102 protein-coding genes and 1 pseudogene (2 of these 103 running past the window's edge) are annotated in these 115,343 nt (G+C 37.5%); 76 read left to right on the forward strand and 27 right to left on the reverse strand.

The genetic code is table 11. From position 1 onward, the window contains the following. The 4 genes from JOC86_RS09965 to corA all read left to right on the forward strand — a co-directional run. On the forward strand, window positions 1-258 hold the final stretch of the coding sequence (locus tag JOC86_RS09965) for a DUF6044 family protein (RefSeq protein ID WP_205171593.1). Its footprint begins 1,443 nt before the window's first position; 258 of the gene's 1,701 nt are visible here — the last part of the coding sequence; its start codon lies off the left edge, out of view; the stop codon is at window positions 256-258. Continuing rightward, the gene (locus tag JOC86_RS09970) at window positions 255-1,292 is read left to right on the forward strand and encodes a glycosyltransferase family 2 protein (RefSeq protein WP_205171596.1); all 1,038 of its coding nucleotides are present in this window, start codon (window positions 255-257) and stop codon (window positions 1,290-1,292) included. The genes JOC86_RS09965 and JOC86_RS09970 overlap by 4 nt, the downstream gene beginning before the upstream one ends. After that, window positions 1,246-1,683 (forward strand): GtrA family protein, encoded by a 438-nt coding sequence (locus JOC86_RS09975; RefSeq protein ID WP_205171599.1) that lies wholly within the window; start codon window positions 1,246-1,248, stop codon window positions 1,681-1,683. The genes JOC86_RS09970 and JOC86_RS09975 overlap by 47 nt, the downstream gene beginning before the upstream one ends. 113 nt (window positions 1,684-1,796) lie before the next feature. Further along, window positions 1,797-2,738, forward strand: a complete 942-nt coding sequence (gene corA / locus JOC86_RS09980; RefSeq protein ID WP_205171602.1) for a magnesium/cobalt transporter CorA — start codon at window positions 1,797-1,799, stop codon at window positions 2,736-2,738. A 207-nt stretch (window positions 2,739-2,945) separates the two neighbouring features. Here the strand turns inward: corA and JOC86_RS09985 are convergent, their stop codons facing one another. After that, a complete protein-coding gene (locus tag JOC86_RS09985; RefSeq protein ID WP_205171604.1) occupies window positions 2,946-3,416 on the reverse strand; it encodes a DinB family protein in 471 nt (156 codons plus the stop codon). Between the two features lie 311 nt (window positions 3,417-3,727). Between JOC86_RS09985 and JOC86_RS09990 the strand changes: the two genes are divergently transcribed. The 4 genes from JOC86_RS09990 to JOC86_RS10005 all read left to right on the forward strand — a co-directional run bounded on the left by JOC86_RS09990 (window position 3,728) and on the right by JOC86_RS10005 (window position 6,561). Then, a complete protein-coding gene (locus JOC86_RS09990; protein ID WP_205171607.1) occupies window positions 3,728-4,273 on the forward strand; it encodes a ribonuclease FAU-1 family protein in 546 nt (181 codons plus the stop codon). Window positions 4,274-4,464: 191 nt separating this feature from the next. Continuing rightward, complete coding sequence (gene cidR, locus JOC86_RS09995; protein ID WP_205171610.1) at window positions 4,465-5,361, forward strand: cidABC operon transcriptional activator CidR; 897 nt, start codon at window positions 4,465-4,467, stop codon at window positions 5,359-5,361. Between the two features lie 304 nt (window positions 5,362-5,665). After that, the gene (locus JOC86_RS10000) at window positions 5,666-6,196 is read left to right on the forward strand and encodes an acyl-CoA thioesterase (protein WP_205171613.1); all 531 of its coding nucleotides are present in this window, start codon (window positions 5,666-5,668) and stop codon (window positions 6,194-6,196) included. Beyond that, window positions 6,196-6,561, forward strand: a complete 366-nt coding sequence (locus JOC86_RS10005) for a hypothetical protein (protein ID WP_239587576.1) — start codon at window positions 6,196-6,198, stop codon at window positions 6,559-6,561. The genes JOC86_RS10000 and JOC86_RS10005 overlap by 1 nt, the downstream gene beginning before the upstream one ends. Window positions 6,562-6,951: 390 nt before the next feature. On the opposite strand, the gene JOC86_RS10010 is transcribed toward JOC86_RS10005, so the two are convergent. After that, on the reverse strand, window positions 6,952-7,830 hold the full coding sequence (locus JOC86_RS10010; protein WP_205171619.1) for a LysR family transcriptional regulator: 879 nt from the start codon (window positions 7,828-7,830) through the stop codon (window positions 6,952-6,954). Window positions 7,831-7,939: 109 nt separating this feature from the next. Between JOC86_RS10010 and JOC86_RS10015 the strand changes: the two genes are divergently transcribed. Next, window positions 7,940-9,043, forward strand: a complete 1,104-nt coding sequence (locus JOC86_RS10015) for a citrate synthase/methylcitrate synthase (protein WP_205171622.1) — start codon at window positions 7,940-7,942, stop codon at window positions 9,041-9,043. An 825-nt stretch (window positions 9,044-9,868) separates the two neighbouring features. Beyond that, window positions 9,869-13,939 (forward strand): S8 family serine peptidase, encoded by a 4,071-nt coding sequence (locus tag JOC86_RS10020; RefSeq protein ID WP_239587515.1) that lies wholly within the window; start codon window positions 9,869-9,871, stop codon window positions 13,937-13,939. 91 nt (window positions 13,940-14,030) lie between these two features. Here JOC86_RS10020 and JOC86_RS10025 read toward each other — a convergent pair whose 3' ends face one another. The 3 genes from JOC86_RS10025 to JOC86_RS10035 form a co-directional block, all read right to left on the reverse strand. Continuing rightward, window positions 14,031-14,291: a hypothetical protein gene (locus tag JOC86_RS10025; protein WP_205171640.1), complete on the reverse strand. Its 261-nt coding sequence runs from the start codon at window positions 14,289-14,291 to the stop codon at window positions 14,031-14,033. A 165-nt stretch (window positions 14,292-14,456) separates the two neighbouring features. Continuing rightward, complete coding sequence (locus JOC86_RS10030) at window positions 14,457-14,975, reverse strand: histidine phosphatase family protein (RefSeq protein ID WP_205171643.1); 519 nt, start codon at window positions 14,973-14,975, stop codon at window positions 14,457-14,459. 344 nt (window positions 14,976-15,319) lie between these two features. Beyond that, on the reverse strand, window positions 15,320-15,493 hold the full coding sequence (locus JOC86_RS10035; protein ID WP_205171646.1) for a hypothetical protein: 174 nt from the start codon (window positions 15,491-15,493) through the stop codon (window positions 15,320-15,322). A 165-nt stretch (window positions 15,494-15,658) separates the two neighbouring features. Between JOC86_RS10035 and JOC86_RS10040 the strand changes: the two genes are divergently transcribed. The 4 genes from JOC86_RS10040 (at window position 15,659) to JOC86_RS10055 (ending at window position 18,875) form a co-directional block, all read left to right on the forward strand. Continuing rightward, window positions 15,659-16,594 carry an SDR family oxidoreductase gene (locus JOC86_RS10040; RefSeq protein ID WP_205171649.1) on the forward strand — a complete coding sequence of 312 codons (936 nt, stop codon included), beginning with the start codon at window positions 15,659-15,661 and terminating at the stop codon, window positions 16,592-16,594. A gap of 291 nt (window positions 16,595-16,885) precedes the next feature. Further along, window positions 16,886-17,503, forward strand: coding sequence for a DUF47 domain-containing protein (locus tag JOC86_RS10045; protein WP_205171652.1), 618 nt, complete (start codon window positions 16,886-16,888; stop codon window positions 17,501-17,503). Between the two features lie 15 nt (window positions 17,504-17,518). After that, window positions 17,519-18,517 (forward strand): inorganic phosphate transporter, encoded by a 999-nt coding sequence (locus tag JOC86_RS10050; RefSeq protein WP_205171655.1) that lies wholly within the window; start codon window positions 17,519-17,521, stop codon window positions 18,515-18,517. 220 nt (window positions 18,518-18,737) lie between these two features. Then, the gene (locus tag JOC86_RS10055) at window positions 18,738-18,875 is read left to right on the forward strand and encodes a hypothetical protein (protein WP_205171658.1); all 138 of its coding nucleotides are present in this window, start codon (window positions 18,738-18,740) and stop codon (window positions 18,873-18,875) included. Between the two features lie 96 nt (window positions 18,876-18,971). On the opposite strand, the pseudogene JOC86_RS10060 reads toward JOC86_RS10055, so the two are convergent. After that, window positions 18,972-19,374: pseudogene (locus tag JOC86_RS10060) on the reverse strand (GNAT family N-acetyltransferase). A 452-nt stretch (window positions 19,375-19,826) separates the two neighbouring features. On the opposite strand from JOC86_RS10060, the gene kduD reads away from it, so the two are divergent. The 9 genes from kduD (at window position 19,827) to JOC86_RS10105 (ending at window position 26,979) form a co-directional block, all read left to right on the forward strand. Next, window positions 19,827-20,582, forward strand: a complete 756-nt coding sequence (gene kduD / locus JOC86_RS10065; protein WP_205171661.1) for a 2-dehydro-3-deoxy-D-gluconate 5-dehydrogenase KduD — start codon at window positions 19,827-19,829, stop codon at window positions 20,580-20,582. 25 nt (window positions 20,583-20,607) lie between these two features. Next, window positions 20,608-21,438, forward strand: a complete 831-nt coding sequence (kduI, locus tag JOC86_RS10070; protein ID WP_205171664.1) for a 5-dehydro-4-deoxy-D-glucuronate isomerase — start codon at window positions 20,608-20,610, stop codon at window positions 21,436-21,438. A gap of 129 nt (window positions 21,439-21,567) precedes the next feature. Then, the gene (locus JOC86_RS10075) at window positions 21,568-22,407 is read left to right on the forward strand and encodes an amidohydrolase family protein (RefSeq protein WP_205171667.1); all 840 of its coding nucleotides are present in this window, start codon (window positions 21,568-21,570) and stop codon (window positions 22,405-22,407) included. Window positions 22,408-22,429: 22 nt separating this feature from the next. Then, complete coding sequence (locus tag JOC86_RS10080) at window positions 22,430-23,224, forward strand: glucose 1-dehydrogenase (RefSeq protein ID WP_205171670.1); 795 nt, start codon at window positions 22,430-22,432, stop codon at window positions 23,222-23,224. Window positions 23,225-23,240: 16 nt separating this feature from the next. Further along, window positions 23,241-23,576 (forward strand): UxaA family hydrolase, encoded by a 336-nt coding sequence (locus tag JOC86_RS10085; protein ID WP_239587516.1) that lies wholly within the window; start codon window positions 23,241-23,243, stop codon window positions 23,574-23,576. Next, the gene (locus JOC86_RS10090) at window positions 23,573-24,733 is read left to right on the forward strand and encodes a UxaA family hydrolase (protein WP_205171673.1); all 1,161 of its coding nucleotides are present in this window, start codon (window positions 23,573-23,575) and stop codon (window positions 24,731-24,733) included. Before JOC86_RS10085 ends, JOC86_RS10090 begins: the two co-directional genes overlap by 4 nt. A 42-nt stretch (window positions 24,734-24,775) precedes the next feature. Continuing rightward, window positions 24,776-25,552 (forward strand): SDR family NAD(P)-dependent oxidoreductase, encoded by a 777-nt coding sequence (locus JOC86_RS10095; protein ID WP_205171676.1) that lies wholly within the window; start codon window positions 24,776-24,778, stop codon window positions 25,550-25,552. Between the two features lie 31 nt (window positions 25,553-25,583). Then, window positions 25,584-26,504 (forward strand): fumarylacetoacetate hydrolase family protein, encoded by a 921-nt coding sequence (locus JOC86_RS10100; protein WP_205171678.1) that lies wholly within the window; start codon window positions 25,584-25,586, stop codon window positions 26,502-26,504. A 43-nt stretch (window positions 26,505-26,547) separates the two neighbouring features. Continuing rightward, a complete protein-coding gene (locus tag JOC86_RS10105; RefSeq protein ID WP_205171680.1) occupies window positions 26,548-26,979 on the forward strand; it encodes an RbsD/FucU family protein in 432 nt (143 codons plus the stop codon). 68 nt (window positions 26,980-27,047) lie between these two features. Here the strand turns inward: JOC86_RS10105 and JOC86_RS10110 are convergent, their stop codons facing one another. Beyond that, on the reverse strand, window positions 27,048-27,767 hold the full coding sequence (locus JOC86_RS10110; protein ID WP_205171682.1) for a GntR family transcriptional regulator: 720 nt from the start codon (window positions 27,765-27,767) through the stop codon (window positions 27,048-27,050). A 395-nt stretch (window positions 27,768-28,162) separates the two neighbouring features. Here JOC86_RS10110 and JOC86_RS10115 point away from each other — a divergent pair, with 395 nt between their 5' ends. Then, on the forward strand, window positions 28,163-31,228 hold the full coding sequence (locus tag JOC86_RS10115; protein WP_205171692.1) for a polysaccharide lyase family 8 super-sandwich domain-containing protein: 3,066 nt from the start codon (window positions 28,163-28,165) through the stop codon (window positions 31,226-31,228). A gap of 281 nt (window positions 31,229-31,509) precedes the next feature. On the opposite strand, the gene JOC86_RS10120 is transcribed toward JOC86_RS10115, so the two are convergent. Then, entirely contained in the window at window positions 31,510-33,987 is a 2,478-nt protein-coding gene (locus JOC86_RS10120) for a M60 family metallopeptidase (RefSeq protein ID WP_205171696.1), read from the reverse strand. Window positions 33,988-34,115: 128 nt separating this feature from the next. After that, complete coding sequence (locus JOC86_RS10125; protein ID WP_205171702.1) at window positions 34,116-36,545, reverse strand: M60 family metallopeptidase; 2,430 nt, start codon at window positions 36,543-36,545, stop codon at window positions 34,116-34,118. Between the two features lie 384 nt (window positions 36,546-36,929). Between JOC86_RS10125 and JOC86_RS10130 the strand changes: the two genes are divergently transcribed. The 9 genes from JOC86_RS10130 to JOC86_RS10170 all read left to right on the forward strand — a co-directional run bounded on the left by JOC86_RS10130 (window position 36,930) and on the right by JOC86_RS10170 (window position 49,010). Next, window positions 36,930-39,203 (forward strand): AraC family transcriptional regulator, encoded by a 2,274-nt coding sequence (locus tag JOC86_RS10130; protein WP_205171705.1) that lies wholly within the window; start codon window positions 36,930-36,932, stop codon window positions 39,201-39,203. 315 nt (window positions 39,204-39,518) lie between these two features. Further along, the gene (locus JOC86_RS10135) at window positions 39,519-40,499 is read left to right on the forward strand and encodes an ABC transporter permease (protein ID WP_239587517.1); all 981 of its coding nucleotides are present in this window, start codon (window positions 39,519-39,521) and stop codon (window positions 40,497-40,499) included. 3 nt (window positions 40,500-40,502) lie between these two features. After that, a complete protein-coding gene (locus JOC86_RS10140) occupies window positions 40,503-41,381 on the forward strand; it encodes a carbohydrate ABC transporter permease (protein WP_205171708.1) in 879 nt (292 codons plus the stop codon). A gap of 78 nt (window positions 41,382-41,459) precedes the next feature. After that, window positions 41,460-42,983: an extracellular solute-binding protein gene (locus JOC86_RS10145; RefSeq protein ID WP_205171718.1), complete on the forward strand. Its 1,524-nt coding sequence runs from the start codon at window positions 41,460-41,462 to the stop codon at window positions 42,981-42,983. Window positions 42,984-43,081: 98 nt separating this feature from the next. After that, entirely contained in the window at window positions 43,082-44,959 is a 1,878-nt protein-coding gene (locus JOC86_RS10150) for a DUF2264 domain-containing protein (protein WP_205171721.1), read from the forward strand. A 12-nt stretch (window positions 44,960-44,971) separates the two neighbouring features. Next, window positions 44,972-46,174: a glycoside hydrolase family 88 protein gene (locus JOC86_RS10155; RefSeq protein WP_205171724.1), complete on the forward strand. Its 1,203-nt coding sequence runs from the start codon at window positions 44,972-44,974 to the stop codon at window positions 46,172-46,174. A 22-nt stretch (window positions 46,175-46,196) separates the two neighbouring features. After that, window positions 46,197-46,832, forward strand: a complete 636-nt coding sequence (locus JOC86_RS10160; RefSeq protein WP_205171727.1) for a YesL family protein — start codon at window positions 46,197-46,199, stop codon at window positions 46,830-46,832. A 33-nt stretch (window positions 46,833-46,865) separates the two neighbouring features. After that, entirely contained in the window at window positions 46,866-48,554 is a 1,689-nt protein-coding gene (locus JOC86_RS10165) for an alpha-L-fucosidase (RefSeq protein WP_205171730.1), read from the forward strand. Between the two features lie 306 nt (window positions 48,555-48,860). Next, complete coding sequence (locus JOC86_RS10170) at window positions 48,861-49,010, forward strand: hypothetical protein (RefSeq protein ID WP_205171732.1); 150 nt, start codon at window positions 48,861-48,863, stop codon at window positions 49,008-49,010. 69 nt (window positions 49,011-49,079) lie between these two features. Here the strand turns inward: JOC86_RS10170 and JOC86_RS10175 are convergent, their stop codons facing one another. Further along, window positions 49,080-49,532 carry a GNAT family N-acetyltransferase gene (locus JOC86_RS10175; protein ID WP_205171734.1) on the reverse strand — a complete coding sequence of 151 codons (453 nt, stop codon included), beginning with the start codon at window positions 49,530-49,532 and terminating at the stop codon, window positions 49,080-49,082. Window positions 49,533-49,781: 249 nt separating this feature from the next. Between JOC86_RS10175 and JOC86_RS10180 the strand changes: the two genes are divergently transcribed. From JOC86_RS10180 to JOC86_RS10195, 5 genes are all read left to right on the forward strand, one after another. Beyond that, window positions 49,782-51,143 carry an aspartate kinase gene (locus tag JOC86_RS10180; protein WP_205171737.1) on the forward strand — a complete coding sequence of 454 codons (1,362 nt, stop codon included), beginning with the start codon at window positions 49,782-49,784 and terminating at the stop codon, window positions 51,141-51,143. A 431-nt stretch (window positions 51,144-51,574) separates the two neighbouring features. After that, entirely contained in the window at window positions 51,575-51,700 is a 126-nt protein-coding gene (locus tag JOC86_RS24980) for a hypothetical protein (protein WP_275583392.1), read from the forward strand. Between the two features lie 340 nt (window positions 51,701-52,040). Then, window positions 52,041-54,086, forward strand: coding sequence for a bifunctional 2',3'-cyclic-nucleotide 2'-phosphodiesterase/3'-nucleotidase (locus JOC86_RS10185; protein WP_419096047.1), 2,046 nt, complete (start codon window positions 52,041-52,043; stop codon window positions 54,084-54,086). A 643-nt stretch (window positions 54,087-54,729) separates the two neighbouring features. Further along, window positions 54,730-54,933 carry a hypothetical protein gene (locus JOC86_RS10190; RefSeq protein WP_205171745.1) on the forward strand — a complete coding sequence of 68 codons (204 nt, stop codon included), beginning with the start codon at window positions 54,730-54,732 and terminating at the stop codon, window positions 54,931-54,933. Window positions 54,934-54,956: 23 nt separating this feature from the next. Then, window positions 54,957-55,250, forward strand: coding sequence for a spore coat protein (locus tag JOC86_RS10195; protein ID WP_205171748.1), 294 nt, complete (start codon window positions 54,957-54,959; stop codon window positions 55,248-55,250). A gap of 201 nt (window positions 55,251-55,451) precedes the next feature. Here JOC86_RS10195 and JOC86_RS10200 read toward each other — a convergent pair whose 3' ends face one another. The 4 genes from JOC86_RS10200 to gvpU form a co-directional block, all read right to left on the reverse strand. After that, a complete protein-coding gene (locus JOC86_RS10200; RefSeq protein WP_205171750.1) occupies window positions 55,452-56,516 on the reverse strand; it encodes a M14 family zinc carboxypeptidase in 1,065 nt (354 codons plus the stop codon). A gap of 593 nt (window positions 56,517-57,109) precedes the next feature. Beyond that, the gene (locus JOC86_RS10205) at window positions 57,110-57,289 is read right to left on the reverse strand and encodes a hypothetical protein (RefSeq protein WP_205171753.1); all 180 of its coding nucleotides are present in this window, start codon (window positions 57,287-57,289) and stop codon (window positions 57,110-57,112) included. Window positions 57,290-57,386: 97 nt separating this feature from the next. Further along, window positions 57,387-58,763 carry an amino acid permease gene (locus JOC86_RS10210; protein WP_205171756.1) on the reverse strand — a complete coding sequence of 459 codons (1,377 nt, stop codon included), beginning with the start codon at window positions 58,761-58,763 and terminating at the stop codon, window positions 57,387-57,389. A gap of 95 nt (window positions 58,764-58,858) precedes the next feature. Then, complete coding sequence (gene gvpU / locus JOC86_RS10215; RefSeq protein WP_205171760.1) at window positions 58,859-59,281, reverse strand: gas vesicle accessory protein GvpU; 423 nt, start codon at window positions 59,279-59,281, stop codon at window positions 58,859-58,861. A 267-nt stretch (window positions 59,282-59,548) separates the two neighbouring features. Between gvpU and JOC86_RS10220 the strand changes: the two genes are divergently transcribed. The 9 genes from JOC86_RS10220 (at window position 59,549) to JOC86_RS10260 (ending at window position 66,750) form a co-directional block, all read left to right on the forward strand. Continuing rightward, on the forward strand, window positions 59,549-60,772 hold the full coding sequence (locus JOC86_RS10220) for a bacillibactin exporter BcbE (RefSeq protein WP_419096048.1): 1,224 nt from the start codon (window positions 59,549-59,551) through the stop codon (window positions 60,770-60,772). A gap of 39 nt (window positions 60,773-60,811) precedes the next feature. Then, complete coding sequence (locus JOC86_RS10225) at window positions 60,812-61,207, forward strand: hypothetical protein (protein ID WP_205171766.1); 396 nt, start codon at window positions 60,812-60,814, stop codon at window positions 61,205-61,207. A gap of 143 nt (window positions 61,208-61,350) precedes the next feature. Further along, complete coding sequence (locus tag JOC86_RS10230) at window positions 61,351-61,599, forward strand: hypothetical protein (RefSeq protein ID WP_205171768.1); 249 nt, start codon at window positions 61,351-61,353, stop codon at window positions 61,597-61,599. Between the two features lie 169 nt (window positions 61,600-61,768). Beyond that, window positions 61,769-62,395: a LysE family transporter gene (locus JOC86_RS10235; RefSeq protein ID WP_205171780.1), complete on the forward strand. Its 627-nt coding sequence runs from the start codon at window positions 61,769-61,771 to the stop codon at window positions 62,393-62,395. Window positions 62,396-62,504: 109 nt separating this feature from the next. Continuing rightward, complete coding sequence (locus tag JOC86_RS10240) at window positions 62,505-63,257, forward strand: YqcI/YcgG family protein (protein ID WP_239587518.1); 753 nt, start codon at window positions 62,505-62,507, stop codon at window positions 63,255-63,257. 272 nt (window positions 63,258-63,529) lie between these two features. Continuing rightward, window positions 63,530-63,784 carry a transcriptional regulator SplA domain-containing protein gene (locus JOC86_RS10245; protein ID WP_205173487.1) on the forward strand — a complete coding sequence of 85 codons (255 nt, stop codon included), beginning with the start codon at window positions 63,530-63,532 and terminating at the stop codon, window positions 63,782-63,784. A 12-nt stretch (window positions 63,785-63,796) separates the two neighbouring features. After that, a complete protein-coding gene (gene splB / locus JOC86_RS10250) occupies window positions 63,797-64,825 on the forward strand; it encodes a spore photoproduct lyase (RefSeq protein ID WP_205171796.1) in 1,029 nt (342 codons plus the stop codon). Window positions 64,826-65,084: 259 nt separating this feature from the next. Beyond that, window positions 65,085-65,474 carry a hypothetical protein gene (locus tag JOC86_RS10255; protein WP_205171799.1) on the forward strand — a complete coding sequence of 130 codons (390 nt, stop codon included), beginning with the start codon at window positions 65,085-65,087 and terminating at the stop codon, window positions 65,472-65,474. Between the two features lie 28 nt (window positions 65,475-65,502). Further along, on the forward strand, window positions 65,503-66,750 hold the full coding sequence (locus JOC86_RS10260; RefSeq protein ID WP_205171802.1) for a multidrug effflux MFS transporter: 1,248 nt from the start codon (window positions 65,503-65,505) through the stop codon (window positions 66,748-66,750). A 434-nt stretch (window positions 66,751-67,184) separates the two neighbouring features. On the opposite strand, the gene JOC86_RS10265 is transcribed toward JOC86_RS10260, so the two are convergent. The 4 genes from JOC86_RS10265 to JOC86_RS10280 all read right to left on the reverse strand — a co-directional run bounded on the left by JOC86_RS10265 (window position 67,185) and on the right by JOC86_RS10280 (window position 71,433). Beyond that, window positions 67,185-67,685, reverse strand: a complete 501-nt coding sequence (locus JOC86_RS10265) for a sigma-70 family RNA polymerase sigma factor (RefSeq protein ID WP_205171805.1) — start codon at window positions 67,683-67,685, stop codon at window positions 67,185-67,187. 621 nt (window positions 67,686-68,306) lie between these two features. Then, on the reverse strand, window positions 68,307-70,034 hold the full coding sequence (locus JOC86_RS10270) for an ABC transporter ATP-binding protein (protein WP_205173488.1): 1,728 nt from the start codon (window positions 70,032-70,034) through the stop codon (window positions 68,307-68,309). 90 nt (window positions 70,035-70,124) lie between these two features. After that, on the reverse strand, window positions 70,125-70,835 hold the full coding sequence (locus JOC86_RS10275; RefSeq protein ID WP_205171808.1) for a YqeB family protein: 711 nt from the start codon (window positions 70,833-70,835) through the stop codon (window positions 70,125-70,127). Between the two features lie 13 nt (window positions 70,836-70,848). Further along, the gene (locus JOC86_RS10280; protein WP_205171811.1) at window positions 70,849-71,433 is read right to left on the reverse strand and encodes a TetR/AcrR family transcriptional regulator; all 585 of its coding nucleotides are present in this window, start codon (window positions 71,431-71,433) and stop codon (window positions 70,849-70,851) included. 491 nt (window positions 71,434-71,924) lie between these two features. Between JOC86_RS10280 and JOC86_RS10285 the strand changes: the two genes are divergently transcribed. The 5 genes from JOC86_RS10285 (at window position 71,925) to JOC86_RS10305 (ending at window position 75,710) form a co-directional block, all read left to right on the forward strand. Beyond that, the gene (locus JOC86_RS10285; RefSeq protein ID WP_205171814.1) at window positions 71,925-73,127 is read left to right on the forward strand and encodes an MFS transporter; all 1,203 of its coding nucleotides are present in this window, start codon (window positions 71,925-71,927) and stop codon (window positions 73,125-73,127) included. A gap of 121 nt (window positions 73,128-73,248) precedes the next feature. Beyond that, window positions 73,249-73,845: a P-loop nucleotide/nucleoside kinase family protein gene (locus JOC86_RS10290; protein WP_205171817.1), complete on the forward strand. Its 597-nt coding sequence runs from the start codon at window positions 73,249-73,251 to the stop codon at window positions 73,843-73,845. A gap of 41 nt (window positions 73,846-73,886) precedes the next feature. Further along, a complete protein-coding gene (locus JOC86_RS10295) occupies window positions 73,887-74,354 on the forward strand; it encodes a GNAT family N-acetyltransferase (RefSeq protein ID WP_205171820.1) in 468 nt (155 codons plus the stop codon). A gap of 333 nt (window positions 74,355-74,687) precedes the next feature. Beyond that, complete coding sequence (locus JOC86_RS10300) at window positions 74,688-75,380, forward strand: aspartate/glutamate racemase family protein (RefSeq protein WP_205171823.1); 693 nt, start codon at window positions 74,688-74,690, stop codon at window positions 75,378-75,380. A gap of 123 nt (window positions 75,381-75,503) precedes the next feature. Further along, on the forward strand, window positions 75,504-75,710 hold the full coding sequence (locus JOC86_RS10305) for a hypothetical protein (protein WP_205171827.1): 207 nt from the start codon (window positions 75,504-75,506) through the stop codon (window positions 75,708-75,710). A gap of 146 nt (window positions 75,711-75,856) precedes the next feature. Here the strand turns inward: JOC86_RS10305 and JOC86_RS10310 are convergent, their stop codons facing one another. Continuing rightward, a complete protein-coding gene (locus tag JOC86_RS10310) occupies window positions 75,857-76,411 on the reverse strand; it encodes a helix-turn-helix domain-containing protein (RefSeq protein ID WP_205171830.1) in 555 nt (184 codons plus the stop codon). 114 nt (window positions 76,412-76,525) lie between these two features. On the opposite strand from JOC86_RS10310, the gene JOC86_RS10315 reads away from it, so the two are divergent. Then, complete coding sequence (locus JOC86_RS10315; RefSeq protein WP_205171845.1) at window positions 76,526-77,110, forward strand: LysE family transporter; 585 nt, start codon at window positions 76,526-76,528, stop codon at window positions 77,108-77,110. 298 nt (window positions 77,111-77,408) lie between these two features. Here the strand turns inward: JOC86_RS10315 and JOC86_RS10320 are convergent, their stop codons facing one another. The 4 genes from JOC86_RS10320 to JOC86_RS10335 form a co-directional block, all read right to left on the reverse strand. Then, window positions 77,409-78,176 carry a sulfite exporter TauE/SafE family protein gene (locus JOC86_RS10320; RefSeq protein ID WP_205171848.1) on the reverse strand — a complete coding sequence of 256 codons (768 nt, stop codon included), beginning with the start codon at window positions 78,174-78,176 and terminating at the stop codon, window positions 77,409-77,411. 835 nt (window positions 78,177-79,011) lie between these two features. Beyond that, window positions 79,012-79,923: a YIEGIA domain-containing protein gene (locus JOC86_RS10325; protein WP_205171851.1), complete on the reverse strand. Its 912-nt coding sequence runs from the start codon at window positions 79,921-79,923 to the stop codon at window positions 79,012-79,014. 45 nt (window positions 79,924-79,968) lie between these two features. Next, entirely contained in the window at window positions 79,969-80,250 is a 282-nt protein-coding gene (locus JOC86_RS10330) for a hypothetical protein (protein WP_205171854.1), read from the reverse strand. 14 nt (window positions 80,251-80,264) lie between these two features. Further along, window positions 80,265-81,485, reverse strand: coding sequence for an MFS transporter (locus JOC86_RS10335; RefSeq protein ID WP_239587578.1), 1,221 nt, complete (start codon window positions 81,483-81,485; stop codon window positions 80,265-80,267). Between the two features lie 195 nt (window positions 81,486-81,680). On the opposite strand from JOC86_RS10335, the gene JOC86_RS10340 reads away from it, so the two are divergent. From JOC86_RS10340 to cysC, 5 genes are read left to right on the forward strand one after another with little or no spacing between them, the layout of a single operon-like run. After that, window positions 81,681-82,451: a phosphosulfolactate synthase gene (locus JOC86_RS10340; protein ID WP_205171860.1), complete on the forward strand. Its 771-nt coding sequence runs from the start codon at window positions 81,681-81,683 to the stop codon at window positions 82,449-82,451. Continuing rightward, a complete protein-coding gene (locus JOC86_RS10345; RefSeq protein ID WP_205171863.1) occupies window positions 82,433-82,966 on the forward strand; it encodes a histidine phosphatase family protein in 534 nt (177 codons plus the stop codon). The genes JOC86_RS10340 and JOC86_RS10345 overlap by 19 nt, the downstream gene beginning before the upstream one ends. Before the next feature lie 33 nt (window positions 82,967-82,999). After that, window positions 83,000-83,707: a phosphoadenylyl-sulfate reductase gene (locus JOC86_RS10350; protein ID WP_205171866.1), complete on the forward strand. Its 708-nt coding sequence runs from the start codon at window positions 83,000-83,002 to the stop codon at window positions 83,705-83,707. A gap of 49 nt (window positions 83,708-83,756) precedes the next feature. Continuing rightward, on the forward strand, window positions 83,757-84,905 hold the full coding sequence (sat, locus tag JOC86_RS10355; RefSeq protein ID WP_205171869.1) for a sulfate adenylyltransferase: 1,149 nt from the start codon (window positions 83,757-83,759) through the stop codon (window positions 84,903-84,905). A 17-nt stretch (window positions 84,906-84,922) separates the two neighbouring features. Further along, window positions 84,923-85,522 carry an adenylyl-sulfate kinase gene (gene cysC, locus JOC86_RS10360; protein WP_205173489.1) on the forward strand — a complete coding sequence of 200 codons (600 nt, stop codon included), beginning with the start codon at window positions 84,923-84,925 and terminating at the stop codon, window positions 85,520-85,522. Between the two features lie 9 nt (window positions 85,523-85,531). Here the strand turns inward: cysC and JOC86_RS10365 are convergent, their stop codons facing one another. Both JOC86_RS10365 and JOC86_RS10370 read right to left on the reverse strand, forming a co-directional pair. Next, window positions 85,532-86,149, reverse strand: coding sequence for a YitT family protein (locus tag JOC86_RS10365; RefSeq protein WP_205171872.1), 618 nt, complete (start codon window positions 86,147-86,149; stop codon window positions 85,532-85,534). A 117-nt stretch (window positions 86,150-86,266) separates the two neighbouring features. After that, complete coding sequence (locus JOC86_RS10370) at window positions 86,267-86,473, reverse strand: capping complex subunit for YIEGIA (RefSeq protein WP_205171874.1); 207 nt, start codon at window positions 86,471-86,473, stop codon at window positions 86,267-86,269. Window positions 86,474-86,904: 431 nt separating this feature from the next. Here JOC86_RS10370 and manA point away from each other — a divergent pair, with 431 nt between their 5' ends. Next, complete coding sequence (manA, locus tag JOC86_RS10375) at window positions 86,905-87,852, forward strand: mannose-6-phosphate isomerase, class I (RefSeq protein ID WP_205171876.1); 948 nt, start codon at window positions 86,905-86,907, stop codon at window positions 87,850-87,852. Window positions 87,853-88,003: 151 nt separating this feature from the next. Here manA and JOC86_RS10380 read toward each other — a convergent pair whose 3' ends face one another. Beyond that, window positions 88,004-88,213 carry a methionine aminopeptidase gene (locus JOC86_RS10380; RefSeq protein WP_205171878.1) on the reverse strand — a complete coding sequence of 70 codons (210 nt, stop codon included), beginning with the start codon at window positions 88,211-88,213 and terminating at the stop codon, window positions 88,004-88,006. A 142-nt stretch (window positions 88,214-88,355) separates the two neighbouring features. Between JOC86_RS10380 and JOC86_RS10385 the strand changes: the two genes are divergently transcribed. From JOC86_RS10385 to JOC86_RS10450, 14 genes are all read left to right on the forward strand, one after another. Then, entirely contained in the window at window positions 88,356-88,661 is a 306-nt protein-coding gene (locus JOC86_RS10385; RefSeq protein ID WP_205171881.1) for a DUF3892 domain-containing protein, read from the forward strand. Window positions 88,662-89,100: 439 nt separating this feature from the next. Next, a complete protein-coding gene (locus tag JOC86_RS10390) occupies window positions 89,101-90,027 on the forward strand; it encodes an ROK family protein (protein ID WP_205171884.1) in 927 nt (308 codons plus the stop codon). Between the two features lie 15 nt (window positions 90,028-90,042). Further along, window positions 90,043-92,754, forward strand: a complete 2,712-nt coding sequence (locus JOC86_RS10395) for an alpha-mannosidase (RefSeq protein WP_205171886.1) — start codon at window positions 90,043-90,045, stop codon at window positions 92,752-92,754. Window positions 92,755-92,759: 5 nt separating this feature from the next. Then, entirely contained in the window at window positions 92,760-94,082 is a 1,323-nt protein-coding gene (locus JOC86_RS10400) for a glycoside hydrolase family 125 protein (protein WP_205171887.1), read from the forward strand. Between the two features lie 46 nt (window positions 94,083-94,128). After that, window positions 94,129-96,771: an endo-beta-N-acetylglucosaminidase gene (locus JOC86_RS10405; RefSeq protein ID WP_205171888.1), complete on the forward strand. Its 2,643-nt coding sequence runs from the start codon at window positions 94,129-94,131 to the stop codon at window positions 96,769-96,771. A 151-nt stretch (window positions 96,772-96,922) separates the two neighbouring features. Next, window positions 96,923-97,534 (forward strand): YesL family protein, encoded by a 612-nt coding sequence (locus tag JOC86_RS10410; protein ID WP_205171889.1) that lies wholly within the window; start codon window positions 96,923-96,925, stop codon window positions 97,532-97,534. Window positions 97,535-98,480: 946 nt separating this feature from the next. Next, window positions 98,481-101,600, forward strand: coding sequence for an alpha-mannosidase (locus tag JOC86_RS10415; RefSeq protein ID WP_205171890.1), 3,120 nt, complete (start codon window positions 98,481-98,483; stop codon window positions 101,598-101,600). 145 nt (window positions 101,601-101,745) lie between these two features. After that, entirely contained in the window at window positions 101,746-103,548 is a 1,803-nt protein-coding gene (locus JOC86_RS10420; protein WP_205171891.1) for a sensor histidine kinase, read from the forward strand. Beyond that, a complete protein-coding gene (locus JOC86_RS10425) occupies window positions 103,541-105,061 on the forward strand; it encodes a response regulator transcription factor (protein WP_205171893.1) in 1,521 nt (506 codons plus the stop codon). Before JOC86_RS10420 ends, JOC86_RS10425 begins: the two co-directional genes overlap by 8 nt. 313 nt (window positions 105,062-105,374) lie before the next feature. After that, window positions 105,375-106,331, forward strand: a complete 957-nt coding sequence (locus JOC86_RS10430) for an ABC transporter permease (RefSeq protein WP_205171896.1) — start codon at window positions 105,375-105,377, stop codon at window positions 106,329-106,331. Between the two features lie 167 nt (window positions 106,332-106,498). Continuing rightward, the gene (locus tag JOC86_RS10435) at window positions 106,499-107,353 is read left to right on the forward strand and encodes a carbohydrate ABC transporter permease (RefSeq protein ID WP_205173490.1); all 855 of its coding nucleotides are present in this window, start codon (window positions 106,499-106,501) and stop codon (window positions 107,351-107,353) included. A 27-nt stretch (window positions 107,354-107,380) separates the two neighbouring features. Next, entirely contained in the window at window positions 107,381-108,841 is a 1,461-nt protein-coding gene (locus JOC86_RS10440) for an ABC transporter substrate-binding protein (protein WP_205171899.1), read from the forward strand. A gap of 333 nt (window positions 108,842-109,174) precedes the next feature. Continuing rightward, complete coding sequence (locus JOC86_RS10445; RefSeq protein WP_338021752.1) at window positions 109,175-110,581, forward strand: glycoside hydrolase family 1 protein; 1,407 nt, start codon at window positions 109,175-109,177, stop codon at window positions 110,579-110,581. A gap of 11 nt (window positions 110,582-110,592) precedes the next feature. Beyond that, window positions 110,593-111,489: an ROK family protein gene (locus JOC86_RS10450; RefSeq protein ID WP_205171905.1), complete on the forward strand. Its 897-nt coding sequence runs from the start codon at window positions 110,593-110,595 to the stop codon at window positions 111,487-111,489. Between the two features lie 174 nt (window positions 111,490-111,663). On the opposite strand, the gene JOC86_RS10455 is transcribed toward JOC86_RS10450, so the two are convergent. After that, complete coding sequence (locus tag JOC86_RS10455) at window positions 111,664-112,401, reverse strand: IclR family transcriptional regulator (RefSeq protein WP_205171908.1); 738 nt, start codon at window positions 112,399-112,401, stop codon at window positions 111,664-111,666. Between the two features lie 166 nt (window positions 112,402-112,567). Between JOC86_RS10455 and JOC86_RS10460 the strand changes: the two genes are divergently transcribed. From JOC86_RS10460 to JOC86_RS10470, 3 genes are all read left to right on the forward strand, one after another. Then, window positions 112,568-113,443 (forward strand): dimethylarginine dimethylaminohydrolase family protein, encoded by an 876-nt coding sequence (locus JOC86_RS10460; protein ID WP_205173491.1) that lies wholly within the window; start codon window positions 112,568-112,570, stop codon window positions 113,441-113,443. 146 nt (window positions 113,444-113,589) lie between these two features. Continuing rightward, the gene (locus tag JOC86_RS10465; protein ID WP_205171911.1) at window positions 113,590-114,351 is read left to right on the forward strand and encodes a dimethylarginine dimethylaminohydrolase family protein; all 762 of its coding nucleotides are present in this window, start codon (window positions 113,590-113,592) and stop codon (window positions 114,349-114,351) included. Between the two features lie 55 nt (window positions 114,352-114,406). Continuing rightward, window positions 114,407-115,343 carry the 5' portion of an amino acid permease gene (locus JOC86_RS10470; RefSeq protein WP_205171913.1) on the forward strand. It continues 479 nt past the right edge of the window, so only the first 937 of its 1,416 coding nucleotides appear in the window; its start codon is at window positions 114,407-114,409; its stop codon lies off the right edge, out of view.

Raw genomic sequence — 115,343 nt, forward strand, 5'->3', positions numbered from 1 at the left:
GGTGGCCGTTGTTACATTTTTACGGATGAGCTTGGCAAACATTATATGTTTAAGAAACATACAAAAAAGCGACTGAAAAACCTTGAGCTTAATATTGAAGCGTTTATGGATATGGGCGGAAGATTTATTTTTTCAGCTGTTCCGATTGATAACGCCGCTGAAAATGGTTTGAAGTTAGAAAGGATCTTTGAATCAAAAACCTCTGTATGGAAAATCTACCTTTATAAAGCAATCAACAGCCAGGAGGAATCAGAATGAATGTACCCATACTGACGATCGTAGTTCCCTGTTATAACGAAGAAGAAGTTCTCCCAGAAACCATTTCTCAGCTTAATACGTTTTTAGGACAGCTGGAGGAAGAGGGGGTTGTATCAGATAAAAGTAAAATCCTTTTCGTTGATGATGGGAGTAAGGATCAGACTTGGAAAATGGTCTACAAGGCGAGCCTGCAGGAAAAGAGAATACGTGGTCTGAAGCTATCAAAGAATGTCGGACACCAAAATGCTCTTCTTGCTGGATTATTTACCACCAAGGAAGCGTCAGACTGTGTCGTTTCCATTGATGCTGACCTTCAGGATGATATCGATGTAATTCGGGAATTCGTTCAAAAATTTAAGGAAGGGTTTGATATTGTTTATGGAGTAAGACGAAAGCGGGACACGGATACTTATTTCAAAAAGACGACAGCCCAAGGTTTTTACAAGCTCATGCAGGCTATGGGCGTTAATCTTGTCTATAATCATGCTGACTTCCGCTTAATGAGCAAACGCGCGCTAGACGGGCTCGAGCGCTTTGAAGAAGTTAATCTTTTCCTGCGCGGTATTGTTCCACTCATAGGCTTTAATTCAACTAGTGTCTATTATGATCGAAAGGAAAGGCTCGCAGGCGAAACAAAGTATTCACTGAAAAAAATGCTTTCTTTTTCATTTGACGGAATTACTTCATTCTCTGTCACGCCCATTCGGATGGTGATGGCAGTGGGCTGTATCTCTTTCTTTTTCAGTCTGCTATTTGGAATTTATATTCTCGGCTCGAAATATTTTGGTCATACCGAAAGCGGTTGGACCTCATTGATTGCTTCCATTTGGCTGATCGGAGGTCTACAATTAATGGCCATCGGGCTAGTGGGGGAATATGTTGGGAAAATCTATAATGAATCGAAACGCCGTCCGAAATTTATTGTCGATATTGATACTTTTAATTTGCCGATGTCGCGTAAATTAATTAATTCGAGAGGAAATCAGGATGAGTCATATAGCGCTGATTATAGAAAACTGCCTGAAACGAACTAATTCTTTTACTCGGTTTTTAATGGTTGGAGTTGTCAATACTTTGACAGGTCTGTCCATCATGCTCCTTCTCTTAAATGTAATAGGTCTGTCTTATTGGTTTTCAACCTTCCTAGGCAATGGCAGTGGTGCAGTCGTCAGCTATTTCTTAAATCGAAGCTTTACTTTTCAAAGTAAAGTTCAATTGAAAAGTAGTGCATTTCGTTTTCTTACTGTCATTCTTGTTTGTTACCTCTTATCCTACAGCTTGAGTAGGGCGGTTGCAGATTTTTTAGTAGACTTCCAATACATTCGTCACACACTCCCTGAAGATAATCTTGCTATTCTTATCGGAACCGGATTCTACACCTTAACAAATTACCTCGCCCAAAAGCACTTTGTATTTAAAACGTAATATGGTGCCAGGCACAAATCGCTAATTCTGTACCTGGCACCATTTCGAAATTGCCCTTAACCTATAAAAAAACAATCAGTACTTTTTGAAAAAGTAAGGAAGGTGTGGTTGGCATGCTTCGTACTTTTGCAGTTACAAACGAATTAAAGCTTGTAAATGATTTGCCGATGAATCGTTTATTTGATTCTGATATAAAATGGTTTTGGGTGGATTTTGAAACACCTTCAGAAGAAGAAGCAATCCTTCTTAAAACTCATTTTAGCTTCCACCCGCTAGCGATAGAAGATTGTTTGCATTTTTTGCAGCGTCCAAAGCTCGATTATTTCGAGGGCTACGATTTTTTTGTTCTACATACTTTAAATCAAGATTCCCTAACATCTGAAGAAGTAGATGTATTTGTAGGTGAGAATTTTATTGTTACGTTTCATTTAATGCCATCACCCGAGATTGAACTGGTTCGACAAAGATTAATCGGGGATCAGAATGATTTAGCTAAAGGGGCATTGTACGTATTTTATTTAATCATGGATAAGATTGTCGATGAGTATTTCCCATCTATTTATAAAATTGAAGATAACTTAAGTGAAATTGAAATGAAAGATGCCAACCAAAACCTCATTGAAGACGTTTTTGAAATTAGAAGCCAGTTACTTAAATTACGCCGAACGGTTTTTCCGATGCGTGAATTGCTCTATAGAGTTTTAAATTCGGAAAGGGTAGTCATTCCTAAAGAAGAACGAGTGTATTTCATGGATATTTATGACCATTTGCTGAAGCTTTCAGAAATGATTGAGTCGAATAGGGAAATGACAACGGATGTACGAGATAGCTATCTATCAATAAACTCTCACAGAATGAATAATATCATGAAGACACTCACCGTCATGACCTCTATTTTTATTCCCCTTACCTTTATTGCAAGTATATATGGAATGAACTTCGAATATATTCCTGAGCTTTCTTGGCGCTGGGGGTATTTTAGTGTCTTAGGTGTGATGGTGTTGGTTGGTTCAAGCATGCTCATAGGGCTATGGTATAAGGGGTGGTTCAAATAAAAAAGTAACATCGGATTTTTTGAGTTTAGTAAAGGCTCTTTTCGTAAACTATGTTTTAAGATGAAGCATGTTCATATACTCTGACAGCTTGATCATGTAACCTTAATATTTACGTTATCGATTAGTAACAAAGCTGAGAAAACACTTACCATTAAAACAGGAGCTATCTCATGAAAGAATAACTCCTTTAATAAATTCTATTACACCTTAATTTTTAACTCCAACATGTTCAATGATTCGTTTCATTGCTTGAATTTGTCCTAAATGGGCTGCTTCATGCATGACCGACAAACAGGCCAACTGTCCAAAGGTTTCACATTTCAAAATCGGACTTTCAAGGGTTTCTTGTAACCTTTCAGAGGGTATTTGTTTAAGGCGAACCAACTGGTCTTTCAGTTGTATAAAGAGCTCATCTATAGAAGGAACATCACCTTTCCAATCAGCAGGCTTTGTGCCGTTCCCAAATAATTCAATATAGTTTGTCGGAAGATTGGTCGTATTTTGTGGGAATCCGAACATGAACTGTTCCGTAACCGTCAAAACATGACCGATATGCCAATGGATCGTGTTGTTGAAACCGTCTGGCTGCACATTTGCTTGTTCCTTCGAGACTGCCTCTACAATTTTAAGAAAATACATTCTAGTCATACTAAATTGTGTAAACACTAAATTATCCATACCATAACTCCTCCTTTAAAATATCAACCTTCCTTAATATACCAAAAAACGAGCAGGTTACTAGTGTCATTTGACTTAAAAAAGATAAAAATTTTGAGAACGAATGTAATGTTATGATGGAAGTAATAGTTTCTTCTTTGTGGGTATGACCCGAGTTTAGTATTCAGTGCCGTAATAATAATTCATTTAATGGATAATTTCGAACTGTTACAGAGTACCTTAAATTGATATAACTTCTCAAGTTTTTTTCTTGTAAATACCATGAATAAAGCAAGGTTTAGTAAACTCACTAGAAAGGAAGAGTCAAAGCAATGGTAAGTACATTATCTATTCAGAGTTACGATAAAATAACCGAAAGAAAAATCCGGTATGATTCTGTTGTTGTCGAACATAGCTGCAGGCTACTAAAAGAAGAAAAACAGTATCGAGTGCTTTTTCATAAAATACAAGATCCCTTTACGATGATCGCAGACCAAACAAAATTGACGATTCCTAAAGGTAGTTATACAATCGCGTATTATTGGAGGGATCGCCCCTATAATTTATATATTTGGCGAGATGATCAAGGGAAATATTTAGGGGCTTATTTTAATATTGTAAAAAATACATATATGACGGAAAAGTTGGTATCCTTTGAGGATTTGATTATTGATATTATGGTTATCCCTACTGGAGACTGCTTTATTCTAGACGAGGATGAGTTACCTGTACCATTAAGTCAATTTGAGGAAGGCATCGTCCAGCAAAACTTAAATTCATTGATGAATACTATAGATAGTATTCTTGCTGAGACGATTGCAGGCTCTGAAAATGACTATAAACATGAGGATCTTCGTCATTGGTTGAACCAAGGCTGATATTTTATTCTTAGCAATTTGCCTAAATGGATTTCGCAACTTACAAAGGTTAGTGAGGAAAGGGATTAGGATCTATAGCTGTAAACGGAATTTTAGTGTGAAATGATAGTCGAGCTTAATTTTGTTTTTTTATTTAAAAACCTTATCATTTGAAATAGATTTCATGAAGGGTTACCGGGAAAGGTGAAAGTATGGACATTAGACATCTTAAATATTTCATAGAAGTCTCGAGATTCAATAGTTTTACACGTGCGGCTGATCATTTGTTTGTGACGCAGCCCACCATTAGCAAAATGATTAAAAACTTAGAGTCTGAGCTTGGGGTTGAGCTTTTTGATCGTTCTCGAAAAAAGCTCGTGTTGACAGACGCTGGCAGGGTGATTTTAAAGCAAGCTCAAACCATCGATAATGCTTTTAATAACTTACAAACCGAACTGGATGATTTATTAGGATTGCAAAAAGGCCATATTCGTATTGGGGTGCCTTCGATAATGGATGTGGACCATTTTATTCGAATTTTGGGAGAGTTTCACCAATTGTATCCTCACATTACCTTTCAACTTTCGGAAAATGGGACAAAGAAAATTGAAGAGGATATTATCAATGATTATTTGGATGTCGGTATTACCGTTTTACCAACTAAGGAGGAGGAATTTCACTATTTTTCTTTTATGAAGGAGGAATTGAGAGTAGTAGTTCCTCCAACGCATCCGCTTGCCTCTAGAAAGCAAATTAAGCTAGAGGAACTAAAGGAAGAACAATTTATTCTTTTCAACAAGGATTTTGCTCTGAATGATCTTATCACGGGAGTATGTAAGAAGGCAGGCTTCCTCCCCCAAGTCATCTCAGAAAGTTCTCAATGGGACTTTATCGGAAAAATGATCAAGGCAGGCTTAGGGATCTCGATATTGCCATACAGTGTATCCATGCTTTTAAAGGAAGACCTACACAAGATTAAAGTAGTTAAACCGAGGATTGAATGGGACCTTGCGATTATTTGGAGGAAGAACCATTACTTATCTTATGCCACGAAAGAATGGCTGAAATTTACACAAGATCGATTAATGATGGATAGCACCTCTGAATAGGGGTGTTTTTTTTAGACAAAGTTATGGAAAAGACATGCATCTTTAGCATGATTGAAAGCATTTTCATAGATGCTGTCTATGATTGGTATGAGAAATGACTATTTCACTTATCGTTTATCTGGTCTTACACTTGTTCTATAAATCTTTTTAAAAGGCTGTTTCCTAAAAGATTGTGTTTTTTAGAACATATATTTTTGTGAAAAGGTTGGTTAGAGCGGAAACCAACCACCCCCTTTTCAAATAATCACAATGTTTACGAAAACAGGCTTTTAAAACAACAAAGGACAAGGAAAGGAACATTCATATGTTAGAAAAAAAGAACCCGAGCGAAAGCCTTATTGTCAGCACCGATCAAGTTATGATAAACGATTTAAATAATTACAACACATTATTTGGTGGAGTCTTAATGAAAAAGCTTGATAATAATGCCACCTTATCAGCACGTCGCCATTCAAGAGTAAAGGAATGTGTGACAGCTTCAACCGATTCGATTGACTTCTTATATCCAATCCACCAGAAAGATTCTGTATGTGTAGAATCATTCGTATCTTATACAGGAAACAAGTCAATGGAAATCTTTTGTAAAGTGATTGCCGAGGACATGATTACAGGGGAACGTCGAATGGCGGCAACGGCCTTTCTTACGTTTGTCGCTTTAGATGAAAATAAAAATCCAATGAAAGTACCTGATATTGAACCGGTAACAGAAGAAGAGAAATTTCTTTACGAGTCAGGAAAAGAACGTGCTGACATGCGTAGAAACCGGAGAAAACATAGCAAAGAATTGACAGAAATCATTGGCCTGGAGAAGCCTTGGGAAAAGGGGTGGAAGTGATGATAGCCGGATTAAATGAAATCTATAAAGCAAAGACCGATTTAGATGAACTAAAGCAACATCACTCTGAGTTAAACGAACAGTTGCTCCATGTGGTGAGTCTAACCAGGCAATTGCAAATCAAGTATGGCTATATGGGTTCATTATTAATGGAAGAGGATCTTCTGAAATACCGACCAAAGTTTATCAGGGAGTCGGTTCTATCTCTTTACCAAACAGAAATTCAAAAACTAAAAGAACACCCAGAAATCAGTATGATAACCGATTTGATGAAAAGGTATAGACATATTGGTTATTCAAAAATATTTCTATTGATGCTTGGGGCAAAGCCGGAAGCAATTCAGGGGTCTAACATCATTAAATAGACACTTTTGAAGAGTGTAAAATCTACCTCCGGTTAATGCCTTTAGTTAGGATCTTCTCAAGAAGTGGCATAGGAATGGGTATGAATCTTAAAAGGAATGTTAATGAGATGGCACTAACTGTTGCCGTCTTTTTTCATTGTTATTATTCGACTCTTTATGATGTGGAAGATCCATTTTAATTTGTGTGGCATAAACTAATGGTTATAGTTTTAGACGTGAATCTTTAGCAACAAGAAAAAACTCGCGAATACTGTAGTACTTTGTCGAACGGTCAATATATATGGGAATATGGACAAATTATTAACAGGTACGGACAAATTATCGGCCGTTTCGGACAAAATATTTCCCATCACGGACAAATTCATGAGTCTCATACGTGAATCTCCCTCTTCAAAGCCGAAAATTAGATAAAAATCTCAAAAACTCTTTCTGTAATTGATGATTATATTTCATAATGGCATACGTATTTGCTTCAGGGAGGGGAAACGAGTGGGAATCTACTTGTAATAGCCTTCCTTCAAGCAACTCTCTTCTGACAGTAGATGTCGGAAGATAAGAGACACCTAGTCCTTCGACAATAAACCGTTTGGTAATATGGACTTGCGAGACCTTCATCGTGCGGATACTAGGAAAAAACAGTTTCACGGTTTTACTTAAACGATCCCAGTAGCCAGGATGGTTATGCGTTAATAAGTAGTTCGACGATAATACTTCTTCCTCATCTAATGGGAAAGCTGATTCGAAGTCCCTTCCATCATGGGGAGCCACTAATATAACTTTATCTTGGTAAAGGAGAATATTTTCAAGGTCAGAGTGATAACTTGGCAAGCATGAAATTCCGATATCGACTTCTTCATTTAAGACCGATTTCTCAATCTCCTCGGATTCAATAATTTTTACCGTAATCTCCACTTCTGGGTGTTTATCAAGATACTTTTTAAGGGCATAAGGTAAAATGGTATCGGCAATAAGAGGGGAGATGGCTATCGATAACTTTGTTGTATACCCTTGACTATGTGTTTGAAGATCTGCCATTCCCGATTCATACACTTCCATTAAATTTTTCGCATGTTTTAAGTATCTTCTACCTTCTTCGGTCAGCTTCACTTTTTTTCCTTCTCTCTGAAACAATTGGACTCCAAGCTCTTTTTCTAGCTGTTTAATATGAACAGTAACAGTGGGTTGTGAAATAAATAAAAGTTCGGCTGTTTTTCTAAAATGACTGCATTCTGCTGCTGTTAAAAACGTTTTAATCCAATTTAATTCCATAAAAAGACTCCTTATTATATTTTTTAATTAAATTATTTAAAAATATTTAATATTATTAATTAATTCATTATTATACACTATTAGTAAAGAAGGAAAGGAGAGATTTTCGATGATTAGTCAAGGGTTAAAAGGAGTAGTGGCAGCCCAAACGAGCATCAGCCATATTGATGGGGAAGAAGGTCAACTCATCTATAGGGGGGTTGAAATAAGAAGGTTAACGAAAAAGTATTCCTTTGAGGAAATAGCCTTCCTGCTTTGGCATGGAACTTTACCATCTAAAGTTGAATTGGAGAATTTGAAAAAGGAGTTAAAGAAAAAACGAGTCTTATCTTCTGCGGTTAAGTCCATTATCGATCAACTTCCTCGAAATATGGATTTAATGAGTGTAATAAGAACGATTATTTCAGCAGAAGGAACAACAGATTACAAATGGAAACCCACCATTTCTCAAGCCATAAAGCTAACGGCTATGGTTCCGACGATTATTGCTTATTGGCAAAACAAGCTTGAGGACAAAACTTGCCATGAACCCCAATACGAAATGGACCATGTAGAAAACTATTTGTACATGCTTACAGGTAGTACTCCCTCAAAAGCTCATGTGGATGCTTTAGAAACATATATGATATTAACACTAGAGCATGGCATGAATGCCTCTACTTTTTCCGCTAGAGTAACAGCTTCCACTGAATCAGATATGGTATCTGCGATTACGTCGGCCATCGGTACAATGAAAGGGCCTTTACATGGTGGAGCGCCTTCAGGAGTCATCGAGCTCTTAAATGAAATCGGTGAAGCAGACAATGCAGAGAAAGTAATTAGAAGAAAAGTCGAGAACGGGGAAAAGCTAATGGGATTTGGCCACCGAGTGTATAAAACACATGATCCAAGGGCCGTCGCTTTAAGGAAGAAGTTATTATCTTTAGGGGGAGAGGATAGCTGGCTGGATCTCGCTATACATGTTGAAAATACTGCGATAGAAGTGTTAAACGAACTGAAGCCAGGGCGTTCCTTGTATACTAATGTGGAGTTTTACGCAGCCGCTATAATGAAATCTATCAATATGGCAAAAGAACTCTTTACCCCTACCTTTACAGCAAGCCGTGTCGTCGGCTGGACAGCTCATGTGTTAGAGCAAGCAGAACATAATACGATTTATCGCCCACAATCGGAGTATGTTGGGGAGTTTAAGAATCCAACTGCCTTTGAATAGCAAGTGGTTTTACTTTAAGACCGTGGTGTCAGTCCCTACCATTGAGGTGGGGATTTTGATTTGGGCATATGTTTCATATAAATTTATATGATTTTTGTTGGTAGTGACGGACCCCTATGCTCCTGAGTTGAGTGTGCTGAAGGGCGTTATCTAGGGGAGTGGTTTGAAAAGTGTGTGTTTCATGGTTTTTTTGATTGGTTAATTTCTTCGTTTTGATGCCAACTGCCTTTAAATAGCGAGTGCTTTTACTTTAAGACCGTGGTGTCAGTCCCTACCATTGAGGTGGGGATTTTGATTTGGGCATATGTTTCATATAAATTTATATGATTTTTGTTGGTAGTGACGGACCCCTATGCTCCTGAGTTATGGGTGCTGAACCCTGCTATCGGAGAGAGGACCTTTTGAAAAGTGAGTGTTTCATAGAACTTTTTATAGGTTTGTTTCTACGTTTTGAACTCTTCTGCTTTTGAATAGGTGTCTGCTTTTTCTTTTAAAACCGTGGTGTCACGTCTACAGCTTTTATTCACCCTCTATTGTTTTACATCGTCTTATCTAGTAAACTCCACCCTCTTTCTATTAAATAACCCCAAATCATTTTTAGTTTGCCTAGGAGAAACTCACCAGAAAACGTACTATAAACATATTTATCATCATTTTTTCGTAAAGAGATAGTACTTTCATCACATAAAAAAACCCCGATTGTAGAAAGAAACAAAGAAAACTAAAATGGAAGTGTGGGAATATTCTAAACAATTAAAGGAGGGTAGGAAGAAAAATTATAACTAATAAAGAGAGAGTGGGAAACCGATGAAAGTTAGTTCCATAATGAAAAAAACAGCAGTGATGACCTTATCTGCAGGATTGCTAGTTTCACCAACAACTTCCAATTTCAACATTTCTGAAGTAAGTGCAACCGAACGAAGCACCGAAGACATCTTATCCTCTTTAACCAGTGAACAAAGAAAAGCCTTAGAACAGTTACAATTGAACACCGATGGCGGACTAATAGGGTTTAAAAGCGGAGATTTCTCCTCACAGAAAGAAACCTCCGTTATCGTCCAATTTAAATCGAAACCTAGTAAAGTAGCAGTTCTAGAAGCTGCCTTAAAAGGCGAGGAGTTAAAAAAAGAAAAAGCCGATGCAAAGGTAGAAAAAGAACATAAAACGTTTAAGGCAGACATCCAAAAAATCTTACCTCAAGAGAATCCCAAATCAAAAAGCATCTCAAGTTCCATCACCCATACATTCAAAAAAGCCTATAACGGTGTATCTATGACATTGCCAGCGGATCAAGTCGAACTTCTTCTGCAATCAGATGTTGTCCATGCTGTCTATAAAAATCACAGTTTTACGGTTGATCCTATTAAGAAAGAGCTTCCGAAAGATGTTAAGAAAGAAGTCACCACTTCTGTTGAAAGTATTCCTTACTTAAAGATTGATGAATTACATAAGGAAGGGATTACGGGAGAAGGCGTAAAAGTAGCTGTTCTTGATACGGGGATTGATTATAAGCACCCCGATTTAAAGGATGCCTATAAAGGTGGATATGATTTTGTTGATGAAGATAAGGATCCAATGGAAACGACCTATAAGGATTGGGAAGATTCAAACCAGCCTGAAATTAATCCTTTTACCGGCTCAAGCTATTATACATCTCATGGTACTCACGTTTCCGGAACAATTGTTGGTCAAAATGAAAATGACAGTGAAGTGTCTGTAGTAGGTGTAGCGCCAGATGCGGATCTTTATGTGTATCGTGTGCTGGGACCTTACGGAAGCGGAACCTCTGAAGATGTTATCGCCGGTATTGAAAAAGCAGTGGAAGACGGAATGGATGTTATGAACCTTTCATTAGGTGCATCGGTTAATGATCCGTATTATCCAACGAGTACAGCGATTAATTATGCCGTTTTAAACGGTGTAACGGCGGTTGTTTCTGCAGGGAATTCCGGACCAGGCTCTAACACAGTCGGGTCACCAGGTACTGCTGCATTAGCTTTAACGATTGGTGCAAGTGATGTTCCCGTTGAGCTAACTGCGTTTACAGGTAGTGTATCAGGGGGTTGGTCCACTGAGCTCGTAAGTATGGGAAGAAGCTTTGCGGATGATTTTTCTAAACTAGAAGGTCAATCCCTTGAACTGGTCGATGTAGGTTTGGGTACACAAGAGGATTATACAGGCAAAGATGTTGAAGGGAAAATTGCTTTCGTCCAGCGTGGGAATTTTGCCTTAGCTGACAAAATCAAATTTGCCAAAGAACATGGTGCAGCAGCTGTGATCATGTATAACAATGTTGACGGTCAGATTGGTCATAACCTTGGTGAATCGACTACATTTGTCCCTGCATTCTCTATGACCAAAGCAGCAGGCGAGCAATTAAAAGCGAAGATCGCTCAAGGGAATACGGCATTTACCTTCTCCAATTTAAAAGAAGCGCAAACAGAAGGAGATAAACTGGCAGACTTTAGTTCAAGAGGACCGGTCAATGATAATTATGATATGAAACCAGAGGTCGTTGCTCCTGGGGTAAGCGTGCTTTCTACCTTACCTTCTTATATGACAAACCCTGAAAAACAAGAAGATTATAAATATGCCTATGGACGTCTTTCTGGAACATCAATGGCGGCACCGCACACAGCTGGAATCGCAGCCTTATTATTAGAATCGAATCCAGAGCTTGACCCTGACGATATTAAAACGATTCTGATGAATACGGCGGATCCTTTAAATGGTGAGTATAGTCTATATGAAGTGGGGGCTGGTCGTGTAGACCCTTATCAAGCTATTCATGGAGATGTGAAAATGCAAGTAACCGATGAAACGCTCATTCCAGATGGTGCTGGTTTTGTAACGGTTAAAAATCCATCTGGTGATCTTAGCTTTGGTAATCACTTTGGTGCAGAAGGAAGTTATGTGCGAGAGAATAGAAGCATTAGTTTCACAAATAACAGTGATATAACCAAGAACTTTACTGTTTCTGTAGAAGAAAATGTGGCAGAAGGTACGAACAGCCTAAGTAAAAATGGTGTGGCTGTTAGTACAAGCAAAAGTATTAAAGTAAAAGCGAATAAAAAAGTGAAAAAGAATGTCTTCTTAACGGTGCCGAAGACAGCAAAAGTGGGTCTATATGAAGGATTCATAACACTCACGAATAAAGAAGATTCATCTGATCAGTACCGGATTCCATTTAATTTTAGAGTTACGAAGGAGGGCTTACACTATTTAGATATATTAACGCCTTCCATCACACCACCCTATTTAAATCAAGAAAGAACGCTACTGGACAATCGATTTGGAGTTATGGGTGTATTTAATTTAAGCTCACCGACGGAAACAATGGATGTCGTTCTTCAAGATGGAAAAACAGGAAACGATCTGGGTCTAGTCGGAACGATAAACTTAAGTGATAGTCCACTAGATAGAGAACTATTCCTATTTGGAGCTTTTAACGGGCAGTATTACCAATTTACAGGGGATTCAAAGCAGCCGATATCAGAAGAAGTGAGCTTTGCAAAGCCTGGTCACTATCAATTAAAATTTGTGGTAACGGGTAAATCAGGAAAAGTGACGAAAGAAATCCGTGACATATTCATCGATATTGAGGATCCAACGTTTGAAAGTTCACTAGATGGTCCATCGCCATTCCTTGAATACAAACCGGGTCAAGCAACATACCCATTTAATATTCAAATTACCGATCCACTCGTAGAGGAAATGCAGAACGCTGGAATAGAAATTGATCAATCTTCAAATTCAGTGATTTATACTTGGAATTCTCCTTTCCCATCTAATCCGATTCCAATGGATGAGAATGGAAAATGGGTAGAGGAAATTGCCATGGAAGAATCGATCCCAGCACTGAGATTTACCATGTCTGGACTTGATTCTGCAGGTAATTCGCCATTAACCAAAGAATATTTCTTTGTCAAAGAAGGGACACCAGTCACATATGCAAAGAGTGATGTCAAAAAAGTAAAAACAGCTGAAACGGTTCAAGCTCAAGTATTCTTGGATAATGTAAGTGATGCTAAAGAAGTGACTTGGAACTTTAAAGAAGAATGGGGCGAGTCAATGGAAGTGATCGATGCCAAGCTTGCCAATGGAGTTTCAGACAAAGCATCAATAACAGTAAATGGTGATGAGGTGAAGGTAACCTTTAATGATACCAATGAGACATTTGACCAAACGGCAGTCGTGGATGTAACCGTAAAGATAACGGATAAAACCTTCATTACTGGGACTAGTATTAATCCTACGGCTACTGTAATAAATGATCAGAATGAAACAAGTACACTATTAAATGCTGGAGATAGTATAGAGGTCGATCCACAATATAATGCAGCTTATGGTTATGTATTAGCGGAAGGGTTCCGTAATCCTGAGAATGATCTACTCGAGAGCAGAGATTGGTCGAAGGTTGGGGGATCTGTGAAGTTTATAGAATCCGAAGGAACCGTAGTGGACGCTACTTCGTTAGTAGAGGACAGAGGAAATTACAGAGTAGGAAAACTTCCTTTAAGTAAGGATCCATATACTTTAGAGATCAAAGTACCTGGTCACTTTGAGGTTCACAGTAAACAACGTATTGGGTTTGAATACAAAGGTGAGCTCTTTGGTAAAAATCATTATGTCAACCCAATTGATATTACAGCTGGTGATGTCAACCAAGACCAAGTCATTGATGTTTTAGACGCTATTGACATTCAAAAAGCTTGGGAAACCGACAACCGTGCGGCTGATATCAACTTTGATGGGACGGTTGATGCGAAAGATATCGCGTTCGTTAAGAAGAATTACTTATCACAAAACGAATTTGTTGAAAACCCACCAGCGCCAAAAGAAAAACATGATGGGAAGACATTAGAAAGTATTTTAGAAGAGTTGGGTATTGAGTAAAATAGAAAGATAAGTAAAAGAAAGAAATCCCCTACTGTTGATAAAGTAGGGGATTTCTTTCTTTTACGCAATTCGACGAAAAACTTCAATTCTACACCCAGGTTTCCACTATTTTAGGATCATCCTGAGGTGTTCTGGGAATGTGATTAAACTGATCAGGAATCTCTTTTCTTATGGACTCTAGACTCGGTCTCATCAATAAATAATGTGTAGGTTTGTCTAAGTCGAATAAACGGGCAACATACATTTCTTTAAAATCGTCTGGGCTTGCATACACACAAATTAGAGGCATAGCATAATCTTGTAAATTAATTTCCTCGAATGAGTTTATGATGGTATCTTGGTTGATCATTGGAACCCTCCTCGAAATTATTAGATAATACAGAATTCTCTCTTCTACTATACAGCATTTCGATTCTCTTTTCTTCTTGTTTTAGGTCTTCTTTTTCCTATTTAGAAAGAAGAGGAGCTGATTGATAGTGGATTTTACAATTAATCTTCAAAGGATAACCTAGTTTTACTCCAAGTGGGAGATACTATTTAAAAATCGGATAAGTCGATAGGGGTGATGAGTATATTCGAGAAGATGGATTCCGGTATTACTGGAATTGAACCAAACATCATTTATTGTCGATGGTATTTGTAAAAAGCTTTCAATCATTTTGGTAATCATTCCTCCATGGGAAATGACGGCAATCCGCTGATAATTTTTACTGTTCTCATTAATATAGGATAAGACATTTTGAGCCCGTAGTCTAAAATCTAATTCACTTTCACCATCCTGCATCTCACGTAAATTTTCTAAGAATGCCGCTGGACGTTGGATCTCATTTGATAAGGTTTCGGCAGTTTTCCTAGCACGAAGCAAGGAGCTAGACCATATGTATTCCGGTGGAAACTCTTCAGATATACGCCTGCACATTTTTTCCACCTGTTCAACCCCCTTAGTCGTTAAGGGTAAATCCGTACTGCCTTCATAATTCTCTTCTAGAAAATCATCTTCTGATTCACCATGACGAATTAATAGGATTTGCATAATAGCACCTCGAATTAGTTTTTTTATTCTAGTTCATAATTCAATCTTACTATTAATAAATCCTTTAAATTCCCTATAAGTGCTTCCCTAATTGAGATTTATTTGAGCGAAGGCAGCCCAAATATGAGCCAAAGTTCTGATTTAATGAATCAGCCAGTCCAATTTATGAGTCAAGATTATAAGTTTATGCTTCAAGCCGTTTCATGATCGAAGGCAGTCCAAGTATGGGTTAAATAGTTTTCATCAAACCATATAGTTTGGAACAGCCTCCTAGTTCACCACACTTAATTTCTATTTTTACCCCCATTTAAATTCTACTATTTTAATAACATAAAGAAATTCATCTAAATAATCGGATAATATTGTTCATATTGTGGATGACAGTAATAGGGCGGCCTAGGTCCGTTTTTCGGCATTTTAAATGTATAAGGGTTAGAATTATACAATACTTCTACTTTTTCATCACTATGATCCATTAACAATACCTTCACTTCAGGATTATATATAAAGTAGTCCATATCTTGAACCTCCTCTAAATCCAGTAACTTCCTTCCACAATATTCAACACTATACCTGAATGAGCCGGTACAATTATTAATAAAGGCGAAAATGATAAGAGCCATGCACTGAAATCGCCCATGCAACATAGAGTAACCCGACTTATGTTTTTGAGGAGGTTACCCATGAAACAGGATGATAAATATCAAAAGAAAACAACAGATCGAGAGTATCCTATGTATCCTAATTATGGAAAAATAACGCGCTACCAGGACACTGCGATTACTGTGCCAGAACAGCGTCAGCTCAGGCAGCCTGGTGTAGAAAAATGGATGGTGCCAAGACCAATCATTGAAAATCCGAATTATAAAGGAAGCGGAAAACTAACAGGAAAGGTTGCCCTTATTACTGGTGGTGACAGTGGGATTGGAGCGGCAGTAGCCATTTCCTTTGCAAAAGAGGGGGCTGATATTGCTGTTTCCTATTTAGATGAACATGAAGATGCGGAACGAACAAAATTGAGAATTGAAGAACTTGGGCAGCGATGCATTTTGATGCCTGGTGACCTGAGAAATAAACAACAATGTATGGATATCGTTGAAGAGACAATTAAAGCATTTGGGCATCTCGAAATTCTTTGTAACCATGTCGGAATTCAGTTTCAGCAATTAAGTTTACTGGATATTTCAGATAAACAATTTGATGATACCTTTAAAGTAAATATTTACTCTCATTTTTACACCACCAGAGCAGCGCTTCCGCACTTAAAAGCGGGAAGTTCCATCATTAATACATCTTCCGTTGTGACTTTTGATGGCAATAAACAATTAATTGATTACACCGCGACAAAAGGAGCGAATATAGGCTTTACCCGTGCTTTGGCAAATAACTTGATTGATAAAGGTATACGGGTAAACGCTGTTGCGCCTGGCCGAATATGGACTCCCTTAATCCCTTCGAGCTTTTCTGCAGACGAAGTTACACTTGCAGGAAATCCAATGGATCGTCAGGGTCAGCCATTTGAACTTGCCCCTACTTTTGTCTACCTTGCCTCAGATGATTCCCGTTTCGTAACCGGCCAAACCCTTCATGTGAATGGCGGACAATGGACGTCTTCCTAAAATGACCTAAGTGCCTTGCGACCAATTTTCATCTCTTTGGGAGAAAAAATGTCGTTTCATCTACCTGTAAAATCATCAAGGCATTTTAAAGATGAATATTTTCTTCCAAAGTAAATGATACATATACTGATGACCTAAACTTAAAATGATAACAAAGTTTTTGTAAATAAATAAACACTATTTATATTAAGTTTTTGTAAATTTTCCATTCAAACACTATATGAATTCGACAAATTACGCTATTATTATTTAGCTAAGATTTATTTCATGGAAAATAGCGGAGGTATAAATATGGTATTCAAAAAACAGGACAAGTTTGCTATTCATTTAAGTAATATTTCTTCTAATTTAAAAGAGAGTGCTGACTATTTTGCTGATTACAAGCTCAAGAATGCCAGCGATCTGAAAATCTTTGCTGAGAAAATGAAGAGCTATGAAACGAAGGGGGATTCATTCGTTCATGATGTGATTAAGGATTTAAATAACGCTTTTATTACTCCGATTGAACGTGAAGATATTTTATCTCTTGCAATGAGTATGGACGATGTTCTAGATGGTTTAGATCATACGGCAGCCCTATTTGAAATGTATTCGATTACAGATGCTGATGAATACATGCTCAAGTTTGTTGATGCAATTCGTCATTGTGCAATTGAAATTGAAAAAGCAGTAGAATTATTATCTGCAAAGAAATTGCTTAAATTGAGGGACCATTCCATTAAGATTAAGGATTATGAATCGAAATGTGACGGGGTTCTACGGCAAGCAATCAAGCATTTATTCCATGTTGAAAAAGATCCGATTCGTATTATTCAATATAAAGAAATCTATGAAGAGCTTGAGGAAATTGCGGATTACTGTCAAAATGTAGCAAACACTTTTGAAACGATTATTATGAAGAACGCATAAGGAGCATTATAATTAATGGATACAGTACTGATTCTAACAATATTAATTGTCATAGGAGCCTTGGCGTTCGATTTTATTAATGGTTTTCATGACACTGCTAATGCCATTGCGACGTCCGTTTCGACGAAGGCATTGAAGCCTAGACACGCCATCATTTTAGCAGCCGTTATGAACTTTGTTGGGGCAATGGCTTTTACAGGAGTAGCCAAAACGATCACGAAAGACATTGTCGACCCTTTTAAACTAGAAAATGGGACAGTTGTTATTCTTGCAGCTTTACTTGCAGCGATTGCCTGGAACTTGATTACTTGGTATTACGGGATTCCAAGTAGTTCTTCGCATGCACTTATTGGTTCAATTGCCGGAGCAGCGATTGCTTCTGCCGGATTTGCATCGCTGAATTACGGTGGGTTCTTAAAGATCCTTGAGGCACTCATTATTTCACCGATTCTAGCTTTTGCCGTTGGATTTATCGTTTATAGTATTTTTAAAGTAGTATTTAAAAACAATAATCTTTCAAAAACAAATAGGAATTTCCGAACTATGCAAATTGCAACAGCAGCTCTGCAATCTTTCACCCATGGTACAAATGATGCTCAAAAAGCGATGGGGATTATCACGATGGCATTGATTGTTAATAACTATCAAACTTCTGCTGACATCCAAACATGGGTTCAAGTTTCCTGTGCTCTTGCTATGGGTCTAGGTACATCTGTCGGAGGGTGGAAAATCATTAAAACTGTCGGTGGGAAGATCATGAAAATTCGACCTGTCAACGGAGTAGCGGCTGACCTTACAGGTGCCGCCATCATATTCGGGGCAACTTATATTCACTTACCAGTTAGTACGACACATGTTATTTCCTCATCTATCCTTGGAGTAGGAGCCTCACACCGTTTAAAAGGAGTGAAGTGGGGGACAGCCCAAAAAATGTTAATTACTTGGGTGATTACATTGCCGATCTCTGCTACACTTGCTGGAATATTTTATTTTATACTTAATCTACTTTTTTAATAAATAGGGCTGGGTCACTACCTGGCTCTTTTTTGCATTTAAATATAAGATTTTTCAATGCAATCCCTACCGCTTTTTCTTCATTTTTGATGTTATTCCTAAAACCAGTTATGAAGCTTTTAGAATCAGCATACACATAACATATTCTCGCTTTTTAATAACTCTCTATTCCTCGTTTATGGAGCTATGGATAAACTACGCATTCTAAGGGGGGGATGAATTGGCCATTATTGAGGTTTTTGGATGGACTATCACTGTGATTCTAGGAATAATATTTATATGGTCTTTAGTAATAATTTTAAAATCAAAAGCAATGGTAAAGAGGACGGAGGAAGAAGTGAAGAGTCATGATTCTTAGCTATCTTTTGAATGAAAGAAGACTTCATGCTTTTATGGAATGTTAAGGGGAGGACGTTAAGTTCTCCCCCTTTTCAAAATGTTGACCTTAAGTTCATTATAATTCTTGAGATAATCGAATCATATCCCTGCATTATACCATTCTCAAATTTTTCATCTCTAATAAAAAAGTCTAAATCAACGCCAATGATCCTAAAACCATATTTTTGATAAAGGGCTAATTGTCCTATGCCGGCATTTCCAGTACCAATTACGATTGTTTTAAACCCTTTTGACCTGGCTGTTTGAATGGCATCCATGACTAACTGATTTCCTATCCCTCTACCGTGCAGCTCCTCTACAACAGCTACATTTACCAATTCTACCGTATTAGGCCTTGTGGGAAGGAGGACATAAACTCCGACAATATGATTCTCACTTTCGGCTACATAACATTCCCCCCTATTTATGTATTCCTTGACAATGGTTAGAGAAAGATCTGCTAATAACAACAAGCTCATTGGTGGAGTTTCACCATGATTTAGTTTTTCTAATCTTCATAATGATCTTAAATAATAGTTTGTATTTTCTATCATTGTTCCATTTTATGTTGGAATAAACTGCTCACTAAATTTAAAGAGAAAATATAAAGGCAATTCTTTTTTTATTTCAAAAAAGTGAGAGAAGATATTCTGTTTCTGGATAATCAAAATAGTAAAAAACATCTTCTAGTAATTCATTGTGTTTCTATAGCATTTGAATCTTTTTAAAAGATTTAATCATTTTTTAAGATTATATACAAAACTTTAAGTAAGAAATATAAATACGCCTATTATAAACAGATTATTCACAATAATTAGAACAATTGTTTATATCCCATAAAATTGAATATAGTAACTTACGATCCTTTCTTATACCATCATAGCTAATAGAAATATCAATCTTAAGTGTACAGAAAGGGGGAATGATTAAAATGTGCTCATATTTTTCATTAGAAGGTAAAGTCATATTAGTGACGGGTGCTTCGAGAGGTATCGGTCAGGGGATAGCCCTTGGATTGGCAGAGGCAGGTGCCTTTGTGATAGGAGCAGGTGTAAGCGATATGACTGAAACGCGAGAAAAGATTGAAGAAAAGGGAGGTGAATTTGTTGAACTTCATATTGATTTATCAAATGAAGGTTCACCTTATCAATTAGTTAATAGAGCTTTACAGATAAAAGGAAAAATTGACGTGCTTGTAAACAATGCAGGAATCATTCGTCGCTCGAACGCGGAGGATTTTCATGATCAAGACTGGTTAGATGTCATTCATCTTAATCAGAATGTTGTTTTTCAACTTTGTAAAGAGGTAGGAAAACATATGATTGAAAACGAATCTGGGAAAATTATTAATATAGCTTCAATGCTGTCTTTTCAAGGAGGATTAAAGGTGCCCGCCTATACGGCAAGTAAACATGCTGTAGCAGGATTAACAAAGTCTTTAGCAAATGAGTGGGCTAAAAAAGGGATAAATGTAAACGCTATCGCACCAGGATATATTGAAACAGACAACACAGCTCCGATTAGGGCAGATAAAGAAAGAATGGAGTATATCACCTCTAGAATTCCTCAGGGACGATGGGGAAAACCAGAAGATCTTAAAGGGGCGGTCATATTTCTTGCCTCAGATGCTTCCAGTTATGTGAATGGTCACATTTTATGCGTTGATGGTGGATGGTTAAGTTCATAACATAAAATCAAAGGGGAAATTTGAAATGGATATTAGACATGCGACGAATCCAACAGATTTTAAACATTATACAACGGAAAGAATTCGAAACGAGTATTTAATTGATTCACTCTTTGAACCTGGGGAAATCCATATGGTCTATTCACACTATGATCGTGTTGTGACAGGAGGAGCGGTCCCTATTAATGATGGATTAACGCTTGAAGACAAGAACACTCTTAAGACAAATTATTTCTTAGAGAGACGTGAGATAGGGATTATAAATATTGGCTCCAAAGGAAAAGTGTTGGTTGATGGGCAAGAATACAAGCTTAATAAACGAGATTGTCTATACGTTGGACTAGGGAAAGAAGAGGTAGTTTTATATAGTGAAGATCAGTCAAACCCAGCTAGATTTTATTTTGTATCTACTTTGGCCCACAAGGAGTATCCAACCAAGATTCTACCTATAGAAGAGGCAGAACCAAACCATTTAGGATCTGAAAGTGAATCAAATAAAAGAATAATATATAAATATATTCATGAAAACGGCATTCAGAGCTGTCAATTGATGATGGGGATGACCATGTTTGAACCAAATAATATATGGAATACGATGCCGGCACATCTTCACGATCGACGTATGGAAGTCTATCTTTATTTTGATATGGATGAAGATGCTAGAGTTTTTCATTTTATGGGGGAACCACAAGAGACTCGCCATATTGTGATGAAGAATGAACAAGCTGTTCTTTCTCCTCCTTGGTCAATCCATTCTGGAGCTGGTACAAACAGTTATACCTTTATTTGGGCTATGTCTGGTGAGAACTATACATTTACAGACATGGACGGTGTCAAAATGGACGATTTAAGATAATAGGCATAAATTAGTGACTTGATTAATTAATGCAGGTGTATGGATAGGTTTCTTTTAACACATTTGCTCCAGTGCGGTAGTGAATGTGTTAAAAGTGATTGGAATGGCTTATGTGAAAGGACTATTTATATGAAGATTGATGCACACCAACACTTCTGGGATCTAGAGTGTAACAAGTATAAATGGCTAACCACTTCTCAAAAAATTTTATATCGTAATTATCTTCCGGATCAACTCTTGCATCATTTAAAAAGCCATCAAATTAGGAAAACCGTCTTAATACAAGCGGCTGATAACGTTAAAGAAACCGAATATTTATTAGATTTATATAAAAAGAATGATTTCATCGCAGGTGTTGTCGGCTGGCTAGATATGGAGTCGGCTGATTTTGAAATAAAATATAAAAAAATGAAAGAGCATCGAGGCTTTATCGGAATCCGGCCTATGCTCCAGGATTTAGAAGATGATCAATGGATCTTACGGCCAGCTGTATTAAAAAATATCGAGTTATTGGTGAATGATGATTTCCCGATTGATATTTTAATTTTCCCCCGTCACCTTCAGACTATTATTGAACTTCTTGAGTACTTCCCTACTTTAAGAATGGTTATTAATCACTTGGCTAAACCGGATATAGACAGAGGAATAAATGAAATATGGAGAAGGGATATGACTAAAATCTCCACGTTCAAGAATGTAATGTGCAAACTATCAGGGCTGATTACTCAAACAACGATTCCATTTCCCGATGTTGATTTTAAACCGTTTGTATATTTTGTTGTTGATGTGTTTGGAGCCCATTCGGTGATGTTTGGCAGTGATTGGCCAGTATGTTTATTAGCTGGAGAATATAGTGACGTGTATACAACATTAGTAGAATCACTTCCTAAAGGCTTATCGCGGGAAGAAATGAATGGGATTTTTGGTGGGAATGCAATTAATTTTTATAAACTAAATTTGGAAAAGTAAGTGATTATAAAGGGGGATATTAGTGAGATTACATAATAAGGTTGCCCTTATTACTGGGGGAGCCAGTGGTATTGGTGAAGAGACTTCCTACTTATTTGCAGCTGAGGGAGCAAAAGTCATAATTGCCGATATCCATAAAGAAAAGATTAATAGGATAGTAGAGAATTTAAGAAAAAGGGGACATGAGGTTTTAGGAATTCAATGTGATGTTTCAAAGGAACTTGAGGTTAAACAGTTAATTTATCAATCAATTGAGTTCTTTGGGAGACTAGATATTTTATTTAATAATGCAGGAGCCATCTTACCTAAAAAACTACAAGCCATATCAAGTGAAGAGTGGGATCATTTGTTTAAAGTAAATGTTAAAAGTATCTTTTTAACTGTTAAACATGGTCTTGATTATTTAAAAAATAGTGAAGGGAGCATCATTAATATGGCTTCCATGACAGGGGTTGTTGGTCAGCAAAATAACCCAGCCTATTCTGCTACTAAAGGTGCTGTTATTGCTTTGACTAAGGCTATGGCTATTGACTTTGCACCCTATAATGTCCGTGTTAATTCCTTAAGCCCAGCTGGAGTTAACACCCCATTATTGGAGACTTGGATAGCAAAACAACATAATCCAGAAAAAGCACGCCATGCTCAGGATCGCTCCCATTTGCTCGGACGGATGGCATCTTCGTTAGAAATTGCCAAAGTAGTATTATTTCTAGGAAGCTGCGATTCCTCATTTATCACGGGTGAGAATATTGTTGTTGATGGAGGTGCAACGATTGGTTATGCTGCTGGGCCAAAACCAGAATGGGCAAATCTATAATGAAAGGAAGATCTTCTTGATAGAACAAACGTTTAAACTTGAGGATAGTTGTATTGTCATGACAAGTAGAGATAATGTAGCAACTTTACTTCATGATGTAAAAGCTGGGGAGTCTATATCATTTACCATAGAAGGCAACACTCATAACTTAGTCGTTAAGCAGGAGGTTAAGTTTGGACATAAAGTAGCTCTACAATCTATTAATAAGGGAGAACAAATAATCAAATACGGTGAACCTATAGGAAAAGCTACTCAATTTATAGACATGGGTGAGCATGTGCATGTTCAAAATCTTGAAGGAACACGAGGGAGAGGAGATCTAAAGGCTGAAAAGGAGGTGAACAGCCAATGACGTACATGAAGGGATACCGTCGTCCTGATGGAAAGGTGGGAATCCGTAACCATGTATTATTAATGCCGACTGTTGTTTGTGCAAATCAAGTAGTAAACCGGATTCAACAAGAAACAAGGGGGACGGTTGCGATTCCTCATCAACATGGATGCAGTCAAATTGGAAAAGATATGGAGCAAACCCATAGGGTCCTTGTTGGGATGGGGAAAAACCCAAATGTTGGCGCCGTATTAATTGTCAGCCTTGGTTGTGAAGTAATGGACGCAGAAAAAATCCGTGAAGAAATAAGGGAAACTGGAAAGCCCGTTTATTGGCTTGATATACAGGAGGAAGGAGGATCAGTGAAGACCATTCAGAAAGGCATAGAAGCGGCCAGAAGTCTTGTCATACAAAGTGAGCAAACTCCACTAGAAGATGTCCCATTATCAGAACTGATTGTCGGAGTGAAATGTGGCGGATCTGATGCAACTTCGGGTTTATGCAGTAATCCAGCTCTCGGGAAGGCGTCTGACTTAATCGTTAACAAAGGCGGAAGCATTGTAATGGGAGAGACGACTGAAATAATCGGAGCAGAACATATTGTTGCAAAAAAAGCTGTTTCAAAGGAGATAAGGGAGAAACTTTACTTATGTATAGAGAGGTTTGAAAAAGAAATACAGCGTTTGGGAGTAGATATGAGAGGTGGAAATCCTAGCCCTGGTAATATCGCAGGAGGACTATCAAGCATTGAAGAGAAATCTTTAGGCTGTATAAGCAAGGCTGGAAATTCTCCTTTAAAGGGTGTAGTGGAATACGCGGAGCCTATCCTGGGGAAAGGGTTTTACTTCATGGATTCACCTGGAAATGATATAGAATGTGTTACGGGCATGGCGGCATCAGGAGTTCAATTAGTATGCTTTACAACAGGGGTAGGCACGCCAACGGGAAATCCGATTGTGCCAGTCATTAAGATAACTGGTAATAAACTAACTGGAAAGCGGCTAGAGGATAACATTGATATAGATACAAGTACTGTCCTTGGTGGGCTGGAAACCTTGGAGCAAGCAGGCGAAAGAATTTTTGATGAAATTGTAAAAGTAGCATCCAACTGTATGACAAAAGCGGAAATACTTGGTCATCAAGAATTCAGTATCAATCGAATAGGGATTAGTTTATAAATCCACCAATTCTTGTTTTATAGACAGGAGATGAATAACGGTATGAAACTTAAGGGGAAAATTGCTTGCATTACGGGAGCGGGTTCTGGTATTGGGAAAAGTACGGCGTTACTTTTTGCTCGAGAAGGAGCTATTGTTGTTGTTAATGATGTAGATAAGAACAAAGGTATAGAGACTGTGCAGGAAGTGGCTTTTGCAGGGGGAAAAGCGGTATTTATTCATGCAGATGTGAAAGACCCGTTATCAGTTAAAGAAATGGTAGAACAAATAATTAAAACGTACGATCATATTGATATTCTTTTTAATAATGCGGGAATTAGCGGAGTAGGGCGATTACATGAAATGGAGATTCGTGACTGGAATAAGGTTATAGAAGTTAACATTAACGGCGTGTTTCTTCCTTGTAAATATATCCTTCCATATATGATTGAAAGAGAAAAGGGTGGCTCGATCATAAACATGTCATCTTGTATTGCTGAGATAGGCCTTTCTAATCGTGCTTCTTATGCCGCGACAAAAGGAGCCGTATTAGCATTGACAAAATCTATGCAGGTTGATTATGCTCCACACAATATTCGGGTAAATGCATTATTGCCTGGCACTATTCTTACTCCTTTTGTGGAGAGCTATTTAAAGAACTCTTATGATAACCCAGAAGAAGCCGTTGAAAAAATTAAAACAAGACAATTAAGCGGCGAACTTGGAAGACCGGAAGATGTTGCTAAAGCCGCGTTATTCTTAGCTTCTAATGATTCAGCTTTTATGATGGGTTCCCCGCTTTACGTAGACGGGGGAGTGGTCTTTGGCAAGAATGCTTAATAAACGATTTTACTAGGAAGGAAAGGTTTATGTGAAACTATTATCTATTATTAAGGATGAAAAACCATATTTAGGATTGAAAATAGAGAATGTGATTGTTGATTTACAGGTAGCCTTATCGATAGTAAAGGATGAAAAAATCCCCACTACAGTTATGGAAGTTATTGAGGGTGGGGAATCTGTCTTATCAAATCTTAGGAAGTATTTAAACAGTCTCGATCTATCTCATGATCGATCATATGTATTTAATGAAGAAGATATAAAATGGGGTCCATGTGTCACACATCCTAATAAAATGATTTGTGTGGGGCTCAACTATCGTAAACATGCTGACGAAACAAATGCAATCTATCCTGAAGTCCCTATTCTCTTTAACAAGTTCAATAATACATTAACGGGCCATCATAGTGATATTGCTATTCCTAAAGTTACCGAAAAGCTTGACTATGAAGTCGAGCTTGGCGTAGTTATTGGTAAGAAGGCTAAGAATGTTTCAAAAGAGAACGCATTGCAATATGTATTTGGCTATTGTACAGTAAACGACTTATCTGCAAGAGATTTGCAGCTTCAAACTCCACAATGGATGATTGGCAAAACCTGTGATGATTTTAGTCCGATTGGACCTTACTTAGTGACTTCGGATGAGGTGATCGACCCTCAGAATTTAACTTTAAAGACAATCGTCAATGGAGAAGTCAGGCAGCATTCAAACACTTCCGATATGATATTCCCAATTGCTGATATTATCAGTTACATTTCAAAGCATATGACATTAGTTCCTGGGGATCTTATTTTTACTGGAACACCTGAAGGAGTCGTTTTAGGGCTGCCGGAAGATCAACAACACTATCTGAAACATCATGATATTGTCACTGTAGAAGTAGAAGGCTTAGGAAGGTTAACCAACACAATGAAAGACGAGAAGAAAGAATTTCATAGGGTCTCTTCTTGAAGGTGAATAGAAAATAAATCTTTTTTAGAAAGGAATCGTCATTATGTTAAAAGGCATCCCGTCTATTCTTTCTCCTGAATTAATGAAAGTCCTTTTAGAGATGGGACACGGAGACGAAATTGTATTAGCGGATGGAAATTTTCCGTCTGCAAGTTGTGCTCAAAAATTGGTTCGATGTGATGGACACAATGTTTCTGAAATGTTAGATGCCATATTAAAGTTTTTTCCTCTTGATTCGTATAGCGAATTTCCAGCTTCCTTAATGGAAGTTGTATCCGGTGATCATCCGAAACCAGTTATTTGGAATGAGTATAAGTCCATTATTCAGGAGTATGAGGACTCATTCTCTGACTTTGAGATAGTAGAACGATACGAATTTTATAAACGGGCAAAGCATGCATTTGCGATTATTGCTACAAGTGAGAGAGAGCAATACGCAAATGTAATCTTAAAAAAAGGAGTTATACGAGGATGAAAAAATCCGAAATCTCTTCTTATATGATGTTTTCAAGACCATTAGAGTTGAATTGAAAAAACATGTATCTATTTCAATTCAACGGTATAGGAGAACTTATCCCCTCTGGCGATTGTCGTAGTATATTCAATGACAGAATCGTGTTCATAGGTAGTTCGCTCAAGCATTAGGCTAGGCATATTTTCGGAAATCTGCAGGTGAATGGCTTCGTGAGGTCTGGTTGAAACCGCTCTAAAGGTTTCCGTCGCCTTAGTAATCTTTACACCGTAATATTCACGGAAAATTTCGTACATTGGTTTCGTTTCGAGCAGTTCTTTTGTTAATCCATCAAAACGAGATGCAGGAAGATAGGTAGTTTCATAAAGCATCGGCTCTCCGTTCGCTAGTCGAAGTCGAGTTAATTTATAAATGTTCTCGCTCTTACTAAGGCTCATTTTTTTAGAAATTTTGGCATCACAGGTTGTTCGCTCAAAAAAAATTACTTGAGAGCTTGGTATTTTACCCGCCTTTTTCATTTCGTCTGTGAAACTATAAAAATGGACCAAGCTTTGATTGTATATTTTCGGAGAGACAAAAGTACCTTTTCCATGGACCTTATAAATATAGCCATCTCGCTCTAATGATTGCAGTGTTTGGCGTACAGTCGTTCGGCTAACAGTATATTTTTCACAAAGTTCTCTTTCAGATGGCAACTTTTCATGTTCTTTAAGGCTACCTAATTCAATTTGCTCAAGGATTACATCCTTTAATTGGAAATATAGAGGTAATCTAGGATCTTTTATGTTCATATAATTCTCCTTATCAAGAAATTGATATTATCTCATAACACTTCTATTATAGCGATTAAGAACTGTGCATTCTATAAATTTGGATCTGTAAAATTGGATAAATCGGTGAGTAGAGTGCCTTGGTCAAAACGCTTATTGTATTTATTCATCACCATCAACTTTCTATAAATGAGATGGCCACAAGCTTCTCTTATAGCAATTTACTAACAATAGGAACCTGAAATTATTGTGAAAAGATGAATTTATTTTCTCTTGAACCATCTTTTTATTTTAGTGAATCCCATCCTTTTGATATCCACATCAAGACGACTAACTTCAAAGATGACATGAAATTTCCAAGATAAATGTGACACAAAGATCTATTTATATACCCTTATAAGAGAGGATGTTTTTAATTGAAGACGTATAAAAGATTACTTGGTTATTCGTCAATGTCCTTATTTTTGATTATATTATTAGCTTTTACCTTAAATAATAGCTCACAAGCGGCTGAGTCAAATGATTATAAAAAATTAAGGGATAAGTGGGTTACTAAGTTAACTGGGGGTCCAACTCTAAATGTAGAGGACCCAGATATAGCCCAGTCTGTCCATAATCTTACCAAAAATGCTACACATAATTGGGAAGATATGAACGTATCAGAAAGCAGAAATTACTTATGGAGCGATTTATCCAATAATAATGACCCTTTTACGATAACGGAAAGTTATAATCGTTTGAGAGACATGGCACTTGCCTATACGACAAAGGGCTCCACGGTTTATGAGAACGATAAGTTAAAACAAGATATCGTTTCAGGATTAGACTGGTTGTATGAGAATCGATACAATGAATCCAAAAGCGAAACAGGAAACTGGTGGCATTGGGAAATTGGGTCACCCATGGCTCTATCGGATCTATTAATTTTAATGGATGAAGAATTGTCTCCTAAACAAAAAGAAAATTATATTAAAGCTATCGATCGATTTGTACCCGATCCAACAAGAAGAACGAATTATTGGTCACTGATAGAAACAGGAGCAAACAGGATTGATAAGTCGTTAATCGTGATTAAACGTGGAATTACAGAAGAAAACGAAGAAAAAATTCTTCAAGGGCAAAGGGCATTAGGTCAAGTTTTTCTTTATACCACTAAAGGGGATGGATTTTATCTAGATGGATCATTTATCCAACATAATAATGTTGCCTATAACGGAAGCTATGGATATGTATTGATCGACCATCTAGCAGATATTTTGTACTTACTTCAGGACTCACCATGGAAGGTAACAGACCCCAATCTAAGTAATGTTTATAGTTGGATCAGAGACTCTTATGAACCTCTTATTTTCGAAGGGGTCATGATGGATATGGTGCGGGGAAGAGCGATTTCCAGGGAAGCATGGCAAGATTATCGTATAGGAAGAGAGATGGCAGCAACCTTACTTCTACTCACGAAAACTTCTCCCCAAAATGAAGCAGATTATATTAAAAGTATGGTTAAATCGTGGTTAGACAATGCCGATCAATTCAAAAATTTTTATCAAAATGTAAAGGTTAATGATATTTCACTTATCAAAGAATTATTAAGTGATAAAACCACCAGCGCTAAAGAATATGGTAATTTTCATAAACAATTCTCTGCTATGGATCGTGTCGTCCATTGGGGAAAAGGTTTTGCCTTTGGTATTAGCATGAGTTCCAAACGGATATCAAATTATGAACTAGGAAATCAAGAGAATTTAAGAGGTTGGTACACAGGGCAAGGGATGACCTACCTCTATAACGAGGACATCACTCAATATAATGATAACTTCTGGCCAAATATCGACCATTATCGTCTCCCGGGAACCACATCTGATGGTCTAACACGAAAAAGCGGGGCGACCAGTCAATCATGGGTAGGAGGATCCTCCATTGATAATCTTTATGGTGTTGTAGGAATGGAATTAGATCCTACAATTAAGACAGAAGATGGAAATCAAGCATCTACATTAAAAGGGAAAAAGTCATGGTTTATGTTTGACGATGAAATAGTAGCGTTAGGTTCTGGTATTTCAAGTTCCTCTGGGAACAAGGTCGAAACGATTGTGGAGAATCGCAAACTAAATGAAGAAGGAGATAACGCTCTAACCGTTGATGGGGAAGTTCAAAATTCAAGCCTATCTTGGGAGGAAACCCTTCAAAATGTTGATTGGGCACATCTTGAAGGAACTACCAAAAACGCTGATATCGGTTACTATTTCCCTGATACCCCTAACCTTACAGGTACACGTGAGGAGCGTACGAATGAATGGTCTCTTATAAATAAACTGCCAGAGTTCGCTACATATGAGCCTGGCACTCGTAATTTCCTATCTTTGGCCATTGAACATGATAAAAATCCTATCAATGATGATTATTCTTATGTATTATTACCTAACAAGAGTACAGACCAAACAAGCTTATACAGTCAAAACCCTGATATCAACATCCTTAGTAATACTTCAGATGTTCAAGCTGTTCAAGAAAAAAAGTTGGGGATTACAGCCATAAATTTTTGGGGGAAATCTGAAATAGGTACTGTATCTACAGAAGGACCAGCTTCTGTCATGATGAAAGAAGACGGAAACCAGTTAAAAATATCCGTGTCGGATCCCACTCAAAATCAAGGGAAAGTAACTGTACAATTTGACCATGCAGCTGTTTCCGTTTTAAACAAGGATGAAAATGTAAATATCGTGAGTATGGCTCCTCTTGTGGTGGAGGTATTCACTAGTGGTAGTAAAGGAAAAACGTACTCAGCAACTTTTGAATATGTTCCCACAGTTAATGAGTTAGACGAGGCTATTAACTTAGGATATCAAAAAGGATGGATTACAAATAACGGAGTTTTACAAAGCTTACAAGCTACTGTTAACAACATCCAAAAACATCAAGATAGCCATAAAAAAGTAATAAAAGGGCTTAAGACCTTAGAAAATAAGGTTCATGAGCATAAGGGTAAAAAAATAGATTCATATTTTTCAGACCTTCTTTTAAAAGCGCTAAGTCGATTATCTGGCGAAAAGCTTAAATACGATGGTCCCTCCGATTGGGCAAAGAATATTGCAGTTAATAAAAATGCCAGAGCTTCTTCCAGCGAAGTTGATTACCTATCTTCTGATTTGGCTTTTGACGAAGACTTCTCATCGAGATGGTCATCAAACCGTACAGACAATGAGTGGATTTCTGTCGACTTAGGGGACACCTATCCTATACAAAAAGTCAACCTTCATTGGGAGGCCGCTTACGCTAAAAAATATAAACTCCAACTCTCTACAGACGGAGAGAATTGGGAAGATGTCTATTTCTCAGAAAGTGGTGATGGTGGACTAGATACCATTACTATTCCCACCCAAGAAGCCAGATATGTTCGTATGCTTGGAGTTGAAAGAGCGACTAAATACGGCTATTCCCTGTTCGAGTTTGAAGTATACCAATCCAATCCATTTGAAATGTAGTAAATAACAAAATAAAATTCTAAAGTCTTTGACTAAATAAAACGTCATTGCTAATGATTTATCCTTACCCTCCGAAAGTAGGAATAATATTGAAAAAGGAGCAATTCCCTCTAGAGGGGAATGCTCCTTTTCTTTCGGACTAGGATTGCTATGGATAAATATATATTTCAATATTCGTTTACACTATTTAATATATATAATAAACCTGTTTTATTTAATAATCTTCTTTCAAAACAGGTTCTTATATTGAAAGACCAAAGTTTTAATCCTTACTTTTGATACTATTTTTTCTCTTCCCTTAAAAGCCAAATTTCTGTTTCAGGCTCATCCAGGTTTAGATTATTTATATATGTTTGAGCATCCTCTGAGCAGTAAATTCCCCATTTAGAGAAAAACTCAAGTAAATTATTTCCTGATTTTTGGGAGGCAACAGTAACAAATGTATCAATCATCTCCTGATTTGTTTTAGGGAGCTGTTTATCAGGCATCTCTCTATAAGCTGTAAAAATGCTTGTATAGAACTCCCAGCCGTAAACCATTCTTAGTTGCTGGAACATGACCAACCTTTCAAAGTTCCCAAGTTCCTTGTATAGCTTCTGAGGATTAGGATCCATGACAAACTCCAAAGCTCTGTCATACGAATCTTTTCCATTGGTAACAACTAAAAGACGAGAGGGGTTATTAAACTTTTCTTGTGTTAGGAGGGAGAAAAGATTAACTGTCACTTCCCCAAGGTCTCCCCAGGTCCATGGTGCTTGCTGATATTCATGTCCTATTTCATGCCAAAACCCCCAAGCATCATTCTTGATATATGTTTCATTAACTATGGATGCAGCATAATTAGTCGAACCATATTCAATCGGTGCCATAATAGGATTTCCTGCATGCATTAATCCTCCTTTGATTTGTTTATCCAACACAATTCGGAAGGGGATAGGATACTTTTTATTAGGCATATCATTTTTTGAATCCAGGCCAGCGAGTCTATCATAACTAGCAACTATTTCATCCCAGAGAGCAACGACTTGGAGAGGATCTTCCAGTTCCAAAAGGTATTTAGATGGAATGGTGATAATTAATTTTTCTCCTTTTAACTCACCGAAAGGGACGACTTCTCCTCTTTCCCTTATTTTATCCCACTCTTGTTTCGTTGTTTTCCCTATTTCATAAAAAGGAGCTTCAATTGCCCCGCTGATTGAAAACTCCACTTGCTGTTCTGGAGTATCGGTCATCATCGGAATAAAATAAATTAAACCACCGTATGGACTGCTGATCACGTTCTTACCAGGAGACAGTTTTTTGAAATGCACAAGGTTAGGCACCCTTTTCCACTCAGACAATCCATTTAGTTCATCATCGTGTGAGCCAATTTGAACACTTACATTCTCAACACCTTCAGGAACATTAATGGTAACGTCTTTACCTGGTGAAGCATATAAACCGGTACTGATCCAGTTTTTGCTTGGCAATGCTCTTGTATACATAAGGTCAGGGTTTTGAAGATTTATCGATATTTTTTTGTTTTTAACAGGTTGTGCGGTTTCCGATACTTCACCGGGAAATTCATCAGCATAAGGCGACTTTTCATTTCCGGCGTCTATGGTGAAATGACTAAATTGAAAGTTTAAGAGAGAGTTACGATAAGGCATTTCTCCTCTTTTAACGGGAAACTGAACCTTTCCATATGAAGCCGCTTCTTTCATTGCCCAATCATAGAGTGGGGAGTCTGATGTTAAAGATTCTAGTGTCTCTGTTAATACACTTAGTAAAAGGCTTTGCTTTTTTGTGTTATCTGTTCCGGTAGGGCCCATATTTATATCTTCATAGTCCAGAATGCCTTGTTCGATTTGTTTTCCTTCTCTTAATCTATTTATTGCGTGATTCTCTTGGATAGTATCTAATGTTAGTTCACTTGTAGTTCCAACCGGATAAGTTTTGTTGTTAAGTAAAGATAAGCCCATACGATTTAATAGTTTTTGAACAGGGTAATGCTGGCTGATTCGAATACCTCTCCAGTTTCCAAGCTGTGCTCTCTTTTCTACAGGTGTGTTCCTTGTAATTCCTTCTAAACTCCCACCGTTTATCGCCGCAATAATATTTCCGCCTTGTTGAACATATTTTGCAAGATGAGAAACTTCATCCTGTTTAACGGTTTCATCAATAATAGCCACCGTATATTTATTCGGATTTAACGCTTTCCTATCCCATTTATCAACCTTCACGATTTCGATTGGAAGTGAGGAGTCGATAGTGAATTCTTCTGAATTGGTTACTATTCTTAACATTTTATTTTGGTCTAATGCTTCTTCATATCGACCTGTGTATCTTGTTCCTTTGCCGTTATTTAAGTTAGCTTCCTCTGTTAACCAAAGTAGTGTATTTCGTGCAAGTAGGCTTAATGGATCATCATTATTTTTTAAAGAGAAATATTTTTGATCACCGGCTAGAACAATTCTTCCATCCCCAAAGCGAGATGCTGCTATATTAGGGACAGCCTCAGGAACATTGACAGGAAACGCCTCTTCACTTAAAGCGGTAACACCACCACTTCCTGGAACAACAGGGAGTCCCTCTAATCCCTTTGTGAAAGTATCATAATCTTTTTCTAATAAAGAGGGAGTCTGTCCCCTAGGGCTGATAGGAGTATGAATACTGGCAGTTCCTATAGAAGGAAGTAACGCTGTAGCTAGCAAAATAAAGGTCAAGCATAAACAGAATCTTTTCTTTAAGGAGGTTCTCATTTTTTCACCTAATTTCATTATATTTTTCATAAGTAACCCAATGGGCTGTCCCGAAAATCAAGGTGTCAGGAACCCCCTCAATCTCTATATCTGACAAATAAAGTGGTTCCGGATCCCTTTTGGGACAGCTTTATTGGGGAAATATGTTACTCGTATTCTCTTAACGTCTCGACAGGAACCTCGGGTTCAGGAAGGTTAAGGGCTTTTACCTTTTGAATGGCCTCATCTGTTATGCTCCATCCCCACTTCTGGTAGAAGGATACTAGATCGTAACCAGAAGTCTTGGATGTCATGTAAAGGAGCAGGTCTTTCTTTTGCTGGTCAGTTGATGGGAGTTCCTCGCTCGATAGTTCACGATAGGCAATATGCAGGTCTGTATAAAAGTCCCAACCATAAGCCAACTGGAGCTGCTTAAAGAAAACAAGCTGATCCATTAATGGATTATCTGTAAATTTCTTTGAAGGAGAGGGATTGGCTATAAATTCTAAAGCTCTGTCATAATGGGATTTTCCATCGTCACTTTTCTCAAGGAGTCTTTTTACATCCGTGAACTTCTCCTGTATATAGAGGGTATAGATATTAACGGATACCTCTGTAAGATCTCCCCATTTCCAGGGGTTTTGCTGGTACTCATGGCCCATTTCATGCCAGAATCCCCAACCTCTTTCTAAGGCTAATACTGGATCGACCACATGGGATGCAGCTGGGTCAACTGGGATCATCATAGGGTAACCAGCATGCATATAACCTGCACTTATTTGGACATCTGCCACATATCGATGTGGTCTATCCAAACCTTTATGAGGTTTTGGTAGCTCAGGGTCAATCCCAACAAATGTATTATAACTATCCGCGACACTATCCCAATGTTCAACGAGTGCTTCCGGGTCTTCAATGGCTAATAAAGATTCCTTTGGCAATGTGAAGATTACATGTTCACCAACTAGTTCACCCCATGGTGCAGGGTTATTTTTAACTGAGTTGTGCCATTCCTCATTGGTTGTTTGGCCTTGTACAAAGGTAGGGGAAGAAACCGTCCCGCTTATTTTTACGGAAGCTTTCGTATTTTTCTTTGCTGTTTTCGGAATTAGGTAAACGAGACCACCATAAGGGCTTTTAATTTGATTGGTTCCAGGCTCTAACTTTTGTTGTAATGCTACTATCGGCATTCTACTCCAAGAAGTTTTTCCAGTCAGCACATCTGTATGTGATCCGACTTGAACATACAGATCCTCTGTCCCTTCTGGCACATCGATTGTGATTGTGTTACCAGCAGGAGCATAAAGCCCTGTACTGATCCATGTACCAGGTGGATATGCCATACGAAGGTGACTAAGATCCTGATAATCAAAATCAACCTCTATTACTTTGTCATGGATGATCGGTGCATCTTGAGGGACTGGACCAGGGAAATGGTCAGCGTATGGTGATTTTTCACCATTGGGGTCTAGGGAAGCTTCATTAACCTGATAGGCTAAAAGTGCACTTGAATACGGATAATCACTTTTAACAAAGGGCCAGTTGACTTCAAGTTGGCTCATGTCTGCTAAAACCTTTTGTAGAAGAGGGTGATCCTCCACGATGCTGCTAATGGTTCCGCTAACAATTTGGGCAATGATTTCTTTCTTTTTGGTTGTGTTTGCTCCTTCTGGTCCGATATCAAGGTCATTCGCATCCAAAGTCCCGTTTTCAATTGCTTTTGCTTTATCAATGAGTGTAGGTACATAGTAATTTTGCACTTTCTCAAGAGGGAGTGGTGGTAACGTAGCTGACTTAGTGGTTGCGATCACATTCGTTAGTGAAAGACCAACTTCATTAAGGAACTTTTGTATGCCGTAATGTGAAAGCTTCGGTTTACTGTATTCATTTGCCATCCATTCTTTTGGGTATCCTTCCATTACCCACCCTTTTTCTCCAAAGATAACGGCTCCACCTTTTTTTACATATTTAAGTAATGCTTCAACTTCTCCATCTGAAAGAGGTTGATGGAAATTATTCACATAAACTACCTGATGTTTTGCAGGGTTAAGCTTTAATGATAAAAAATTATCTACATGTTTAAGAGTAATGGGCAGGTCAGGACTCACTGGGATCTCACGATTCGTAACCATTGTAATATTTCCTTCCCCGTTTAATGCATCTTCATACGTTTTATGAACGGGCAGAGGCTTATCCTTGCGCGTAACCCACGTCAAAATATTATTTGAAACCTTTGTTTTAATTGGATCTGAATGGGAGAAATCGTAATACTCACTTAAACCAGCGGCAACTACCCTGCCTTTTCCGAACCTAGATGCTCCCATAAAGGGAATCGTATCTGGATTTATAGCTACAGTAAACGCGTTCTCACCAATCGCACTGACACCTCCTGCATGGGAGCTGGAATAGGTAGGGAAACCTTGCAACCCATTGTAAAATACGTCGTAATCTGCTTGTAATTTTTCCAGATCTCTCTCATTCAAAACATTAGATTCACCATTAGTTGTAGCCTGTACATTAGAACTAATCATTGGAGGAATAGCCCCACTTATAACAAGCCCCCCGGCTAATACGACTGTTAACAAACTATTTTTCAATAAATTAACCTCCATCCTTTATTCATTACTTGTTATGATGTCATTACCAGTTGGGTTAAAAAAATAAATTGAATTGAAACATGTGATAGTTAAGCTTTAAAAAAGGTGTTATGATGTAATTACCAGTTAGAATGTTACTAAATCATACTTGGTAAAAGCTTTTTAAAAAAATTGATCTACCCTCCTTCAGCCTTCTGTAAGTGCTTTCACTATAAACTAAAATATCACCAATAAAGGCTTAATTCAATTCTAAATGTTCGAAAAATTTAAAATAGTATTTTTTTCCTGTGCTAATAACTAATATTCTGGTATTTTTTTCATTTATACGATGATACACCTAAAGATATCCTCAGTATTTATATTCTATTATTTTAGGAGGTAAAAATGAAAAGGAAAAAGTTATATTGGCAGTTACTTATTTACTTTGGAATTATTATTCTATTATTTTCTTCTGTAACTACTTATATCTTGTTTAAAGAAAGCAGTGAAATGTTTCAGAAGGAACGGAGCCAGAATCAGAAAGTTCTCTTAGAACAGGCTAAAAAAAGTATTGATACAAGAATTCAGGTAGCGTTTAACGCGTTAATGCAGCTTCAAAATAGTGAGGATTATAAAGATTATATGAGAACTGATCATAATGAAGATTACTATTACCGGCAGCTTCAAGTATTAAAGGAATTGAAAAACAATAATTCTGCTTTTGCAAATTTCGAATATAAAATAGGTGTGATGAGCGATGATGTAGTAGTCACACAAGACTCTACTATGAATAAACAGAATTTTTTTAAGGAATTAGACTTTTCAAATGAAAATATAAAAGAGCTTCAGGACTATGTACATACTTCCACTCCGCAATATGGGAATCATAGGGTCTTGATTCTTTCAAACGTATCAAATAAAAAACAAAATGATTATATAACCTTGGTGAGAAAAGAGACCAGATATGATAAAAGAGACATCATATTTTTTATTTCCTTTTATGCAAAAAGTTTTTCATCATTTGTTCAAGGTAAAGATCAAGATGGGTTTGGGATGGTAACTAAGGATGAAATCAAATACCTGCAAACTAACTTAGCTACGGGAGAGGCAGAGGACATACTTAACCCTAAGGAATTAGGGAATTTCGAAGATTTAAATCTTGAGAGTGGATATGTATCCAGAGAAAATTCAAGCTATGATATCCATTTTGTGAAGTCAGAAATTTTAAGAAATTTGAACTATGTTTATTTCTCACCAAAACCAACACATATCGGTGTCATGAAGGAATTATATGTAAAATCCCTTTTGATAGGTGCTTCCTTATTGGTAATAGGAATACTAATGGCTGCCTATTTAGCGAATAGAACGATAAGACCTATTAAAAAAATTATTCATCATTTATCCCAATACCAGAATTATGAGGGGAATAATGAGCTTTTGTTTATTGAGAGTACTACATCGCACATCAGTACGATGAACGAAAATTTGAAAAAGGCCATCGAACAAAATTTGATGCCATTGAAACAAAAATTTCTTCAGGAATTGGTTATGGGACCCATTGGTAAAAGTGTATTCATAGAAAAAGCGAGTCATTTTGATCTATGTATTAAAAATGAAGAGTTAAAAGTGATGGTTGTCGAAGTAAATTCAAACACATTTCTCGAGGAAAACCTTTCAAAGGAAGGGATTTTATCTGTCAAACATCAAATCCTTGACATCTTAAAAGAAGAAGTAAAGCCTATGTTTGACTGTGAATTATTTGAATATGGCTATGAAAAAATAGTGTTAATTATTAATCAAAAGGATGAAGAAAGTATTGTTTCTAAACTAGCACCTTTATTCTCTAATATGAATGAAGAATTACAGCTTAATGTCATAACAGCTATTGGAGATTCTGTTAATGGGTTGGAAAACATCTATTTATCTTTTGAAAATGCCCAGAAAATTTTAGAAAATAGATTCGCCTTGGAGAGAAAAAATATATTATTCTATGAGGACCTTAAATATTTGGATCAAATAAACTTCTATTATCCTCTAGAAGTTGAACGAAGCTTAATTCAATTAATTGTGCAAGGAAATAAAGAAAAAGCAGAAAATATACTAAATCGTGTATTGGAAGAAAATTTGCATTCAAAAAAGCTGACTAATAACGCTCTTTCGCAATTTATTTTTGCTATTAGGGGAACAATTAATCGTATTTTACAAAACTCGAATAAAACTTCCAAAGAGATTTTCGGAAATGAAACATCCACTTTTCTTTTTGAACTTCAAAAGATTCAAGATAAAACACAGTTAGAAGAAAGAATTCGATCTACCTTTTCAGTTTTATTGAATCAAATAAGTACAGAAGAATGTAAAGAGGAATTATCTATTGCTTCAAGGTTTCTCAGTTATATCCATCATAACTACGAAAAAGATATATCTTTAAATGATCTAGCAGACGAATTCCGACTATCGTCTACCTATATTAGTACCATTTTCAAAAACCATACAGGTGAAAATTATAAAGATTATTTGAATAAATATCGGATTCTAAAAGCAAGAGAAATATTGGAAAGTGAAGAGGTGAAAATCAAAGAACTGGCTGGGAGGGTAGGCTTTAACAATGTCAACACCTTTATTCGTACATTTAAAAAATACGTTGGTCTACCTCCAGGACAATACGAAAAAAGTTTTTAATGATATTCACTTACTTTTTGACATGAACTTGGCCTTAATAGGTGGGTTCATGTTTTTTTATTCTATTAATCTTCAAATGGTCCGTTCATCATTTTTTAAGATTATCTACAAAAAATCAAATTTATGATTTTGAAAAGCATTTATATTCTCAAAATTCTAAATATAGTGAATTTTATGGTGTGATTATTAAAAAATGGAGATGGAGACTTGCTGAAATCTTTTTTATTATGTGAATTAACAGAACTTAAGGAGGGATTCTACTTTAGAAAAGGTGAAAACGCTTACTGGTATTGAAAGCAGGAAGGATGGTGACAATTGAGTAATCCAGTGTCGGAACTAAAAGAAACTAAAATCAATGTAACAAAAAAATCAACCTTAAACGCAAAGTTCAATATGGCTAAATCCATTATATGGAGAGATCGTTACCTATATTTAATGCTAATCCCATTTATACTATGGTATCTTATCTTTCATTATAAACCAATATATGGTCTGCAAATTGCGTTTAAAGATTATAGCTTATTTAAGGGGATTACGGAAAGCCCCTGGGTTGGATTTGAAAACTTTGCACGATTCTTCAATAGTGAGTATTTCGTAAGGAACTTAGTGAATACATTTATGATTAATCTTTGGGGCCTAATTTTTGCCTTTCCAGCTCCGATCATCCTTGCTCTACTATTAAATGAAGTAAAGAATATGGTCTTTAAAAAGACAGTACAAACTATCACCTATTTACCTCATTTTATTTCAGTAGTTATTATTGCTGGGATTGTAACAAATTTTTTAGCACCAACGAATGGACTTGTCAATATCCTAATTGAAAAATTGGGTGGAGAAAAATTAAACTTCTTGGCTATGCCTGAATATTTCCGGACTATTTATATTGGATCTATGCAAATTTGGAAGGATATAGGATACAGTGCCATTCTATATTTAGCAGCTATCGCGGGTATAAACCCGGCATTATATGAAGCTGCCAAAATGGATGGCGCAAACAGGTGGCACCAGATGTGGTATGTTACCCTGCCTGGAATGCTTCCGACCATAATGATTATATTGATTTTAAATCTCGGGAGCTTTTTAGAAGTTGGTTATGAGTCTATTATTCTACTTTACCAGCCAGCAACCTATGAAACGGCTGACGTTATTAATACTTATGTTTACCGTGCTGGCCTCCAAGGCGGAAATTATGAAGTTGGGGCAGCGGCAGGATTATTTAACTCGGTGGTAAGCCTAGTTCTAGTAGTCTTAGCCAATCGATTAAGTAAAAAAGTGACTAACTATGGATTATGGTAGGTGATGGGATTGAAACAGTCATTTTCAGAAAAACTGTCCACAATACTTATTTATACAGCTCTAGCGATTCTTTCTATTGCATGCCTTTACCCTTTTATCTATGTTCTTTCAGCTTCATTCAGTTCGGGCTTATCTGTTGTAAAAGGGGAGGTATTGCTATTTCCAAAGGAGATAAACCTTGATTCCTATAAGACTATTTTATCTAAAGAAGGCTTATGGTTAGCCTATGGAAATACGGTTTTTTACACAGTCGTAGGAACGGCACTTAGTTTGTTGTTGACAATTTGTGGTGCATATCCTCTTTCAAAAAAGAGATTGAAAGGTAGGACTGTTATCGCTTTTTTTGTCGCTTTTACATTGTGGTTTGGAGCGGGATTAATCCCTACTTACCTAAATTTCAAAGAATTAGGTTTACTAGATACACGGACAAGCATCATTGTTGGCTTTGCCGTGTCAGCCTTTCTAGTCATCATTCTTAGAACATTCTTCCAATCAGTTCCTGATTCATTAGAAGAATCTGCAAAAATGGATGGTGCTAATGATTTGCAAATCTTAAGACATATCTACTTGCCTCTTTCAAAGCCAGCATTGGTAACGATCGGGCTCATATATGCAGTAGGAAAATGGAACAGTTACTTCTGGTCGATGATTTTATTGAATGACGAAAGTAAAATTCCGCTCCAAGTCTTATTAAAAAAAATGATCGTAGAAATGAGTTTGAAAGAAGAGTTAACTGGAGCTATGGCTGTTGCCAACAAAATGTCACAGGAAACCTTTATTTACGCAACGATCATTGTTTCGATCATCCCAATTATTGTGGTTTACCCTTTCCTTCAGAAGTATTTTGTAAAAGGTACTATGATCGGCGGGGTTAAAGAATAATTTACATTCCTTAAGGGGGGAGGTGACCCAGAGCTATTAAAGGGTAAGAATGCCAATAAAAAACTGGAGGGTCAGAAGATGAAAAAAAGAAAATTAATGGCGCCGATACTAGCTGGTCTGATGATTTTTTCTGGAGGATGTTCTGATACATCTACTTCATCACAGGACAGTAAAGATGGGGAAGTCGAAGAATTAGATTTCTTTATGCACGCATCAAATGGTTATTTCATCTTTAACGATGATTGGGCAACTTTTAAAGAAGCAGCAGAAAAGACAGGAATAAAACTTAAGGGTACAGCACCAAAATCCTCCACAAACAGCGTAGAAGCTTTTAACCTGATGATCGCTTCAGGAGAGATCCCGGAATTAGTGCATGGGCAGAAGAAATACTTAAATAAGTTTGGTATGGAAGGAGCATTTCTTCCCCTTAATGATTTAATCAAAGAGCATGCTCCGAATATTCAAAAATATATCGAAGAAGATGAGGCTTTCTTAAAAGCTAATCAAGGTCCGGATGGAAATCTGTACATGGTACCGTACATCTCTGACGGAGTAGTAGCAGAGACTTATTTCATCAGGCAGGATTGGCTGGATAAATTGAACCTGGAAACTCCGCAAAATGTTGATGAATTTTACAATGTCCTAAAGGCCTTTAAAGAAAAAGACCCTAATGGGAATGGAAAACAAGATGAAGTTCCGTATTTCTCAGAAAGTAATATATTGGGTTTAAGTTCATTATGGGGAGCCTTTGATGATGTCTATATTGAGAATGGTGAAATAAAATATGGACCTTATGAAAATAAGTTCTCAACAGCGATGGAGAATTTAGCAGCGTGGTATGAAGAGGGATTGCTTGATCAGGAAATCTTCACAAGACAAAAGTCGAGAGAATATCTGTTAGGCAATAATTTAGGAGGAGCTTCACGTTATTATCCGGGAAGTACAGCTGGATATAATGACACATTAAAAGAAAGCGTACCAGGAATAAACTTTGTCGTTATGTCTCCTCCTGAAAATACAGAAGGGAAACGAATCGAGCCAACCAAGAGATCCGATTATGGAAATAATCTAGGGGTTGCCATCAGTGCAGAGGTCGAAAACCCAGAGAAAATGATTAAATATCTTGATTTCTTCTACAGTGAAGAAGGCAGAAGGTTAATGAATTATGGTATAGAAGGCGAAACATACGAGATGAAGAATGGAAAGCCGCAATTTACGGAAAAGGCGTTAACTGCTAATGATGGAAATATAGTTGAAAACCTGCGTTCTTATGGTGCCCAGGTTCCATTCTCTTTCCACCAGGATTTTGAGTATGAAAAACTTTGGATGAACCCTATTGCCGTAAAAGGAATTGAGGAGTATACGAAAGGTGATTATTTTATAGAGGAAATGCCAAATCTTTCTTTTACTGAAGAAGAGGAAAAAATTTTAACCGATATAGGCACACAAATTCGGACTTACAAAAGCGAAACGGTACAAAAATGGATAATGGGTGCAGACAAAATCAATCATGATGAATTTAAGAAACGTTTACAAGACATGGGATTTGAAAAATTTATTGAAGTTTACAATGAGGCTTACAAGCGTTATCAAAATAGTTAAACTCTTAATTTAGTGAATAGATGGGGTGTTAGTTCTCCCCCCTGAACTAACACCTTTCATTAGGGATCCTTTGAGGAAGATTTGGAAGGGAGAAGTACATGAAGTTTAATCAAATTCCTATATTGCATAATCCCCTTAAAACTAGAGAGGATGTAATGGAAGCTGTATCCCAGCTCTGTACTCCATTAGTTGGTTATTACTCGAACAATAAGGCATTATTGGATATCGGTAAAACGAGTGCCATTTCAAGAAACCAAGTCATTCAAATGGAGGGATTTTCACGTCCATTATGGGGACTGGCCCCTTTTTGGAAAGGCGGTGGGGAATCAAAAATATTAGAGGGTATATATATAGAAGGAATAAAAAATGGGACCAACCCCGAAAATCAGGAATACTGGGGCACAATAACAGATGTAGATCAAAGAATGGTTGAAATGGCTGCCCTATCATTAGGACTGATTTTAGTACCTGATAAAATCTGGGACCCTTTAACTGAAAAAGAAAAAGAAAATTTGTATCAATGGTTAAATCAGATTAACAAAAAACAACCTGTCGATAATAACTGGTTGTATTTTAGAGTAATGGTTAACTTAGCTTTTGATACCCTAGGACTAGATTATGATAAAAGTCTTCAAGAAAAAACATTAAATAGATTAGAAGAATTCTACTTGGGTGATGGATGGTTTTCCGATGGAAATACGCCTCAAATTGATTACTACGTTCCTTTTGGCTTTTACTTTTACGGGCTTATTTATGCGGAAGTGATGAAGAATAAGGATTCTGAACGTGCAGAGAGATATAAAGAAAGAGCACAAGTCTTTGCTAAAGAGTTTATTTATTGGTTTTCTGAAGACGGCTCATCTATTCCTTTTGGAAGAAGCTTAACCTATCGATTTGCCCAGGGAGCTTTTTGGAGCGCGCTAGCCTTTGCTAACATCGAAGTGTTCTCATGGGGTGTTATGAAAGGTATTATATTACGCCATTTAAGGTGGTGGCTAAGTAAACCAATTTATCATTCAGATGGTGCTCTAAGCATTGGATATACCTATCCGAATTTAATGTTGGCAGAAAAATATAATGCACCTGGTTCACCCTATTGGGCATTAAAAACATTCTTATTATTAGCTCTTGACGAGAATCACCCAATATGGTCTGCAGAAGAAGAACCTTTGCCTAAATTAGAAGATGTTAAGTCATTAAAGTATCCTAATATGATGATTTCAAGAGATGGAGACCATGTTGTTGCCCTGACTTCAGGACAATACGCTTTATTCGAACCGGCTCACACTGCTGAAAAATATGCCAAGTTTGCATACTCCACTTCTTTTGGATTCAGCGTTCCAAAAAGTCAATTTGATTTATCACAAGGTGCTTTCGACTCGATGCTCGTCTTCAGTGAAGACCATATGTATTATCGAGGGCGTAGAAAATGTGAAGAAGTAAAAATGGATGGCAAGTCGATTTACTCGCGTTGGAAACCGTGGAGTAATGTTCAAGTTGAAACATGGTTGGTGCCATTGAAAGGATGGCATGTGAGAATTCATAAAATTCAATCAGAAAGAGAACTAATTACGGCAGAGGGAGGCTTTGCCATTGCACGAGAAAAGCCGGTAAGTCTTCAAAACTCGCATCAGGAATTGAGGGATATAGACAGTATTGGAACGATTTGCCCTTGGGGTCTAAGTGGTATAAAGAACCTTATGGGAGAAAGAATCCCATCATTGGTATTAGCTGATCCGAATACAAATGTTCTTCATTCTTCTACTTCATATATTCCAACTTTAAGCGGGAAGATTTCACGAGGTACACATCTATATGCTTCAGCTGTAATAGGAAATAATGATTTTGAAAGCGGAAAAGTACTTTGGGCTCAAAAGCCTACCTTACATTTCCAGGAAGAAGACTTGGTCATCGTCAATCAATATAACGAAGAGATATATAAACTAGATGGGATTAATCTGAAAACAACAGTTTAGGGAGGGGAAAAAATGATAAAAACAATAGACAAAGAAATTAAGAGTGAATGTATTCAAAAAATAGAAAGGTATGAAACCCCGCCTGTGTTTACAAAAGAACATGCCAGGAAAGCCATTCAACATGTATTGAAAAAAATAGATCAAAAAATCCCGAGATTCTCCCACCAGTTTCCTGCTCCATGTACGTCGAACAATAGGTTTGACGCAACTGAAAATGTGGAATGGACTCCAGGTTTTTGGACGGGAATGCTTTGGCTTGCTTACGAAGTGACAGGTGATAAGAAATATAGAGACATTGCGGAGGTCCAATTTGAGACCTATCGGGAAAGAATTGAAAAGCAAATCATGACGAATACCCATGACTTGGGATTTCTATATACGTTATCCTGTGTAAATGCCTATAAATTAACTGGAAATCAAGCAGCGAGAACGGTAGCACTAAAGGCAGCGGATTTATTGTTGGCGAGGTTTCATGAAAAGGCTGGAATTATTCAGGCATGGGGAGATTTAACAAATCCCAAACAGCGTGGGAGGATGATTATTGATTGTAATATGAATCTACCATTACTATATTGGGCTTCAGAGGAAACGCATGATCCTAAATATAAGAAAGCAGCCTACCAACATATTCTTCAGGCATTAAACTATATCGTGCGAGAAGATGCATCAACCTATCATACATTTTATATGAATCCAGAAACAGGGGAACCTATTAAGGGTGATACACATCAAGGATATTCTGATGAATCCTGCTGGTCGAGGGGACAAGCCTGGGGAATCTATGGGTTTCCATTGAGCTACTTATATACAAAAGATGAACAATTATTCTCGGTAAGTGAAAAATTAAGTAACTATTTTCTTAATAGACTACCAGATGATTATATTTGCTATTGGGATTTAATTTTTACAAATGGAGAAGAAGAAAGAGACAGTTCGGCTGCAGCTATTGCAGCATGTGGATGGTTGGAGATGGTCAAGCACATGCCGGTACTGGATAACTACCGTAGGTATTATGAAAATGCAACTCTCCATATTATTTCATCTTTATCAAAGAATTATCTAACGAAAGAAGATGATTCGGAAGAGGGCGTATTGCTTCACAGTGTTTATAATAAAAAGCTTGGTCATGGAATCAATGAAAGTAGTATGTGGGGGGATTATTTTTATTTTGAGGCACTGGTGAGAACTTCGAAAAACTGGCAATTGTACTGGTGAAAGAAAGGTAGGTGGTTTAATAATGGAAATCAACGGAGTAGTGGGAAGACTATATAAAGGGATGGAATGGATTTCAAAACTTGTTTATATACAATTTCTATGGGTTCTTGGTACTTTTTCTGGACTCATCATTGGCGGATTGTTTCCTTCAACATTGGCCATGTATACATTACTTAGAAAAATGATTATACAAAAAGAGGAATTTTCATTTTCTAAAACGTATTGGCAATCGTTTAGAAGGGAGTTTTGGAAATCTAATCTGTTAGGAGTGCTAGTAGGCATCATGGGTTTTATCCTCTATTTTTATCTGGTCCTTCTTAAAGATCAGGAAGGTATCCTTTTTACAGTTTTGTATATACTGCTGCTATCTCTTACATTCACAATGATCATTACAATTCTTTTCTTAGCTCCGGTTGTCGTTCACTATAAACTACCAACTTTACAATATGTGAAACTATCCTTTCTATTAACGATTTCATACCCTTTTCATGGTCTTTCTATGATGGGCGGTCTTGTAGCTTTTTATTTTATCTTTTCTTACGTACCAGGTCTCATACCATTCTTAAGCTTTAGTGTTTTAGCATGGTTTTTAATGTTTATGGCCAACCTTGCTTTTGAAAAAAACAAACAAGAAGTGACTGAAAATCTATCATTATAAAAAATTCCTCTAATTTTGAAAGAAGGGTGACGCATGCAGGAACAGATAGTAGAAAATAAAAAATCGATTGATTGGTTTACGGAATCAAGATTCGGAATGTTTATTCATTGGGGGCTTTATGCTGCAATTGGGAAAAGTGAATGGACCATGTATGGTCAAAAAATCCCTGTAAAAGAGTATGAGAAAATAGCAGCAACCTTTAACCCTAAAAGGTTTAATGCTAAGGAATGGGTAAGTGTTGCTAAGGAAGCAGGTATGAAATATATAGTGATTACAGCTAAACATCATGATGGTTTTGCAATGTTTAAATCGGAGACTGAACCATTCAATATTGTAGACTCTACTCCATTCGAACGAGACCCACTAAAGGAACTCGCAGAGGAGTGTGCAATACAGGGATTGAAACTATGCTTTTATTATTCGCATGTTATTGATTGGCATCATCCTCATTCGATTCATGAGCATTGCAACAATACTTGGGATTATCAGCTTGAAGAAAAATCCTTCTACAATTATTGGAACCGGCTTGTTAAACCACAAATTACAGAGTTATTGACCCAATACGGACCGATAGGGATAATATGGTTTGATACTGCAGGAGGGCTTTCAAAAAAAGATAGTGAAGAAATCGTTCAGTTAGTTAAGAAGTATCAGCCTGATTGTTTAATAAACAGCCGAGTTAGTCACTGGCCCAATTTTGGAGATTACCAATCTAAAGGGGATAATGAAATACCAATGTACGGAGAAGGTACTAAAGCATGGGAAACCCCTATGACATTAAATAAATCTTGGGGGTACAATGAACAAGATGATAATTATAAGACCACCGAATCGATTATAAGGAAAATGGTTACTATTTTTAGCAAAGGAGGGAATCTCCTTCTAAATGTAGGTCCCACTAGTCTTGGGGAAATTCCAATCCCTTCTGTAGAAAAATTGAAGGAAATTGGGGCGTGGATGAATGAAAATGGGGAGGCCGTTTACGGTACAAAAGAAAGTCCGTTTCCTTATGAGTTTGACTGGGGTGCGATTACAGTTAAAGGAAAAAAGGTTTACCTTCATATTCAAAATAACAAATGGTCTACTGGCTCTATTCGAATTAATGGATTTAAAAGCAAAGTCAAGAAAGTCTATCTTCTTTCAGAGCCCCATCTAAACGTTCCTTTTGAGCAAAATTCTGTGGAATTTGTGGGCTTGTACAATCTGCATTTGAATCTGCAAAATGAACCGCCTTCTGAATTCATTTCAGTAGTGGTCGTTGAATTAGAAGGAGAATTACAAATTGATTCTACTTTTATTGAACAATCAGGGATGATAAAGCTAGATCTTGGACATTCCATAATAGAAAAGGAACATGATCATAATGTAGCAAAGTGGAAGGTGAAAATCGCAGAAAAGGGAAAATATGAAATTCGCTTAATAACCTATAAAAAAGCAGGAACGAATTGGGCAGATGAATTTAACCAGGATATGATCCTTCGATTTGGAAATAAAACCAAAAATGTATTACCTAAAGAAGATAAAATTGTAACGGACTCGGACAACTGTCAGTATCCGTATTCTGAGGTGCAAAGTCATTTAGGAACCTTTGATATCGAAACGATAGGTCTATTTTCGTTAGAACTGGGTTCAAATAGGATTAAAGAAAAGGCAAAAGGTCCGGAAATTTGGCAAGCGGAAGCAGTCAAAATAAGAACAATCCAAATAATAAAAACCAATTAGGAGCTTTCGTTTTCAATTTTAAACTCCAAATTATAGAGAAATAAAAATATTAACCGATAAGAGTGCAAAATCTATGATGGATATAGCACTCTATTTTTGTTGTTTTTTAATGGATAAAACTTACAGTTCCAAAACTTTTCCCACAGCCCAATTCACACAAAACCTTCAGCGATACCTGCTGAAACAGGCAGCTCTTTTACACCTTCTGATGTTCATTCCAAAACATATTCCCGCTTTTTATTAACTCTCTATTCCTCGCATATGGAGCAATAGATAAAACTATGCATTCTCAGGGGGGGGGATGATTTGGGCTTTATTGAGGTTTTTGGATGGACTATCACTTTGATTTATAGGAATAACTTTTATTTGGTCATTGGCAGTAATTTAAAAATCGAAAGCAACGGTAAAGACGGAGGAAGAAGTGAAGAGTATAATTCTTTTCTATCTTTTGAATGAAAGAAGACTCTAGAGTGTTAAGGGGAGGAGTCAGGTTCTCCCCTTTTCAAAATTTTGACCTTAAGTTCATTATAATTCTTGAGATAATCGAATCATATCCCTGCACTGTATACCATTCTCAAATATTTCATCTGTATAGTGTCTAATAAAAAAGTCTAAATCAACGCCAATGATCCTAAAACCACATTTTTGATAAAGGGCTAATTGTCCTATGCCTGCATTTCCAGTACCGATTTCGATTGTTTTAAACCCTTTTGACCTGGCTGTTTGAATGGCATCCATGACTAACTGTTTTCCTATCCCTCTACCGTGATGCTCCTCTACAACGGCTACATTTACCAATTCTACCGTATTAGGCCTTGTGGGAAGGAGGACATAAACTCCGACAATATGATTCTCACTTTCGGCTACATAACATTCCCCTCTATTAATGTATTCCTTGACAATGGATAGGGAAGGATCTGCTAATAACAACAAGCTCATTGGTGGAGTTTCACCACTGTATAGTTTTCTAATATTCATAATGTTCTCCTTAAGTCTTTTGTATTTTTCTCCATTTTACCATCCTAATCCTATAATCGTTAAAAAAGGTTTATAACCTTAATCATTAGTAAAATACTATGATAATTTTACTATTTTTTACTATTTTAACACCGGCTTTGTCCTTTATATAAATACATCTGTTCACATACAGAGGAAAAAGTTCTTGAATTCTTTACGCATTAGGTTGATAATAAGTATTAAAATTTATAAAGAGCAGGAGATGTAGGGATGAAAGTTGTTAAGTTTGGTGGATCTTCGTTAGCTTCAGGTGAGCAAATCCAGAAGGTATATAATATCGTGGTGTCTGATTCCAAACGAAAAATGGTGGTCGTATCAGCTCCAGGCAAACGATATTCGGATGATTGTAAGGTAACGGATTTACTGATAGCTTGTGCAGAAGGCTATTTGGAAGATGGAGAGGCACCTGATTTATTTGAAGCCGTCATAGAAAGATATTCTAGTATAGCAAGAGAATTGAATCTTTCTGCTAATATTGTGGAAAAGATTCATGATGATTTACTTACATTATTACAAGCTGATAAATGTAACCCCGAACAATTCTTAGATGTAATCAAAGCCAGCGGAGAAGATAATCACGCGAAGCTTATTGCGGCATATTTCCGTCATCAGGGTGTAGAAGCTCACTATGTAAATCCTAAGGAGGCAGGGTTGTTCGTTAGTAATGAACCGGGAAATGCTCAAGTATTGCCTGATTCCTATCAACGTCTATACTCTCTACGTGAAAGATCAGGGATTCTCATCTTTCCAGGGTTTTTTGGTTACAATGAACAAGGTGAGGTCGTTACTTTTTCACGTAGTGGATCGGATATTTCAGGTGCGATTTTAGCAAATGGAATCAAAGCAGAGCTTTATGAAAACTTTACAGACGTTAACGCCGTTTATTCCGTAAATCCGACTATTGTCCAAAATCCAAAGGAAATTCGCGAATTAACGTACAGGGAAATGAGGGAATTATCTTATGCTGGTTTCTCTGTTTTTCACGAAGAGGCATTGATTCCTGCTTTTCGGGCAGGCATCCCAGTGAATGTCAAAAATACTAATAACCCCTCCGCCCTTGGAACAAGGATCGTAAATGAACGTGACAATACAAACGGACCTGTTATCGGGATTGCAAGTGACCAAGGGTTTTGCAGTATCTATGTCAGCAAATATTTGATGAATAGAGAAGTAGGATTTGGACGTAAGCTCCTACATATTTTAGAAAGAAATGGTTTGTCCTATGAGCATACACCGTCTGGAATTGACGATATTTCGATTATTTTAAGACAAAACCAAATGGATCACTTACTTGAAAAAGAAATCATTGACCAAATAAAACGGGAACTACATGCTGATGAGGTAAAGGTCGAACATAATCTAGCACTCATTATGGTTGTGGGAAAAGGGATGCGCCATAATATCGGGACAATGGCAAAAGCATCAGCAGCTTTAGAAAGGGCACGAGTCAATATTGAAATGATCAACCAAGGCTCATCCGAAGTCAGCATGATGTTTGGTGTAAAGGAAGAGGACGAAAAGCGGGCCGTTCAAGCGATCTATGAGGAGTTTTTTGTTGGGGTAGTTGTTTGATAGGTTGATGAAGAGAACAATAAAGAGGGCAACTATTACGGTTGCTCTCATTTGTACTTTTATTATGAAAGATAGGTTGAAAAATTTATCAGTACTGCTTACTTGATTATTTGAGCCAAGTAAGAACGTTTATGCACGGCAAAGCAACTTATATGAGTCAGTAAGAGCTATTTATGAGTCGACCTGAAGATTTTATGCGTGATAGATAGTTTTATGAGGCAAGTCAGGATGTTTATGCGAAAACTGCTCTTTTATGAGTCAATAAGACCATTTTATGAGCTGTCCCGAAGACATTATGCGCCTTACGTTGATTATGAGACAACCAAGGCTGTATCCCCCATTCAGGCACTCACTCCATCACTCCCGTATCCTCTCATGAATAAAAGCCCCAAACTTGTTTAAAATAACGATGTTCATAAGGAGGTGGGAGAATGCCAAACTTAAATGATAACAAATTCAGAAAAATTCAATCAGAGAGTCAAAAGCAAGGGAAGTCTCAAAAAGAGTATGCTGCTGAGCTTGAGGCAAACCGTGCGAAGAGTCAAAAGAAAAAGTAACCATAGACATGGAAATAGGGGTCTGGAATTACAATGAATGACCTTACCAGAAATTTTCTTCTATATTGTAAAATTGTAATTCCAGACTCATTGCCCCATATTATTTTGTTGAAAGTGTTTCATTGCATACAGAACTTCAGAACCTAGTCCCCTATTAATTTTCCCTTCTGTTACGTCATAATCTTTTAATCACATCTAGACTATTGACCTATTAATTTACAGATTATTAATATTTCTTTAAAAAAATAACACTATTTACTCCTGTTAAAAAATTCTATTAATATTTAAAATTAGTAATGGATATAATCCAAAATTACTAATATGCAAGGAGTTGTGTTCTTTGAGAAAGCCTTTTCGTACTTTAAGTAAAACCGTTTTAGCTACAACGATGGCCCTATCTGTATTTGCTTTACCTATTTCTTTAGATGGTGTCATCGCTGCAAAGCCAGAACATGCTGGGAAACCTAGTAAAGCAGGGAAACATGAAGTGAATCTTAGAATCTTAGGAACAACTGATATTCATACGCATTTATATAATTATGACTATTATAAGGATGCAGAAACGATCGAATTTGGTTTAGCTAAGACGGCAACGTTGATTAAGGAAGCGAGATCAGAAGTGGAGAACACGTTGTTGTTTGATAATGGCGATCTTATTCAAGGGAATCCGCTGGGTGATTATAAAGCAAAAGTGGACAGACTTGAGGATGGTGAAGTTCATCCCGTTTTTAAAGCGATGGAATTATTAAATTATGATGGAGCAACTGTTGGGAATCATGAATTTAATTATGGGTTGGATTATTTAGATGAAGTATTAGATGACGCCCCGTTTCCGTATGTAAATGCCAACGTTTACAAGGATGATGGTGATGATAATCCTAACAATGATCACAATTACTTTAAACCATATCAAATCATCAACAAAAAGGTGAAGGATGTTAATGGAAAAACAAAAGTCATCCAAATTGGGGTCATTGGAGCAGTAACGCCTCAAATTACACAATGGGATAAAGCAAATCTGGATGGCAAGGTAATCACAAAGGATATCGTTAAATCGGTAGAATCGAATATTCCTAAAATGAAGGAAGAAGGTGCGGATCTTATTATTGTCCTTTCACACTCAGGAATGGGAGATGCGAAGTATAGTGAATTTGAAGAAAATGCTGCTTACGATCTGACAAAGGTTGAAGGGGTAGACGCGATTATTTCGGGGCATAACCATAAAACCTTCCCAGGTGATTTCGGTGATCTTCCCGGTGTAGATACGGATAAAGGCACTGTAAATGGTGTTCCTTTTATCATGCCTGGAAACTGGGGCAATCAACTTGGCGTAATGGACTTAACGATTAAAAAAATAAAAGGAAAATGGCAGGTTACTCGTTCTGAAACAGAGCTTCGAGCTATTTTCAGAAGCTACAAAGAGAATGGACAAACGAAAAAGGAAAGCTTAGCTGATCCCGATCCAGCAATTTTAGAAGTGGTAAAGGAAGACCATGAGGCAACAGTGAATTATGTACGTCAACCTGTTGGTCAAACATCTGCAGGTATTCACAGCTACTTTGCATTAGTACAGGATGATCCATCCATTCAAATTGTGACAAATGCTCAAAAGTGGTACATCGAAAAGCAATTAAAAGGTACTCCGAATGAAGATCTACCCATTCTTTCAGCTGGTGCACCATTTAAAGCAGGCGGACGTAATGGGGCAAACTATTATACTTATATTCCTGAAGGTACCATTGCCATAAAAAACGTATCAGATCTTTATCTCTATCCAAACACAGTGGCCACGGTAAAAGTTACCGGTGCGGATGTGAAAGAATGGTTGGAAATGTCTGCAGGACAATTTAATCAAATGAAAGAGGAAGCCAGTGGTGAGCAAGCTTTAATCAATAATGATTTCCCAACTTATAACTATGATGTGATTGATGGTGTCACATATGAGATTGATGTGACAGAGCAAGCAAAATACGATGGAGACGGAAATGTAATAAATCCTGAAGCAAATAGAATCAAAAACTTACAGTACAATGGACAGCCTATTGATGTAAATCAAGAGTTTATTGTCGTAACTAATAACTATCGTGCAAGTGGTACATTCCCTGGTGTAAGAAACAATACAGGAGTGGAATTATATCCAGATGAAAACCGTCAAGCGATCATTGATTTTATCCGTGAAAAAGGTACGATAGATCCTTCTGCTGATAATAACTGGACCTTTGCACCTGTTGGGCATGCTGTGAATGCAACCTTCGAATCTTCAATGGATGCACAAAAAGCTCTTAGAGAAAATAGCCCGATTGAATATCAAGGAGAAGGAACAAATGGCTTCGGAAAATATTCTATTCAGTTTCCAAAAGCAGATTCTTCGAAGGTGAACAAATAAGTAAACGTACTTTTATCGACATGTGACAATTAAATTGTAAAAAAGGGGCTGTCTGATAGGCATTTTTATACTATCAGAAGGCTCTTTTTTTTGATTAACCAGCTCCTTTGATCTTCAGTCTTAAATTTTGATGAATTTATCACTCATTCTGTTTTTTCTTTAAAATTAATACGAGAATATTCCACGCTCACTCTCTGCATCGGGAAAATCCCCTATTTTCCTTACCTTGAATGTGGTAATGCACAACTTTTTGATTTTATGCACGAGAATGGTTGGGAATTGCATCAGAATCTAAATTTACGCACAAAAGCGACTAGGAATTGCACCAGACTTCAAATTTATGCACATGTTAATAGATAAGGGAACATATCAAACTATCAACATGATAGTAAAAACAAAGGGCTGCTCTAAAACTAGGGAGTCAGGAACCATAACATCAATAAATAGGAAATAAGTGTCTTCTATTTATAGCCGAACATGGTGGTTCCTAATCCCTTTTGGGCAGTCTCTTTTAATGCTCAAGGTTTGCTGACTTGTTGTTGAAATAAGATTTTTTATTCTTTGAACCCCATTATCGGATAAAAAGGTCGAGATCAATAAATACTAGCTAGGGAAAAGATTACAAATAATGGGGGTGAGCGGAATGAACCAGCTAACGACAAAAGAGTTGGCTTTGATTGAAGACGAAATAAGAGCAGAGGAAATTACAGCAAAGACAATGAATTGGTGTGCTTCACAATGTAAAGATCAAGAGCTTCGAAAGTCATTGGAACAGCTTGCAGAGCAACATCAATTAAAAATAGCTGATCTTGCACAGTATTTCAATCGTTCTAGAATGATTCAATAAAGTATGGGAAAGAGGTGTTCTATATGCCAAATAATATAGAGGGGCGGGGGCTGACGGATCGAGAAATGCTGCAGCTTTGTTTGGAGTTAGAGAAAGGCCGGTGTCGAAGTATCAGCCATACTATGTTAGAAACAAGCCATAAAGAGCTTCGTGAAATTTATCTACAATGCTTTGAAAATGCGAATTCCAACCAATACAAGCTCTATGAAATACTGAATGAAAAAGGCTGGTATCAAACAGATATTGCTTCGCCTGAGCAAATAAGCAAAGTACAGGAGTTTATGCAAAATAATTTACACCCTGATAACCAATTTTAAAAGATCATCATGTTTCTGGCGAAAAGCATTCTTGTAAAGAGATTTATCAAAGCATAACCCAATGTGCAACTAGAACCAAGGAATAAAAGCAATTGCGATTAAGCCGCAATTGCTTTTATTATGGAAGCTATTAAGTAAATTCATAAATCGTATTTAAGAGATTTGTGATAACCACACAGTATCCATAAATAGGAATGTGTTTTACTCGTCAGATTCTTCTCCCTGTCTGTTTGTCTGAGTAGGAAGAGTATCCCAGAAGCTAGTATCAGCGTTTTCAATAGATCCATCGGAAATGGCTCTGACAGCTGCGTCTAATGTTGTGATGGTTTGCTTAATTAAATATCCATTGCTTTTTTGGCCAAGAGCATAGGGCTCATAATAATGATCAGACATCCCTCTCATTTCAAAGAGAAGCGTTGAGATATCATAACGAAGAGCGGCCCCATTACGGCCGATATTTGCACCTGATCCACCATTATATTTTCCGATATGTCCCCATCCAGTAGGTTCAAGAGAGTTGTATACTACGGAACCAAGTTTTTTAGATCCTTCTAATACTTCTGGATTTACATCTGGATTTGTTGGATGCAGGATAGAGCCAGAAACTAGCTCGCCATTGGTTTCGCTAAGTGTTCCTTGGTGGTGTAAATCAATCATATAATCAATTTCGTATTTTTCGAAAACATTTTCATACAAGGCTTTCGCTTCCACTTCCATATCCTCAATGTCTTTAGCATGCTCACGATTTAAATCAACATTGTTTGCATTGTAACGAGTAAGATGGCGATCTCCATCTGCTAAATAATCATCAAGTGAGAAATTCACATCGCCCATTGCGCCATCTGCATTCAGCATAGGAATGATAAGAACATTTACATGATCCAGAACACCTTTTGTTTTTCCTGTGCCTAAATGTTTGATAAATTCAAGTGCTCCTTCTGTTGTAAGCTGCTCGTTCCCGTGCTGCTGTGTTAAAAATAGAATAGTAGGGTTGGCAGGATTAGATAAATACTTAGCCATGTGGATATCACGGCCTTTAACTGTTTGGCCAATCACCTCGAGCTCCAGTAAGTCCTGCTTTGCATCTTGTGTTTTAAGGAAGTCTACCATACTATCATATGTATGTAGGATCGAAGTTTGGATTGATCCATTTCCTGTGTTAGGACCGTTACCGACAGCATTGACAGGCATAGAAACAGCCGTGATAGCCCCTAAAGCCATTAAACTAGATAAAGAAACAGATAAAACCTTCTTTTTAACGCTCATCATTTCATACCTCCATTTATTCTTTTAGTACAACCCTAATTCTACTGTTTCACTACTATTGAATTAATAGAGTATGATACCTATTCTTTTGACAAATTTCGCCTCCCGAAATAGATTAAAAAAGTATCGTTTTTTAGACAATATTTATAAAGAATCTAGTCGATAAGTATTAGTGGTATTCATAAGGTATTTGGATAATATTTATTTTGTAGGATATATTATCCAGTGAGTCTGCTTGGGAATCTATTTAAAAAACAGAAACTAAACAAATTTCTGCGATTTATGTCGAAAATTCACGAATTTCGAATTAATACATATGATAAATGTGCTAATAAATATGTAGTAATTGAAAATGTATTTGCATCTGTTTTAAATGACTAGACAATCTTTATATAATTAGAAAAAAGAACATAGTAATTCAGATAAAAAGAATAAGGGCAGTCCCGAAACCGAGTCAGGAACCACCATTCCATCTATAGAGGAAACCTACATATCACCTTCTATAAATGGATAATCATAATGGTTCCAGTCACTTTATGGGATAGCCCTTATTAAAAAAATCATTCTGTTAAAATCCATTTGTTGAGTGTTGCTTAATCCTCGTCTAATACAACAGGAAGCTCGTCTCTAATATGGTCTTTTTGAGGTTTGGAACCAACATTTTGTTTTAAATTCTTATTCCCAACATAGGTTGATTTATGTTCATGAGAAAGCTTTGCAACTTTTCCTGGATCGTTATTGACCAACATTATGCACTCCATTTCATCAATCATTATTGAATCGAAATACTTGAAAAGAATTTCTTGATTAGTATGGAGCAAAGCCACGATAAAATTAGTGACAAATCGTTCCGTTTAAACAAGAAACATGTTAATAATACCGAATTGGATTTTTTGATTTATTCCAGACTTTTTTCATCCTTAAGCACACCAAACCGATTATCACTACAAATAGTAAGCTGACATATAATCCAGGTCGAATCTCTTTTTCTAACAGTGTTCCGCTTATGGCTAAAAGGATTAATGCTAGTCCAACAAATGAGAAGACCTTATTCCATAATTTATAGTGTAGAATTCGAAAAGAAGAAATAATGATAAAAAACCAATTGTATAGCAACAAGATTCCGGCTGCAGTGGTGATATATTCATATATTCTTCCTGGGAGAAGTAAGGCTGTGATAATAGATGCCAACAAACCAATAGTAGCAAGTATTAAAGAGGGGACAGGCAGACTTTTAAACCTCTTACTCTTTTTTGCAAAGAAGGCCGGAGCATCTCCGTCTTCAGCCAGTGTTACAAGCAGATTTGTAACTCCATATAAAGACGCAGTCATTGTTGAAAATCCCGCTATTATGATCGCTCCGTTAAACACATGCGGGAAAAAAGCGAGATGATAATCTGCAAAAGCCGTAACAAAGGGACTTTCTTTTTCGTGAAATGTGTCCAGTGAAGCCATCGTTACCGCAAATCCAAGGGATAATACATAGACCACTGTCAATCCAAGCAGCATAACCTTGCCCGCCTTTGGAGCTTCTTCTTTCTTCTTAAGCTGCATCGCCATGATTCCAATTACTTCAATTCCTCCATATGCGTAAAAAGCATAAATGAGTGACCCCCAAAAGCCTTTCAAGCCATCGGTAAAGATATCATTGCTTTTAGTAGGTAAGTCAGGCCGTATTGGATCTCCGGGAATCCACCCACATACTGCGGCAACGGCAAGAATAATGAACATAACGATTGCAGCAAATTTTACGATGGCTAGTATGTTTTCAATTTTGTCGAAACCCCTTGTTCCTGTTAAAACCACAATGATTGAAATAAGGGCATAACCTGCTGCAAAAATCCACAAAGGAATATTCGGAAACCAAAATTGTGATAGGATTGATAGCGCGGTCAATTGGCTGCCCATGATAAGAATATTGGAACACCAATAATTCCATCCGCAACTAAAGCCTGCCCATTGACCGTATGCCTTGCCTGCATAGTAACAGAATGAACCCTCTTGAGGATCTTCAGCTGTCATTTTTGCTAAACTATTGAATACAATATAGGTTCCGATTGCTGCCAATATAAAAGAAAAGACAATGGAGGGGCCTGTTATACCAATCCCGATACTTGAACCGAGAAAGTAACCGGTTCCAATCGTACAGCCGACACCAATTAACGATAATTGCCACCATTTTAGGTCTCCCTTATTAGAACCTTTGTTTGCTGCTTGACCTGAAGCACCAGTGCCGCACTTTCCCATCTAATACCCCCTTACCTAGGTATTATTATTGATATAGCTAATTTGAATATGTAACTAATAAGGGTGTTTACATACCATTTTACTAGACCTAAACATTAGTCATGAAAATCAAAGGAAAAACCATCTATGGAAGAAATTCTACCTCTCCACCAATTGCTGCTATTAGTAGTAGGTGAATGACTTGTGCCAAGATATCTAGCTTGTTTTAAGTGGATGAAAGTTGCAGAATTCTCTTTATCCTCTTTGGTATCCTGTTCCTGCTTTTGCTTTGAATATCCATCCATCAAATCAGTGAATTTTTTTGTGATGATTTTTGACATTGTCGTGTCCTGTAAGTCTTTGGATGACTCCTTAATCCCTTCATAGTAGGCACTAGCCCCAATTAGAGTACCAGAAACTACTACACCATCAACATTAAGTGTGATGGCAATTTCAATTCCATCCTCTTCTACTAAAGATAAAAACATTAGTAATACAGCGTCATCTGTAGCCATTTGTTCTTGTTTTTTATTGGCCATAATGGTCACCCCGTAACTATTATTAATTTAGGCAATGCAATTGAATATATCTAAGGACTTGTAACTTTTAATTTGGATCATGAAGATATTTCCTATTCACTTTTCTTCTGTTCCTGATCGTGGAATATTCTACAAAAAGTGCTCCATACTAATTGATAGGCTTTGTCTAATTTCCAATCTAAATGTCGTTTTATTGTTTGTTTATTTAAAAGTCATCAAATATTTTTGTAAGGCCGGTAAGGGATTTTATAAAATTCTTTTATAAAGGTGACGAAAATGAAATCAAAGAAGATTGATTTATTGGCGGTTTCCTCCGTCCCTCTTGTCATGACATTAGGAAACTCCATGCTTATTCCTGTATTACCGCTTATTGAACAAAAGTTAAATATTACTTCGTTTCAAGTTTCTTTAATTATCACCGTTTATTCTATTGTGGCGATCATTCTAATACCAATAGCGGGTTATTTATCTGATCGTTTCGGGAGAAAATGTGTCATGGTTCCTTGTCTAATTATTGCAGGAATTGGTGGAGCGATTTCAGGCTGGGCTTCTTGGAAAATGCAAGACCCTTTTACGATGATTCTTGTAGGAAGGGTGTTACAAGGAATAGGTTCGGCTGGGGCAGCGCCTGTTGTGATTCCACTGATTGGCGATATGTTTAATAATGATGATGAGATTACATCGGGGTTAGGTTTGATTGAGACCTCTAATACTGCTGGTAAAGTGTTAAGTCCGATTATAGGTGCTTTTTTAGCATCCTTTATTTGGTTTTTGCCTTTTTGGTTTATTCCTTTTTTTAGTTTCATCAGTGTATTGCTTGTTAGCTTTCTTGTGAAAAAACCAGAACAGGATCAAAAGAAGCAATCGATTTCTGAATTTGTTAAAAGTGTAAAGGGAACTTTTAAAGAAAATGGTACATGGCTTTATACCGTTTTTTTTGCTGGATGTATCATTATGTTTGTGTTATTTGGCGTGCTCTTTTATCTATCAGACATGTTAGAGAAAAAATATCATATTGATGGAGTGTATAAGGGGTTTTTACTTGCTGTCCCTTTGATTTTTCTCTCCATAAGTTCCTTTATAGCAGGAAAGAAAATAGGTGAAAGCAAAAAACTAATGAAACTAGTTATTGCTGGTGGGATGGCTTTACTAGCGTTCTCCTTTGCTGCTTTAAGACTTCAGCATTCGTTTATCTTTTTGCTTACTTTTCTCGTTTTTAGCGGGATCGGAATAGGTGCAGCCCTTCCATGTCTTGATGCATTAATTACAGAAGGAATTGAAAAAGCAGAAAGGGGAACGATTACATCCTTTTATAGTGCGATGAGGTTTATTGGTGTTGCTGCTGGTCCGCCTGCATACGCCTACCTGATGTCCGTTTCAGATCACCTTATTTTTTATGTGTCAGGCGGGATTAGTTTAATCGCCTTAATCATTGTGTTTCTTTTTATTAAGCCTGATAGAGAAAAGAAGAATACGATTAAGTATGCTTAAGTACCTTATACTATTTAAATTAGAAAGGGAATCGTTAAATTGAAAAAAATCGTTTTTATCACAACCTGTTTATTTATCATAGTATTTTCAATGACTGTACATGCAATCGATTTCGAAATGAATGAAACAGATCAGTGGTCAATAGAGTTAGCGAACTCTTCAAATCAACAAGCGAGTATTAAACTAAAAAATAAAGGCAAGAAAATTTATACTGTAGTGGCAAAGGTTATGACATCTAACCATACACAGGAACAAAAAATTAGTAAAAAAAGTGTAAGTAGCGATGAGATCTTGATATTTGATGATATAAAAACGGGCAGGGATCGTGAACAAATAGAAGTGATCGTATCTTGGCGTGAAAAGTTAATAACCTCTAGACATGGAAAAATAGCTTCTGGTCAAAAGCATCAAGAGGTATTCGTTATAGCACCATAATTAATAAACTCTATTTTACATTCTAATCGAACTTGAATTATTTACAGAAGGGAGGAGGAATAATTCTAACCTAAAGATGCAAAGATAAAAATAAATATAAAATCTTTAATAAAGTAAAATGATGTTCCGGAGGGGGTAATAAAATGGATCTTAACAACGAAGTTAGCCAAGTATGTGATGCAGTTGAACATGCCCAAATTGCTGTTTACCGAGCACAGTCATATAATTGTCCTCAGGAATTTCAACATGCGCAGCAATTAATCGCATATGCCCAACAGGTATTAAGGGACTCACAGGGAGTAAACTTCAATAACGAAGAACAATTAAGAGTCAAGCATGCAAGGGAACTTCTTCGTCATCTGCAAGAAACGCAAGCAACTTTACAGCAATAAAAAAAACAAAAATTTTCAAGAAGATGAAGCTCAAATTTAACGACCAACTGAGCTTCTTTTTTTATTGTGGAATTCTGTACCTGGCACAAGATATTATATTCCATTTTTTTTGTGGTACAGGCTATGTCCTCCGAATAGGATGTAAAAGACACTTATTCGGGGGTTTTTTATGAATTCTATATTTACATATCTACTATTGGGAGTTTCGTTAGCAGCGCCTGTGGGACCGGTAAATGCTGCTCAATTGGACAAGGGGATTAAAAATGGGTTTTTCCATGCTTGGATTTTTGGTGTAGGGGCATTAATCGCAGATATGATTTATATGTTAATGGTTTATTTAGGAGTTATTCATTTTATTGACACTTCCTTCATGAAGACATTTCTTTGGTTGTTTGGATTTTTTGTCCTTTCCTATACAGGGGTTGAAAGCTTACTATCTTCTGGGAAAATAGTTACCGATCTCCAATCAGCGGGAAAAAAATCATTAAGTAAATCATTTTTTACAGGGTTCTTAATGTCTATATCGAATCCATTAACGATTTTGTTTTGGTTGGGGATCTATGGATCCGTTTTAGCAAAAACAGCAGAGACCTTTTCAAATCATCAACTCGTTACTTACAGCCTGGCTATCATAACAGGAATCTTATTATGGGACTTTACAATGGCCACCATTTCAAGCTTAGCTAGGAGGCTGCTGAACAGCACAATTCTTAAAGCTATCTCATTTCTGTCTTCTATGTCGATGATAGGATTTGGCCTCTATTTTGGATATCAAGCTTTTAAAGCTTTGTTTTAAAGAAAGAGTTCCTTAAAAATGGTTTAGCTTATAGGATCGTTTTTTTCTACGAGAACCATGCACCTTCTTCCTCTTTCTAAATAAAGTAATGGAAGAAGGAGGATTAAAATTGTCCTTGATATTTGATAGAACCTTTATTATGGAAAATCACAACCATTTTGAAAATTGGCAACTTGATGCATTTAACGCCTTTTTAAGTAAAATGAAATGCATGGAAAAGAAATTCCCCTGTATTCCTGCCACACAAGGGTTTACAATGAATCACTTTCGCTATGCATTTATCGATGATCCGACCAAAACAGAATCTGTACGGGACCTTGCTGAAAAATTCAGCTATTATACGAAGGTTTCAAGGTACACGGGGAAGTATGCATCATTTATTGTATTCTTTAACACTCCATCTATAATGCGAGAAACTTCATCTTCTCTACAAATAGATCAACAGCTTTTCTGGAGAATCCTTTCTAAGCTAAAAGAATATGATCATGTACCATGGCCTTCACATATTCCAACAAATCCTCACCACAAAGACTGGGAGTATTGTTTTGCTGGAGAGCCATATTTTGTCTATTGTGCCACTCCGAAACATATTAAAAGAAATAGTCGATCATTCCCATATCTCATGTTAGCCATTACTCCTCGTTGGGTATTAAACGAATTTAATAAAAATTCATCATTAAGTAGAAAAATAAAAAATAAAATTAGGGATCGATTAAAAAACTATGATCATCTCCCTCCTCATCCAGATTTAAATCAATATGGGAATGTGGATAATTTTGAATGGAAACAATACTTTCTCAGTGATAATGACTCCTCCTTACCTTCGTGTCCTTTTTCAAAAATGTTTCAAGAAATAGATTAAATAATATAAGGCTTTTAATGTATTAACAGTCCATTTCTAATCAAAATAAATGAGCGTTAAGTAATAATAACTCAGCTCAATGGTTCTTTTTAAAAACAAGTTGTCCGAAACTACAATGATCGTCCATATATAGAAGAATCCTTCTAACCATATGGACGATCATTGTGGTTTCAGACACCTTTAGGGACAGCCCTCTTTTCTTCCATAATCAAGTACTCATATTTTTCTTGCTGGAGGCAAAAATGATAATAAATGCTAGAAGAGGTGATGAAATGGAAGTGAATCACGATCCTAATGATTATAGCACCCATCAAGTGGGAGATACTGTGTATGTTTTTTACCGAAATCCCCATACTCAGGATGTGGCAAATATAAGGGAAGCTGCAGTAGTACTCAGCCCTGAGGATCCGAATGAATTAGCTCTATTTTTATTCGAGACGTACTATCCATTAACAAATGAGGTTGCTGTATATAAGAGTGAGGCTGAGGCAGAGAATGCTTATCAACAATACTTTGGAAGCCATTAAAGAGGGGAAGAGATGATTAAACCCTTTATGCCTCAGCTTGTTTACTTCGAGCCAAAAGCATTAGATTACCCACTTGGTAAAAAGCTCAAAGAAAAATTTGAGAAGATGGATGTTGAAATGCGTTACACGACTTCACATAATCAAGTTCGAAATCTCCCAGGAGAAAATCACTTTCAAAAATATCGGATTGCGAAATCTACTTTAGTAGTAGGGATTAGAAAAACGCTTAAATTTGATACATCAAAGCCATCTGCAGAATATGCCATTCCTTTCGCAACCGGGTGTATGGGGCATTGCCATTATTGTTATTTGCAAACGACAATGGGAAGCAAACCCTATATTCGTACATATGTGAATGTCGATGAAATTCTTGAGGCTGCCGATCAATATATGGAAGAACGTGCACCAGAAAGTACACGATTTGAAGCAGCGTGTACTTCGGATATTGTAGGAATTGACCATCTGACTCATTCTTTAAAACGGGCGATAGAACATTTTGGAGAGACGGAATATGGAAAATTGCGTTTTGTTACCAAATTCCATCACGTAGATCACTTACTTGATGCAAAGCATAATGGGAAAACAAGATTCCGATTTAGTATTAACGCCGATTATGTGATTAAAAATTTTGAGGCAGGTACATCTCCCTTAGCAAAACGTTTAGAAGCAGCAGGAAAAGTAGCCCGTGCCGGTTATCCCCTAGGGTTTATTGTCGCACCCATTTATCTTCATGATGATTGGGAAGATGGGTACTACCGAATGTTCGAACATCTCGAAGCAGTATTACCTGAAGAAGCAAAAAAGGATTTAACATTTGAATTCATTCAACATCGGTTTACGAAGCCAGCAAAGAAAGTGATTGAAAAAAACTATCCGATGACCAAACTTGAATTAGATGAGACAGAAAGAAGGTATAAATGGGGTAAATACGGGATAGGCAAATACATCTACCAAAAGGAGGAAGAAGCGGACATTAAAGATCATCTTTACTCCTATATGGAGAAGTTTTTTCCCAAGGCTAAATTAGAATACTTCACTTAAGGTGCAAATGGAAATACAGCAAAAGCATGGATTCAACAAAATGGTGCAAACACCGTTTTGGAATAGATATAGAACAAGTGGTATTTGGAGCAATTGACCTTGTTCAATACCGTTGTTAGGAAAAGGGGGCACAATGTGCGCTCTCTTTTTTTAATTACAATTATTCCAACTAAACATTTTTTGTGCTACAAAAAAGATTGTATTTTAAAGTGAACTTCTTTATTATTTTTTGTAGAACGAAAAATAATTAGGAGGCTATATGAAAGAACGGACATTTACATCATTCGAACAATATGAAAGATATCTCAAAGAGAAGATGATAAATAAAGCGAAGTGTAAAGGATTAGAAGGCGATGCTTATGTAGAATATTTGCAGAAACATGAGAATGCTGCCACTCGAATTTGGAAGGAGAATGATTTACAGGATTGGTTGGAGAAGGACGGGTATGTGACAATCGCTGTTTGGAGGGATGAAACGGGACAGCGGAAAATAGGAAGAGGGCGGCCAAAGAAGCCGGAGTCTGAGAAACTAAAGCATTCAATCCATGTTCGTTTAGACGATGAAAGATATAAAAAATTAACTCACTTTTGTAAAGAAAAAAATATAGACGTTTCTGAAGCCATACGAATATTAATTAATAACCTTTGAGGAAGAAGGATAAGAAAGGATTTCGAAAATGAGTAGTTCTTTAGAGAATATAGAAAAAACAAGGACGTCTACACAATCAAAGCGAATCTGGATGGCCATTGTTTTGGGAACATTAGCAGCGTTTGCTCCATTATCCATTGATATGTATCTGCCGGCTCTACCTGATATTGCTAAGGAGTTTCACACCAATACATCCCTCGTGCAACTTAGCTTAACCTTTTTCTTGCTAGGTCTTTCTCTCGGGCAGCTGCTTGCAGGGCCATTTAGTGATGTACGAGGACGTCGAAAACCACTTCTCATCGGGTTAATGATTTATTTCGTTGCTTCGCTTTTATGTGTATTCAGCCAGTCCATCTGGGGATTAATTTTATTGAGGTTTATTCAAGGATTGGCTGGTGCTGCAGGTATTGTTATTTCTCGTGCCATTGTCCGAGATCTTTACTCAGGCTCAGAGTTAACCAAATTTTTCGCTTTACTAGCTTTGGTTAATGGAGTGGCACCCGTTCTTGCACCGATAGTAGGCGGCCAATTATTGCGAATTGCCCCTTGGCAAGGAGTGTTTATGGTCTTGAGTATGATAGGTTTGGTTATGTTTCTTATCGTCCTCTTCGGTTTACCTGAAACATTGTCTCATGAATCTCGGTCATTAGGAGGGATTAAGAATACACTCATTACATTTCAAAAACTAATTCTGAATCGGAGCTTCATGGGTTATGCCCTGTCACAAGGTTTAGTATTTTCCGCTATGTTCGCTTATATTTCCGGCTCACCTTTCGTACTACAAAACATTTATGGTGTCTCTCCTCAGATGTTCAGTTTGATTTTTGCCATTAATGGTATTGGAATTATCATTGCTAGTCAAATCACAGGCAGGATGGCTGGTCGAATTAGTGAGAAGAAGCTTTTCAAGGTTGGGATCGGCATTTCTTCTATCGGATCCCTTACGTTGTTGATTATGCTACTTTTAAATGCAGGCTTATACGCTATTTTGCTGCCATTGTTTTTTGTTGTATCAAGTGTCGGGGTGGTAAGTACTTCTGGGTTTTCACTTGCTATGCAGGATCAAGGTAAGTCAGCAGGGAGTGCATCTGCATTGCTTGGAGTAATATCGTTAATCTTTGGGGGAAGTGTTGCTCCTCTTGTTGGTCTCGGTGAGAACCAAGCATTATCTATGGGTATTGTCATAGCCATTTGTGGAGTGGGCTCTTTCTTATGTTACGTTTGTCTTGTAAACCGAAGACAGAATAGATCACGCGGAAATACTATATCAATGTAGTTTTATGAGCACGAACACTTCTATTTCCTACATCATTAACTATTTTTATACCAAAAAGGTGGTGTTACTTCATAGTAACGCTGCCTTTTCTATTTGTTTGAGGAATTGATCATAGGTGAAAAATGACGAAGAGGTCGAAAATAGACTTAATTGAGTAGAAGTTATTTAAGGGGAAAAAGAGTAGTTTAAAATTCTATAGTGCTCCTATTTTGTATTAGGTAAGAGTCAAAAACGTAATAGGGACTGTCCAAAATGGGTCAGGAACCACTATGATGGTCCATTTATAGAAGATGTCCCTGGTACATATCGAAGTTTTTGTTCCTGATCCCTAGGTTTTGGACTGCCCATGCTATATAAAAACTCATTTCAGAATAGTAGTATGGAATATGTTCTGTGATGTTCTACTATTTCTCTTAAATACAAACACAGGTAATCTATTTCATTAACTCATTCCGTCTAATGGTTCTCTTAAGTCTTTCAATAGCTCCCTTCCGCCATTTCTTTACTGCCGATAGAGATACATTTTCAAGTTGAGCGATTTCTGAAGGGGTTAGCCTATTCATACATGTATGAAGGACCCATTTCCTTTGGTGTTCAGTCAAACTCTTACAATAAGTAAGGAGCCATTCCGTTTCGCAGGCCATGGAAATTGAATGCTCATCCTCAATGAGATACCAAAATTCTTCATCAGGATGGACATTTCTTTCCTCATCTTTATGTGTTTTTTTTAGATCATCCAACAATCTACCTCTAATATATGAATAGGCAAAGGCAGAGAATTTCCCCTTTTTTGGATCAAACCGTTCCTGTGCTTCCCATAGAGCGATCAACCCAGTTTGATAGAACTCTTCTTCGTTTTTATAAATATTTAGGGACTGTATAACCTTATAAATCATCGGTTCATATTGCTTGTGCAGCGTTTTAAAGCTTACCAACAGAAAATCCTTTCGAAATGCGCGCCTTTCCCTTTTTTCCTAGGTAGCTCTACCATACGTTTACTAAGTTTTCTGAACAAAAGCGAAAATCGGATTTTCAGTCCTTATTCAGCTGTGAATTTTCATTTTTTATCTGTTGAAAAAGATGAATTTTTATAGGAACGGCGAGTAAGAAAGGTTTTTTTAAAAAATGTAAATATTTTATGAGTAGTAAAAAAGGGATCAAGTATAAGGTGGGAAACATGGCTAGCTCATAACAAAGGTGGTAGGTTCTTAATTCATGAGAATCAGCACATACTCTGTAACCAAGCTCATAAAATTGAAACGAGGCTCATAACCCATACGAGAAGGAGCATAAGTTTCGAAAGTAGGCTCATAAATCTAAGGCAAACTCTAAGTTTAGGAATCCAGTATCCTTTCAATAAAATGATTAGAGAATGATTCTTTAAAGTTTAAAGTATTTATTCTAAACGGAGGAAAAAAGAAGAATAGAAAATTTTACCTTAAGTTTATAAAAAAGCCCTGAGCCATTCTCTGAATAGCTCAGGGCTTTTTTCATAATCTCCTAATCATATGCTTTTCAAAAGTAGCTTGATCTTATAATGGTTCTCCATAAAATTTCTAAGCTAATTGCTGCTCTGCAAATTCACGATACAACGAATGTGATTGTGTTAGTTCAAAATGAGTTCCGGAACCAGTAACTTGCCCTTTTTCGATAAATATTATTTTATCAGCATCGACAATTGTTGATAGGCGATGGGCGATGACGAATGTCGTACGTCCTTCCATTAATCGCATTAAGGCTTGTTGAACGACACTTTCTGATTGACTATCTAGGCTAGCGGTAGCTTCGTCCATCATGAGTATTTTAGGGTCTCTTAAAAAAGCTCGTGCAATGGCGATGCGTTGCCTTTGCCCGCCGGACAGCTTCACACCACGCTCACCGACCTCTGTATTCAGTCCATTCGGAAATGCTTCAATAAATTGGTCTGCGTAGGCCATCTTTGCCACATCCCATAGACGGTCGTCCGAGATATCTTCTTGATTTTTTAAACCGTACATTAAATTTTCCCGGATGGTCCCAGCCATCATGGCACTTTCTTGCGAAACGTAACCAATTTGACTACGCCATGATTCAAGCGATAATTCGTTTATAGGAGTGTCGCCAATTCGAATTTCACCTGCAGTTGGTTCATAAAACCGTTCAATTAATCCAAACATTGTTGTTTTCCCACCACCACTTGGCCCTGCAAAAGCAATCATCTCTCCAGGCTGGGCTTCAAATGATACATTCTGAATGACAGGTTCTTCTTCAGTATAGGCAAAGGATACATTTGAGACGAAAATAGGCTCGTTAGTAATGTCCTTTTTTAATCCATCTTGTCCTTCTTCTAATGGTAGTTCTAATATGTCGATGATTCGCTCTGTTGCTCCTTTTGCTTTTTGAAGCTGGGTGAAAAACATGGCAAATGATGTTATCGGAAAAATGATCTGGAAGAGGTACAGTAAAAAAGCTACGAGTGCCCCTGTCGACATCGTTCCATTTGCAACACGCATTCCTCCATAACCGATGATCATGACAACGACGACCATCACGACAAGGTACATGATCGGACCAATAAGAGCAAAAATACGTGCCTCTTTTAATCCAAACTTTAATAGGTTTCCAATCCCATTTAATCCATTTGCTTCTTCATTCTGCTCAGCAGTAGACGATTTCATTAGGCGTATTTCACTTAGGGTTTGTTGAATATGTCCTGTAAATGTGGCTGTTTCATCTTGTAACCCTCGCGAAATTTTGGCCATCTTTCTCCCAAGTGGAATCATAATGGCTAGTGTAATGGGAACCGAAATGAGCATCAATAACGTCATTTTCCAATCCATTACGAGTAAAATCACGATGGCTCCGATAATGGAAATAATCCCAGTAATAAATTGTGGAAAGTGGTTCGAAATTAAATCTCGGACAATACTTGTATCATTTACGACCCTGCTGACCGTTTCGCCACTGGATTGTTTATCAAAATAACTTACCGGCAATCGAATAAGTTTTACCCACATTTGATCACGTAGACTTGCGACAATTTTTTGTCCTACAAAACTAAGCAAGTATATTGAAAGTCCACTGATCATTGCTTGGACGATAAAGGCAGCCCCAATAGCAATCATGAGGGGGGCGCTTAATGCCACTGAAAAGCCATTGACCAGCTCTTTCGTTAGTAATGGGACAACAAGACCCGCAAGCGTTGTAAGAACACTTGCTGTTAACCCAAGAACTAGTGCAATCTTCGGGACATTTGTTGAAAAAATGAGGGAAATAAAAGGCTTTAGGCCACCTTGTTTATCCATTTGTTCAGATCCTCCGATCAAAGAATGAATAAGAGTTACCGTTCTTTCAGGCATATCTGCTAAGAATCCTTGTTCGTTTCATTGAAAATACTACTGTTTTGGGATAGGACGATAGTATTGACGTGTTTCCTCATCTCGTACAATATACCCTGATTTTTCAAGCTCGTTTCTCAAGTCCTTGATATCAGTATTTTCCTTTTTCTGCAATGCTTTTTCTCTTGCTTTCATAAGGGCATTGACAGCAGGGGGGAGGTCAGGAGTGTCTAAAACCCAGCGACGATACTGATCCTTATAGGGGTCTCCTTCTCGTGACCAAGGGTAGCCGTGTTTTTTGAAACCCTCTTCAACGAGCTTAGGTGATTCCTCATGTTTTTCTCGTAAAAGTTCATGTCCTGAAGTTCCAAGGATAACCAATTCCTTTCTGTCAATGAAGATTTGGTCAATTTCACTCCTTTTAATCCGCTTAGCATGGCCGTCCTTATCCAATTGAACCTCTTGGTCAGAGATTGTCGCTATTAGACTTTCTTTTATAGAAATATAAGCGAGCACGAGTCCTGCGATTAAGCCAATCATTGCCGTAACCCACTCCATCCAAGGACCGTTTAATAATGAATGGATCAGTTTAATAGGGCCTTCGAAAGGTACCCAGGGAAGAGTCAGGGCCCAAGCAGCTATTCGGGGAATAAAGTATCCGAATACAAGTCCAAGGACTCCAAAACCGCTGTAAATAATGATGCGTGTATTTGTATTAAATCCTACAATTGTCTTTTCTTCACCTGAAGATTGTTGGGTTGCTGTCACTTTGATTCACCTCTTAATTATGATTAATAGTAATGACACTTTTTACAGCTTCCATCCAAATGTCTTTATAATTTAATTTGAATCCCATGAGCATAAAATTGCTAATATTATCATTGACCATTACAAGCATATGAGCCTTCGTTTCTGTTTTTTCTTGTGAAACAACGCCTAGTTCCACACCTTTCTTTAATAAAGCAGTGAAACCGTTCAAAAAATCGGTTTGCATATCAAGTAGTCTTTGCTGATACTTTTCATTTCGTCCGACGGTCAAAATAAATTCATTCAGCACTCGCAAAATGAATGGATCTTCGTCACAATCCGGTAGCAAACTTAAACCATCCATAATCAGTTTTTCAGCAAAGTTCTGTTTTGTATATTCACTTAGGGAGAAGTAATTGGAAAAGTAATAGTCAGCAAAAATTTCTTCAAAAAGGAAGTCGATCAACGCTTCTTTAGAAGGAAAATGATAATAAATTGCCGGTTTTGAGATTCCGACTTCCTTTGCAATCATAGATAGACTGGTTTTTTCAATCCCATGCTCAGCAAAGAGTCTGTAAGTTGCTTCGACAATGCTTTGAGCTGTCTTATTATTCTTCATAAAAATTGCTCCTTCATTTACTTAACGATCGGTAAGTAAATTTTACAATAAATCTATAGAAGAAGGCAATTCATTATATAAAGCAGCCGTGTTCTTGATGAAGGGGAACAAGCTTTAAATTCCTCGAAAATTTATCATTGACAATCATTTACATCGCATGGTATGATTTTTTCTTTTTAATAGGCTCTTACGTAGAGATTGTTATTTGGGAGGAATAAACATTTGACCGTTCCTTTCCGCTACAGGCACTCGCTTTCCGCTGGGAGGAAGTCGAGCCTCCTCGACGTACCGTCTACGGGGTCTCGACTTTTCCACTGCATCCCGCAGGAGTCAAGTGCCTTCCGCTCCAATCCACTCTGCGTTTTCCATGTTGTTAAAAGCAACAAACTTTTAGAAAAGAGCCTTTTCTATGAATCTACTTAGTATTTATGGTTTTTCAGAGAAAATACTCTTGTATATAAAATTAATAAAGAAAGTGAGGGAAATCTCGTATGTCAACAGAACAACGAAAAAAGTTAATCATTTTGATGATCAATATGTTTATCGCTATTGGGAGCTTTGGGATTATTATTCCAATCTTACCGGCATATTTAGAATCCATTAATCAAGGGGGAACAGCTGCAGGGTTGATGATTGCCATTTTTGCAGGAGCTCAGCTTATTTTTTCTCCTATTGCTGGGAAATGGACGGATCAATATGGCCGAAGAAAAATGATTATTTATGGACTTATCGGATTGACGATCTCCATGTTTGTTTTTTATGGGTTTGATTCCATTTGGTGGCTCTATGCTTCACGTGTCATTGGTGGGATCGGTGCAGCACTTCTTATTCCTGCCATTTTTGCCTATGTAGCCGATATTACAACAATGAAGCAACGTGCAAAAGGGAATAGCTTAGTTTCAGCGTCGATGTCACTTGGAATTGTGATCGGACCAGGAATTGGTGGATTTTTAGCGGATTTTGGATTGAAAATGCCATTCCTAGTGTCAGCCATTGTATCCTTAGTAGCTGTTGTATTCTCAGTTGTCGTACTTGAAGAAAGTATGCAGTCATCAGAAGCGGTTGGTTCACCAAAAGATGAAGAATCAATGGCTAGGAAAATGGCACGGTCTGTAAGAATGCCTTATTTCATTCCACTGGTTATTACCCTAGTGATGAGTTTTGGCTTGATGGCCTACGAATCCGTTCTTGGACTCTTCGTTGATAATCAATTTGGAGCAAGTCCTCAGGAAATTGCCATGATGGTTACATCTACTGGCATTGTTAGTGTTATTGTACAATTGTTCTTTGTCGATCGCATTGTGAATCGATATGGAGAAGGAAAGGTCTTAAATATCTTTTTAGGAGTAGCAGTCATTGGTTTCCTTCTGTCGCTATTCGCTTCTAGTTATGTGTTGTTTTTCGGTGTAACTCTTTTAATATTCCTTGCCACTTCTATCCTTCGTCCGGTCTTGAATACGCTTATCTCCAAGATGGCGGGGGATGAACAGGGCTTTGCCATGGGGATGAACAATGCCTATATGAGTATCGGAAATATCTTAGGGCCAACACTTGCAGGGGTATTATATGATGTTAAAATTGTCTATCCATTCATATTAGGGCTCATTCTTTTAGGAATGACATTGGTTACCACTATTATTTGGCAGAAACGTAGTCTTATTCGAGAAGCAAGAGTAAAAGTGAAGCAAGTGTAGAAGAAAATATGGTTATCAAGAACCTGTCAGGGAGTATGCTGGCAGGTTTTTTCATATATTATAGATTAATAGGCAGTGAAATAATGGGAAAAATAAATATTTTGGATGGGGGGATCATTTTTTGATTATATGGATTAACGGAACTTTCGGCTCGGGGAAAACGACGACGGCATATGAATTACAAAGAAGGGTACGAGATTCCTTTGTCTATGATCCTGAAAGATTCGGGTATGTATTGATGACAAACGTACCGAAAGAGATTTCGAAGGGGGATTTTCAAGATTATCCGTTATGGCGGGAAACAAACTATGCTTTACTAAAGCAAATAGCTGAAGAATATAAAGGAATTATCATTGTCCCAATGACACTTACGGATGAATTATACTTTGAAGAGATAATTGGGAGATTAAGAGATCATGGTGTAGAAGTAAAGCATTTTACTCTATCAGCCTCTAAGTCTACGATTCAAAAACGATTAAGAAAAAGGTTTGAAGGGGAAAATTCATGGGCGTCCCAACAGATGAATGGGCGGCTAAGTCGTTTAGCGAAGGACACCTTTAAAGAACATATACAAACAGACATGATGTCTATTGAGGAAGTGGTGGAGACGATTGCGAAACGATCTTCTCTGTCGTTGCTTCCTGACAATCGTACAAAGCTTAGGAAAAAGCTTGATCGACTAAGTGTTACTCTGAAAGAGATCAGGTTATTAAAGTAATTTCCCTTTTATAAAAAAGATGGAAAGGTGAGGTTGGGGTAATGTCTAAAATTGAGCTTAGAAAGATCAATTCAGAAAATTGGCGTGAAGCTCTTGAGCTTTCCGTGTATGCTCATCAACAAAAATTTGTTGCAGCTGTTACACCACCTGTTGCTATTGCTCTTGCTAAAGCATACATCCGACCAGATGGTAAAATAGTCGATCCATATGGGATTAACTATCAGAACAACATGATCGGCTTTTTTAATCTGCATTATACACCTGATAGTAAAGAAGACTATTGGTTATTTCATTTTTTTATCGATAAGAAATTTCAAAGAAACGGGTTTGGTTCTGATTCGATAAAAGAGTTGATGAAGCATCTTAAACAGACTCATCCTTCTTGTAACCGCCTCCGTCTAACTGTCCATCCAGAGAACGAAGCCGGTAAGTTATTTTATCATAATCTAGGATTCATTGAGGATCATATTCTTACATATGGTGAGCCGACCTATTCGATATTGATTTAAACTATAGTTTGTTTGATAAAAAAAATTTTCTATTAAACCGATGAAGTTCAAAAAACGTAGGAAAATGATGTAGTGAAAAACTTTTGGAATAAGTCAGTTGGTTTTTCCTTTTTGCCCCCTCAAGTAAACCTTTTAACCTATTCGATGGGAGTTTTATTATTTATTTCTTTTGTTTTTCATTAACCCCTGTATATCTCACAAACAGAAGGGATTATCCCATAGAAAATGGAAGTACTTTAGAGAATGTAATTTTTTAAAAAATAAGCAGGATTATTCGACAAGGAACGTTGTTCTCAATGCTGAAGGAACAAAAAATAGGATGGAGGATTTAAAATGAAGGTTATCGGTCTTATCGGAGGAATGAGTTGGGAATCATCTGTTGAGTATTATCGTATTATTAACGAAGAAGTGAAAAGGAGGCTGGGAGGGTTACATTCTGCAAGAATCCTATTATATAGTGTAGACTTTGAAGAAATTGAGCGTTTACAGTCAAAAGGGGACTGGAAAAAGGCGGGGGAAACATTGGGAGACGTTGCCTTTTCTTTAGAAAAAGGGGGGGCAGATTTTATTGTCATTTGTACAAATACTATGCACAAGGTTATAGATGACATACATGAAAAAATAAGTATTCCTATTTTACATATTGCAGATGCAACAGCAAACCAGATTAAAGAGCAGGGGGTTCATACCGTCGGATTACTTGGTACAAGGTACACAATGGAGCAAGACTTTTATAAGTCACGGTTAGAAGCGAAGGGTATTAACGTTCTGGTCCCAAATCAAAATGAAAGAGAGATTGTAAACAAAGTGATTTATGATGAGTTATGTTTAGGGAAGGTTCAACAAACATCAAGGGATTATTATAAAAAGGTGATTCAAGGTTTAATCAAAACTGGCGCTGAAGGAATTATATTAGGCTGTACGGAAATTGGTTTATTGATCAAACCGGAGGATTCTATAGTTCCTCTGTTTGACACAACGTACATCCACGCTCTTGAAGCAGTAAATAGGTCCTTAAAGAAATAATCGTATAGCGATATTACCGGAATTCTCATCCAAGTGAATCAAGCGGATCCTAGTGCACGTCTATTTATGCATTGATTGATTTATTGAACATACTGTAGTAGAAGGAATTCAGGAGCTTTCATGATGCATCATAATGTAGAATTCATTGATAGAGCTGCAATTCATGGAGCAGGATTAGGAGTTATTTTCATGTCCTTTTTTGGTCTATTATGGTCGGTCACAGGTATCATGGGATTGCAGGGATTGGGGTCCACTATAACCCTTTGGATCACTGGTCTGATTATATGGACAACGACTAAACGATTACTGATGCCCCTGCTCATAAAATGATGTAGTTCATGTATGTTTTCTTTTTCGAAAAGAAGCGATGGACGATCCAAATTGGGACTAAAACCATATCAATAAATAGAAAGTTTGTTGGCCAACTTCTATATATTGATATGGTTCCTGACATCTTGTTTTGTGACAGCCTCTTTTTAAATTGGATAATATAAGATCATACTTAGTCGTGTTAATGTTTCTCCTGAATTATGATAGGTATGGGGTCTGTCAGCCTTGAATCTGATAGAATCACCACTTCTTACTGTGTTTTCAATGTTATTTACACGTATTGTTAGTTCTCCTTCGAAAACAGTAATTAACTCTTCTGTTCCCTCTCTGTGTGCCTCAGCACTTAGGAAACCACCTTTTTCTATTTCAACTGTATACACTTCAAAGCGCTTATCCTCTTCGAACGGGAAATAAGGAAAGACTCGATATTTCCCATTGTCTTCAGATAATGTTTGAATTTCACTTTTTAAAATAACCTTCGTATCTGGCTGGGGATTATTGATCAGTGAAGTAAAAGAAATTTTCAATCCATTTACTATTTTCCAAATCGTTGTAATCGTGGGGATCGAATCTCCCCTTTCAATTTGGCCTATCATCGTTTTGCTTACACCCGTTAATTCTGCAACCTTTTCAAGACTTAATTTTTTATTGGATCTCAAAGCTTTTAAATTTTTAGCAATGATTAAATGAATTTCCTCCACACAAACACTCCTGTTCATATATACAATATAATGTACATATCGTATAATAAAACGTACAACGTTATATTGACCATTTAGGTCATTATAACATAGTTCTGGGAGGGGGGTTCCATTATGACATTATTATCATTGCTTCTATACGCATTTGTTACTAGTTTTACCCCGGGGCCAAATAACATCATGGCTATGTTATTTGCGAATAAATATGGGTTTAAAAGTACTTTTAGATTTTGTTTAGGAGTAGGCGCAGGTTTTTTTGTGGTCATATTGTTGAGTTGTTACTTCAACATCATGCTTAAAAATTTCATTCCAAAAATCGAATTTCTAATGACCATTATAGGTTCAGCTTATATGCTGTATCTGGCTATTAAAATTATCGCAAGTAAGAATAATGATCAAGATGCAGATGGGGACAAAAATAACAGTTTTTTCGCAGGCATGCTTTTACAATTCGTGAACCCAAAAGGGATTTTATATGGAATAACCGTAATTTCAACCTTCATCATTCCGAATCACACTTCAAATTCGAGCTTATTATTTTATTCAGTTTTTCTTGCCTTTATTGGGTTTATGGGAACCTTCAGCTGGAGTGTGTTTGGTTCGATATTTAGAATGTTCTTAACGAAGTATAGAAGTCCGTTTAATGTCATTATGGCTTTGTTATTAATGTATAGTGCGGTTTCAATATTTATGGAATAAGAAATAAATTAACAGCATCCGATATATGTTTTCCCTCTTCAATCGCGAAAACTGCGTAGATCAGGCTGTAGGGACAAAGGAAGTGGTGAAAACGATGGCCAAACAAGCCTTTATATCCTAACTTCCTGACTATCGTACAAACTTATGAACAGATTGATCGACATCATGTTTAATTGAAGGAAATTATTAAAATAGTGACCAAAATAACCATACATTTTCAAAATTGCAGAAAAAAAGAGCCAGTGACTCCGTTGGCCCTTTAACTGGCTATTGATTGATAGTCCTTTAAATTTCTGGTTTAGATTATCAGTTTAAATCCACTAATCAAAATCATTAATGCCATAATCGTCCTTAATGGTTTTGCAGGTAATTTTGATGATAGGGTGCTTCCTATAATCACACCTGGTATAGAGCCCAGCAAAAGGTTCGTCATTAATAAGTAATCGACATTGCCGATTCCGGCATGCATTACTCCAGCAGCCGTGACCAATAAAAAAGCATGAGCAATATCCGTTCCTACTAACTCTGAGGGACGCATTTTATAAAGGAACAGCATAGCTAAAGCAAATAATGAACCTGATCCAATCGAAGTTATTCCGACGATAAAGCCTAATATTGCTCCGATAACGATCGTTATGGTTCGTTTTTCCTGATGGGACTTTATTTGAAGATGCTTCCATTCATATTTATCCTTTAGGAATGTTTTAATGAGTGTAATCAATGCCACTAAAACTAAAACATATCCCAAGGCATGTTTAATAACTTGCTCTTGATTATGAAAGAAAGAGTCAAATAAATGGAGGAGCCCGACTGCACAGATGGCACTTGGAATACTTCCGATTGCAAGGTATTTTACTACCTCGAGATTTATCGTCTTTTGTCTCCAATGCTGGACTGAACCGAAAAATTTCGTGATTGAATTATAAACAAGATCTGTTCCTACTGCGATAGATGGACTGATTCCTAATAAAATTAAAACAGGTGTTAACAAGGCGGCACCACCAACACCAGTTAATCCAACTAATAAGCCAACAAAAAAACCCATTAAAATCATACCTATACTCATAAATTAAGCGCTCCAGTCTACCCTTAAATCCATTTAAGGCTCTTTTTGTAAGGCTGTTTTCGCATAGAGTGTTGTTTTCGAACAAGAATAGGAACCCGTAATGATGAAGGTTTTGGGATATCTTTTCGTCAAGCAATAAATGTGGCACTAATTTTGAATGATTTAAGATGTTTATAATGGACCAAAAGCAACAAAACTTGCGACAAAAAAACCTATACCCTCAATTTATGAAATGGGTATACGCCTTGTTACTCTCTGTTAATAAGGATTTAGCTGTAAAACTCCATGTAAGATTAGTGGAAAAAATAAATAATTTGTTAAGAACACTAGGAGCCAATTTAAATTTAGGTTCTTTTCATAAAGATATTGTTTTTATGAGTTGAGAGACTTTAAATTTTCAAGTCTGGCCTTTCCAAGTACTCAAGTAGGGAACAGAAGGGTTGTTTTTTGGCAGTAGAGAAGATATTTACAAATATAAAAACCAACTATGTTTGGCTGGAGCTCTAAAATGCTGATGAAAGGCAAAACCTATTGGAAAGCAGAAATAATGTCCTTCATCAAGCCGATGAAGGACGAAACAAGGTAGGGAAGTGGAAAAAAGTAAGAAAACGGTCAAAACTTCATAAGAAAACTTTCTCCCACTTCAAAGCCTACTTATATGATCACACAGTTGCAGGCATACGAACCTACAGGGTCTGTTATGGAATAGGTGGTAACACATGCATTCTTGCAGTCTTTTCACATCGGAATTGGGTAGCGAACGCTTAAGTAACAGACTCTACCTGCACAAGCAGGCTTAGCCGTGGGAAGGACAATTTGACGTGCATCTATATCATTATTTTTTGCCTGCGAGATTCGTATCCATAGTTGCTTTGCTTTTTTTTGTACTTTCGAGTAAGGGGGTTTTCTTAACCGCTTCTATTAAGCGATCAATATCTTTAATAATTGGAACAAGGGTTATAATAAATCCCCCTTTTTCAAAATCCCTTCTAAAAAAATGGTAGCGTTTTACGCCTATTGCTTTTGTTGCTTCAAATAGTGCCGCTTGTCTTTGACCGAAATTATCTAAGGTTATTCGGAGATGTTCCTCATTAGGCTTAATGATAACAGCAATTCCTTCTTTCTCAAACAAATCGGATGCATGATCAAAACCTAAAAGATTCGAAATGAAAATTCCCTCTACAAAAAGCTCTGAGTCCTTTATTGTAACAGTTCCCCGTTCTACCTCAGCAATATCCCCAATTGTTTTTCCCTTAGAAAATCTTTTTAAAATATAAAAAACGATAAATCCAACTAAAATACCAGCTAAAATATTAATCCAGTTATACTTAGTATTTACAAGTTGTATGGTTAGAGAGGTTGTAAAGGAAACAATTAAGGCAAAATAATTCCGTGCCTCAAATGTTTTTGAGATACCATCAATATAAGCAGCTCCTCGGTAAGCATACTCTGTATCCTCTAAGTCCTTTAAGCTTTCCCTTTCTGCTTTTCTTACATCTCTAAATTGTTGTATAGCGAGAGCTAAGAATGTTACGGCAACAAAGTTTTTCGTCATTAAAGCTGGGATGGCCACTGCACCAAGAGAAGCAGCTATAAATCCAGTAACGAGTTGGATTAAATAACCATTTGGGAAGCTTGGATATTGTCTGAAATCCTCTTTAACGGTGAAAATCCTTGCCATTGTACCAACAAGTACAGCTGTTACGATCATAATGATATGTTCAGTAGAAATCCATTCCTTATTCATTGTTTCACTCCAACACATTTCTATAGATTACTTAAATGACAAAGTTTAATTTTCATCTTCCTTATTCAGATTTACTTTTTTGCACCCGATGTATAAACATGAAAATATTTCCAAGTCAGGCTTTGCTTTAGCTAATCCTTTTATATAAGGAGTAACCAAATCTTTAAAATCCTCACCTACTCCTTCTTCTTCCAATATTCCGTAAACATATAACTTTTTTTCATCAAATAAGAATGCTACATTCCCGACAGCTTTATTATGGGAATTTACGACATTTAACACTTGGAATTGAGGGCTTACGACCTCAGGTGAAAAATAGATTTGCAAACCAATCTCCTCCTTTACGTAAACTGCATTTTTTCAAACAGCGTGTCCCTTTCCTCTGATGGTTCTTTTTTACTTACTTGAATGAGCATGAGGCATAATAACCCAACAAACAGAGTTAAACCTGCATTTGTCAAGAACATACCCGTTCGTGACCACTCCATTAATGCACTAAAAATAGGAGGACCGATCGCAACGCCCAAAAATCGAACAGATCCATATAATGACGTAACAAATCCTCTTCGCTCTGATGGAACTGAACCCGTAATAAAGCTATTAATGCAGGGGAGCACAAGTCCTGTCCCAATACTGCTAATGGCAAGAACAGCAAAAAAAGGAACTAGATTTTTGAATAGAATCAGTAACGAAAAAGAGGTAGTCATTAATAGCAAGCCAAATATAATTAACCTTTTCATTAACTTCATGTTTTTCCCAATTTTGCTTCCGGTTATATAAGATGTAATCGTCATAAAAAGAAGAGGAATGGCTAAAATACTTCCTTTCCCAATTCCATCTATTTGATAATCTTTTTCTAGAATGTCAGATATATAAAATAAAATTCCAAATAAAGTAAATAAACAAGTAGCGCCTGTTAAATAGGCAGCAAATAACCACCGTCCCTCTGTTTTAAAAACGGAGATAAGACCTTTCACATATTTACCTACAGGTTGAGGTTCTTTATTAACCTTTTTTTCTTTAATAAAAAAAATGGTTAATAGAATGGAAATAAAGCAAAAAACCGGAAAGGCAAAAAATGCTGCGTACCAGAAGAGAAGGGCTACTAGAGAACCAATAATAGGGCTAATAACCTTTCCAAAGCCATTGGATGCTTCTACCAATCCCAAGACCCTGCTTTGTTCTCCCCCTTTAAACAAATCCCCTGTTAATGCCATTGCAATTGGTGCTGTTCCTGCGCCGCCAATTCCCTGCATAATCCTTCCTGCTAGAATCCATGTATATGAGTTGGTAAACCATGCTGCTGCGGCTCCCGCCAAAATGCCCCCAGCCCCATACAAAATAAGAGAGGGTACAATTATGGCTTTTCGTGAAAACCGATCAGATAAATATCCCAATACCGGAATTGAAATAGCAGCTGCAATTGAAAACACGGAAATAATTAGGCTTATTTGAAATTGAGATACATCAAGTTCAGTTTTCATTTTCGGAAGAATAGGAATTAACATCGAATTTCCTAAGACAAGAATAAGGGGAATGGACCCGATTGCTAAAATTGTCATCCCATTCCGTTTTTTCTTTGGCAAGAATGTACCCCCCTAACTGTTAAAATATAAATCTTTTCCTATTATTTGAAGTTGGGGCATCGTTTATACAAGGGCAATTGCCTATTTTTTGATGGGTAAAAGCCCATTATCTACACATTCACCCATTTTTTGAATAGTCTATCCTAGAAAAATAGAGGAGGCACTTTCCCTATGGAATATTTAGAAATACCGAAAAGGACATCAGGCAATAGAACGTATGGACTGACTTCAATTATTGATTTAGGAACCCCAATAGGGGACTTGAAAAATATATTAACTGATTATCATCACCTTATAGATATCGCCAAAATTGGAATAGGCTCTGCTTATGTAACGCCAAATCTAAAGAAAAAGGTTGATCTTTATAAAGGATTTGATATTAAGCCTTATTGTGGTGGAACCTTATTTGAAAAATGTTATTACCAAAACAAAATTCCTGAATATCTATCCAGTTTATGCGATTTAGGTATTGAATGGATTGAAGTTTCAAATGGAACGTTAAATATTCCACTGCAGGAACGCCTTAAAATCATTTCCCAAATTAAAAAAGATTTTCACGTTATGGCAGAGGTAGGTTCCAAAGATTCCAATCAGGAAATGCCTATTTCAAAATGGAAAGGAGAAATAAAGCTTTTCCTAGATGCAGGTTGTGAATATGTGATTACCGAAGGAAGAGATTCAGGTACATCTGGTATATATGAAAAAAATGGTGATGTGAAGTGTGATCTGATTAGTCAGTTAGTTGAAGGAATCGATAGCAAAAAAATCATCTTTGAAGCACCTACTCCAAAACACCAAATGTATTTTATTAAAGAAATTGGAGCAAATGTCAATTTAGGTAATGTGAAGCTGACCGATGTATTAATTTTAGAGGCTCAGCGTTGTGGACTAAGGAGTGAAACCTTTTATTTGGAGGATCATGAATGCAAATTACCTTTATAAGGCATCTCCCGACACAATGGAATGAGAAAACATGGCTTCAAGGAAGAAGAGATATTGGGCTTTCTCCTATCACTGAAATTTTTCAAGAAGGGATTAACCATAATCAGCAACTTCTAAAAATGCTGATTCCCTTTGATTTGGTTTTGGCTAGTACCTTGAAAAGAACCCATCAAACCGCACACCTTTATGGTTATCAGGCTGAAACAGAAGCATTATTAGACGAATTGGACTTTGGTCCCTTTGAAGGGCGTACGAAGGAAAAACTCCATGAAGAATATGGAGAAAAATGGATTGAGAACCCGAAAGAATTGGTTCTGGGGGAAAGCATCATGAACTTAGAAGAACGGATTAAATTATTTTTAGATAAATATAAGGAAGCAAACAATGTTTTAGTGTTTGGTCATGGCTCGTGGATCAGAGCCATCGTTTCATATATTCAATACGGACATATAAACAAAATGAATCAAATTACAGTAGCAAATAATGAGTGCATTACATTGCCTTTCGAATTTTAGGGACAGAGAGGGAAGAAATGGAGGGCTGGATGAATGAATGATGTATTAACTTACGAAAATTGGAATGAAAAAGAGACAGCCGCCATTATGGATACTCAATCGGATTATATAGATATTTTAAAATGGGCGTTTCGTGAATATGGAGATGAAATCGTGTATGCTTGCAGCTTCGGAGCCGAAGGGATTGTATTAATAGATTTAATTGCCAAGGTTAACAGAAAAGCAAAAATTATTTTCATCGATACAGGGCTTCATTTTCCAGAGACATATGAATTGATTGAAAAAGTAAAGGACCGTTATCCTTCGTTACAATTCACAAAAGTGAATCCGATTTCTTTGAAAGAACAATCTAAGTGGCATGGAGAAGAACTGTGGAACGATAATCCAAATCTTTGCTGTTACATGAGGAAGGTTGTTCCCCTTAAAGAGGGATTAAAGGGTGTAAAAGCCTGGATATCAGGGTTAAGACGAGAGCAATCACCAACAAGAAGCAATATCCACTATATCAACAAGGATGATAAATTTCAGAAGATAAAAATATGTCCACTTATTCATTGGACCTGGGAAGATATTATGACCTATATCGATCTAAACAAACTTCCCTATAATCCATTGCATGACAAAGGCTATCCCAGTATCGGCTGTGCCCCATGTACACAGCCAGTCGCAGAAAATAGTGATCCTCGAGCAGGCAGATGGGCAGGTATTTCAAAATCAGAATGCGGGCTGCATCAAAGCTAGAAATGATTATAAACACAAATCTAATTCAGCTTTCAAGGAGGAAAAGAACTTGAGTGAAAATATACCACATGGCGGTAAATTGGTTAACCGAATGGATCTTACATTTGAAATTGATTTATCACTTAACTATGTTGAACTTGATCTTTTGGAATTAAGTGATTTGGAATTAATCGCTAATGGAGGATACAGTCCTCTTAAAGGGTTCATGGAAAAGGCTGACTATGACTCTGTTGTTCAAAATATGCGACTGTCAAGCGGACTGCCATGGTCTTTACCGATTACATTAGCTGTTGACAGAAATAAAGCAATGGAACTTAAGAATGGTGAAACAATAAATCTCACTCAAAACGGAACCGTTTATGGCGTTATGGATGTAAAGGAAAAATTTCTCCCTGATAAATATGTAGAGGCAAAAATGGTTTACGGTACAACCGATCGTAACCACCCAGGTGTAAAAAAACTATTCCAACGAGAGGAAGTTTATATATCCGGGCCGATTACTCTTATAAAAAGGCCAGAAAAAAACAAGTTTGAAACCTATTATTTAGACCCTATTCAAACAAGGGGGAGGTTTAAAGAATTGGGCTGGAAGACGGTGGTTGGATTCCAAACTCGGAATCCTGTTCACAGAGCACATGAATATATTCAAAAAACAGCATTGGAAAACGTAGATGGTCTATTTTTAAACCCATTAGTAGGGGAGACGAAATCCGATGATATCCCTAGTGAAATTCGAGTGAAAAGCTATCAGGTACTACTTGAAAATTATTATCCAAAAGATCGGGTCTTCTTTTCCGTTTTCCCAGCAGCCATGCGTTATGCGGGTCCAAGAGAGGCGATTTTTCACGCGATTGTAAGGAAAAATTTTGGCTGTACTCACTTTATTGTTGGAAGAGACCATGCAGGAGTAGGAAATTATTATGGAACCTATGATGCCCAAAAAATATTTAGTCATTTTAAAGAAGAAGAACTAGGTATTCAACCGCTATTTTTTGAACATAGCTTCTATTGCAAGAAGTGTGGAAACATGGCATCTAAAAAAACATGCCCACATGATTCGAAAGAACATATTATTTTGTCAGGTACAGTCGTTAGGGGAATGTTAAAAAACGGTGAACATCCGCCAAAAGAATTTAGTCGTCCGGAAGTAGTAGAAATCCTTATAGAAGGGATGCAGGAAGTTTATACAAAAATATAAGAGGGATGAGGATATTTATGGGAATTGCGAATAATATCAGCTGGCATCATACAACCGTTACAAAAGAAGATCGCCATCTCTTAAATGGTCATAAAAGTTGTGTTCTTTGGTTTACAGGATATTCGGGGGCAGGAAAATCAACATTGGCGAATGCAGTGGACGAAGCTTTGTATAAACAACGTTGCAGAAGTTATGTTTTAGACGGGGACAATATTCGTCATGGTTTAAACAGTGATTTAAGTTTTCGGGTAGAAGATCGTAAAGAAAATATTCGCAGAATCGGTGAAGTCGCGAAATTACTTGTTGACAGCGGCCAAATTGTTTCTTCTGCCTTTATTTCTCCTTTTCGAGATGATCGGCAAATAGTCCGAGAGATGTTTAAACCTGAAGAGTTTATTGAAATCTTTTTAAATTGTCCAATTCAGGTTTGTGAAGACCGGGATCCAAAAGGATTATATAAAAAAGCGAGAAAAGGAGCTATTTCAGATTTTACAGGAATATCTTCTCCTTACGAAATTCCCCATAATCCTGAAATCATTATTGAAACGAATAACCTTACGATTGAGCAATCGGTTAATAAAATAGTATCATTTTTAAATGGAAAGAAGATCCTGTAATAGGGATCTTTATTTTTTTCTCCAATTTGGGGATAAGATACTCACTTTTTGAAAGTCAAACTTATAAATAAAGTCAATGATATTGGTCGAAAAAAATTGGCAAATAATCGCAAAAACAACAATTTTATAATCGATAACCAGGGCGGTTAATAAAAAAATAAAAAGATTAATCGCCATCATGACTTTTCCAGGGCTCCAATTTTTATAGGAGGCAATCATCAAGGCCGGAATAACCATCCCTCCGCTAGAAGCTCCTACCCGAATTAGTATCCCTACTCCTATGCCAAAAAAGATACTTCCTGCCATAATATCAAAAAGAATATGAACATGTGGGAGTGGAATTTGAGAGGTTAGGACGGTAACGGTTGTCGAGGTGGTGGCAACTGAGAGTATTGTTCGCAAAGTCCATATATACCCAAAGTAGTTTAAAGCGAATATTAAAAAAACAGCATTTGCTAACCATAAAGAAAAACCAAGGGGTAATTGAACCCAATAATTCATTAGAAGAGCTATGCCTGCGGCACCTCCAGAGGGGATGGAGTGGGGAAACAAAAATAAGGACATGGACATGCCTTGTAAGAAGGCCCCAAATAGTAAATAAAAATAGGTTAATAGCATTTTTCTCATGCTAATTGAAATGTTCCTTTAAACTTATATAGTTAACCTCCATGTCCATTCCCCTCCTAAGACCTTGCTCCTTGTCCATTTTATGAAAAGAAAAAAAGAATATGCTTGGAAGTAAATTTAAATTTGAATAATCATATAATCGTTATTTTTTAGCTTAACGACATCAGCTTTTAATGCCTTTGCAATTTCTCCCGTTGTTTCTTTTAGTTCTTCGTCATCCTTTAACTTCAAAAATAAAGGGGATCCGGAAACTTCTCGGCCTTCATTTGCCGTTAAATAAGCCATAATTTTGTAATTTGGGTTAATGGAAGATTCTCTTCCCATATTTACTCCTCCAAAATTTTAATTTATCTTAAGGCTGTTTTCGTAAACATTGTTGTTATTTGAAAAGGGGGTGGTTGGAGCGGAAGGATTTCGCTTTCCGTGTGTCGCGGTGAGCCTCTTCGTGGCCTTCCTTCAGCTTAGGTCTCATCTTATCTTTGGTTGGATATCGGAAATGATTCAATGTAAAATTTGCTAATTAAGTAGAGTACAAATAGTCCCAGAATCATGAATGATAACAATTCAATGGAAGATAGAAAAAAGTTGATATCCTCTAGGGAGTTTTAAAAGTAAGTGAAATAACCATTCAATAAACCATTATTTGTAACAATCCAAATAGATGAATCCTCTTTACACCTATACTAAAATCAGTTTTGCTATAATAGGACATAATATTTTAGATTCAATATATAGAGATGGAGGATTTTATACATATGAAGCAACCACTTTTTCTTGAGCCCGTTTTTAAGGAAAGAATTTGGGGAGGTAAAGCCCTTAGTGAGGAGTTTGGCTATGAGATTCCAAGCAATGAGACTGGTGAGTGCTGGGCGATCTCTGCACATCCGAATGGACCATCCATAGTGAAAGAGGGCCCGTTTGCTGGAAAGTCTTTGATTCAGCTTTGGGATGAACAGCGTGAGCTTTTTGGAAATTATCAGTCCGATGTATTTCCGTTATTGACGAAAATTCTAGATGCAAATGCCGATTTATCTGTACAGGTTCATCCTAATGATGAGTATGCGAGCGTTAACGAGAATGGGGAGCTAGGCAAAACAGAATGCTGGTATATTATTGATTGTAAAGAAGGAGCTGAAATTATCTTTGGACACCATGCTCAATCGAAGGCTGAATTTGTCCAAAAGATTGAGAACGAAGAATGGGATACACTACTTCGCAAAATAGCGATTAAGCCTGGTGATTTCTTCTATGTACCGAGCGGAACGATTCATGCATTATGTGAAGGGACATTGGTTCTTGAAACACAACAAAGCTCTGATACGACTTATCGGGTATTTGATTATAATCGTCGAGATGCTGAAGGAAATCTTCGAGAACTACATTTAGAAAAAGCCATAGAGGTTACAACCGTTCCAAATAGGAATGAAGCTGTAGAATCCTTAGTGGAAGAAAAAGATGGAGTGAGAGTTACGAAATATGTTGAAGCACAATACTTCACTGTTTATAAATGGGAAGTGGAAGGTGAAGCAACATTTAAACAGGACCAGCCATTCTTACTTGTAAGTATTATTAATGGTTCGGGGAGACTTACGGTTGATAAAGAAACATACGAGGTAAAAAAGGGAGCACATTTTATTTTACCAGCTGAAACAGAGGGTTTTACAATTGAAGGAAAACTAGAATTGATTGTGTCACATCCTTAACCAAATAGGGAGCGGTTTCCAAAAGATATTAGAACACAAACAGTCATTATTAGGGGAAGAAGCTATATTTTCTTCCCTTATATGATGATGAGTGTGATTCAAGTTACTTTTTGAAACAGCTCCGTTATTTATAGTGTCTTTCAGCTCCCTCTTATCTAAGATTGTCCCAGTCTGAATAAAGTCCACTTCCATTGCAACCGTTACAATTAAATTGATCGGCGCTATAAGAATATTCATTAGCAGGGTAAAGCAAAAAACCACGGCCACGACATTCTGGACAGTTATTCGCTTCCTTCATTTTCGAAACATGGTTTTCATACCTTGAAGTTCTCCATTCATTTATGGCATTCAATAAACCCATTATTTTCACCTCTACTCTATTTTTTCCTTATTTTGAGTAAAATCTCGAATTTTATACGACCATCTCACTGATCGACTTTGATGAATGAAACCATACATAAAAACAGCTATTTCAGGAGATACAAATAGTGAGGTGATGAAAAATGGACCGTTTTCAACAAGCGTATGAGCAGTACCGTAATCAAACAGAAGTAAACGAAATGAACGGAGAAAACAATAGTAATCCCAATCAAGAGAAAATTGTAGCTGTTCGAAAAAACGATGATGGTGATTTAATTGGCTTTCGAACAGAAACAGGCCGGGAGCTCGATTATTTAGAAGCACTTACAGAAGCCAAAGCCGGAAACCTGGCACATGTAGATGTATTCCATAAATACGGTCGTGACATCTTACGCAGTGAGCCTGATGGAATCAAAGAAAACAATTTAGATTCGTTGCCGGAGTTTTAACTAAAGGCTGCGTATCCTTTTAACAGAGAAAGATTATTCAAAGAATGTCGTTAATTGTCGATATATTGAGAAACTAGACTGATAAATTGAAAAAATAACTGATATATCAAGAGACTAGACCGATAAATTGAAAGCATGGTCGTTATATCTAGGATGTAGATCTGAAAAGAACGAGCTTTGGCTAAAATCCACAAAAATATGTAAAAAAATGTGAACGCTGGGATCGAAATCGATCCTAGCGTTTTTGTCTGTCATTATAAGCATACTTATTCGTTCTCAATGAACACCTCTCTCTCGAAAGAAAACCCTTTCATAAAAGAGTTATGTATTTATTTTAGATATAGTGTAAAAAGTTAACGAGATTGGGTGATTCCGTTGACACCTTATATAATAGGGTCCTATTGTTAGGGAGAAAGAATAGAGAAAAGGAACGGTGAGGATGAAGGCAGCGGTTGGAATTGATATTGGTGGAACGAAAATTGCCATTGGGTTGGTAAGAGAAGATGGAATGGTATTGAGAGAAATGGAATTTCCAACGAACGTAGACAGTGGTCCAGATCAAGCCCTTAATAAAATGGTTCAGCATATAAGGTCTATGTATAGTGTGGAACCAAATATTATTGGGATAGGAATCGGAAGTCCTGGTCCCCTTGATACAAGAGAAGGAAAGATTCTTAGCCCTCCAAACCTTCAAACCTGGCATGGTTATCCTTTAGTTAAGAAAATTGAGAGCGCTTTCCAAACGAAAGTAAAGCTAATGAACGACGCAGATGCTGCGGCATTCGCAGAATACTATTATTCTCATCGAAGTGGCTATAATCACATGATGTATGTAACCGTTAGTACCGGGATTGGGGGAGGACTCATTCTTAATGGCAAGCTGTATGAAGGAGCGCTATCAGGCGCTGGCGAAATCGGCCATATGAGTATGGAATCCTGTGGACCGATTTGCGGATGTGGAAAAATGGGCTGTCTCGAATCATTCTCTTCAGGTACCGGGATGATGAATGCTTGGAAACAGAAATTAACAAGATTACAACAGCCGATTGACCCTAACTGGACGGGAAAGGATCTCTTTGAACAGGCAGCTAGTGGAGAGATGACAGCAGCAGAAGTGGTGATGAATGGAGTGGATTATCTGGCAAGAGGAATCAGTCAGGCGGTACAACTTCTTAATCCCGAGCTTGTGGTCCTTGGTGGGGGAGTTATACTTGCTCAGCCGACGTTTTATAAGCAAATTGTCCAGCGTGTTCCAAGTTATTTACTAGAGCATCATCGACGAAATCTTACTTTCTCTATAGCTGAACAAGGACGTAATGCAGGATTCAAAGGAGCAGCTGCAATCATACATGCAGAAAACTATTGATAAAGGATGTTTACAATGACAGAAAAACGAAAAGCCCATATTATTTCCCACTCACATTGGGATCGAGAATGGTATTTACCTTTTGAGAAGCATCGTTTTTATCTTGTGAAGCTAATGGATACACTTCTAGAATTATTTGCCGATCATTCAGAATTTCGGAGCTTTCATCTAGATGGACAAACGATTTTGTTAGAAGATTATCTAGCTATTCGCCCACATAAAAAAGAAGAGCTGAAAAAGTATATTCAAGAAGAGCGTATCCATATTGGTCCATGGTATGTGTTACAGGATGCCTTTTTAACGAGCAGTGAAGCGAATATTCGCAATCTTCAATATGGTTTACTAGATGCAAAGGAGTATGGGCAGGTATCAAAAATCGGTTATTTTCCTGATACATTTGGGATTTACGGTCAAGCTCCCCAGATCTTGAAGCAAGCTGGAATTGGCGCTGCCACTTTTGGCAGAGGCGTAAAGCCGACAGGTTTCAACAATACCGTTAGTGATGCCGTCAACTTTGAGTCACCTTTTTCAGAGCTCAATTGGGAATCTCCTGATGGTTCTTCTGTATTAGGAATCTTATTTGCAAACTGGTATTCAAACGGGAACGAGATTCCTACCGATCCTAATCGAGCAAAGGATTTTTGGAAGCAGAAATTGGAGGACGCCGAGAAATATGCTTCTACACATCATCTTCTTTATATGAATGGATGTGACCATCAGCCTGTACAAACGGATATCCCTGAAGCACTAAAAACGGCAAACGAGCTTTATCCTGATGTTGAATTTGTTCACTCTAATTTCGACGAGTATGTTCAAGAGGTACAACAGGCATTGCCAGAAAAGCTGCAAACCATTAAAGGTGAGCTTCGAAATCAAAGAACAGATGGCTGGTCCACTCTTGTCAATACTGCTTCAGCCAGAATCTATTTAAAACAGATGAATCAGGTTTGTCAGACATTATTAGAAAAAGTAGCAGAACCACTTTCGGTATTTGCCCATCTTCTAGGTGACGAGTACCCTCGTGACTATCTGCTCTACGCTTGGAAAACCCTTATGCAGAATCATCCACATGATAGCATCTGTGGCTGCTCTGTTGATGACGTTCATCAGGAAATGGTTACCCGCTTTAAAAAAGTGCAGCAGACTGCAGAGATGATTATGACGGAGAAAGCGAAACAAATTGCTTCCAGAATAAATACAGCTGAAGTCGGTTTACCAGAAGGGGCGATTCCACTCGTTGTCTTTAATACTTCTGGAAACAAACGTGACATGGTCATTGAAAAAGAAGTAGAAATTGAAAAGGTTTATTTTTCTAGAATGCACTTTTCTGAAATCCGCGCCCATTTATTAGAGAAAGAAGTGCCAAACTTTACGCTTATCGATTCAATGAAAAATGAGATCCCTCATACGATCGAGGATTTAGGAGTCCAGTTCGGGTATGATCTCCCAGACGATGCCTTTCGTCAGCCTTACTTTGCAAGAAAGGTAAAGGTGGTTTTCTCTGCGGAACAGCTTCCGCAATTAGGTTATCAAACCTATTTCTTAACAGAATCTCTAACTGACAATAGTGGGGGATCCTTATTAAAAGATGAGAGAACCCTTGAAAATCAGTTTGTCCAAGTCATGATTCATGATAATGGATCCTATACCTTGAAGGATAAACAAACAGGTCGGACTTATGACAAACTAGGTATCTATGAAAATACAAGTGACATTGGAAATGAGTATATGTTTAAAAAGCCTGCGAGTGAAACACCGCTGACAACGGAAAACCTTAGAGCCGAGATAAACGTGCTGGAGGATTCAAGTATCCGTTCAAGTTTTGAAATCAAGCATGTTTGGGAAATTCCAAAGGAAACGGGTAGTGCGTTTGAAGAAGAAAAACATCGTCTTGTCTGGCATCCAGAACGTAACGCAACTCGTTCAAATGAAACGACAGCCCTTGAAATGTCTACGATTGTAACCCTTGAAACAAATGCAAGAGGGCCAAAGGTTAAAGTAACCATGAATAACCAAGCAAAAGATCATCGTCTGCGTGTGTTGTTCCCAACCAATGTAGTGACCGACCATCATTTCACTGACAGTATTTTTGAAGTAGTGGAACGTCCAAACCATCCCGAAATAGAGTGGGAGAATCCTAGCTTTGATCACCATCAACAGGCTTTTGTTTCTGTTTCAGATGAGCAAGCTGGCTTAACGATTGCTAATAAAGGGCTAAATGAATATGAAATTTTAGGAAAGGAAACAACTATTGCCGTGACGATTTTACGCTCGGTATCTGAATTAGGAGATTGGGGGTATTTCCCTACACCAGAGGCACAATGCTTAGGGGAAAACCATGCTGAATTTATGATTATCCCACATCAAGGTTCTGTTACTGATTCAGGAGCTTATAAGGCCGCATATGATTTTCAAATCCCTGATGTCACGATCCAAACGGACATCCATTCGGGAACAGCTCCAGTGAGTTGCGAGTTTGTAAGCTGGGATGGTGATCAACTGGCTTTTTCTTCTATGAAACTAGCAGAGGAGAAGGATGACATCATGGTTCGATACTTTAATCCTTCTGCTGCTGATTCTTTGCTGTCTATTCAAAGTAAGGATGCCCTCCATTATTATCAAAGCAATATTATTGAAGAATGTATTGGAAAAATTGGAAAACAAGCAAGTGGTTTAATGGTTAAACCATTTGAAATCTTTACGGTAGGATTTTCAATAGAGGAGTGAGAATGATGAAGGAAATAAAAAATATCCCGGCTTCATTAACAAATCTAATTACTAGAGTGAAAGAAACGTTTCCGAATGATGAAAAGCTGCAAAAAATGTTCGAGCAATGCTTTTTAAATACCTATGAAACAACGTTAAAACCACAAGAAGATGGGACGACTTTTGTCATAACGGGTGATATTCCCGCGATGTGGCTCCGTGACTCTGCTGCCCAGGTAAGACCTTATTTGATTGCGGCAGAGGAAGATGAGGAAATCGCTGATTTGATTGAAGGTGTTGTTCGTCGTCAAATTCGCTATATCAATGAAGATCCTTATGCTAATGCGTTTAACGAAGGTCCGAATGGAAATGGTCATCAGTCAGACAAAACGGATATGACCCCAAGTACTTGGGAGCGGAAATACGAAATTGATTCCCTTTGTTATCCACTTCAGCTTTCCTATTTATTCTGGAAATCAACGGGAAGAACAGGTCATTTTAATAATGATTTTATCCAAGCGTTAAAAAATATCATCCACGTTTGGAAAACAGAGCAAGAACATGAAGAGAACTCACCCTATCGATTTGAACGGGAGAATGTTCGTCAATCGGATACCCTGATTCGCGATGGAAAAGGCTCTGAGACGGTTCGAACAGGGATGACATGGAGTGCTTTCCGTCCAAGTGATGATGCTTGTCTATACGGATACTTGGTTCCAGCCAATATGTTCGCAGCGGTTGTGTTAGATTATGCTGCAGAGATTTGTGAGACGGTTTTGAAAAAAGAGGAAATAAAAAAACAATGTGTGCAGTTGGCTTCAGAGATCAGAAAAGGAATTGAAAATTATGCCCTTCTCAACCATCCCGTCCATCAGGAAATGTATGTATATGAAACGGATGGGAACGGTGGGTATCATCTGATGGATGATGCTAATGTTCCAAGCCTACTTGCAATGCCATACCTTGGTTGGTGTGACTTTGATAATCAAATGTATCTCAATACCCGCCAATTTTTATTAAGCCGTGATAATCCTTATTACTACGAAGGAAAAGCAGCAAGTGGAATCGGGAGTCCCCATACACCGGATCATTATATATGGCATATTTCTTTAGCGATTCAGGGGATGACAAGCACCGAAGAACATGAAAGAAAACAAATATTGGAGGTGATGAAAGCGACAGAAGGAGGAACTGGATTTATGCATGAAGGCTTTCATGCAGATGATCCAACTGAGTTCACAAGGGACTGGTTTTCATGGGCAAATTCAATGTTCAGTGAATTTGTCTTAAGTCAATGTGGGCTAGCGGTTAAAGACAGTCCTTTGTACAAAAAAATACATCGTAAGTGATTCCATCATCCGATGAGCCGGAAAAATTGAACGATGGGGTGAAGAAATGAAAGCTAAGGGGTTTAGTTTAATTGTTGGTTTTTCATTATTATTTCTGCTGTTATTTGTACCTAATCAGAGCTTTGCGGCTCAACCAGAATCATCTTATTGGTTTCCTGAAGGTCTTCTAGAGTGGAGTCCGGAGAATGATCCGGATGCGATTTTTAATAAAAGTGCGATTCCACTAAAAGATAGTGATGTGCTGTATAACGTCAATGAGCATGCTCAATCGGAAGCAAAGCTCACAGCATTGTCAGCACTTAATCCTCATACAAGTGGAGTTCCATCACAAGGTGGGAAAGAGTTTTTTGCCAACACCTTTAGCTATTGGCAATATGTTGATTTAATGGTGTATTGGGCAGGCTCAGCCGGGGAAGGAATTATTGTTCCGCCTAGTGCTGATGTTATTGATGCCTCCCATAAAAATGGTGTCCCAATTGTTGGGAATGTGTTTTTCCCGCCAACTGTTTATGGAGGGAAGTTTGAATGGGTAGAGCAAATGCTTACTCAGCGTAGTGACGGTTCTTTTCCAGCTGCTGATAAGTTAATAGAAGTAGCGGAGTATTATGGTTTCGATGGCTGGTTCATTAACCAGGAAACAGAAGGTGGTACTCCAGAAATCGCTGAAAAGATGAAGGGATTTCTTTCCTATTTACAAGATAACAAGCCTGAGGGCATGCACATTATGTGGTATGACTCAATGGTTGATAACGGAAGTATTTCATGGCAAAACAAACTGACAGATCAAAATAAAGACTTCTTCCAACGCTCCGACAGTATGTTTTTAAATTTTTGGTGGAACAGTCAACAAAGCTCCTATGAAAAAGCTATACAACTAGGGGAGAATCCTTATGACCTCTACACTGGTATTGATGTAGAGGCAAGAGGAACAGAAACAAGGGTCCCGTGGGAAGGCATTTTCCCTGAAGGTCAAAGTCCATACACATCACTTGGAATTTACCGGCCGGATTGGACGTTTAAAACCACTTCTACTATCAAAGAGTTTTTTAACAAAGAAGATCTCTTCTGGGTTGGAAAAGAAGGAGATCCTAGTCAAACGGCTAACAATGGTCATTGGAAAGGGTTAGCCCATTATTTCTCTTCAAAGACCGTTGTCAATGAACTGCCATTTGTCACGAACTTTAATACGGGAAGTGGAAAATCCTTCTCTGTCGATGGAAAAACCTTATCAGAGGACGAATGGAATAACCGCAGCCTGCAAGATATCCTTCCAACATGGCGCTGGATCCGTGAAAGCAAGGGAACAGCCCTTGATACAGCCTTTGATTGGGAAGAAAGCTATTACGGTGGCTCGTCATTAAAGGTATCAGGAGTACTTAATAAGGAAAATGCCACTAATCTTAAGCTTTATAAAACCGATTTACCTATTCAGAAAGATACTGAAATCTCTATTACTTATAAAACGAAAGCCTCATCAAATATGAAGGTGGGGGTAAGCTTCCAAGAGAATCCAGATAAGTTTACCTTTATTAAGGTGAAAAAACCGAGTAACGATGAATGGACGACAGATAAGTTGAAGCTTAAAAAGTTTAAAGGGAAACAAATCGCGGCGATCTCGTTATTTTTCGAGAACCAAGAAGAAATAAAGAATTTTTCTATTAATATCGGAGAGCTTAAAATCTATGATAAAAAGGAAAATAAAGGTAAATCAAACTCACCTACAAGTGTAAACTGGTTGGAACAACAATTTGAGAAAGGGATTTATGCAGATCTCGGATTTAGCTGGAAGGGCGAGAAAGAAAACCTTAGACACTACGAAATTTATCGTTTAATGCCTGATGACAGTAAAAAATTGGTTGGGGCAACACCAAATACGGCTTATTATCTCTCTAATCTGAAGCGTAGTGGAAAAGAGGACGCAACTACCTTAGAGCTGGTGGCGGTTAATAAGCATAATCAACGAAGCAAGTCAGAAGTTTTTACATTTGAATGGCCACCATATCCGAAGCCTACAGCGGATTTCTCTGTTAGCAAAACGGTAGCGCAACCAGGTGAGGAAATTCAATTTACAAATGAATCCTCGGAAGTGACGGAAAAAGTGGAATGGCATTTTGAAGGCGGCACACCTGAAACAAGTACAGAGCTAAATCCTGTTATTACCTATGCAGAGGAAGGAACTTATTCTGTTACCCTTACTGCCAAGAATAGTGAAGGGGAAGATATTGAAAAGAAAGAAGGCATTATCACGATTAGCAAGGATGCCAAAAATATCACAAATGTTGCACTAAATAAGGTTGGCACGGTAAGTGGACAATGTGCCCCAAGTGAGGGAGCTGCAAAAGCAACGGACGGAATCATCACCAATAACAGTAAATGGTGCTCGTTAGATCAAAGCCCATGGCTTGAAATTGATCTTGGTGAGACAAAGACATTGACGAGCTTTACAATCCAGCATGCCGAAGCGGGCGGAGAGCCTTCTGCATTTAATACGAAGGCTTATACGATCAAGGTGAGTTCGGATGGGGTTAACTGGCTGGAGGCTGTAACAGTCACAGACAATACGTTGGCCGTTTCTGAACATTCAATTGTTCCTCGTGAAGCACGATATGTAAGGCTAGACATTCAGCAACCTACACAGGGTGGAGATCAGGCAACAAGAATCTTTGAATTTGAAGTATACGGTTATTAAAGAGACGGAGTGAGGCTATCTCAAAACCAAGGTGTCAGGAGCCGCAGCTTTCATATTTAGAAGTAACCCTTCTTATATGGACGATCCTAGCGATTCGGACTCCTTTTGGGATAGTCACGCTCTAAATGAATAAAGAAAGGCAGGAATCATCATGATCGGAAATCTATTACAGCAAACCAGTGAATGGGTAACACGACTCGTATGGGTCAATCTTCTTTGGCTGTTGTTTATCGGAGCAGGGTTGGGGGTTTTCGGGTTCATGCCTGCTACCATCGCGTTATTTACTGTAACAAGAAAATGGACGATGGGAGATTTTGATATTTCCCCGTGGAAAATTTTTAATGAGACCTTTAAGAAAGAATTCCTTAGAGCCAACTTGGCTGGCGCTATTTTTGTTTTATTGGGGCTATTCATTTACTTTGATTTGAAAGTTGCGGAAATGATGCCGGGCATTTTTTCCATCTTTTTGTATGCCTTTTTTCTATTTTTAGCTTTGGTTTTATTGTTTACCCTCATATACTTTTTCCCTTTATACGTCCATTATCACTTATCGATGAAAGACTATTTTAAACAAGCATTTATCTACTCCATCGTTAGCCCGGCGACCACATTATTAATGACAGCGGGATTATTTTGTATCGGATATCTAATCTATCATTTACCTGGCTTGATACCATTTATCTCCGGAGTCATGATGGCTTATTGGATTATTAATGTCTGCATGAAGCGTTTCCGCAGACTTGAAGAAGCGGCGAGCTTGTAGGTTTTAAAGAGGTAGCCGGTTCATATCATGAAAAGCCACAAGAGGAAAAATGATGTCAAGAAAAGAGCCGGTTCGTATCATGAAAAGCTACAAGAGGAAAAGTGATGTCATAAAAAGGACCGGTTCATATCATGAAAAGCTACAAGAGGAAAAGTGATGTCATGAAAAGGATCGGTTCATATCATGAAAGGCCACAAGAGGAAAAGTGATGTCATGAAAAGGATCGGTTCATATCATGAAAGGCCACAAGAGGAAAAATGATGTCATAAAAAGGGCCGGTTCATATCATGAAAGGCCACAAGAGGAAAAGTGATGTCATGAAAAGGACCGGTTCATATCATGAAAGGCCACAAGAGGAAAAGTGATGTCATAAAAAGGACCGGTTCATATCATGAAAGGCCACAAGAGGAAAAATGATGTCATAAAAAGGGCCGGTTCATATCATGAAAGGCCACAAGAGGAAAAGTGATGTCATGAAAAGGATCGGTTCATATCATGAAAGGCCACAAGAGGAAAAATGATGTCAAGAAAAGAGCCGGTTCGTATCATGAAAAGCGATAAGAGGAAAAATGATGTCAAGAAAAGAGCCTGTTCGTATCATGAAAAGCGATAAGAGGAAAAATGATGTCATGCAAAGAGCCTGTTCGTATCATGAAAAGCTAAAAGAGGAAAAATGATGTCAAGAAAAGAGCCTGTTCGTATCATGAAAAGTTACAAGAGGAAAAGTGATGTCAAGAAAAGGACCGGTTCATATCATGAAAGGCCACAAGAGGAAAAATGATGTCAAGAAAAGAGCCGGTTCCTATCATGAATAGCCCCGACAATCCGGAGTCTGGACCGATATAAATGAGAATCCGAGCTTAATGAAGATATATTTAGCTTCAACTAAAATATTAAATACAAGTAACAAAGCTTGCAAAAACAGCTAAACAAGAGGAGGATGAACTTGTTTTTAACCGAGAGAAAATTTGAAGCAAGAATTAATGAACTAGCAAACTATCGTTACCGTGATGCTATAAAGATTAACCGTTTTTCCTGTTCTGAGGATAACGGAGAAATCGGCACTTATCCTTTCGAGTTCGGTGGCGGTCATGTCATGAATATTGGGGATAAATGGAAAGGACGCGACCTTTATCTTTGGCTTCATGCTGATGTGACGATTCCCATGGAGTGGCAGGGAAGAAAAGTGGTGGGTCTTTTTGATTTTGGCCGAACTGGCGGCGGGAATAACTCTGGGTTTGAGTCATTACTATTTGTCAATGGTGATCCGTATCAAGGAGTGGATTCCAATCATCAGGAGGTCTTTTTTCAAGAGGAGTTTAGTGGTAAAAAGGTATCGCTGGACTTCCGTTTATGGTCTGGCTTAGAAGGGGGCGGAGAGCCGCGTGAGCAGGAATATACTTTGGAAACCTCTCAACTTGCGTGGTTGGATGAAGCTGTAGATGATTTGTATTTTTCATCCCTTGCTATGTACCAAACAATTATGGAGCTTTCCAATGAGCGACCAGAGAAACAGCAGCTAACAAGCTGTTTAAATGAAGTTTTTCAGATCATTAATTGGGGAGAACCGGGGAGTCATGAGTTTTACCAATCATGTCATTTAGCTCAGCAACACCTTAGACAGCGAATTGAACAGTTCGAAAAGCATTCTAATGTGACGGTTCACTGTGTTGGCCATACTCATATTGATGTTGCTTGGTTATGGCGTCTGAAGCATACGCGTGAAAAAGCAACTCGATCGTTTTCCACTGTTCTTAAACTAATGGAACAATTTCCTGATTATTTATTTCTCCAAACTCAACCACAACTCTATGAGTATATTAAAGAAGATTATCCGGAAGTCTATCAAAAAATAAGAGAGCGAATCAAAGAAGGGCGTTGGGAAGCAGAAGGAGCGATGTGGCTTGAAGCCGATTGCAATATTCCAAGTGGTGAAGCGCTTGTTAGACAAATTCTGTACGGGAAAAAATTCCTTCGTGAAGAATTTGATATCGATTGTCAGTACTTATGGCTTCCCGATGTATTCGGATATAGCTGGGCACTTCCGCAAATTTTGAGGAAATCCGGTTTAAAAACGTTTATGACTACGAAAATCAGCTGGAACCAATACAATCGGATGCCCCATGACACCTTTACATGGAGAGGAATTGATGGCTCGGAAATTTTAACCCATTTTATTACCACTCCAGAACCTTGGAATCCTGAAGATTCTTGGTTCTATACCTATAATGGTTTAGTGACGGCGAAGACGGTTAATGGAAGCTGGAAATCGTATCGGAATAAAGAAATCAATCAAGATCTCTTGTTGTCTTATGGATATGGTGATGGTGGCGGCGGAGTCAATCGTGAAATGCTTGAGCTTAGAAGACGTTTAGATGAGATGCCAGGTTTACCTCACGTTAAGACGACAACAGCGAAGGATTATTTTAATCTGCTTCACAAAAAAGTCGAGAATACGAACGAATACATCCATACATGGGATGGAGAGCTGTATCTAGAATACCATCGTGGAACCTATACAAGTCAAGCCCATAATAAACGAATGAACCGGAAGCTCGAACTTCGCTATCGGGAAGCGGAATGGTTAAGTGTTTGGAATGGGTTAGAAAATGGCTGGCAGCAAAAGCACAAGCAGAAACTCGATGAGGGCTGGAAGATCATCCTCCGTAATCAGTTCCATGATATTATTCCAGGCTCTTCGATTCGTGAGGTATACGAAGATTCAAGAATAGAATATGAACAGGCAGAAGCGATCGGCCATGAGGTGGCTTCCGATGCTATTAAGGGACTTGTGACAGAAACTACTGGATCCTTTACTTTGTTCAATAGTTCCCAGTGGAAAAATAATCGTACAGTCCAAATTCCATACTCGGATACAACTAGGGAAGCAGGTGTATGGAAAACAGACGAACATGGAAATCTTTCTGCCCAGAAAACAGAAGATGGTTGGATTGTAGGGTTACCTGAAGTCCGTGCATTTGGTGTTACCAATCTTCAATTTGTGAAAGGCACACGTGGGGAATCAAATTCACCATTCTCCTATAATAATCGACAGTTAGAAACACCATTCTATACGATTCTATGGAATGAAAATGGACAAATCACTCGTTTATTTGATAAACAGGCGGGGCGTGAAGTTTTGTCTCAGAATGAAATCGGCAACGTTCTTCAAGTATTTGAGGATAAACCGCTTGCCCATGATGCCTGGGATATTGATATTTTTTATCAAGAGAAGATGGAAGAGGTGAGGGAGCTTGAATCAATCGAATTAGTTGAAAATGGTCCAGTAAGAGCAGTACTTCGCCTTAAATGGTCCTATCGAGACTCTTCCCTCGAACAGGATGTGATGGTGTATGCTGATCATCGTAGGATTGATTTTGAATCAACTATCGATTGGCATGAACAACGTAAGCTTTTAAAAGTTTGCTTCCCTGTAGATATTCGTTCGACAGAAGCAACCTTTGATATTCAATATGGAAATGTTAAACGACCAACCCATTGGAATACGAGCTGGGATATGGCTCGCTTTGAAACGGTAGGTCATCAATGGGCAGATTTATCTGAGACAGGTTATGGCGTCAGTCTTTTAAATGACTGTAAATATGGATATGACATTAAAGATCATTATATGAGGCTGTCCCTTATTAAATCAGCGATACACCCTGATCCACAGGCTGACCAAGGTCACCATGTCTTTACCTACTCGCTATTTCCTCATGAAGGTGATTGGAAGGAAGCGGGTACTGTAGAGGAAGCATGGTTTTTGAATAACCCTATAACGGTTGCCTGGGGAGCGTTTCCTTTAGAGAACCACTCCTGGCTTGAGGTCGATGGAGATCACGTCATTATTGATGCTATTAAACAAGAGGAGAACGGAGAAGGGATTGTCATCCGTTTACATGAATACAAAGGCAAGCGTGGAAATGTTCATTTGAAATTAGCGATGCCTTTTGAGAAATGGGTCGAGACAGATCTCATGGAAAAACCAATAGGGAATGAGCAAATGGGTTCTATAGAACTTTCATTAAAACCTTACGAAATAAAAACGTTAGTAATATTTTCATAGAAAGTCTCCCCTTCTTGTATGGTAAAATACTGCAAGAAGGAAAAGTGCAAAATGACACCCTTCTATTGAAAGAGGGGTGTTTGCTTTATATAGATCCCGTTAGGGCCGTAACTTCATGGTCATAATCATAGATGGGGGATGTTAGATGATTAAAAATATACTTGAACAGCTAAGAAATAAAGTTTTCAACAAAATTCTATTCATGTCTTCCCTTACGATTATTGTGACAATGCTTACCTTACTTTTTACAATCACGCATTATTACTCTGAGGTGATTGTTCAGAAGGAAATGGATTCGAATATGAGGACACTTGAACGAGTTGAATCGTATATTAACCGTAAAAAGGATTTCACTGATAATGCATTTAAAGAGCTTTATACAAGTGGGGATTTAATCTTGGATATTTCCTATGCCCTGCAACATGACTATGATGATTATCTAGAGTATCGTCTTAATAAATATAGTGACAGCTCATCATTTGTAGCTAGTAATATTGATAACTTTTTCTACGCGTATTTTAGTCAAGATAATCATATTAATGCCATAAGTTTACGTAGTGTGGAAGGTATACCCGAATACCTATATGTTTTTAACCATTTTCGCTGGAAAAATTCATTGCTCCAACCAGAATTGGAATCAGAGGAAGCCTTTTATACTGATAATATTTTGAAAATACAAAATAAGAAAAGAGATTCTAATAGAGAATTAAGGAATACGGTGGTTTTTAAACGCACGTTAAATGATCCTGTCTCATTAACAAAACTTGGAGAAATAAGAATTTATTATAGTTTAGAGGGAATTGAGGACCTGATTTCATTGAGGAATACAGCATCTGAGGGTACCTATTATATTGTCGATAAAGATGGAGAAATGGTTTTCCAATCACATGAAAAGAATGATCAGGGCTTAATCAAATCCCTTGATTTTAAGAGTGCTACCCAAGAGGTGCAGTGGAAAAACGAAACCTATCATATAAATACACTTGCCAGTGAAGAGAATGGGTATCTGTTTGTTGGAAGTGTTCCGGAAAGTGAAATTGAAAAGTTAACCGTGATTCGAGGTTCCATGCTTTTACTCACCTGTATTTTTGCATTAACAGCGATTCTTATTACGTTTTTCGCTATGAAATCTTATTCTAAACGAATTCAAACGATTGAAACCTCGATTCATCAAGTTAAAGAAGGGAATTTAAGTGTACGTATTCCCCATGATCATAAATATGATGAACTATCAACGATATCTCAAAGCTTTAATAATATGCTTCAGGACCTTAATAAGTATATAGATGAAGTTTATATAATGAATATCAAGCAACGTGAAGCAGAGATGAAAGCGCTTCAGTCGCAAATCAACCCGCATTTTCTTTATAACACATTAGAAGCCATCCGTATGAAGGCCATCATTGAAGGTTCTAAAACCACAAGTACGATGATTTACACGCTTGGGCAATTATTCCGTTATTCTTTAGATGATCGGCAATTGGTTACGATTCAAAGCGAAATCGAGCATGTTAAGCAATATATCAATCTTGTCCAATCACGCTATCCAAACCGATTACAATTGGACATCGATATCCCTAATGACTATTTAAATCGCTCGATTCTTAAGTTTATTCTACAGCCGATCGCAGAAAATTATATGATTCACGGCTTTCGCAATGATACGAATGTAAATCAATTAACGATACGTTTAGTGGAAGAAAATCACTATTTATATTTATATCTTATCGATAACGGGACGGGAATTTCCGCTGCCAGATTAAGAGAAGTCCAGAATAATCTTGAAGGAGAGCCAGTGGATTCTAATTCAATCGGGCTTAAAAATATCCATCATCGGATTCGCTTAAAATATGGCAAGGGCTGCGGATTAGAGATTAATAGTGTGGAAGATAAAGGTACTACGGTAGTCATAAAAATACCGGCTAATGGAGGCGATAGTCTTGTTTAAAGTATTACTGGTAGATGATGAACCTTTAATCATTGAAGGGATGAAAGCATTGATTCCTTGGGAGGATTATGGGCTTGAGGTAGCAGGTGAAGCGTACGACGGAACTCATGCTCTTAAGCAATTACAGGAAACGTCCTTTGATATTGTTTTAACGGATATTAAAATGCCGAAAATGACGGGACTTGAGCTTATTACTCATTGTAAGGAGCTTAATAGCAGGACGAAGTTTATCGTCCTGTCAGGCTATCAAGAATTTGACTATATTAAAAAAGGGCTAGAGCTGGGGATTGAGAATTATTTATTAAAGCCAGTGAATGAGGACGAGCTCATCAACACGATCGGAAATGTGATAGAAAAGATAGAAAAGGACACTAGGGAAGACCGTAATCGTGCGTCTTATGTTCTAAGGGATAATATGTTATGGCGGCTGCTTAACCAGGATATTGACGAAAAAGAGTGGCGACAACGCGCCGAACTGTATCAATTATCATTGGACAAGCCGGTCATGACGGTGGCAAAGATTCGGGTTGACGAGAATGCCTGCTTGGATCCAGAAGCATTATCAAAAGCCCGTACTGAAATAGAGAACTTGATCGATTCTGTATGTATCATTAGTCCTGATAATGATTTTATTGTCATTCTTTCTGGACAGGATGAGAAACAGCAATCGGAAAAGGTTATGAATCTCAAGACATATCTTCAGGAATCGAAACAATTTGGTTATTTTTATCTTAGTATCGGTCGTTCGGTTGCATCGTCATCTGAATTACAAAGAAGCTACAATGTAGCAAGTGAACTTTCCACCTATCAGCTTATTTTTGAGCCTAATACCATTATTACAGAAAAATTAACGAAGCGTTTTATCGGCAAGAATAGTGTGAAGCAACAGGATTTCATTCAATTAGCGAAATATGTCTTGAATCAAGATGTGGATCGTGCAAAATCCTGGCTAGATGAGGCTTTTTTACAATTCGACCAACAAGATTGTCTCTACCCACCATCTGTCATCCGCCAATACATGATTGATCTTGTGATAACCGTCCAGAAGTCGGCAATGAAAGAAATATTTTATCCGACAACCAAGCTAGTTGAATTAATCATGAAATCTCATTCTTTGGCAGATTTAAGAAGGATTGTAGAGCAATATATTCAAGACTTGATCGAAACCTGTTCAAAACAAACGGTTCAACGCAGCTCCATCATACAAAGTATATTGGATTATATACACGAGCATTATAGCGAGGAGCTTTCCTTGAAAACGTTGAGTCAACGCTTTCATATTAATTCGATCTATTTAGGACAGCTCTTTCAAAAAGAGCTTGGGATTGTGTTTTCCGAGTACATCAATCATTTCAGGATCGAGAAGGCAAAGGAGCTATTAAAGAATACCCATCAAAAAGCAGGGAAAATTGGGAAGTGTGTTGGTTATTCTGACACTACTTATTTCTATAAACAATTTAAGAAGAGTGTTGGAGTAACGCCGACCGAATGGCGAAGCATGCAGCGTAACTAATCTTTGGGGTTGACCCATAAGGAGTCTGGGCTATTATGGCTAATGGATAGAAGTGGATTAAATAAAATCCTTCTATCCATTGAAATAGCAGTTCCAAGACCCTTGTTTTTTGGGTCAGTCTTTTTTATTTGGGTTATTGAAATCCATTTAAATTCGATGGTTAGGCACCTTTAGTTACAGATAATCCGATCATCACTATTTCAAGGTTCTATTTCTCATCGTAAACAGTTTAATAAGTACAGTAAATCTATAAATTGTTAACTTTTTTCACTGTCAGATAATTATTACAATAATATTGTAAGGGTTTTCAATAATGAGAGGGGGGAGCAAAGTGAAACATGTAAACCATTTTCTTAAAGATATCAAGAAGAATAGTATATGGCTTTTAATGGTGTTACCTGGGACGATTTGGTTTTTGCTATTCTCCTATTTTCCTATGTTTGGAACAGTCATCGCCTTTAAGAATTTCCAGTATGATCCGGGTGGTTTCTTTGCGAGTGTTTGGAATAGTGAATGGGTGGGATTTGACAACTTCGAGTTCTTATTTAGCACGAACGATGCCTTCATTATTACTCGAAATACTCTTTTATACAACTTGGTTTTTATTTTTCTTGGGCTTATTCTCGCGGTGTTCGTCGCGATTGTATTAAGTGAATTGGCAAACAAGAAGCTAGCCAAGGTTTATCAAACAGGGATGTTATTCCCGCATTTTTTATCATGGGTTGTTGTTAGTTATTTTGTTTTCTCGTTTTTAAGTGTTGATAAAGGGTTGCTCAACAATATTCTGGCCTGGTTTGGGGTTGATGCCATCTCTTGGTACAACGAGACAGAATATTGGCCATATATCCTTGTCTTTATGAGCATGTGGAAAGGTGTAGGGTATGGAAGTATTGTGTATCTGGCTGCGATTGTCGGGATCGATCGAAACTATTATGAGGCAGCCATGATCGACGGAGCTAACAAGTGGAAACAAATCCGTCATGTTACCATTCCAATGATAACCCCTTTAATGATCATTTTAACGATTATGAATGTCGGTCGAATTTTCAACTCTGATTTTGGATTATTCTATCAGGTTCCCCGGGATTCAGGGGCACTCTATCCTGTCACAAATGTTATCGATACCTTTGTATACCGGGGTTTAACGACAATGGGTGAAATCGGTATGAGCACTGCCGCAGGATTATATCAATCGGTCGTCGGGTTTATCCTAGTATTGTTGACCAACTATCTTGTGCAAAAAGTCGATAAAGAATACGCCTTATTCTAAGGTGTTGGACTCATTCTTTTAGAAAGGAGGAAGTGTCCTTGAAAACAAAATTATCAAATGAACAAGCTACTAAAGTAGATGTTAACTTAGTAGGCCAAACCATCCATACAAAGAAGAAAAAACGTAAGAGCAGCCCGCATAGCTTTAGCGGCTTTACGAATATATTCATGAATATCCTTTTAGCTGCCTTTGCTTTCGTGTGTATATTTCCATTTATTTATGTCATCATCATTTCTTTAAGTGATGAAGAAACACTGAATAGAAGCGGATTCCAACTAATTCCCGAAAAATGGAGCTTTGAAGCTTACGAGTATCTTTGGCAAATGAAGGCTCAGATGTTTCAGTCCTATTTTATTACGATCATCATCACGGTCATTGGGACGATTTTGAGTGTTTTAATCATTTCTTTCTACGCTTATGCTATTTCAAGAAAGCAATTTAAATATCGGAGGTTTTTCACTTTTTTCGCCTTCTTTACAATGCTATTTAATGGAGGACTTGTCCCTTTTTATATTGTGGCGACTCAATTTCTAGAGCTGCGTAATACGATTTGGGCCTTGATCCTTCCTTTGCTGGTCAATGCATTTTATATCCTGATCATGAGAACCTTTTTCCTAAGGGCGGTTCCAGAAGCCTTGCTTGAATCAGCTAGGATCGATGGCGCAAGTGAGCTAAGGATTTTCTTCCAAATTGTTATGCCATTATCGTTACCAGGAATTGCGACGATAGCTTTGTTTAGTACATTGGGATACTGGAATGATTGGTTTAATGCCTTATTATTTATAGATGAATCGAGCTTGGTTCCACTGCAATCATTATTAATGAAGATTGAAAATAATCTTGAATTCATTAGACAGAATTCTTTATCAGGGGGACAACAAAGCGGTATTTTAAATTCGATTCCACAGGATGCTGCAAAAATGGCCATGGTTGTTATTTCCACACTCCCAGTGGCATTATCGTATCCTTTCTTCCAAAAGTACTTTGTAAGGGGGCTAACGATTGGGAGTGTAAAAGAATAATCACAATTAAAAACAAAGGGAGGATTTATGATGGGGAAAAAACTAATAATGTTATTCGTTTTAATGCTGAGTCTATCAACGGTACTCATTGGATGTAGCAGTGATTCAGCCAATTCGAATGGAGAAGAGGGTTCAAAACCTTATGAAATCAAGTGGTATATGATTGGAACTCCTCAAAAAGATTTGGATAAAGTCATGAAAGAAGTCAATAAGTATACAAAAGAAAAGATTAATGCAACAGTTGATTTAACGATGATCGATTGGGGTGACTATGATAAGAAGATGCAGGTCATTGTCGCTTCTGGGGAACCATTCGATATTTCTTTCACAAGCTCATGGGCGAATAACTATGTGCTAAACGCTCGTAAAGGTGCGTTTGTGGAACTCGATAAACTGATGGACAAACATGGTAAGGATATGAAGAAAGCCATTGATCCAGCATTCTTAGAAGGGGCAAAAGTCGGTGGCCATCTATATGCTGTTCCTACTAATAAAGAAGTTGGCCAGCAAAGTGTGTTTGTTTTTAACAAGCGAATTGCTGATAAGTATAATATGGACCTTTCAAAGGTTAATTCATTAGAAGATCTTGAACCATTTTTGAAAATTGTGAAAGAAAATGAACCAGATTTTAATCCAATTGCCACATTCTTTCCGCCATATATGCCATTTGACTATATTATCGATGATAAAAACCCGTTTGCCATTCCTTTAAATACAAAGGATCATAAAATTATCAATCCATATGAAACAGAAGAAATGATGGAAACCTTAAAAGTCATGCACGATTACTATAAAAAAGGATATATCCGAGCTGATGCAGCAACAAGTACGGATCCATATCCACTTGAAGTTGAGAATTGGTTTGTTCGTAAAGAGCATTATCAGCCATATGCAGAGCTTATCTGGTCACGTTCTGCAGGATATGATGTAGTGGTTCGCCCGTTACATGACCCTATTACGTTTAATGGTTCGGTGACAGGTTCAATGCAAGCCATTTCGGTCACATCTGAAAATCCTGAAAAATCCTTAGAATTCTTAAACCTGTTGAACACGGATTCTAAATTGCGTACTTTACTAGATAAGGGAATTGAAGGGATTCACTATGAAGAGGTTGAAGATGGAAAAATTAAAGATTTGCCTGCACGTGTAAAGAACTTTAATATGCCAAGCTTTGCGATTGGAAACCAATTTATCTTGCCTCTATATGAAAATGACCCAGCAGATAAATGGGATGCATTTAAAGCATTCAATGAGAAGTCTAAGCCAGCACCAACATTAGGATTCCACTTTGATCCTGAGCCGGTTCGTACAGAGCTTGCTGCGATTTCAAACGTGACGAGTGAATTTGCGAAACCACTTTTAACAGGCTCTGTAGACCCTGAAGAATACTTACCAAAGGCCAATAAGAAGTTTAAGGAAGCTGGTCTTGAAAAAGTATTGAAAGAAATGCAAAAGCAGTATGATGAGTGGAGGAAAGAGCAGGAATAGTTTGGGGAAGCGTGACTACTTTTTCTTTTAAAACCGTGGTGTCAGTCCCTACCATCGAGAAGACTGCTTAAGGTGGGCAGGAATTTCATCTTCATTTTGATGATTATTCATGGTAGTGACGGACCCTAATGCTCCTGATTTGTGAGTGCTGAAACCCGTTATCGGAGAGAAGACTTTTGAAGAGTGAGTGTTTCATAGGCATTTTAATGGGTTTATGTCTACGTTTTGAACCCTCCAGCTAATAAGTAACTTTTTTGACGGTGAAAATCGACGGGTGTCGTTATTTGCCGTCTTTTCTACATAGTAAGCTTTTAAACTATCTAAAAGAGGTGTATAGAATTGAAACAAAGTCAACTTGATTATCCATTTCCAAAGGGGTTCTGGTGGGGATCTGCATCGTCGGCAACTCAAATGGAGGGGGCGGCAAGTCTTGGTGAAAAGGGTCCAAATATTTGGGATTACTGGTATGAAACCGAGCCCAATCGATTTTTCCAGGGAGTGGGACCGGAGCATACCTCCCAGTTTTATGATCAATATAAAAGTGACATTCAATTAATGAAAGAAACGGGCCATAATAGTTTCCGGTTTTCGATTTCTTGGTCAAGGTTGATTCCGAATGGCGATGGAGCTGTAAATGCTGAAGCAGTCCAATTTTACAATAATGTGATTGATGAACTAATAAAAAATGACATTGAGCCGTTTATCAACCTTTTCCATTTCGATATGCCATTATCGATGCAGGAGATTGGGGGATGGGAGAGCAGAGCGGTAGTGGAGGCCTATGTACGTTATGCTCAAAAATGTTTTGAGTTATTTGGGGATCGCATAAAGTACTGGTTTACACATAATGAGCCTGTTGTTCCAGTTGAAGGACAGTATCTATATGGTTTTCACTATCCAGCGCTATGTGACTTTAAAAAAGCCGTTCAAGCCGCATTTCACGAGGTTCTAGCAAGTGCTAAAGCAATTGAAAGCTATAAAAAAATGAATCTATCTGGAAAGATAGGGATCATCATTAATCTCACACCTTCTTACCCGCGTAGTCAGCATCCAATGGATGTTGAGGCTGCAAATCGGGCCGATTTATTATTCAACCGCTCCTTCTTAGATCCTTCTGTTAAAGGAACCTTTCCGGAGGAGCTCATTGAATTAATAGACCAAGAAGGATTCACCCCAATCATTGCAGGTGGAGACTTGGAAACAATTAAAGAAAATACTGTTTCATTACTTGGGATAAATTATTATCAGCCGCGAAGAGTTAAGGCGAAAGAACACGTCCCTAATCCTTCTGCACCATTTCTACCAGAACGTTACTTTGATTATTATGAGATGCATGGGAGAAAAATGAATCCGTATCGTGGATGGGAGATTTACGAAAAAGGCATTTATGATCTTCTGATGAACATTAAGAATAACTACGATAATATTGATTGTTTTATTGCTGAAAACGGGATGGGTGTTGAAAATGAAGGGCGCTTTATCGGAGAAGATGGAATCATTGAAGATGATTACCGAATCGATTTTTACAAGGAGCATCTCAAATGGGTCCATAAAGCAATGGAAGAGGGAGTGAATGTGAAAGGGTATCATGTTTGGACATTTATGGACAATTGGTCTTGGCTGAATGCTTATAAAAATCGTTACGGATTGGTTTCGGTTAAGCTTGAGGATGATTATAAACGAACGATTAAAAAAAGCGGTAAATGGTTTAAAAATTTATCAAGTAATAATGGTTTTTAGGAGGTTGCTAGGTGATAAACTATTATTCTGTTTTTGATATTGGCGGTACTTCTATAAAACATGCTGTGATGGATGGAAAAGCGCAATTTTATAAAACGACAAGTCATGTCACACCAGACCAAGGAAATGGTGATATCTTTCATTTATTAATAGAGATCATCAAGCAAGATCAGGAGCAATACCCTATCAAAGGCGTAGCATTAAGCGTTCCCGGAGCCATCACACCGGCATCAGGGGATATCCATTATGCAGGCGCGGTCACAGATTTAATCGGTGTGAACATTAAGTCTCGGCTTGAAGAAGCGGGGGTTCCTATCGAAGCAGAAAATGACGCCAATTGTGCAGCATTAGCTGAAAAGTGGAGAGGGAATGCGAAAGGATGCCAAAATTTTATAACCTTGACAATTGGAACCGGTATTGGCGGAGGGATCTTCATAAACGGGAACATCCATCATGGAGTTGATGGTATGGCAGGGGAACTCGGTTTAATGATGCTCCACACTTCATTTCCATTAACAAGATTAATAGAGGAACAGACATTCAGTCGGTTAGGTTCAACATGGAACTTACTTGATCGGATTAATAAAAAGTTGAAAAAGAATTTAAATGGAGAACAGATTTTCAAGCTTTATGAAGAAGGACATGAAGTCATTCAAAAGGAAGTGGATTATTTTTTTGATGTACTAGCGATTGGAACAGCGAACATTGTTCACACATTCGCTCCAGAAAAAGTCTTATTTGGTGGCGGAGTTAGTGTGCAGGAAAATTTCATTGTCTCTATTAGGAAGCGACTAGAATTAATTAATCCTCATATTTTACAAATGACGACTATTGATCGATGTCAATTTGGAAATCAGTCGGGGCAAGTTGGAGCTTTATATCATTTTTTGAGAGGAAGAGGGGAATAGGCATTTCATAAGTTTTGTGTCCTTACCTCCCTCATTCAAATTCTCCTTGAAATCATCGATTCATTTCGGCGCTGTAGTGTTCATAAGTCTTTATAGAAAAATGATTGGTGGGGCATGTTCCTCACCAATCATTTTTTTGATCTGATATTCAGTAACCAGCTTAATTAAATTCCATTAGTTTTGATACCCCAATTTCATAGAAATCGTTCTCCCTGTATTCACAACTTTATCGATGAAAAATCCTAATTTATCCTCCGTCAAGTGGTAGCTGATCAACCTGACACTCACGGCTCCTACTACCCCACCTATACGATTGAGAACGGGTGCAGCGACAGTAGAAATTCCTTCGGTTCGTTCATCATGACTAACTTTATAACCATCCAATTTTATTTTCCCTAACATTTCATAAAGGCTTTTTTTATCAGCCTGCGGAACGAGTTCATCGATAATTTGCTCCTGTTGAGCTAATGGCATAAAAGCTAGCATTGTTAAGTTGCCAGCACCGATATTCATTGGAGTGCGAAGGCCCAGCTGGTCATGGATGCGGATTGTATTCTGTTCGCAATCAATCCGTTCGATTACTAATGCCTCCATGCCTATCGGCTTACTTAAGTACACGCTTTCTTTGACCAAATGCATAAGTTTTTCTAATTCCGGTCTAATAATACTCACATAATCAATGGTATCGTACACTTTTAGACCATACTCAAGCCAGGCATTTCCAAGTCCATATAGCTTTTTTTCGGGATCCTGCTGGATCATTTCATGTTTCATCATTGCCTTTAGTAAACGATGCATAGAGCTGACGGGAAGCTCACATTCTTTAGCTAACTCTGTAATTGAAAGAAATTGATTTGCATCGTGTCTCGTTAACACTTTTATTACGTTCATTGCTCTATCGAGTAATTGCATATGAGAACCCACCTTTGTGTTTATTATAAACTTTCAATTTATAAAAATATATTATTCTGATTTTTTAAAATATATTGACATTATTATAATGGCTTATTTATACTTTAAGCAAGAACATTTCCTTTGGTCGGAAGTGTTTTCCACCCAACGGAAAAAGGTGATGAAGATGAACTACAGTAACTCAATGTTTAATAGGATGGAACATGTCATTTTGAAACATCCCCGAGATGCTTTTTTAAGTCAAGAACATTTGAAAAATGAATGGAAAAAGTACAACTATGTTGAAGAACCAAATTTCGAAGTGTCCTTAATTGAATATGGGGAGTTTCTATACGTATTAAAAAAACATGTACCCCGTATCGACTATTTACCAGCCTGTGAAGAAACAGGGTTGGATTCCCTGTATGCCCACGATCCTGTCAAATTCACAAAAGAGGGGGCTATCATTCTGAAATCTGGGAAATTGTTAAGGCAGCCAGAAGCAGAAGGTTATAAGAAATTTTTGATAGAGAAGGATATTCCTATCATTGGAGAACTGACAGGAAATGCTGTGGCGGATGGAGGGGACATTATCTGGCTGGATGAAAGAACTTTAGTAGTGGGGAGGGGTTATCGGACAAATGATGAAGCGATCCGGCAATTAAAAGAAATAACAGCCGATTTAGTGGATGAATTCATTGTCGTTCAACTTCCTCATGATCAAGGAGAAGAGGAATGTCTTCATTTGATGTCTTTTATCAGCATAGTCGACCATGATTTGGCAGTTGTTTATTCCCGTTTGATGCCCGTGTTTTTTAGGCAGTTGCTCCAAAAGCGTAATTTTAAATTAATTGAAGTGCCTGAAAATGAATATCACAACCTTGGCTGTAATGTTTTGGCACTTGCACCACGTGTTTGTTTGATTTCTTCTGGAAATACATCCACAAAGAAACAGCTTGAAGAGGCAGGGGCAACGGTTTACGAATACAAGGGAAATGAAATTTCATTCAAAGGGACAGGTGGACCAACTTGTCTTACCTCGCCAGTAGTTCGTACGAATTAATATCAAGGCTGATTTTTATATGATTTTATTTAGAATATAAATCTTTGGGAAAAAGGGTGGTTGGAGCGGAAACCAACTAACTCCTATTCAAATAACAACTATGTTTACGAAAATAGCTAATATCAAAAAGAGGTGGAGGAGTTTAAATGTTTAAACAAGTAATCGTTAAAAAACCCGCAATTAGCTATGTGAATGGTCTAACTACTAGTGACTTGGGTACACCAAATTACGAAATGGCTCTAGAGCAACATGAGAAATATGTACAGGCATTAGCTAAATGTGGTGTGGAGGTCAAAGTACTTTTAGATAACGAGGAATTTGCTGATTCTACTTTTGTGGAAGATACAGCGGTGCTGACTCCTAACTTTGCGGTGATTTCTAATCCTGGTGCAGATTCACGAAATGGAGAAATTAAAGAAATGAATCGGGTTATAAAGGAGTTTTATGATGACGTCCGATATATAAAAGCCCCAGGAACTCTTGATGGTGGAGATGTTTTACAAATTGAGGATCATTTTTATATTGGAATTTCTGATCGTACGAATATAGAAGGAGCTAACCAACTGAAACAAATCTTAGAGTCTGCTAATTACAAAGCAACCATTGTTCCATTAAAGAAATTTTTCCATTTGAAAACAGGAATCTCCTATCTTGGAAACAATCAAGTAGTCGCAGCAGGGGAATTTATTGATCATCCCGATTTTGAACAATATGAGAAGATCATTGTTTCACCTGAGGAAGAATATTGTGCTAACTGCATACGAGTAAATGATTATGTCATTATTCCAAAGGGTTTTGAACAAACAAAAAAGAAAATTCATGATGCTGGATATCAAACAATTGAACTGAATATGTCTGAATTTCAAAAGCAAGACGGTGGTTTAAGCTGTCTATCATTGCGATTCTAATAGATTTTGTTTCAAAGAAGGAAAGTAACTATTCTGAGGTTAGGAGGTTAGGATAATGGAGGACTTACAATCCCATGAACAATTAAATCGCTCCATGAAAAGACGTCATTTATTTATGCTATCGCTTGGAGGCGTTATTGGAACCGGTCTTTTTTTAAATGCAGGTTATACGATTAATCAAGCAGGTGCGGGAGGAGCTTTGCTAGGATATTTAGTCGGTGGCCTTATTTTGTATATGGTGATGGTATGCCTAGGTGAGCTTGCTGTTCATATGCCTGTTACAGGTTCCTTCCAAAAATATGCCTCTAAGTATATTGGACCTTCTGCTGGATTTTCTCTTGGCTGGATGTATTTTGTCGGGTCAGCCGCAACGGCAGGTGTTGAATTTACGGCAGCGGGAATTTTAATGAAACACTGGTTTCCCCATGTTCCTATTTGGGTTTGGTGTGCTGTGTTTATTGCTCTTTTATTTACATTAAATGCATTGACCACAAGAGGTTTTGCAGAAGCAGAATACTGGTTCGCCGGAATTAAAGTAGTTGCGGTCATTGCGTTTATATTCATTGGAATCGCTGGTATCTTTGGTTTTGTCTCCTTTTCTGATCGTCCAACCCCTTTCCTTGAGAATCTTGCACCGACTGGCCTTTTTCCAGCAGGCATAGCGATTGTTTTTGTCACCATGATGAATGTTATCTTTTCTTATCAAGGCTCGGAATTGATAGGAATAGCTGCGGGAGAAAGTGAAAATCCTGAAAAGAATATACCGAGGGCGATCCGTAATGTGCTTTTCAGGATTATTGTATTTTATCTTGCGTCCATCATGATCCTTTCAGCCATCTTTCCTTCTTCAGAATTAGGTTTATTAGAAAGTCCTTTTGTCACCTTAATGACAATAGCAGGAGTACCTTATGCTGCAGATATCATGAATTTCATCATTTTAACCGCCATTCTTTCTGTTGGAAACTCTTGTCTTTACGCATCTACACGTTTAC

It is taken from the genome of Rossellomorea pakistanensis (genome assembly GCF_016908495.1).
GTDB classification, from domain to species: Bacteria; Bacillota; Bacilli; order Bacillales; family Bacillaceae_B; genus Rossellomorea; species Rossellomorea pakistanensis.

Coding starts and splice junctions, on each gene's coding strand:
- JOC86_RS09970 (WP_205171596.1), top strand. CDS start 255: ATGAATGTACCCATACTGACGATCGTAGTTCCCTGTTATAACGAAGAA.
- JOC86_RS09975 (WP_205171599.1), top strand. CDS start 1,246: ATGAGTCATATAGCGCTGATTATAGAAAACTGCCTGAAACGAACTAAT.
- corA (WP_205171602.1), top strand. CDS start 1,797: ATGCTTCGTACTTTTGCAGTTACAAACGAATTAAAGCTTGTAAATGAT.
- JOC86_RS09985 (WP_205171604.1), bottom strand. CDS start 3,416: ATGGATAATTTAGTGTTTACACAATTTAGTATGACTAGAATGTATTTT.
- JOC86_RS09990 (WP_205171607.1), top strand. CDS start 3,728: ATGGTAAGTACATTATCTATTCAGAGTTACGATAAAATAACCGAAAGA.
- cidR (WP_205171610.1), top strand. CDS start 4,465: ATGGACATTAGACATCTTAAATATTTCATAGAAGTCTCGAGATTCAAT.
- JOC86_RS10000 (WP_205171613.1), top strand. CDS start 5,666: ATGTTAGAAAAAAAGAACCCGAGCGAAAGCCTTATTGTCAGCACCGAT.
- JOC86_RS10005 (WP_239587576.1), top strand. CDS start 6,196: ATGATAGCCGGATTAAATGAAATCTATAAAGCAAAGACCGATTTAGAT.
- JOC86_RS10010 (WP_205171619.1), bottom strand. CDS start 7,830: ATGGAATTAAATTGGATTAAAACGTTTTTAACAGCAGCAGAATGCAGT.
- JOC86_RS10015 (WP_205171622.1), top strand. CDS start 7,940: ATGATTAGTCAAGGGTTAAAAGGAGTAGTGGCAGCCCAAACGAGCATC.
- JOC86_RS10020 (WP_239587515.1), top strand. CDS start 9,869: ATGAAAAAAACAGCAGTGATGACCTTATCTGCAGGATTGCTAGTTTCA.
- JOC86_RS10025 (WP_205171640.1), bottom strand. CDS start 14,291: ATGATCAACCAAGATACCATCATAAACTCATTCGAGGAAATTAATTTA.
- JOC86_RS10030 (WP_205171643.1), bottom strand. CDS start 14,975: ATGCAAATCCTATTAATTCGTCATGGTGAATCAGAAGATGATTTTCTA.
- JOC86_RS10035 (WP_205171646.1), bottom strand. CDS start 15,493: ATGGACTACTTTATATATAATCCTGAAGTGAAGGTATTGTTAATGGAT.
- JOC86_RS10040 (WP_205171649.1), top strand. CDS start 15,659: ATGAAACAGGATGATAAATATCAAAAGAAAACAACAGATCGAGAGTAT.
- JOC86_RS10045 (WP_205171652.1), top strand. CDS start 16,886: ATGGTATTCAAAAAACAGGACAAGTTTGCTATTCATTTAAGTAATATT.
- JOC86_RS10050 (WP_205171655.1), top strand. CDS start 17,519: ATGGATACAGTACTGATTCTAACAATATTAATTGTCATAGGAGCCTTG.
- kduD (WP_205171661.1), top strand. CDS start 19,827: ATGTGCTCATATTTTTCATTAGAAGGTAAAGTCATATTAGTGACGGGT.
- kduI (WP_205171664.1), top strand. CDS start 20,608: ATGGATATTAGACATGCGACGAATCCAACAGATTTTAAACATTATACA.
- JOC86_RS10075 (WP_205171667.1), top strand. CDS start 21,568: ATGAAGATTGATGCACACCAACACTTCTGGGATCTAGAGTGTAACAAG.
- JOC86_RS10090 (WP_205171673.1), top strand. CDS start 23,573: ATGACGTACATGAAGGGATACCGTCGTCCTGATGGAAAGGTGGGAATC.
- JOC86_RS10095 (WP_205171676.1), top strand. CDS start 24,776: ATGAAACTTAAGGGGAAAATTGCTTGCATTACGGGAGCGGGTTCTGGT.
- JOC86_RS10105 (WP_205171680.1), top strand. CDS start 26,548: ATGTTAAAAGGCATCCCGTCTATTCTTTCTCCTGAATTAATGAAAGTC.
- JOC86_RS10110 (WP_205171682.1), bottom strand. CDS start 27,767: ATGAACATAAAAGATCCTAGATTACCTCTATATTTCCAATTAAAGGAT.
- JOC86_RS10120 (WP_205171696.1), bottom strand. CDS start 33,987: ATGAAATTAGGTGAAAAAATGAGAACCTCCTTAAAGAAAAGATTCTGT.
- JOC86_RS10130 (WP_205171705.1), top strand. CDS start 36,930: ATGAAAAGGAAAAAGTTATATTGGCAGTTACTTATTTACTTTGGAATT.
- JOC86_RS10140 (WP_205171708.1), top strand. CDS start 40,503: ATGGGATTGAAACAGTCATTTTCAGAAAAACTGTCCACAATACTTATT.
- JOC86_RS10145 (WP_205171718.1), top strand. CDS start 41,460: ATGAAAAAAAGAAAATTAATGGCGCCGATACTAGCTGGTCTGATGATT.
- JOC86_RS10150 (WP_205171721.1), top strand. CDS start 43,082: ATGAAGTTTAATCAAATTCCTATATTGCATAATCCCCTTAAAACTAGA.
- JOC86_RS10155 (WP_205171724.1), top strand. CDS start 44,972: ATGATAAAAACAATAGACAAAGAAATTAAGAGTGAATGTATTCAAAAA.
- JOC86_RS10160 (WP_205171727.1), top strand. CDS start 46,197: ATGGAAATCAACGGAGTAGTGGGAAGACTATATAAAGGGATGGAATGG.
- JOC86_RS10165 (WP_205171730.1), top strand. CDS start 46,866: ATGCAGGAACAGATAGTAGAAAATAAAAAATCGATTGATTGGTTTACG.
- JOC86_RS10175 (WP_205171734.1), bottom strand. CDS start 49,532: ATGAATATTAGAAAACTATACAGTGGTGAAACTCCACCAATGAGCTTG.
- JOC86_RS10180 (WP_205171737.1), top strand. CDS start 49,782: ATGAAAGTTGTTAAGTTTGGTGGATCTTCGTTAGCTTCAGGTGAGCAA.
- JOC86_RS24980 (WP_275583392.1), top strand. CDS start 51,575: ATGCCAAACTTAAATGATAACAAATTCAGAAAAATTCAATCAGAGAGT.
- JOC86_RS10190 (WP_205171745.1), top strand. CDS start 54,730: ATGAACCAGCTAACGACAAAAGAGTTGGCTTTGATTGAAGACGAAATA.
- JOC86_RS10195 (WP_205171748.1), top strand. CDS start 54,957: ATGCCAAATAATATAGAGGGGCGGGGGCTGACGGATCGAGAAATGCTG.
- JOC86_RS10200 (WP_205171750.1), bottom strand. CDS start 56,516: ATGAGCGTTAAAAAGAAGGTTTTATCTGTTTCTTTATCTAGTTTAATG.
- JOC86_RS10205 (WP_205171753.1), bottom strand. CDS start 57,289: ATGATTGATGAAATGGAGTGCATAATGTTGGTCAATAACGATCCAGGA.
- JOC86_RS10210 (WP_205171756.1), bottom strand. CDS start 58,763: ATGGGAAAGTGCGGCACTGGTGCTTCAGGTCAAGCAGCAAACAAAGGT.
- gvpU (WP_205171760.1), bottom strand. CDS start 59,281: ATGGCCAATAAAAAACAAGAACAAATGGCTACAGATGACGCTGTATTA.
- JOC86_RS10230 (WP_205171768.1), top strand. CDS start 61,351: ATGGATCTTAACAACGAAGTTAGCCAAGTATGTGATGCAGTTGAACAT.
- JOC86_RS10235 (WP_205171780.1), top strand. CDS start 61,769: ATGAATTCTATATTTACATATCTACTATTGGGAGTTTCGTTAGCAGCG.
- JOC86_RS10245 (WP_205173487.1), top strand. CDS start 63,530: ATGGAAGTGAATCACGATCCTAATGATTATAGCACCCATCAAGTGGGA.
- splB (WP_205171796.1), top strand. CDS start 63,797: ATGATTAAACCCTTTATGCCTCAGCTTGTTTACTTCGAGCCAAAAGCA.
- JOC86_RS10255 (WP_205171799.1), top strand. CDS start 65,085: ATGAAAGAACGGACATTTACATCATTCGAACAATATGAAAGATATCTC.
- JOC86_RS10260 (WP_205171802.1), top strand. CDS start 65,503: ATGAGTAGTTCTTTAGAGAATATAGAAAAAACAAGGACGTCTACACAA.
- JOC86_RS10270 (WP_205173488.1), bottom strand. CDS start 70,034: ATGGATAAACAAGGTGGCCTAAAGCCTTTTATTTCCCTCATTTTTTCA.
- JOC86_RS10280 (WP_205171811.1), bottom strand. CDS start 71,433: ATGAAGAATAATAAGACAGCTCAAAGCATTGTCGAAGCAACTTACAGA.
- JOC86_RS10285 (WP_205171814.1), top strand. CDS start 71,925: ATGTCAACAGAACAACGAAAAAAGTTAATCATTTTGATGATCAATATG.
- JOC86_RS10295 (WP_205171820.1), top strand. CDS start 73,887: ATGTCTAAAATTGAGCTTAGAAAGATCAATTCAGAAAATTGGCGTGAA.
- JOC86_RS10300 (WP_205171823.1), top strand. CDS start 74,688: ATGAAGGTTATCGGTCTTATCGGAGGAATGAGTTGGGAATCATCTGTT.
- JOC86_RS10305 (WP_205171827.1), top strand. CDS start 75,504: ATGCATCATAATGTAGAATTCATTGATAGAGCTGCAATTCATGGAGCA.
- JOC86_RS10315 (WP_205171845.1), top strand. CDS start 76,526: ATGACATTATTATCATTGCTTCTATACGCATTTGTTACTAGTTTTACC.
- JOC86_RS10320 (WP_205171848.1), bottom strand. CDS start 78,176: ATGAGTATAGGTATGATTTTAATGGGTTTTTTTGTTGGCTTATTAGTT.
- JOC86_RS10325 (WP_205171851.1), bottom strand. CDS start 79,923: ATGAATAAGGAATGGATTTCTACTGAACATATCATTATGATCGTAACA.
- JOC86_RS10335 (WP_239587578.1), bottom strand. CDS start 81,485: ATGACAATTTTAGCAATCGGGTCCATTCCCCTTATTCTTGTCTTAGGA.
- JOC86_RS10340 (WP_205171860.1), top strand. CDS start 81,681: ATGGAATATTTAGAAATACCGAAAAGGACATCAGGCAATAGAACGTAT.
- JOC86_RS10345 (WP_205171863.1), top strand. CDS start 82,433: ATGCAAATTACCTTTATAAGGCATCTCCCGACACAATGGAATGAGAAA.
- JOC86_RS10350 (WP_205171866.1), top strand. CDS start 83,000: ATGAATGATGTATTAACTTACGAAAATTGGAATGAAAAAGAGACAGCC.
- cysC (WP_205173489.1), top strand. CDS start 84,923: ATGGGAATTGCGAATAATATCAGCTGGCATCATACAACCGTTACAAAA.
- JOC86_RS10365 (WP_205171872.1), bottom strand. CDS start 86,149: ATGAGAAAAATGCTATTAACCTATTTTTATTTACTATTTGGGGCCTTC.
- JOC86_RS10370 (WP_205171874.1), bottom strand. CDS start 86,473: ATGGGAAGAGAATCTTCCATTAACCCAAATTACAAAATTATGGCTTAT.
- manA (WP_205171876.1), top strand. CDS start 86,905: ATGAAGCAACCACTTTTTCTTGAGCCCGTTTTTAAGGAAAGAATTTGG.
- JOC86_RS10380 (WP_205171878.1), bottom strand. CDS start 88,213: ATGGGTTTATTGAATGCCATAAATGAATGGAGAACTTCAAGGTATGAA.
- JOC86_RS10385 (WP_205171881.1), top strand. CDS start 88,356: ATGGACCGTTTTCAACAAGCGTATGAGCAGTACCGTAATCAAACAGAA.
- JOC86_RS10390 (WP_205171884.1), top strand. CDS start 89,101: ATGAAGGCAGCGGTTGGAATTGATATTGGTGGAACGAAAATTGCCATT.
- JOC86_RS10395 (WP_205171886.1), top strand. CDS start 90,043: ATGACAGAAAAACGAAAAGCCCATATTATTTCCCACTCACATTGGGAT.
- JOC86_RS10400 (WP_205171887.1), top strand. CDS start 92,760: ATGAAGGAAATAAAAAATATCCCGGCTTCATTAACAAATCTAATTACT.
- JOC86_RS10405 (WP_205171888.1), top strand. CDS start 94,129: ATGAAAGCTAAGGGGTTTAGTTTAATTGTTGGTTTTTCATTATTATTT.
- JOC86_RS10410 (WP_205171889.1), top strand. CDS start 96,923: ATGATCGGAAATCTATTACAGCAAACCAGTGAATGGGTAACACGACTC.
- JOC86_RS10420 (WP_205171891.1), top strand. CDS start 101,746: ATGATTAAAAATATACTTGAACAGCTAAGAAATAAAGTTTTCAACAAA.
- JOC86_RS10430 (WP_205171896.1), top strand. CDS start 105,375: ATGAGAGGGGGGAGCAAAGTGAAACATGTAAACCATTTTCTTAAAGAT.
- JOC86_RS10435 (WP_205173490.1), top strand. CDS start 106,499: ATGAATATCCTTTTAGCTGCCTTTGCTTTCGTGTGTATATTTCCATTT.
- JOC86_RS10440 (WP_205171899.1), top strand. CDS start 107,381: ATGATGGGGAAAAAACTAATAATGTTATTCGTTTTAATGCTGAGTCTA.
- JOC86_RS10455 (WP_205171908.1), bottom strand. CDS start 112,401: ATGCAATTACTCGATAGAGCAATGAACGTAATAAAAGTGTTAACGAGA.
- JOC86_RS10460 (WP_205173491.1), top strand. CDS start 112,568: ATGAACTACAGTAACTCAATGTTTAATAGGATGGAACATGTCATTTTG.
- JOC86_RS10465 (WP_205171911.1), top strand. CDS start 113,590: ATGTTTAAACAAGTAATCGTTAAAAAACCCGCAATTAGCTATGTGAAT.